Raw genomic sequence first — 85,667 nt, forward strand, 5'->3', positions numbered from 1 at the left:
CTTTTAGGGGAGGTTTGGTGGGGTATAATGAAAGTAAAGTTACAATTTGAAAGATTCCTTATTTGCAGAATCACTTTTTGGACACCCTCTTTTAATATAATGATCAAAGTGCCTTAATACTAATATTCCTGTAGTCGAGATGATGCATTATTTCACGAAGTAAAAGGATGACAGCAACATCCTTTGGGGTTATTTCAATACCTGAAATAACAGGAGAAGCTCCCATTACAATGTAGGCATATTGATTAAATAACTCTTCAACTCTTTGGCGCGAATAAATACTTTCCGTTAACCCATTTTTTAAAAATAAGTCTTTGATTCCCTTGTCTTCAGTAATTAAATTCTCATTAAAGCTTATTAATTCTTTCTTACTCATCAACTCATCTTCAATATAATTGATGGCATATTCTATATCTGATTCAGAAGGAATTTCATGCTTAAAGAATGTCTTTACAATATAATCAAATCCAATAGGTAAAGATATTTCATACGTTTCAGAATCTGATTTATAGAACTGAAATCGAACCTGATCATTATCTATCGTTATTCTCCGGGTATTATTTAATTTCTTCATAACATAAGTATAAAAAAGATTCTGCCGGAAAACCTGGCAGAATCTCTTCATTTTATCTAATTCTTAATAGATTACAACACTTGCTTTACCGATTGACTCAATGGTGTAGTTGGCCTTCCAATTAATTTGGACAACTGATGCCCATCATCAAATAAATCACCTTTTGATGCTCCAACATCCCAACTGGCAATAGCATCTGCAAAACCTTCCGGAAGACCGATACTCTTTAATATTTTTGCATATTCTGTTTCGGGCATATCACTGTATGGAATATCTTTTCCGGTTTGTTTTGAAATTTCAGCGGCTAATTCACTTAGCGTATAAGCTTCATCTCCTGCCAGTTCATAAACATTACCCTTGTGACTATCATCACTAATAACTACCGCAGCTGCCTCAGCAAAATCAATACGTGCCGCAGACGAAATCTTACCCTCACCAGCGCTACCTACGAATGCTCCAGCTCCAACTGCTCCAGGAATCGAACCAGTATAATTCTCACTATACCAGCCATTACGTAGAATAGTATATTCAATACCTGATTCCTTTAAAGCTTTTTCAGTTGCCAAATGTTCTCCAGCCAGATTTAAAGAAGACTGATCAGCATGTAATAAACTTGTGTATACAATCCACTTAATACCAGCCTTTTTAGATGCATTGATAACATTTTGATGCTGAACAGCTCGTTGACCAATTTCATTTCCTGAAATCAATAGCAAATAATCGATCCCCTCTAACTGCGATGCTAAACCTTCTGGTTTTGTGTAATCAAACGCCTTAGCAACCACACCCAAATCTTTTGCTTTTTCTGTATTACGCACCAAAGTAATAACATCTTCGCTTGCCACTCTTTTCTTCAATTGCTCAACAACCAATTGTCCTAACTGCCCAGTTGCACCTGTAACTCCTATTTTCATATTCTTATTTTTTAATTGTTTTATTATTGATTTTTATTTGATACAAATGTACAGCTTATGCATACCTGTTACAATTGACCTATGTTAAGAAATAAAACTGATGTTAGTACACTGATACTTTAAAGAAGAACATGAAAAGGGTTGATTGGTTTAAGAAATATCCTATCTGAAAAAGCACAAAAAAAATAGGGCATCCATTTTTTTGGACACCCTATTTTCTGTAATTATCTAATTTCTGAATATTTATTTCTTACGATTACGCCCAGCTAATTGTTGTTGCTTTTGCATATCCTCTAATCGTTGCTGAAATTTCGATTTTTTTGCAGGTTTCTTTTGATTGGCTTTTAATTTTGCCAATAAAGCCTCTTCATCAACAAAACGACGAATCAATAATGTTTGACCAATGGTTATTAAAGTTGAAATGAAATAATAATAGCTCAATCCTGCTGCATAATTATTAAAGAATACCAGGAACATTACCGGCATTAAGTACATCATACCTTTCATACCTGGCATTTGCTGTGTACTTTGAGTCATTTCCTGATTAATGTAGGTATACACAATATTTGTGATTGCCATTAATAAGGTGAACAGACTGACATGATTTCCATAATATTGAGTAATCAATGGAATATCTCCTGTCCAGGTAATGATTGCGTCGTAAGAAGATAAATCGGTTGCCCACAAGAAACTTTCGCCACGTAATTCAATTGATGCTGGGAAAAACTGGAACATAGCAAACAAAATCGGCATTTGGAATAACATAGGCAAACAACCTCCCATAGGATTCACCCCTGCTTTTCGGTATAACGCCATGGTTGCCTGTTGACGCTCCATTGCTTTTTCTTTCGGTATCTTATTATTTATCTCCTCTATCTGAGGCTTTAACACCTTCATTTTAGCTGTAGATACATACGATTTGTATGTGAATGGGAAGATAATCAGCTTAATAAGTATGGTTAATATTAAAATGATCAAACCATAATTACTAAAATATCTCTCAAGAAAATGGAATACCTCAATTACACCAAGGTTAATATATCGAAGGAAACTCCATCCTAAATAAACCAATTGACGTAGACCTAAATCGGCATATGGCTTTAAGGCTTTAAAATCATTCGGTCCGAAATAGAAATTAAAACTGTGCTGATCATTACCTGTAAAAGGAACGGCCACCATTGCGCTGGCATCCATTATTACAGGATGATTATCATCTTCAGGAGTAACCGCTTTTACATCACCACTTAAGAAATAATCACCAGAAATAAATACAGATGAAAAGAACTGGTCTTTAAATGCTACCCATTTCAGCTTGGTTCTTAATTCTTCCGATTTGGAACCACTGGCAGTAATATGATCTACATCATTCTCTGCAAAACGATAGTAAACACCAGAGTAACGACGCTCGAAACTAACGCCTTTTTCCTGAGCAGGAACTTCCATCTCCCAGTTAATATCCATCGATCCGTTAGGAGTCGCAATTACATTACCTAAGTTTTGTGTTGTTATATTAAAATCAACCATATAACCATCTTCAGGCAATACATAGGTGAAGATTAATTTACCTTCAGCAGCATTCACAACAAAATCTACCTTATTAGGAGATGTTTGAGGCAGTTCTGTAAAGTATAAATCATTTGTATGAAAGAATCTACTGTTGTGGGTAAAATTAAATCCAAACTTATTTTGATCACCGTCCATTAATATTACAGGACTCTCATCGTAGTTATGGTATTTTTTTAGTTCTACAGAATAAACACGAGCTCCCTTCGAACTCAGAACCATTTTAACTAAATCGTTCTCTAAGGTTACAAAAGTTTGCTCCCCTTGAGCTGCATCGGCCAATAAGCCAAACTTATTAGTCAACTCTTCAGCTATTGTAGCAGAATCTTTCTCAACAACAGCTTTAGTTTCAACCTCTACTTTTGCAGCATTGGCAATACGATCAGCCTCAGCCTTTTGTTCTACCAGATCAATAGAGTCTCGAACCCTTTTTTGTTCGGCAAGCTGTTCCTCCGATGGCTGATTCCACCACGTAAAGAACCCAAAGATGAGTACAATCAGTATTATTCCAGTTATCGAATTTCTATCCATTTTATGCTTGTTATAATTTTTATTGAGAAATGGCGGCTTTTATAAACGCCATAAAGATAGGATGTGGTTTTACCACCGTACTACTATATTCAGGATGGAACTGAACACCAACAAACCATTTGTGAGTAGGAATCTCCATAATCTCAACCAGTCCTGTATCAGGATTACATCCGGCAGCTTTCATTCCTGCTTTCTCATATGTTTCAAGGTATTCACTATTGAATTCATAACGATGACGGTGACGCTCATGTACCAGTTCTTTGCCATAAGCGGCAGCCGAATTGGTTCCGGGTGTTAACGCACATTCATAGGCTCCCAGACGCATGGTTCCACCCATCTCACTAACATTCTTCTGATCTTCCATCAGGTCAATCACAGGATTAGCAGTTGTGTGATTCATCTCTCGTGAATTAGCATCAGGTAAATTTAGCACGTTTCGCGCGTACTCAATAACAGCACATTGCATCCCTAAACAAATACCCAGGAATGGAATATTGTTTTCACGTACATATTTAACTGCATCCAGTTTACCTTCAATTCCTCTGTGACCAAATCCCGGTGCTACCAATACTCCATCCAATCCGCCTAATTTTTCGGCTACGTTTTCGGATGTTAAGGTTTCAGAATGTATCAGTTCAATTTTCACCTTACGATCGTTGTAGGTAGCTGCATGGATCAAAGCCTCAATTATTGACTTATATGCATCTGCCAACTCAACATATTTACCCACCAAACCGATTTTTACTTCTTTGGTGGCTTTACTCATTTTCTTTAAGAAACCTCTCCACTCTTTCAAAGCGGGTTTCTCATCGATAGGTAATTGCAATTTTTCCAAAACAATCTCATCCAAACCTTCTTCCTGCATCTTAACAGGCACTTCATAAATGGTTTTAACATCGATGGATTGAACAACCGCTTTTGGATTAACATTACAGAAAAGTGCTACTTTTTTACGGATATCAGCTGCTAAATCGTGTTCGGTACGTAATACCAAAACATCCGGTTGAACTCCTGTTTCCAATAATGCTTTTACGGAGTGTTGGGTTGGTTTTGTTTTCAACTCACCCGAAGAATTCAAATAAGGAACCAGAGTAAGGTGAATAACAGCCACACGGTTACCCAGCTCCCACTTTAACTGACGAACAGATTCAACATATGGTAATGATTCAATATCACCAACTGTTCCTCCGATCTCAGTAATTACAACATCGTATTTATGCTTGGTACCAAGTAATTTGATGTTTCTTTTAATCTCATCAGTGATATGAGGAATAATCTGTACTGTTTTACCAAGGTAATCACCTTTACGCTCTTTGTTAATCACATTTTGGTATATGCGACCAGTAGTAACATTGTTAGCTTGCGAAGTAGGCACATTCAAAAAACGTTCGTAATGACCTAAGTCAAGGTCTGTTTCGGCACCATCCTCTGTTACATAACATTCTCCGTGCTCATATGGATTCAATGTTCCGGGATCTACATTTAAGTATGGATCCAGTTTTTGAATGGTTACACTATAACCCCTTGCTTGCAACAATTTAGCCAATGAGGCTGATATAATTCCTTTTCCCAAAGAGGAGGCTACACCCCCAGTGACAAATACATATCTTGTTTCTGACACAACAGTATTTTTAAATTATTAATCCATCAACTCTCACGAGTCAAAATTAAAAACCACAAAGGTAGAAAAATACCATCAAAAATTATGGATCATTATTGCTTTCAACAAAAAAAAGGTCGACTTTTTGCCGACCTTGTTATTTTATCACTAATCCATGTCTTCCAACATGTCCAACTTCTTATTGAGTAGTTTGATATTGCGGCGTCCCGTTTCAATTTTATGTTTGAAATCTCGAACCAGTGCTTCCGATTTCTTCGATTTGGCAAAAAAACCGATGTTATTTTCCCAAACAGTAATATCATTCTCAAGTTGCTTCAACTTATTGATAATCTTATTACGTTCCTGTGTGAGCTTATCACCCGCATAATCATTGGTTTTATAGTTCTCAATCTTATTACGGAACTTCTCTACATTTTTATGATACTCATCCAGATTCAGATTATCGAAATACTGATTGATCAAACCACGGAACTCTTGGTTTACACGATCTTTATCTTTAATTGGCACATGACCAATTTCGTTCCAACGATGTTGAAAATCCTGCAACTTTTCAAAGTTTTCTTCCGAATTTTCACTTGCTTCAAATGCAGCCACCTCTTTTATCAAGGCTTCTTTTAATTCCAGATTCTTCTCTTGTTCCTCATCTTTGTGATTGAAGAAATTGGATTTATGATCGAAGAATGCATCACACGCAGTACGGAAACGCTTCCAGATAATATCACTTTGTTTACGAGGTACAGGACCTATTTCCTTCCAGCGTTTCTGGATCTTAATAAATTCATCAGTTGTACGTTTCCAGTCGGTGCTGTTTTTCATAGCCTCAGCCTGCAAACATAATTCAGTCTTCAATTGCAGGTTAGTAGATTGCTCTGATTTATATGATTTAAAGAAATCACGCTTAGCATTAAAAAATGAGTCACATGCTGTGCGGAAACGATCGTATATCTTATTATTGTCTTTTTTAGGAGCAAAACCAATTGTCTTCCAAATATTTTGTAATTCAATTAATTCTTTACTCTTGGCCTCCCACTCTTTTGGAGTATGCAAATCAACAGTAATCAATGCTTCCGCCTTTTCACACAATTCCGTCTTTGCTTCGAGGTTCTTTTGCAACTGATCCTTCAATCCTTCAAAATATTCCTGGTGACGTTTGTTGATTAATGAAGTAGCTTCTTTAAAACGAGCCCATAACTCTTCTTTTTTATCATGAGGTACCGGACCAATTTCGCGCCATTGCTCATGATATTTCTGAAGTGTCTTAAAAGCTTTTACAATTGTTGGTTCCAACAATAATTTTTCTGCTTTTTCGCACAATTCAGTTTTAGCTTCCATGTTTTTCTTTAAGTCAAGATCACGAAGCTCTTTGTTTATTTTTATATAATTGTAAAAATTCTCAATATTATAGTTGTACGTTTCCCACATATCATGAACCTTATCTTGCGGAATAGGTCCGATATTGCGCCAACGTTGTTGCAACTCACGAAAAGCCTGGAATGTTTCATTTAATGACTCCTGACCATTGATAAGCTCTTTAATGGCCTCAATTACATCAAGCTTTGCATGGTAGTTACTTTGTCTTTCTTCCTCAATGCGTCGATTAAATTCAGCCTTACGGGCTTTGAAATCCTGAAGCATATCCTTCAGTTCAATCTCAAGATTATCAACCGGAGCGGCAAAATTCTCTTCCAACTCACCAGACTCAACAAACTTACGCTTAAGATCTTCCAGTTCAGCTTTATGTTTTTTATAAAAGGCAGATTTAATCTCTTCAACTTCCTCCTTAATTTTTTCAACAGGATAGTGTTTCAGAACATCCCTAAGCCTTTTAACCAATTGCTCTTTACTGAGCATAATATGATCAACCGACTCTAATTCAATCTCCTGTCCACCTTCTTCAGAAACTTGATCTGCAACCTCATCTGTTACAGCCTTTTCTTCTGTTGTTTCTTTAGTCTCAGCAACTTCTTCTTTTTCGGATGCTGTGTTTTCTGCCTGCATATTTTCAGATTCATTTTCTGAATTCAAACCATTCTCATTCTCAAGAGGTTTGTTTAGGTCATTTGCTTCCATAAGCTTTACGTTCTAATTCGCAGAATCCACTGATTCTGTCTCAATTCATTTATCTTACGAATATATTGTAATTCGCTTAAGTGACAAACTTTTTAGCTAAAAATAAGATATTACAGCCAAATACAAAGAAATGTAATTAGCAAATAGCTGAAATCAACATTTTGTTTGAACATTCTGAAAAAATACTCATTCTTTACAAAACTAAAACTTGGTGCAATATTATTATCTTTGCGCAAAATTTCAGATTGTCATGCGAATCGATATTCTTACTCTTTTTCCAGAAATGTTTCAGGGTCCATTAACTGAATCGATTATTAAACGAGCGGTTGAAAAAGGACTGGTAGAAATGCATTTTCATAATATCAGGGATTATTCGCTTGACAAACACAAAAAGGTTGATGATTATTCATTTGGAGGGGGTGCCGGCATGGTTATGACCATTCAACCCATTGCTGATTTAATTGATAAACTTAAGGCTGAAAGAGATTATGACCACATCATTTATGTAACTCCTGATGGTGAACGTTTTAATCAGAAAATTGCCAATACGTTGTCCTTATCCGGTAATATCATGATTCTTTGTGGCCATTACAAAGGAGTAGATCAACGCATACGTGATCATTATATCACACTGGAACTAACCATTGGCGATTATGTGCTGACAGGTGGCGAACTGGCGGCAGCAGTCATCAGCGATGCAGTTATCCGATTGATTCCCGGTGTAATGTCTGATGAAACTTCAGCCTTAACCGATAGTTTTCAGGATGGTTTGCTATCACACCCTGTATACACTCGACCTTCTGATTACAATGGATGGAAAGTACCAGATGTACTATTGAGCGGTAACGATGCTAAAATTGATGAGTGGCGCGAACAAAAAGCTTATGAACGAACTAAAAAAATCAGACCGGACCTACTTAATGATTAATGGTTAGTTATTTATTACAGACGGCCCTCTGGGCCTGATTCTTATGTCGCTATCTCATAGCACTTACGTACTATTCTTTTACATTCGTCCCTGACGGGCCTCAATCTTTCAAAAGCTAAAACACTATCCTTCTGTTAAATAACTAAACAATTTAACTTAATTTACCATTCACAATTTATCATTAACCATTAAAGTCATCGATTACACAAAACCTTATAGGTACAATAAGTGCACTTATCGGTGTCTTCGGCTCCATTAAACGGAATAGTGTCGTCGTAAATTTCTTCCAGTAAATGCTCAAGATTGGCTTTAAATTCTTCTTTTACAGATTGCAGCAGTATTGGATTCTTAGTGCTTCTGCCCTCTTTCAAATACAGTTTGGTATCGTAGTTGGCTTTAAAAACATCGCGTACCCAGATAACGGATGGCTGTTTGGGGACCATTGCATTCTCTGTTTCATCCAGAATTAAGGAGTATAATAAAGTCTGGAAAATGGCTTTATTTTTTTTATGCTTATCTGTATCAAAAAGCTCTTCTATCGAATTAACTTCAGCTACTCCCGAGCCGGTTTTATAATCCATAACATTCCAGATACCATCCTTCTCCTCAAGACGGTCAATGATACCACCCAATTTAAGATGTAAACCATTAGTGGTAGTATAGTTCCATTCAACATGTTTTTCAAGATCAATAATTGTAAACGGAGTCTTTTTCTTCTCCAGTTTAAGAAATTGTAACAGATAACGCTTAATCACTTCAAATACCATTACATTTCGTCCCTGTATCTCTGCAAACGACTGTCGTCCCTGGTCGTAATCCATCAAATATTTGCGAAAACCATCTTTTATAAGCTGGTCGATCAAAACTGTATTTTTTAGCCAGTAATCAATGTCATCAGATTGTATTTCCTTTCCGGCTTTCCCTTTGTAAAGATTTTCAACTGCATCATGAAAAATCAAACCAAAAATACGGGCATCTGCCTCCTCCGTTATCTCGTCAGGCTCTTTTATACCAACAATCTTCTGATAAAAGAATCGCATGGGACATTCAATATAAACCGAAAGAGCACTGGGTGAAAGAAGCTTTTTACCATTCGTTGTAAATAAAGACAATCGTTCCTTCACTTCTTCTTTCTTACTGGCTGCCACAACAGGAGGATTGAGAAGTGAAACCTGCCCGGAGAGGGTTCGCATATTTATCTTGGCATTAAACTCATACTTAAGCTGATACAAATAACGACTCATCTCATTGGATTTCATTCCCTGCGCTCCGGTTGAATACAGTACTTCAACCTTTTTAGCCCTGTGAATCAGACGAAAGAAATAATAAGAAAAGATGGTATCCTGAAACTCAATGGTTGGTAAATCAAATCCCGATCGTAAAGTTGCAGGAATAAAAGTATTTGGAGCCGATGTTCGTGGAAATACACCTTCATTCAAATCCAGAATAATCAACTTATCGAAATCCAGGGCACGTGTTTCCAGAATTCCCATCACCTGAAGACCAGCCAATGGTTCACCCCTGAATGGTACTGTTTGAAACTCTGCCAGCTTTTTAAACAGGCGAACCCATGTTTTGGTATCAATATCAGCCTGAGCATTCTGCTCCAGTAAATCCTGTAGTCGTATTATACATTTCTGAAGAGCAAAAATAAACTCCTTCTCCAGCACCTTATTTTCGTCGGGTTGTAAGAGTTCGTAAACTTTCCCCAAAATATCAATCAGATAGGCCGACAATTCAGAACCCGTGCTCACCTTAACAAAAATGCTTTTAAAAAGTTCGTTAATATGCAAACTATCAGCCTTTACAAAGATGGCATTGTTTTTCACCAATTGTTTGTGTAATCGACGCGTATCGGCTTCGGCCAACATTGAAATATATTGCTGTTGCAACAATGGTAAAACATGACGATGATACATCCATACATCACTACCACTTCCTTTTCTGATCTGTTGTTGCAGATTCAATAATAACTCAATCAAACCATAAGCCGGAGTATGATTCAGTGGGTAACCCATGGTCACATTCACCTTGTCAACTTTAGGAGGAATACCATGTAAAACAGGCATCAGTAATGTTTCATCAGCCAACACTACCGCCGATTTCATTTCACTCACATATTCTTCATCCAAAAACTGATGAACCGATTTTAACTGCTCGGTAGGATTTGCAACTGCTGTTATAGTAATCTCAGGCCCTTCGGAATTCAATGGCATACTAAAATCCTTGGGTGATGGAAACTGAAGGAGATTTTCTTCAATAAAGAATCCAGGCCCCCGACGTTTGATCTTAACTTCTTCGTCCTTCTCCATCATCCATGGTGAATAATCCCAGAAGAAATCAGCTTTTTGCTTTTTTTGCAATTGTTTCATCAAACGATGCTCAGAAGGTGTTAGGGCATTAAGTCCAACGAAGATTACTCTATCCCATTTAATATCGACATCTACGCCAATTATTAGCTTTTCTGCAATTAAGCGATACACCATTCCTTCGTAGGCCAGGTTATCCTTTTGTAATTCTTCGCGATAAGCTTTATAAACCTTTGGAATTTGTTTCCATGCTTCTAAAAAATAATCCTGATGTTCTGATCTTTTCTTCTGCTCAAATGCTCCCCAAAAGGATTGAATTGCTTCCAGCTGTCTTTCGCTCAAATGCGAAAAGTCGTCATCCAGTTCCTTTAATGATATAAGGTTAGAAAAAAGTTGTTCGACTGAAACAAGGTATTTATCTATATCATCAAAATCGTTCAGTAACATTTCGCCCCAGGGTAAGAACTCTTCAAAACTGACTTCTTTACCGGTTACTTTCACATAAACCTTGTGCAGTGTGAACAATAATGTAATATTATCGGCAACAATTGATGACGACAAAGAAGCGAATAAATCGTTAACAGTAATGATCTTTGGCGACCACATAGGATCTTTAACTAACTGCCTCAGGTAGTTTGTAAAAAAAATACCTGCCCTTTGACTGGGAAACACGAAACAATATTTCGACAAGTCTGTTTTTTGATAATAATAAGAGGCAATGGAGTTAAGGAATCCTGATGTCATAAGTTTATTTGATTTTGTCGGATGAAATTAAACATTTGTATCTTAAAATAAACATAACTGACGGATATTAGAGTGCATTTTAATTAACTTTGATGCCCCATAAGCAGAACCTACTGTTCTGAATAATTAATTATAATCAATAGGAAACTAAATTCTTATGGATAAATTCTCTTTCGTTGGCAACAGTAATATAGAAGCCATCGATCAATTATACCAACAGTATAAAAACGATCCTGAATCGGTAGATGAAAGCTATCAACGTTTTTTTCAGGGATTTGACTTTGCTCTCAAAAACTATCAGCAACCCAATGGATCAGGCCTTGTAGATAAAGAGTTTCTTGTAATTGAATTGATACATGCCTATCGACAACGAGGTCATCTTTTTACCAAAACCAATCCCGTCCGCTCACGTCGTAAGTACTATCCAACTCTTGACATTGAAAATTTCAAGTTATCTGAGAAGGATCTCGACACAGAGTTCCTGGCCGGTAATGAAATAGGAATTGGTAAGGCTCCACTTCGAAAAATCATCGAGCACTTACAACAAACTTATTGTCAGTCGGTAGCGGTGGAATATCTATACATTCGACATCCCGAAGTAGTAAGCTGGTTAAAAGGTAAAATGGAAATGGTGCGTAATACTCCACAGTTTAGTGCTGAAAAGAAAAGAAAGATCTTCCACCAACTAAATATGGCTGCAGGTTTCGAGAATTTTATTCATAGAAAATTTGTGGGGCAAAAGCGATTTTCGCTGGAAGGATCAGAGGTTCTCATACCAGGTTTAAGTGCCATCATAAATAAAGGTGCCGAACTGGGTGTGGAAGAAGTGATGATTGGAATGGCTCACCGTGGTCGATTAAACGTGTTGACCAATATATTGCAAAAGCCCTATAAAAATGTATTCAAAGAATTTAATGGGGATGAATACGAAGAAGGTATTTCTCTGGGTGATGTTAAGTATCATTTGGGATACAATAATGAAATAGAAACCGAAACAGGTAAAAAAGTCAAAGTTAACCTGGCTCCCAACCCTTCGCATCTCGAAACAGTTGCTCCAATTATTGAAGGAATTTCACGATCAAAAATCGATCATCAATACAATCAAAACTACGATAAGGTAATACCGGTAGTTATCCATGGAGATGCAGCAATTGCTGCTCAGGGTGTTGCCTACGAGGTGGTACAAATGGCCCAGTTACCTGGATATAAAACAGGAGGAACCATTCATCTTGTTATTAACAACCAGGTTGGTTTTACTACTAATTATCTCGATGCCCGCTCATCAACCTATTGTACAGATGTTGGTAAAGTAACCCGATCACCGGTTTTTCATGTGAATGGCGACGATGTTGAAGCTTTAGTATATGCTGTTGAACTGGCTATTGAATTTCGTCAGAGTTTTAATTCTGATGTATTTATCGATATACTCTCGTATCGTAAATATGGACATAACGAAGGTGATGAGCCACGTTTTACACAGCCAACTCTCTACAAAGCCATTGCCAAGCATCCTAATCCAAGGGATATTTACAATTTGAAACTTCAACAGGAAAAAGTAGTTTCGAAGGAAGATGCTCTTAAAGAAGCCGATTTATTTAATCAAAAACTGGAAGATGCATTAGCTGAATCTAAAGAGATAGATAAGGTTATTATTCAACGCTTCTTACATGATGATTGGAAAGAATACGATTATTCTACCGACGAAGATTTTGTTGCATCACCTGAAACAGGTATCGATAAAGATAAGGCTTTATACTTATTGGAGCGCATCAATCATCTTCCTGAGAACAAGAAGTTCTTCAAAAAGCTTGAAAAAATTGTTCAGGACCGAAAATCAATGGTTGAGAATGATAAACTTGACTGGGCTTTGGGTGAACAACTTGCCTATGCTTCATTGCTGACTGAAGGTCATCCTGTACGGATAAGTGGTCAGGATGCAGAACGAGGCACTTTTGCTCACCGCCATGCTGTTATGACTGTGGAAGACAGTGAAGAGCGTTATCGTCCATTGCAATTTATTTCTGAAGATCAGGCACCATTTGAAATTTACAATTCGCTCCTTTCTGAGTATGGTGTGATGGGCTTTGAATATGGATATGCTTTGGCTAAGCCAGGCGGCTTAACTGTTTGGGAAGCTCAGTTCGGCGATTTTTATAATGTTGCTCAGGTTATCATCGACCAATACATATCTTCAGCCGAAGAGAAATGGGGTTTGATGAATGGGTTGGTACTATATCTTCCTCATGGTTTTGAAGGTCAGGGACCGGAGCATTCAAGTGCCCGTATAGAAAGATTCTTATCGTTGGCAGCCCGTAACAATATGCAAATTGTTAACTGTACTTCTCCAGCCAACTTTTTCCATGTTTTACGTCGTCAAATCAAACGTAACTTCAGGGTTCCTTTGATAATATTTACTCCTAAAAGTCTGTTGCGACATCCGAAATGTATTTCTTCTGTTGAGGATTTCACAAAAGAAGGTTTCAAAGAAGTAATTGATGACAACAATGTTGAAGTTGAACAAGTAAAAAGAGTTGTTTATTGCTCTGGTAAGATTTATTACGATTTACTTGCTCGCAAAGAAGAACTGGACGCTACAGACATTGCATTAATCAGAATAGAACAGCTTCATCCTTATCCAAAAAAGCAGGTTGAGGCAATCAACAAAAAATACAGTAATGCATTATTGCATTTGTGGGTTCAGGAAGAGCCTGAGAATATGGGAGCCTGGTATTACATCCAGAATAAAATGAAAGATATAGAACTGGTACCTGTTGCACGTTTATCAAGTGGTAGCCCTGCTACCGGATTAAATGGCCTGCATGTTATTGGTCAGAATGAAATTATCAATAAAGTTTTCAAAAACTGTCATTGTGCCCGTAAACAGAAATACTGCGGATTGCAATGTGTTGAAGGATTATCAAGAAAAGAAATTCTGAAACAGCATAAATATTTTGAAGAACCACCAAGGTTCTCTATCTAAATTATCTGAATAACCGTTTCAGACTAAGGTCTGTAATGATACAAACTTTGAAATATGATAGTTGAAATAAAAGTCCCTACACCAGGAGAATCCATCTCGGAAGTTGAGCTTGCCAGCTGGCTGGTTTCTGATGGTGATATTGTTGCAAAAGATCAGGAATTAGCCGAGATTGAATCGGATAAAGCAACACTTGCTTTAATAGCTTCTGAAGCTGGTAAGATTAAAATTTTGGTAGAAAGTGGTGAAACAGTAGCTGTTGATTCAGTTGCCTGTTCTATTGACACTGATTTTGCTGGCGAGGCTCCTTCAACTTCTCAGGCCGAAACTTCAAAAGATGATTCCCCCGAAGTGGAAGTTAAGAAAGAGGAAATTAATAAAGAATCAGCAAAACCTGTTCAGGAAAAAACATCACAATATGAAAAGGCCAAAGTATCTCCATTGGCTAAAAAGATGATGGAAGAAGCTGATTTATCTGTTGATGATGTAATTAACGGATTAAAGAGAATCTCTTCTAAAGAGGTGGAATTGGCTAAAAATGCGCCTACCACTTCAGATTCAGGTAACAGCAAATCAGCCTTTATTTCATCTGATGCCAGCAGGGAAGCACACCGTCAAAAAATGACGAACTTAAGAAAGAAATTAAGTCAGCGTTTAGTTTCTGTAAAAAATGAAACGGCTATGCTTACTACCTTCAATGAGGTTGATATGTCGGCTGTAATGGCACTTAGAAAAAAATATCAAAACAAATTTATCGATGCTCATGGTGTAAAACTGGGCTTTATGTCCTTCTTCATTAAAGCGGCTTCACTGGCACTTAAACATCATCCAATGGTGAATGCAATGATTGATGGTGAAGAAATTGTAATGCCCGAATATCATGATGTTTCAGTAGCTGTGCAGACTCCAAAAGGCTTGATGGTTCCGGTTATCAGAAATATTGAAACATTACAGTTACACGATATTGAATTATCCTTAAAGAATCTGGCTGAAAAAGCGCGAACCGGAAAGATCAGTATTGAAGAGATGAGTGGTGGTACATTTACGGTGACCAATGGCGGTGTTTTTGGATCGATGCTAAGCACTCCAATTATTAACCCTCCACAGTCGGCTATTATGGGTATGCATAATATTGTTGAACGCCCCGTTGCGGTCAATGGCAGAGTTGAGATTCGTCCTATTATGTATCTGGCCCTCTCCTACGATCACAGAATTATAGACGGTAAAGATTCTGTTGGATTTTTAGTTAAGGTGAAAGAAATGATTGAAGATCCGGCCAAACTGCTGCAGGGTGGTTATAATCCTGAAGAGCTGGTATTAGGACTTTAGAATATTGACAGAAAATAAAAACGGGATCTCAAAAATTGAAATCCCGTTTTTTTATGTCATAATTCTTAATTATCTGATTCGATCCATCGACTTAATCAATGCTTCATCTTTTCCAATTGATCTGATGGCTAAAAAGGTTAATATTAAAGCCACAATTGGGAAAACCATCGGTAACTTATAGGATATCTCTGCGGATAGATTCTTTGCTACCTGTGAACCAAGGAAATAAATCATTCCTGTAGTACCCAACAACAATCCCATATTTAAACCACCTAACCTAATTTGAATTAATCTTTTCTTATAAAGAAAAATGTTTACAAATGAAATTAATGTAGTAATGGTAACCAATATAGCTAAAGCCAGTGTTGGTGTTGTCAACTGCTCGCTATCAGCCAATCCCCTGTATAAAAGAGTATATGAACCCTCGTTATTAGCCAGCTCAGCCAATGGTACAAAAAACATGCTTCCTGTTAACAAACCACTGATAAGCAAATAAATTGATTGAATACGTTGTATCATTTTCTAATCTTTTCTTTTAAGAATGCGAATTTACTATTTAGCTCTTAATACCACAACAAATATAATGAATGCATTACCCATAGAGAAGATTAAGCATTGATTAAAACCAAACTGTGTTAATTGAAATTACAGTCCTAATTTGATTATGAATAAATATGCAGATTGATATTTTAAAATTGTAATATACAGTTTACAATTTACTACTTTATTCGTAACCTGATCATTTGATGCAAATCTTATATATTCTATTTATTTGAATAATAATTCAATTTTACCATCTATCTCAATTGTACTAACAGACTGCTATTCGATCCTTTTTAATTCCATATTTAGATATGTAAAATAGCTTGTAGTCAGCATATTCATGTTAATTTAATTTTAATTTCTCGATTAATTTTCTATATTTATTACTCAGTATTGTGTCACTTAAAACTTTTCATTATGAGTACAGCGACAATAACATTTAATCAGCTCAGGAGAATCAAAGACAGTCTGCCTGACGGAAGTATCAAGACTATTGCAGAAGAACTGCACCTCGACGTAGAGACTGTAAGAAATTACTTTGGCGGTGCCAACTACGATCGAGGGAGAAGCGTAGGAATTCATATCGAGCAAGGACCGGATGGTGGAATTGTGGAACTGGATGATACTACAATATTAGAAATGGCCCGCGACATTATTAGTCATCAAGGTAAAATGGCTGAAAGTTAGATGTAATATTCAACTATATATTAAAAAAGCGCCTTACCGGCGCTTTTTTACTTTCTGCTATTTTATAAATTTCTCCCGGTTCTGAAGATTTAACAACCCCCATAATCCTGCTATTACTGAAATAATAGACCAGGTTCGGATATGCTTGATAACAATATTCGCCCAAACAGCCTCACTCATATCATTGGGCAGTTCAAACGGATTTAAAAACAGATTCCAGGCATTATTTCCTAAAAAAGCCATAGTAAACCAGGCTATCAATCCAATAATTACCACAACTACTGCCGTACCATTCCCATTCTTTACAATTGTACTAAAAAAGAAACCCATCATTCCAATAAATAGAACCGGTATCATTAATCGTAAGGTCATCTCCCACTTAGGCACATTGATTAACAAAACGCTACTCAACGATGCCATAAGAAATACAAACCAGAAAACGATAAAAAATGAAATAGCCAGACGAAACAGCCAGATCTTATACCGGTAATTCGGAATTCCAAACAAAATTTCAAGAATGCGGGCATCTTCATCATTCTGAATACCGTATGATGTTGGAAAGAAAATAAGTAAGAAAGCAGGAAACATCAGCTGATAATATACACCCTGAACACTGATACTATCAGATGCAAACAAGTTAATGGAAGTAACCAGTAAATAGAATATCAATGAAGCTCCCAGAAAATAAACGAACTTATTACCAAAAACCACTTTTAAATTGTATTTCACAAAAGTGACAAAGGTGCCGCTTATTCTCTTACTTATATTTTGTTTTAAGTTATTCATTCGCTCTAAGTTTAAAAAGTTTGAAATTCATGCAGGTTACGTTAAACAGCCTGCTGACTCAATTCCTCATTTTTTAATAACCAGATATAAGCATCTTCAAGCACAGCCTGAACAGGAATAGCATCTTCCGTAGGCTTTTCTTGAGCCAGACACCGAACCCGTATCTTATCACCGTCGCGCATATGATGAACGATGGCAAACTTCTTATTTACTTCTTCAAATTGCGAAGCATCTACATCAAAGTGCCATACTTTTCCTTTTGCAATATTTACCATCTCACTTGGAACACCCCAGTATTTGAGATCACCTTTCTTCATAACCGCCACCTGGTTACACGAGCTTGAAATATCCTCTATAATATGCGTTGAAAACAATACCACACGATCGCGACTCAACTCCACCAACAAGTTACGGAAACGAATTCTTTCGCGGGGATCCAGACCAGCTGTTGGTTCATCAACCACAAGAATTTTAGGCAAATGAAGCAGAATCATTGCAATACCTATACGTTGTTTCATACCGCCGGAAAACGATCCAATTTTATCATCTTTTCGCTCCCACATATGAACTGATTTCAATACATATTTCAATCGCTCTTTACGTAAGGAATCTTGTTTAATACCACGTAACATGGCCTGATAATCCAGAAATTCAAATGCAGACATATTCTCATACGTACCAAATTCCTGAGGTAAATAACCTATCAAACCTTGCAATTCCTCTCTTTTTTCAGAAGTATCAAACCCATTGATATAAACCTTTCCGTAACTCTGATCAAGAATACCGCAGATGATTCGCATCAGAGTTGTTTTACCGGCTCCATTAGGGCCCAACAGACCAATCATACCTGTTTTGATATCCAGTGAAACACCTTTTAATGCTTTAAATGGCGTTTTCTCTTTGCCAATCAAAGGTATCACTCTTAACAAGCGATAATAGCTTCTGCGAATTCCGGCAAAACGACCGGTTACCCTTTCAATATTTGTTTTTTCTCTTTTTAGTTTCCTTCCTGAACCTATCAATGCCAATAATCCATACCAGATTAATGTGATACTAATAGCTGTTGCCAACGAATCCCAATGGATGTAATAAGCAACTGCACTTATAAGAGGATAGATCCATTTGATGATAAATACAAATCTCTTGTCCCACTTTTGCTTAGTTTCTGTCTGTCTGCTATACCTCCAGTGAATAGCTATTGAATGATAGATAGACTGCAAAATAAAATAATCAAGAATGAGAAAGACCAGTCCCACAAATTTGGAATCGAGATACCACCATGTGAAATAGATCATAAATCCCATTAATGGTAATTGCCAAACCAGTTTTTTCAGGCTGTCTTTTAAATTTACATCTTTCTCTGCCAGTAATTCTTTTTGTTTTGCTTCTCGCGACTTCCATTCTCGGGTAAATCTACCATCCCTATCGTAAACCTTAACCAGGTTACGCACCGTAATGGTCACATCCTCATCCTGAGCTATCAATTCACTATTAGCCATACGTAATGAAGAACGCACAAAATAAACGACAGCCGGCACCCCTGTTAATATCAGAACATAGTAAAGTAACTGCCAGGCAAACGAAACATCCGACCAATAATAAACCGCTCCTAAACCAAAAATCCAACTTAGGAATATAACAAGCTTTAGTTTCAATGGTAATGATCTGATCCAATCCAGTGAATGTTCAAATCCAAAGGCGAATGTTGGCATAAATACCAACGTAAGTAAGGTACTAAAGCTTAACCCTCCAACCACTGTGATTGCAAATGGAGCACCTAAAATACTCACATACTCTGATTTACCCATTGCTAACGGCATCATGGCAATAATGGTGGTAATGGCCGTAATAGTAATCGGGCGTATACGAGATATGCCGGCCTGAATCAGAGCACGGGCATGTCCATAACCCTCTTTACGTAATTGTCTTGAATAGTCAATCAATAAAATACCATTATTAACGACGACTCCCAACAATATTAAAAAGCCAATAAAGCTGTTATAATTCAAGAGTGAATTACCCGTTAATACCAAAGCAAGCAATGATCCAATTGCTGCCAATGGAACTGAAAACAGCATAACAACAGGTGCTGTAAATGATTCAAATACAGAAGCCAATATCATAAAAATGAGAATCAGTCCCACCAATGCCAGAAATTTATAGTCGGCAAACATATCTTCTTCGTGTATCACATCCACTGAAACAGATGTTGGTAAAGGAACAGTGGCAACCAAATCATCCACCTGCTGACGGGCATCTTCCAGCAAAACTTTTGATTCATTTACCTCATCGGAAAAGCGATATCTGACCTCTATTTGTTTTTCCTGATTTACCCTTAATATTTCAGAGCGACCGGAAGCATAATTGATCTCAGCAAAATCGCGCAAAGGAATAATGGTATTGCTTGATGTGGTGATATTCAACTTCTGCAACTCTTCCATAGTTTTAGCAGGAATCTCTGTCTGCTCAGGATTATCAAGCGTTTTCATGATGATGTCATAGGTTTCGTTATTCACCTTTAACTGACCACCCGAAGTCACTTCACCCCTGAAGGTAGATAATTCCGACATCACATTCTGAGGAGCCACATTATATAATCCCATCAGATAAGAATCCATGTTCAGATGAACCTCCGGACGATTATTGGAAGTGGAAATATTGACACGTTGCATGTTATCAATATTATTTTCCAGATAATATTTTACATCATTTGCCACCATCAGCATCTGATCATAATCCTCACCTTTAATTACCACTTTCTCTTCCTGCTCTCCCAAACCCAGCATCGTCAGCATACCTGCACCGGGGTTCGTTCCAAAGCCGCCCCCTCCGCCACCAATAGCACTGGTAGATGTTTGAGTAAGACTTATCTCCCCTCCTTCAACATTACTGATACGTTGTTGAATATCCTGTTTGATTTCAGGAATAGTTCTTTTGGCAACACTTTTATAATCTTCCTGAAGCTTAACCGTCAAAGTAGCTTCTTCATCCTGTACACGACTGATCACATCCTGCTTCTCACCCAATCCCTCCAATCGTTTTTCAACCTCACGCACCACTAAATCCGTGTTGTCAAGAGTTGATCCTGAAGACATATCCACACTGATATTAAATTCCGGAGTTTCAGCCTCACGGGCTGTTGTCATACTTACTCCCACAGAAATTAGTAACACAGCAAAAAAGATAATAACAACGGTTAGAATAGTAACAGCTGGTTTACGCAAGGTTGCCTTCAGAAGCAATATATAATATTGAACGATTCGGTTATGCAATGAAAGCTTTTCCAGTGCTTCTATCTTATGCTTCATAATACCTGAAAGGAATAAGTGACTGAGCATAGGAATAAGGAGCAGTGCTACCAGCAGCGAAACCATAAGTGTTGACACAATAGAGACACTTATGTGTCGGGCTACATCACGAAACATTACATCCTGTGAAAAAACGAATGGCAGAAAAACCGAAATAGTAGTTAATGTAGCCGCTGCTACTGATCGCCACACCTCTTTGGTTCCCTTTATTACACTTTCGTCGTTGGAGTATTTCCCCTGTGAAGCAATGCGATAGATATTTTCCATGACCACCACACTGTTGTCGAGCAACATACCTATTGCTAAAGCCAATCCAACCAGTGTTAAAACATTGATGGATATATCAGCGGCAAAGAAAAAGTTGAAGGCTCCATACACTGATAAGGGAATAGACAGCATAACCATGCCCACCAGAGGAATGTTATTCAAGAATATCCAAAGGATAAATAAGGCCAGAATACCACCCAGGATAGCCAGTTCAATAATGCTATCCAGGTTTTCTTCCATGGTTTCAGCCGAATTGGTTTCAACGACCAGCTCAATACCTTTGCTTTTATATTCCTGATTAATCTTATCAATCAGGTTAAGCGTAGTATGAGATAACTCAATCAAATTGACTTGCGAAGCCTTGGCCATTGTGATTGAAACTGTTTCCAGTCCATTCACACGACTATAAGAATCTTCCTCTTTTACGCCAAAATTAATGGTTGCTATATCCTTTAATAATACGGGCCCATCAGACTTAACAACTATATTTCTGATTTCATCAATCGAATTGTAATCTGCTTCGGCAGTAACATAAAACCTTCTGCCATCTTTGATAACCTCACCTGCAAAAATCTTTTCATTCTGCCCCTGGGTTATCATTTGTTGTATCTGACCCGAAGTAATATTATAACTATCCAGTACATTCTGATTAAAAATAATTTCAACTGACTTTTGCCGGCCTCCATTAACCTGAACGCTGGATATACCATCAATACTCTCAAGCTGTTCCAGTAAATCCTGCTCAATAATGTTACGGATTCGGTCAACTCCACCTTCTCCACGCACCTGAATGGTCATAAACTGGTTGTTCACCTGTTCCAGATCTGCTTTGATAACCGTTGCCATCATATTCTCAGGCAAGACGGATGATGAACCTTCAATTTTTTCAACCAGTTTCAAGTAGGCATATTTAGTATTGGTCTCTTTGGTGAGATAAGCAAAAATAGTTGCACTACCCGGACTAATGCGGGTTTCAATCTTTTCAATTCCTTCCAGAGTACTGATCAATCCTTCAATAGGCACCACTCCCTCCTGCTCCATATGCTTTGGATCAAGCTGGGTTGTTGCCCTCACGTTGACAAAAAGCATAGGAAACTCTGTATTAGGTATCAATTCGAACGAAAGTTGCTTGTACGAAATGACGCCTAGCATGGTAAGTGCTACAAAGAACATGCTGATCAGTACCTTCCTGTTTATTATTATTCTCATTTACAATTTCTTTGGATGATATTGATCAGACATTTTGTTTTCGAACAAATAATCCTTCAAATACATAATACACACATGGAATAACTACCAGTGTCAGTAAAGTAGAAGTAATCAATCCTCCGATTACTGCAATGGCCATTGGAGCACGTAATGATGCACTATCACCAAATCCGATTGTTAATGGTACCAATGCCAATATGGTAGTTAAACTCGTCATAAGAATAGGACGTACCCTTTGCTGACCAGCAGCCACAATAGCTTGTTTCAATTCCATCCCTGACCGTTTAAACTGATTGATTGCATCCACCAGAATAATGGAATCATTTACAGCAATACCTCCCAGCATCACAATACCAATGTAGGCCATAATGTTGAATGTTTGTCCCAATAAGAAAAACGCCCATACAGCTCCAACACCTGCCAGAGGAATGGTTAACAGAATGGTAAATGGGTGAATCAGCGATTCAAACTGTGATGCCATCACCATATAAACCAATATAATGGATAATATCAAAGCAAACTGAAGACTTCCAAAAGCTTCCTTCCTCTTTTGTTCCTGACCTAACACACTGATAGAAGAAGTACTTGGCGTATCCAACTCTTTTATATTGGTTTCTATCTCTTTCACTAAATGGTCAAAAGGCTTCTCATCGGTTACCATGGCTGTAATTTTTGCCACTCTCTTCTGATTATTTCTGATCAACTCACGAGGAGCCTGTCCTATTGAAATAGTTGCTACCTCAGAAAGTAATACTTCCAGATCACCTGTTGAAACTTTTAAATCTTTTAGCTGTTCCAGCCTGACTTTTGGCGTTTCGAGAATAATACCTGTCAATTCACCTTTCAGCTCCATGGTTCCTCCATCACGAGCCGATAGATAATTAGAAACACTTGACATGATACTGCTTACATCCAGCCCAAAAATTCCTGCCCTCACACGATCGATAATCACATTCACTTCAGGAGCTCCGTCTTCAAATGAACTTTTAACATTATAAACATCCTCATCATCACGTATCAGTTCAGTTACCTTCTGAGCTGTTTCTTCGAGATTATCAGAATTTTCATCAGCCACCTGTATCAACAAAGGTGCTTCATCTGTACCCAACATGGTTTGCAGAGCCGATTGATCCTGAACATATCTTAATTCAACTCCTTGTATACCATCAAATAGTGTATTGAGATGCGTCACCAAATCATTAAAAGCAATATGAACATCCTCGTGCAGTATGAGTTTAAGATATCCGGTATTTTCACCTTGCTCGGTAGAAGATGTTGTTTCACTTGATTCCGGCCCCGCATGTGAATAAATACTTTCCAGCTTGTCGCTAAACGAAGCTTTCACCATCTCTTCCATTCGAAGTAAAGTAGCATCTGTTCTTTCCAGCGCTGTTCCTGCAGGCAAAACCGTCTCGATAGTTACTTCACTCGATTGTGTCTCAGGCATAAATTCGCTTCCAACCATTGGAATAAGAAGAACTGTTAATGCCACCAGTACAACAGCCCCAACAATTACAATAATTCTGCGTTCAAGAACACCCTGTAAAAACCGACCATACACCTTAAATCCAGCATCTTGTTGTACTATTTTAATCTTTTTATTCTTTTTTGGTCTTAAGAATACATTACTCATCACCGGAATAACCAGCAAAGCCACCACCAGCGACGATAAAAGTGAAAAAGCCACCGTCCATGCCTGATCTTTGAATAATTCACCTGATGCACCATGTATATACACAATTGGTAAAAACACAACAATTGTTGTGAGTGTTGATGCAATTAAGGCACCTGACACTTCACTTGTTCCTTCAATTGCCGCTTCTTTTAACGGTATACCTTGCTCAAGTTTTCTGAAGATATTTTCTACTACAACAATGGCATTATCTACCAACATACCTGCACCTAAAGCCAATCCTCCAAGGGTCATAATATTTAAGGTAAGACCATTAAAATACATCAGATTGAAGGTGGCAATAATCGAAATCGGAATGGCCAGACTTACAATTAATGTGACACCAAATCGTCTTAAAAAAACAAAGAGTATAAAAACTGCGAACACAATACCTATTAATGCACTTTCTTGCACTTCGCCAATTGCACTCTGTATGAATTTACCCTGATTATTAATAACAACCAGCTCATATGATGGCAAACGTTTCTGGATTGAAGCAAAAGCTTCTTCAAGCTTCTCAACAGCCTCAACAGTATTGAATCTGGTCTCTTTATAAACAGAAATACCCAGGCATCTTTCACCATTCAAACGAACAATTGTTTCCGGTTCCTGATTCTGAAATCTAACCGAAGCTACATCTTTCAATAGTATAGCTGCAGTTGATGATGATGTTGTTGTAGCAGTATTGGTGCTTGCTGTACTTGTTGATGATTCGGTTGTTTTTACAACCAAATTCTGAACATCTTCCAAATCGGTTAAGGCACTTAAACCTTTTATAATATAGTTTTGGCCCATTTCTTCGATAGAACCACCTGATACATTCTGATTGAAACTGGTAATGGTACTTAATACCGAAGACATGGTTAAACCATTAATTTCAAGCAAACCTGGATCAACCACAACCAGTACCTGGGCTTCTTCATCGCCTGATATACGCACATCGGCAATACCTTCAACACGAATTAACTCATTACGGATATAATTCTCAGTCACTTTTCGCAGCTCATTCATATCAGTAATTTCTTCGTTTTTGAAAGCAGCTTTTATTACTGGAGAAGCATTTGGATCAAAACGCGTGATATTTAATTCATCAATATCGTCGTTCTGGCTAACTGTTGTTAATGCTTTCTGAAGGTCGATAAATGCTTCATCGATATCCTTACTCCAATCATATTCAACTGTAATAACAGCAGAACCAACTCTGCTGACTGATGATACATTTATTACACCACTCTGACGAACAGACAATGCTTCGATCTGCTCTACAAAGCGTTTTTCAATCTCTTCCGGCGATCGTTCTCCAGCATCCAATTCAACATAGATACGGGGATTTTGCATCTCCGGAAACAAATCCGTGCCCAATCGCGACAATGAAATAACTCCCAGCAAAATGGTGGCGAGTACAATCATGGCAACAGTGACCGGATAATTAACTGAGAATCGTGAAATGGCTCTCATAGATAAATTTTAGCAGGTTACTTTTTAACGATGTTAATCTTAGAACGATTTCTCAAGGTCTCAAAGCCTTTCACAATCAGTCGGTCATTCTCTTTTAATTCTTTTCCGATAACTTCCACCTCAGTTAAAGTTTCAATTCCAGTTCGGATATATATTTTTTCGGCAACCTCTTTTTTAGCCACATAAACCAGCTTTCGATTACCTTCGGTCAGAATCACATCTTTAGGAATTACAAGGGCACTATCGCGATGATCAACAACAATCTCAGCTTTAACAAACATACCCGGCTTCAATAAACCTTGCTCGTTGCTAACGTTAATACGCCCTTTAAAAGTTCGTGCATCTACATCAATTGCCGGCGAAAGCTCAGAAATCTGACCTTTTAATGTATCGTTGGGCAAAGCATAATTCATAATGTTCACCGGCTGTCCCATTTGAACATTACCCATCAGATTTTCAGGCATACTCAAATCCATTACCATAGTGGTGTATTCCATCATTCCTAATATCTCAGTACCACTTTCAATTCTAACACCTGGCGAGAAATAAGGCATATTGGTAATGGTTCCGGTAAAAGGCGCCCTAATTTCCATTTTAGCCAATGATATTTCAGCGTTCTCAAAGGTTTGTTTTGAAGTCAGTAATGTTTGCTCAGAACTTACCAGCTCACGAAGGGTAACTCCACCTTTCTCATATAAGGCTTTTTGTTTTGTATATTCCATTTCTGAAATTTCCATTTCGAGCTTTGCCCCCTCTACATTGGCATTATTCTCATATTCCTTATCTTCGAGCTTGATGATAAGATCACCTTTTTTAACCTTATCGCCCATTTTATATTTTTTACCCGTTGCAGGATTTATCTGCAATAAGTAATTTCCAGCCATTTCGGAACTAATTGCAATTTGCATAGCTGGAGTAATGGAACCTGTTGTTACCAATGTTTGCTCAATGGGTTTGAATTTTACTTCTTCCACTGATACATTAACAGCCACATCAGTATCAAAACTGGAGGCTTGATTTCCGCATGATGACAGAACTGCCAGAACTGCCATGCTTACTATTGTATATTGTAATATTTTCATCGATTTTGTTTTAGGCTTATTGTAGGGTTTCGTATTTGATAACATCCGGCATTATATTTCTTTGATTTTCAAAATCAAATAGTGTTTGAAGTTTCATATTTAATAACTCCAGCTTATAATTGATAAGCGCATCAATCTTATCGTTTTTAGCTTGTGTCAGCTGATTTTGCACCAGATTTAAATCCATACTGGTTAAATCGCCATTCTGGTATTTCTCCAGGTTGATTTCATAAGTTAATTGAGCATTCTCCTCATTTTTCCTGGCGATATCTATCTGTTTCAGATAGTTTTTTAAATTTCTTTCAATCTGACGAACCGTTAGAACAATATTCTTTTTTTGGTCTGTAAGATTATATTCGTTGGTTTCCTGTGCCAGTTGAGCAGCCTTCATTCTTGCTTTCTTTTCTCCCCAATCCCAAAGTGGTACTTCTAAACTAAACTGAACATCCTGATTATCATTTCTATTGGTTTTGTCATATATATTTGGCAACTTTTCTGCATTACCAAACAGTCCCACCTGAACAGCTAAATTTCCTTTGAATTCGTTGGTGGCGTTAGTAGTTATGATATCAAACAATCCCATTTCAATATCAATCTGACGTTGGCGAATCTCCATCCTGTTCTCCAAAGCAAAATCAACCGCTTTTTGTAATTCAATATCGATGGGTAAAACAGAAACTTCAGCAATCACCATTATCTCTTCCGAAAAATCCATACCCAGCATTTGCTTAAAGTTGTCTTTTATGTTTTCAAGATTCACTTCGTTATTCTGAACGGTAGATTCACTTGATAACATATCCAACTCAGCCTGTAACTCTTCTTCCTTTGCAGTTAAACCAGCTTCAACTTTGTTTTTTATAATTTCAAAACTTTTTCGTCTGTTGGCCAGTTCCTCTCGTGAAGTAATCAACTCCATCTGAGCCTGGTAGATCTGGTAGAAATACTGTGTAATTTGCTTTTCTACATTTAAGGCCTGCAATGCATAATCTAATTGAGAATTTTCGTAGTTAAACTCAATTTTCTTATACTCCATTTTACGTGTATTATAAGTAAATAGAGGCTGCTCTAAACGTAGATTTAAACTATTGGTAAAACCGGTAAAAGGATCGTAATTAGGATCATCACGTTTATTGGTTTGCCAGCCAAAATCGTTACTCAGCGAAACGACACCATCAGTTAATAAAATAGGTTGGCTCACACTAAATGTACCGGAAGATGTAAAATTTTCATCATGATACCAGCTCTGAGTGGCCTGGTAATAATTCCGGCTATTGCTATATTGAAATGGAGAAAGATCTAGTCTGAAATTAGATTTCAATGATGCCTTCTGCGCATTCAACAATTCCCTGTAACGTTCCAGATTATAGCGGGCCCTCACTATATCCGGACTTTGTTTTAATGCTTCTTCCACCGATTGCTGGAGTGTAATCAGACGCTGAGCCTGAATCTGTTGCACAGCTAACAAAACGAAAAGCACTATTAATCCAAGTAACCTTTTATTCATTAGTTTATGATTAAGTTTAATTTATTTCTTTACCCATTTAACTGCATCAGCTATTACATAATCACTGTTTGTCTGATCCGAGAGTTTGATAGTAGTTGGTCCTTCTGAGAAATAATAATCGCCGAGCGATAGCCACCCATTATTATCCTGAGTAACATTCAATTCCACTTCTTCTTCTCCATCATCATGCTCAACGGTATAATGAAAATCTCTTTCATACCCTCGCTGACCGCCACCCGGACCGCCTCTGAATCGATCTCTGATGTTTGGAACATAGACATATACTTCATAATTGCCCGGAGCTTTAATTTGCCCTATCCAGCTAACATATCCTTCACCAGAACCTTTACGTTTGTAATATCCTGATTTCAGATACTCACCGAAAAACTCCTGACCGGCAACAGGTTGCCATTTGATAGGTGTATTCCAGAATCTGATTCTACCATATGTTTCACTGTTATCATCTTCTTCATTCTGACGACTCAGCCACCAATCCTTTATGGTTCTGCTTTCACCTGTATTTACAAACTGACAACCTTCATCTTCATTGTCAACAATTACCTCGAAATCCTCAGCATATTTCAGTTTTTTGGTCGATGGCCTTTTACCTTCGAAGAAATCAACCACTCGCTGATCTTTAATAACATCGTTAATATCCAGTCTCTGTTCAGATGGAATATTTTTAGCTAAATATGTATTAACAGTAACATCCCGGGGTACTTCATCCAAAACAAAACCAATATCAACCGTTTCATCCTTTTGAATTAAAAAGCTTTTCGCATTCGATGTCTGATCCATTGAAAATTCAGACCTGAATCGGCCACGCCCACCTCGTCTTTCGCCTTCACGAATAGTAAAACCGACAATACCATCAATATCACCTTTATTGGCAACTGCAACTTTAACGAAATACCTGATTCTGTTTCCTTCTTTTATTTCCCAAACATCAACATTACTAAACATAAATGCAGGAGAATCTTCATCTTTAAGCCAATTAGAATACAACTCACTAAAATCATTTTGAGCCAATTGATTCATATAAGGTGTAAATTCTTCAATATTCATATTCTGGAACTGACTTTCTTCAATGATCTTATTTAATTGTCTGTCAAAGGAGACGGCATCAGAATTTACCTTAAAGCTGGAAAGTAACTGATTTCCTTTCGAAGCGAATATATTACCCAATACATTAACTTCTTCTTCTTCGATCAATTTTGTCAGACTTCGATCTTTAAGTTTCAGAATTACTTCATCATTAGTTGATAATCCACCAAATCCTCCGGGAGGTCCACTTGTACTTAAACGTTCGTGCAAATAATTCTCTAAAGCAATGGTTAACAAAGGATAACCTTCCTCCTCAACAGAGTTGGTATATGTATAATAAAGTGGAAATATCTGATACCTCCCCCAGTTTTCTACACTTCGTTCACCGGTTTGCTGCCTTCCAAAAAAGAATCGACGAGGCCTAATAAAATTATCACCCAGATAATTCTTAAACATCTCAATCTGAATGTCTCTTTCCGACATTTCTTCATTTCGTTCTTTGGCTCTTTGATCAATTCTTCTTTTTTGATTGGATAAATCATTTTGCCAGTTACCTCCACCACTTTCAGGAAAGAAAACCATTTCAGGCATCACTTCTTCGGTAGATAAAGACCAGTTTCGTAAATAACTATAAAAGTTAATAGGTGATTCAACGATAGATAATTTTTTAAATGGATAACTAATGGCCAATTGTCGTTCGAAATCATCTTTCATACTCTTAATCAGAACGGATGCGGTATCTCCCAATTCCGTAAAATAAGGCTTGAAAAAAGTATGTTTTGGGTGATAATAGAGACTGAACTCAATACTATCAACCATTGTACTCACCTTCTCAAAATTACCTATAACCACACTATGGGCATTTAAAGCCTGCTGTGGGCTAAACTGCCATGCGCCATCATTCAATTGATTTGATTCACCTTGTGAAATAACTTTTAAATCTGGTTCTGACTCAACTTTTAAGTCCATTTTTACAAATGGATATCGAGTCCAATATAACTTAGAGGCAACAACCGGATACCAATTTGCTTCACGGGTTAATAACACATAATCCTTTTCTATAAAACTGAATTGTTTATTGGCAACAATCGGATCAAGACGATTCAACGATAATAATGTTTCGTCACTTACTTCCGGAAACATAACCATATCATTGATAACACCCATATATTTCAGTCCTAAAGCAAAACTCTCTTTAACAATTGTATTTTTATCGATAGTAATTAAATGGGCCTTTCTTTCAAAATCAATATTTTTTCCGTCAATAGAAACTTCTAAAACCTTCAGACCAGGGTTAAGAGCTAATACCAGATCCCCAGAATTATCCTCTTGCTTACTAACATCAATCTTGGTTTCCACATTAATTTTTTCGCCTTCATGTTTCAAATCAACATTATAAGCCTTAATCTGGTATGGAGTAGATTTTAATTTTTGGTTAAGTTGACTTACCTCTGCTCTTAAATTTTGGTTTGCATTATCGCCGTATGCTTTATATGACATCATGGCCAAAGCTCCGACTCCTGTTATTAATAATCCGGCTATTAATATTGATTTGGAAAATTTTTGTTGTTCCAGTCGAGGTAGTCTCCATACAGTTGCCAGAATAAAAAAGATACCCAACAACAAAAAGGCTGATCGAACAAGAATAAGATCTGTTTCATTTCCAAATCCGGTAAAATCGGAGCGCATAAATGGCATGAAAAATCCTAAGAAATCAATCAATCCATAGAATTTATTTTGCAGATAGAACAATGACAAAGCTACCAGACCTAACAAAACAACAAAAGTAATCGCCTGATTACGTATTAATGTCATTGCAAAAAATGACAAACCCAGAATGAATAGTAACGTTGGTAAAGAAATCAGCAATGGATAAATAAGATAGGAAGTCCAATTTACAGTTGTTTCACTTCCGATTATTGAGAAAAGAATTCCGATTGCCAGAACAATCACGTTTAAAACAAAAAACACTTTCAGAATCCCTAATGTCTTTCCGATTACGTAATCGATATTTGACATATTTCTTACATAAAAGGCTTCGGTAGTGTCTAGTTTTTTATCTCTGCCAAGAAAATCGGCTGATAGAAATATGGCTATTATCGATTGAGCAATATTTAAGATCCATATATTGAAATAAGGAACCGCTGAAGGCAATACACGTCCCGGCCAGGAACCATCTCCGAGGCCTGCAACAGCAAACATATTAAACATCAATAGAAAAACGATGGCAATGGCTGAGAATATTCTGAAAAACCAACTTCTTAATAAGGTTTTTGACTCAAAACGAGCTATAGTTCTGACATTAAATAAAGAAATCATGTTTAATCTTTTTGGGTTTTGGCAAGGTATTCCATAAAATAAACATAGGCATGCTCAAGGTTTGGCTGCACCTCTGTTGCCTTCCATCCATTCAGTTTATCGGCTACAAACTCTACTTCATAACCAGCGGGATCTGGAATAGATGTTATTACCGGATAAGCTTCACTGATATGCTTCATTTCATCAAAGGTGACCGAAGTTTTAAAGACATGACCTTCACTCTTTTTCACAAAATCTTCAGGAGAACCCGTAAAATGCACTTCACCTGCATTTAACAAGGCCATCTGACTACAGGTTGAAGAAATATCACCCACGATATGGGTGGACAGTATAATGATAACTTCTTTTTGACTTAGGTTTGAGAGAATATTACGAAACCGGATTCTTTCTTCCGGATCAAGCCCTGTGGTCGGCTCATCAACAATGATAATTTTCGGATCACCAATTAATGCCTGAGCAATACCCAATCTTCGTTTCATACCACCTGATAATTTATTGGCAAAACGATTTCTTACATCAAACAAACCTACCTGTTCCAATAAATCATCTACAGCAGACAATCGTTGCTTTTTATTCTTAATACCAGCAAGTGATGCTGCATAGTCAAGAAATTCCCATGTTCTTAATTTTGCAAAAAAACGAAAATCCTGTGGTAAGTAACCAAGGTATGAACGAACTTCCTGTCGGTTCTTCGACAATGGTTTACCATTTACAAACACCTCACCATGCGTAGGCTTTTGCAAGGTCACCAGAATTCTCATTAATGTTGATTTTCCGGCTCCGTTGGGTCCCAACAATCCAAACATACCGGAATTAATTTCTAGGTCAACTCGGTTAAGGGCTCTGAAGTCATTTTTATAAACCTGACTCAGATCTTTGATTTCTATCTTCAAGGCTTTTTGATTTAGGTATCCTTTTTAATAACAAAAAACGTACTATACATTATAGCACATTAATATACTGTAATTTAATTATATTTTTTAGTTAAAAAGGTGTACGATTTTGATACAGTATGTTCGTAAACGAACATTCAGAACAATCGCTTTCATTATGACGTCATTATTAATTTAAATCCTTCGCTTAAAATGTTTATTTTTTATTTTTTTTTTAATGCATGCTTAATTAATAAAAAAAGCTGCCTGTTACATTTACAGACAGCTCTTTAACCAATTTATTAAACAAATCTAGTATCTTCCATCTCTTCCTCTTCCACCTATAGGTCGGCTATCAAATGCAATTTTTTGTTCATCGGTAAGTTGGCTTCTCACTTCCATTCTATGATCAGCCTTAAGTTGTGCCATTTGCAATCGTATTTCAGATTGTTCATTAATCAACTTATCAACTTGTTTAAGGTCAATATTTTTACCTGTTGTTTTAGTTTTCAACTGAGCATCCAATTCGTTAAGTTTGTTTTTAAGACCTTGCTCTTTCTCTAACATTTGCAGCCGTGACTTATCCATAAATTCCTTTTGTGCATCAGTTAAATCTAATGAGTACAGTCCTATGCCATTTCCTTGTCCTTTACCTTGCCCCTGACCATCTCCATATCCTCTTCCTCTCTGACCCTTACCCTGGCCTTGTCCTCTTCCTAATCTCTGTCCATCACCACGTTTACCCTGACCTTGGCCAAATCCCTGGCCAGTTTGTGCACAGTCAAAACCTTGTCCTTTACCAGGTCCTTGTCCATTTCCATAACCTTTACCATTACGTCCCTGTCCTTGTAAGCCCTGATGCATGCGTCCTTTATTACGGGAATCAAATACAATAATTTGCTCGTCTGTCATATTTGCTTTAACATCCTGAAAATGTCTCACTCTTTCTTTTTGCAGCTTTGTTTGAACTGAATTTATTGAAGCCAGACAATCATACAACGCTTTTTTATCAACCGGGTTTGTTGTTTCTAAAGTATGTTTTCTGGCCATTAATTCATTCAATTGATTATGGTCAGCCTGAGTTTGCTTGTAAAAATCAACTCTTAATTCATCAAGCTTATCTTTTTGTTCTTGTGTTAAATCGTCTTGTAAAATGCAATCCTGTCTATTATTACCTTGTCTTCTTTGTGCCTGGGTTGTTGTCGATACGGCAACTATAGCTAATGCTACAAATCCCACAATTAATTTAGTTTTCATCGTATTAAAATCTTTAGTTAATTGATATAGTTATCCTATTAAGCTAAATCACTCACCTAGCTCTTACATGTAATTCAATAAGTTATATGATTTTTGGGCTTATTTAACGAGGCCCCATACCTCGTCTGCCTCTTCTGCCTTTTGGCTGATCCATCCAATGACGGAATGTATCATCCAACTTTAGCCTTTGTTCTTCATTTCGGCAAACAGCTCTTACCTTTTTGTAATGGTTAAAATTCAGAAATTCAATTCTTTTCTGTAATTCTGCAATATCATTAATACTCTTCTTCACAATTACAGAATCACTGGTTCCGGAAAAAGTCTGATTCATTAATTGTTCTTTGAGACTATCTATTTGATGTTGATAGCTAATAACCTGTTGTATATGTTCATTTCTTAATCGCTCAAACTCTGCAAATTGAACAGTATCCAAATCCAGCTTCCTAATAAACTGTTGTTTCCACTGCTCTTTTACCCTTGCTCTGTCACTATTTTTTACAATACCTGAATCATTATTATTGCCAGAGTTGGTTAACCACAATGATAGTACAACTATGTTACCTATAAAAAACACCGCCAGAATTATCCAACATATTTTACAACTCCTGCTCATAATTAATTAGTTTTATCGGCAGATGCCAAAAGTTCAATATCATAATAAACTGACCAATGACTATTTTCATCGGATTCGAATGTACTTGCCCACTCTTCAATAACTTGACTTTCTGCAGAACTATTTATTTTATTAAGAACTAACGTTAAATTTCCAATTAACATTATAAAAGCAAGTGATGCTGCAATGTTCACCATATATTTAAGATAGGGCTTTGAAGGCGAAACTTTTTCAACTTTATTCATCACCTTATCCACAAAGTCAACACTTATATTCATTTTATCATCGAATAAAGGTGTTTCGATAATGGAATCAATTTGCTTACTATATTTATTAAAATCTTTCATGTTCGTCCTTTCATTTTATTTGACGTCGTCATGTAAAACTTCCTGCGTTTTTTAAAAAATTTCTTCTTTTTGAAACAGTAGTATTTCTTTTAATTTCTTTTTCGCTCTAACTAAAAGCGACTCTACAGAACCTTCAGAAACACCCATTATATCAGCTACTTCTTTTTGCGGCAGCTCATCCAACTTTGATAAGGTTAAAGCCACCCGCTGTCTTTCGGGCAATTTATCCATTGCTTTAAGCAGTACCTTTCTTCTCTCCTCTTCTTCCATTTCCTCTGAGGCATCTCCTGCATCAACAACCGATAAATTAGCCATCTCATCATTATCTATCGATGTTAGCAGACCGTACCCTCGTTTTTTACGTTTCTTCTGTCGTAAGTAATCCAATGATTTATTAACCGACAAACGATACAACCATGTCGACAGACTCGATTCTTCGCGATAATTTGAGATAGATTTAAAAACTTCAATAAAAACTTCCTGAGCAACATCTTCTGCATCTTCCAGCTGATTGACAAAGGACATACAGATATGTATCACCCGTCGGTGATGGACAGTTACCAACTGCCTAAAGGCATCTTTATTGCCCTCTTTTACCTGTTTTACTAAAAGTCTATCTTCAATCATTATTTAAACTCTACTACTTTGACGATCTTATTAAATCTATCCTTCGTTTAAACCTATAAATTTACAACTTTTATAATGTTTACACATCAATTGGCCAAAAGCACTATGCTATAATGATAATTATATAGTAAATAATTTAGTATATTTATAAAAATTCGAAGCATTAATCAATTCACCCTAAATGATGTGCAGAAAAAAAGTTTTATACTTTTATTTATTACTATCTACACTACTTTCTCACTCTTTTTCAAGTTATGCAGAAGAGCTCAATGAAATAGTAGTATTAAGTTCATATCATATAGGTTTTAAATGGACATCTGATATTGACAATGCTATCATCAAATCTTTTGAAAAAGATGAGTCAACCAGACTCTATCATGAGTTCATGGATAGTAAACGCTTCCAGAATTCTGAATATTTCAATCTATTAAAGCAAACCTATCAACAAAAGTTTAAGAATCACAAAATCAATGGTGTAATTTGCTCTGACAACAAAGCTTTTGAGTTTTTTATCGAAAACGGATCTTCTATCTGGGGCGATGTTCCAGCTGTGTTTTGCGGAGTAAATAATATTGAAGATTATACCCATTTAATTGATTCAACCAAACATGCTGTTGTACTCGAGAAATTAGATATTTTCGGAACAATTGATTTAATCACACAACTTCAACCTGATCTTCAAGAAATTATTGCCATTTCTGATCAAACTTTATCAGGAAAAATATTTACCCAACAATTTATTGATGGGATAACACCCTTTTCCAAAAACATCGCATACAAAACATTAGACGCCTCCAATCCAAAACTCTTAAAAGAACAATTGGAAAAGACTGATCCTAGAGGTAAGGCAATTTATTTATTAAGTCTGTATACCAATAGAAATGGTATTGCTAATGAAATGATGAAAGAAAGTCAGTATTTTTTTAGCAATGTTAATATACCTGTTTATAGTAACTGGGATTTCTTAATGCCTAACTGCATAGTTGGAGGTAAAATTCTAAAAGGTTCCGATCAAGGGACACTTGCCGCCGATTTGATTATGAAATTAATAAAGGGACAAAAGGCCCCACTTTATACGACACCTAAGCAAAAGTTTATATTTGATCAGGCCAAGCTTGACTATTACAACCTGCATGTACCTGAAACCATTGCTAACTATCAAATCATTAATCAACCCCATAACTTTATCTCTGAATTTAAGCAAGAGCTCTTATTTCTGCTAATCATACTTTTAACACTCCTTTTGGTCATAACAATTTTGATTTCCGATATGATTAAGCGTAAGAAAATTGAGCTTGACCTTATTAAAAGTGAGAAACGATTGGAATTAGCTGTTGATGGAGCCAACGAGGGACTTTGGGATATCGATTACAACTCAAAAGAGGCTTATTTTAATGAGCGTTTTGCAATCTTACTTGGATATAATTCAACAGAGGAATTAAATCTGACTTTTGATAACTGGATTAAAAATATTCATCCCGAAGACATCAACAACCTGCAACAATCATATGATAAGCATAAAAAAGGTTTAGATGATGCTTTTAGATGTGAAGTCAGAATAAAAAATAAAAAAGATGAATATAATTGGTTTTCAATTCTGGGTAGAATAACTGAGCAGTTCAACAATGAACCACACAGAATAACCGGTATTATTCAAAACATTAACCAACAAAAGATATTCGAACAGGAATTAAGACAGGCAAAAGAGAAAGCGGAAGAAAGTGATCGGCTAAAATCATCATTTTTAGCCAATATGTCGCACGAAATCCGTACTCCAATGAATGCAATACTGGGTTTTACCGACTTAATTCTTGAGAATAATCTTAATGAAGACGAGAGAAACGAATACCTGACTCTTGTTAAGAAAAGTGGAGAAAATTTACTTACCCTTATTAATGATATAATAGACATTAGTAAAATTGAATCAGGTCAAATGAAAATCAATTTTCAAATGACTGATGTGCATCAAATGTTTAAAGAGCTTCAATCCTTAGCAAATTCATTAATCATTTCGCTAAATAAACCAATTGATTTTAAAATATCTGTTGAAGATATTGATCAACCTTATTACATAAAAACTGACCAGTTGCGTTTGTACCAAATCTTATTAAATCTGGTATCCAATGCCATTAAATTTACTGAGAATGGTTTTATAGAAATATCATACTCTAATAGTAAATCGGATAACATTGAAATATCTGTTAGAGATACAGGGCCTGGCATTTCAGATCATGATAAAAAAATTATATTCGACAGATTCCGGCAAATAGATGAATCAACTATCAAAAAACATGGTGGTACTGGCTTAGGATTATCCATAACAAAAAGTCTTACTGAATTAATGAATGGAACCATCAGCGTAAAAACTCCAACAGGCGGAGGTGCTGAATTCATAGTAGCTTTACCTTGTTAAGTTTCGGAAACGGCTAGTTTAACCAACAATTAAATCCAGACTCAAAATCCATGTAAGAATTTCAACTTATTATTAAATTTGCACAAAGATTAATGATATGGAACTTTTTTACGATCCCAGTTTCAAGGGAGACGGTATTCTTTGTGAGTCTGAGAGTAAACACTGTATTAATGTTTTACGACACAAAGCAGGTGATATTATTACGATAGCAAATGGTAAAGGCCAGTATTTCGAAGGTACCATCATTAATGCCCACCCTAAAAAATGTAAGATTGGATCAGTAAAAACAATCAATCATACAGAGCCTGAATTTAAGGTTCATTTAGCTGTAGCTCCTACCAAAAGCATGGATCGTTTTGAATGGTTAATCGAAAAAGCGGTTGAACTAGGAGTTGATGAAATCACACCATTGCTTTGTTCTCATTCTGAAAGAAAGAAATTAAGAATCGATAGAATAGAACGAATTGCCATATCTGCAATGAAACAATCATTGAAAGCTTATATGCCAAAAGTAAATGAGCTTACAACTTTCACAAAATTTATTGAATCAACACCTGCCCCTCAAACTTACCTTGCTCATTGTTATGATGATGAAAAACAACTTCTTAAAGATGCTTATCAATTAAATTCGGATGCTGTACTTTGTATTGGTCCTGAAGGTGATTTCTCTCCGGAAGAAGTTAAAATGGCAAAGAATAGAGGATGTCATATGGTATCACTAGGAACAAGCCGTCTTCGCACTGAAACAGCCGGATTAGCAGCCTGCCACACTATACATCTCTTAAATGAATAAACCATCTTAGTTAATGTATTCACTAAGAAAATGACTCTCCATATAGTTTTTAAATTCCCTGGTCATCGTTTTGGCAAGATCACCTAACATACATGATCCGATCACACAGGTTCGCTTATCTCCGGGACAACTATGTATTGCTATTTTACCTTCAATGGCCTCATAAATTTGAAGCAACGATAATTTTTCGGGATCACATTTTAAAACAAAACCACCACTTGGTCCACGATTCGAGCTCACAAAATCCTCTTTTGCCAAACGCTGCATAACCTTGGCCACATGATGTTTTGAACTTTCAATAGCTTCTGAAATCTGATTTACATTTAACTTCACTTCACTCCTGGCTATTAATACCATTGAATGCAATGCAATTGAGGCGGCTTCTGATAATGTTACAATTTTTGACATGATTTATTTAAACAGCTATTGAATACTTAAATAACTTTATTGTCGCTAAAATATAAAAAAACCCGTAACATGTTGTTACGGGTTTAATTTTATTGTTGAACTATGCTTGTTCGTATTGTAATGTTTTGGTTGTAATATCACAAACTTCAGATGGTCCAAAGTATTGAATTGGACCCGGGTAAACATATTTAGTGTTGATAGCCCAGTCTTCTCTTTGCTCAACAAATTTCTTATAAGGAGCTCCGTCAAGGCGAACCAAAGCTTTTTGAATTACAGGTTTCATTTCACCATGACGTTTTTCCATATTCATCATCATGGTTACAGGTACACCACCAGCAATCCACTCATCAGAAGAAGCAGTAAGGTTACGTACAGAAGCCATATAACCAGTTTTACCTTCTGCGATTAAAACGGAAGCTGTTGTTCCTAAAGAATAACAATAATCAGCATCGAAATTTGAAGGAGCAGCACAACGACCTTCGTATCCGAAGAAGTGAGCCTGACCACTAAATTTACCAACAAATTTGCCTTCTTTCTTCCAACCTTTCAATTTAGCTTTAACCATATCGATCAACATTTTTTCTGTTTCGATCAACGATACCTGAACGTTTCCGTGTGGATCACGATCAGCCATCAACTGGTTGGCAATTGAGTTAGGAAGCGATACAAATACTTCGCGAGAATCAGCTGAAAGTAACTCTGCTACAAATTCACGTTTTTCTTTGTTACCTTCTAAAGCATTAACTTTTTCTTCGTTGTGAGCCAATAAATCATTCAACTCTGCAATCAATGCTTTCATAGCAGGAATAAACTCTACTAAACCTTCAGGAATCAAGACTGTACCGAAGTTACTTCCGTTTGCAGCACGTTTTGCAACTGCCTCTGCAATATAAGTAACTACATCATCCAAAGTTTGTTGTTTTGCTTCAACTTCCTCTGAGATAATACAAATATTTGGTTGAGTTTGTAAAGCACACTCTAAACCGATATGAGAAGCAGAACGACCCATTAGTTTAATAAAGTGCCAGTATTTTTTAGCTGAGTTAGCATCACGTTGGATGTTACCAATTAACTCGCTGTAAACTTTACAAGCAGTATCAAAACCGAATGAAGTTTCAATCATTTCGTTTTTAAGGTCACCATCAATTGTTTTTGGTACACCAATAACCTGAACACCTGCAGCTTTATTTTTGTAATATTCAGCTAATACACAAGCATTTGTATTTGAATCATCACCACCTATAATAACCAAAGCAGTAATATCCAAAGCTTTACAATTTACTAAAGCTTTTTCGAACTGCTCTTCTTCTTCCAGTTTGGTACGACCAGAACCAATGATATCAAAACCACCGGTATTACGGTAGTGATCTACGATTTCAGCAGTTAATTCTACATATTCATTGTCAACCAAACCACCTGGTCCACCAAGGAAACCATAAAGTTTATTGTCTGGATTCAACTTTTTTAATCCGTCGTAAATACCCGAAATCACATTGTGACCTCCAGGAGCCTGACCTCCAGATAAAATAACACCAACGTTACGAGCTGCTGTTGGAGCAGCTTCACCTGGTTCGAAGGTCAATAAAGGCATTCCATATGTATTTGGGAACATTGCCTTAATATCAGCCTGATCAGCAACTGATTCAGTTTCTTTTCCTTCAACAATTTTCACGCTTCCTTTTAATGCTTTTGGCAATTTTGGAGCGTAACTTTCTCTTGCAATTTGAAGTGGACTCTTAATCATTTTTTATCCGTATATTATGATAACACTAAGGTGAAATTCTAATTTACTAATGTCATTTTGTAATAATCCTGCAAATTTGCTTATATTTTTTCAGAATAGAAATATTAAGGACCTATAATTTACAATCATTAACTTATTTATATCAATTATCTATTAGATAGATACTAAAGCAATTTTTTAATACAGCACCAACATCCTTCTTTGTTCCAAATAATGAGCTATGTATACAATACTTATTCAATTTATTTCTTAAATTTAAATAGATGATAAATAATTGATTCCTGATTGTTTTTCATTGTATTAACAGTCTAACTTAAAGTCAATGTTATGATACTTCAAAAACGTACCCCAAAAACAATTGGCATCTTAACAGGAGGTGGAGACGTTCCTGGATTAAACCCAGCAATTCGGGCTGTTACTATCAGGGCGATTCATGAAGGTTACAAAGTTATAGGTATCCGTAATGGTTGGAAAGGAGTTATCTCAATCAATCCTTCTCTTCCAATTGAAGATCAGGATTATTGTGTTGAATTAACTGAGAATATGGTTAATCGTCTTGGCCGGACCGGCGGAACATTTCTTCATTCAAGCCGAACCAAAGCAAACAATGTTCACATATCAGATATACCAGATCATTTAAAACCAAATTACAAGGATGAGTTTAATGACCTCACCGATGCAGCTGTTACAAATCTCAAATATTTAGGCATAGATTACCTGATACCTATAGGTGGTGACGATACCTTAAGTTATGGTGTAAGACTTCATCACGAAGGCATCAAACTGGTTGCAATACCCAAAACCATGGATGGTGACGTACCCGGCACAGAATATTGCATTGGATTCAGTACTTGTGTTACACGAACCATTGAGTTAACACATGCTTTGCGTACATGCGCCGGCTCTCATGAACGATTCCTTGTATTAGAGGTTTTTGGTCGTAATGCAGGTTTTTCTGCGCTATTACCAACTGTTGGTGGAGCTGCAGACAGATGCGTTATTCCCGAACATCAGTTCAACATTGAACAATTGACTGCCTTAATGGTAGAAGACAGAAATAATAATCCAAGTAAGTATTCGGTTGTATTAGTATCAGAAGGAGCCAGCTTTGAAGGTGGTCAGATCATTTATACCAGCCATGAAACAGATGCTTTCGGTCATAAAAAACTGGGAGGCATTGGTGAAACCATCGGACAGCAACTCAAAAAGCTAAGTCCTAAGTTTAACCAGGGAAAAGAGATTAACGTAATTAATCAGAAACTGGGATATCTTGTTCGTTCAGGCGAACCCGATGCTCTCGATTCTATAGTACCTACAGCATATGCTAATTTAGCAATGGATTTAATTATTAAAGATCATAGTGGGCAGATGGTATGCATCAATGATGGTAAATACAATCATATCAGTATAGAAGCTGTTAAAAAAGATGCTAAGGGTGAGAGTACTAAAAGAGTAAACGTTGCCAAATTTTATGATACCAACCGATATCGTCCGATTTATTCAAACATCATTGGTGATCCAATGATGATTTTAACAAAAGAATAGAATTTTAACCTAAATTTTAAGTTTTATTAAATCATCTAAACATTCCATTAACTATAATAAGTAACAAGATTTATTATCTTTGAGTCCAAACATAGGACCAAATGCAATTTTCAGTTATCATTCCAGTTTACAATCGTCCAGAAGAAATTGTTGAATTATTAGAGTCACTAACACTACAATCAGCAAAATCGGAATTCGAAGTTATCATTGTCGAAGATGGATCAACCGTAAGCTCGAAAGACGTAATTGATCCTTATTTCCATCAATTGGATTTGCATTATTATTATCAGGAAAATCAAGGTCCTGGTCTTGCCCGAAACTTTGGTGCATCCAAGGCTAAAAACGATTTTCTGGTCTTCTTTGATAGCGATTGTATTATCCCATCCAACTATTTTAATGTTATAATAGATGAATTTGAAAAATCTGACATTGAATGTTATGGTGGACCGGATAGTTCACATCCTTTCTTCACCCCTATCCAAAAAGCAATCAGCTATTCAATGACATCTCCACTCACAACAGGAGGTATCAGAGGTGGCAAAAAGAATCTGGATAAATTTTATCCTCGAAGCTTTAATCTGGGTGTAAGTAAAAAGGTATTTACAGAACTGGGAGGCTTTGGCGAGATGCGTTTCGGTGAAGACTTAGATTTCAGTATGCGTATTGCAGAAGCCGGATACGACATTAAATTAATACGAGATGCATACGTTTATCACAAACGCAGAACCAAATTTAAAGCTTTTTACAAGCAGGTATTCAACTCTGGTATTGCCCGAATTGATTTATCATTAATGCATCCCGGAACACTTAAAATAGTGCATCTTCTTCCTTCAATGTTCGCCATTGGTTATCCCATATTAATTTTAGGAGCTTTATTTTTAAATCCGCTCATTTTTATTCTGGTTTTGATATTTCCTCTCAGCGTTATTACTGACGCATGGATAAGAACCAAAAAATTCAATGTGGCTATACTCTGTTCAATGGCTTCGCTAGTGCAGTTATTTGGATACGGCTACGGATTTATCAATGCCTTTTGGGTTAGAATAATAAGGGGCAAAGGTAGTTTTCACAGCTTTGCCCAATCATTCTACGATTAACATTGATCTAATTAATTATTATTTCAGAATCAGCACCATTCAGACTAATGTTCTGATAAACTCTTGCAAAACCTTTCAGTTTTCGCACAATTAACTCAATAGAACTTTTTTGATGCACAAAAAAATCGTCTGGTATGCGATCATAAATATCCAACAGGCGCCCGGCCTCTCTTTCTTGTTGTAAGTATTCGTGAGTAAACAATTCTTTCATAGGCTATTTGTTTAATACTATTTACCAACAAAACGTAGCCTATTAAAAAATATTGCTTTGATATTAAGATAATGTAAATGAAAGATTACGCTCTTCCATCATTCGACGCAGATTCATTAATGCATATCTCATTCTACCCAGTGCAGTATTGATACTTACATTCGTTTCTTCTGCAATCTCTTTAAAGCTTAACCCTTTATAATGACGCATTTCAACCACTTCCCTTTGATTATCAGGAAGTAATTTCACCAATGAATTCAGTTCGCTTAATATCTGCTCAAAAACCATTTTATCCTCAATCGATTTATCAGAAAAACGAGTTGAGTTAAAAAGATCGAATTCATAATTATCATTCGAAATCATCACCTGATTCTTTTGTTTTCGATAGTGATCAATGATCAGGTTATGAGCAATACGCATTACCCATGAAGAAAATTTACCGGTATCAGAATAGTTACCTTTCTTCAATGTTTTAATTACTCTTATAAAAGCTTCCTGAAAAATGTCTTCAGCCAATTCCTGTTGCTTGACGCACATCATTATATATGAGAAAACTTTGGCTTTATGTCTATCGATAAGAATATCGATACATGTAACATTGCCTGCAATAAAGTTCTTTACAAGTTCTTCATCAGAAAGCATAATTTGCTTTTCCATACCACTATTTATTTAATAATCTTGTAAAGGTCTTCTATAGGCAAAGCATTTATGTTAGTTATAATTTGAGTTTAAAAAAAGTAAAAAAACATTTCAAAAGCAAATTTTTGACTTTTATATATTAGTTAGCTAATTGAAAAATAAGTTTTACTTAGTGTCTGACGATAGCTATATTTGTGCTTGATTTTTAGAAAAGAATGATCAGGATGCAGGAGAAAACAATAGTTATAAAAGGTGCCAGAGTTCATAATTTAAAAAATATAGACCTGGAAATTCCGCGAAATGAATTTATTGTAATTACCGGAGTATCGGGTAGCGGAAAATCATCTCTTGCTTTCGATACTTTATATGCAGAAGGTCAAAGACGTTACGTAGAAAGCCTAAGTAGTTATGCCCGACAATTCCTTGGTCGACTGGATAAACCCGAGGTTGATTTTATCAAAGGGATTCCTCCGGCTATTGCCATTGAGCAAAAAGTAAATACCCGAAATCCTCGTTCTACAGTTGGTACCAGTACCGAAATATATGATTATCTCAAACTCTTGTATGCACGAATTGGAAAAACCATTTCTCCAATTAGTGGACAGGAAGTTAAAAGACAATATGTTGGTGACGTGGTTGACTACGTAAATTCACTTCCCGAAGGAACGAAACTTGCAGTTTTGGCGCCAGTCCATCATTCTGAAGACAGAACATGCAAAGAACATCTTGATATTTTGCTAAAACAGGGATTCAGCCGTGTTGAAGCAAATGATACATTCATCAGAATAGAGGATATACTTAACAGTGAAGAAGATGATACAAAAAATTGTGAAACCATCAATCTGGTTATCGATCGTCTTTCCGCTGCCTCTGATGAAGAAACATTAAGTCGATTGGCTGATTCGGTACAAACTGCCTTTTATGAAGGAAAAGGGGAATGTACCATCAAACTATTTCTAAAAGACGAAACAAAAACTGTTGTCTTTTCCAACAAATTTGAATTGGATGGCATCACATTTGAAGAGCCAACAGAACATCTCTTCACCTTCAACAATCCGGTTGGAGCCTGCCCCAGATGTGAAGGATTTGGAAACGTTATTGGCATTGATGAAGATTTGGTAATACCCAATAAAAGTTTATCGGTTTACGATGGCGCAATAGCTTGTTGGAAAGGAGAAAAAATGGGTGAATGGAGAGATGTTCTCGTCAATAATGCCCATTACTTCAATTTCCCAATACATAAACCATTCTTTGAATTAAGTAAGGAAGAAAAAAAGCTTTTGTGGACCGGAAATGAACATTTCTACGGCCTTGATCAGTTTTTTAAACATGTAGAAGAACAGCAATACAAAATTCAATATCGTGTAATGTTATCGCGTTACCGCGGTAAAACTATTTGCCCTGAATGTAGTGGAGCCAGATTAAAAAAAGAAGCCAGCTGGGTAAAAGTAAACGACCGTAATATTCACGATCTGGTAAACCTGCCGGTCTCGGAATTAAATACTTTTTTCGCCCAGCTAACACTCAACAAACACGATCAGAAAGTTGCAGGTCGCTTGTTAACAGAGATACAGACTCGTCTTCAATTTCTGAATGATGTTGGTTTGGGATATTTAACTCTTAACCGACTATCCTCTACCCTTTCAGGAGGTGAAAGTCAACGAATAAATTTAGCAACCAGTCTTGGAAGTAGTTTAATAGGATCGCTTTATATTTTAGATGAACCCAGCATTGGATTACATTCAAGAGATACTCATTTACTGATTAAAGTTCTGAGAAATCTTCAAAAAGTTGGCAATACAGTTATTGTGGTTGAACATGATGAAGATATTATAAGATCATCTGATAAAATTATTGACATTGGGCCTCTAGCGGGTCGACTTGGTGGTGAATTGGTATTTCAGGGTGATTTCAATGAATTACAGGCATCAGAAAAAAGCCTCACAACAAAGTATCTGAAAGGTATTGAACAAATACCCATACCTTCCGGAAGAAGGAAATTCAATCATGCCATTCATATAAAAGGGGCATGCGAAAACAACCTTAAAAATATCAATATTTCTTTTCCTTTGAATGTTATATGCTCTGTTACAGGCGTTTCAGGAAGCGGAAAGTCTTCGTTGGTTAGAAAAATATTGTATCCGGCTCTAAAAAAACAGATGGGTGGCTATGCTGACAAAACCGGATCGTTTGACATGATAGAGGGAGCTGTAAAGCATATAAAAGATGTGGAATTTGTAGATCAAAATCCAATTGGTAAAAGTTCCAGATCCAACCCTGCTACCTACCTCAAAGCCTGGGATGAAATTCGTAAATTAATGGCTGATCAACAGGCTTCGAAACTGAACGGATTTAAACCATCACACTTCTCATTTAATATTGATGGTGGGCGATGTGATGAATGCCAGGGAGAAGGTACCATCAAGGTGGAAATGCAATTTATGGCCGATATCATTTTGAAATGCGAAAGTTGCCACGGCAAACGATTCAAAGATGAAGTTCTGGAAGTATCATTTCATGATAAAAATGTTTATGATATTTTAGAACTGACAGTTGATGAAGCCATCGATTTTTTTGGACAATCTAAACTAACAACAGCCAAGCGAATTGTATCCCGATTGAAACCATTATCTGACGTTGGGTTGGGTTATATTAAACTTGGTCAATCATCAAGTACATTAAGTGGAGGAGAAAGTCAACGGGTTAAACTGGCATTCTACCTAGCTAATGAAAAGAGCGAACCTACGTTATTCATTTTCGATGAACCAACTACCGGATTGCATTTTCACGACATTAGAAAGCTATTAGATGCCTTTAATGCTCTGGTAAAAAATGGACATTCATTAATAATTGTTGAGCACAATATGGATATCATCAAATCGGCCGATTGGATTATTGATCTTGGACCTGAAGGAGGTAATGAGGGAGGAAACCTGGTATTTGCAGGAACTCCGGAAGACTTGATAAAAGTGAAAGAATCTTATACCGGAAAATACTTAGAACCTTATTTAAATAAAAAAGGCTGATGATAGTCATCAGCCTTTAAATATAAAATGATTGATTTAATTACATTCTTTTCTTCTTATCCTTTTCCATTTCAACCCCAAACAATACCGCAACACACCCCGAAACAATATCTTCAGCTTCTCGCTCCAGCACCTGCATTTCAACAATTAACATTTGTGTTGATTTAACTTCAAAATCCCAAGACAAACTGTAATCGTGGTCCTTATTGTCGAATAAAACAGATCCATCACTATTGATTAATTTAAAATGTATAGGAGGAAGTTGCTCAATTTTACTTATACTGATTCGGTATTTTTGTCCTTCGAAGAATGTTTTAAAGAGCTCAGCTTTTTCACCTTCAGATAAAATAGTTGCATTATAGTTACCATCATGCACAAATGCACCTAATTTTGCTTTCCCAACATTTTTCGCAAAAGAAAAACATTGTGCACTCAAAGCACTTGTCATCAAAACAAGGCTTAAAAGAAGAACAATTCGTTTAAGAGCCAACATAAAACAGGATATTATGAAATAAACTCTGTTCTGATCTCTTCAACTTTCTCAAGAAGCTTTTCAAATACATCTTTTGAGATGTAGGTTTCTGATTCAGCTTTAATGGTGGTTACCTTATTGGCTTCATCGGTATCTGCTTCTACTTTGGAGGTGTTTACAATCTTAACCTGATCAAAAATTACCTTTAATTCATTCACTTTATCCAGAAGATAAGCAATGTCTTCATTCGACTTGTATTCTTCCATCAGATTAATAACAGTATACAAACTCAATTTTTGATAGATAATTCTTTCAATCAGTCTTTTGTTATTTTCTAAGGAGCCATTGGTTAAACGCGTTGCCAGGTATAAACCTTCAACCCATCCACCAACTAAAACCATCACTGCAATTGCAGGGCGATCGTTATCAGTTAAATATGCATTCGAAGTCATAAAAGTCTCAGAGATAATATCCATCATAACATCGCGGTTATTCATATTATTCTCCAACTTTTTCATTGTCTCTTCATCAATGGCATCCATAATACCCAATCCTTCAGCAAGTTTTTTGGTATTTGCCATATACTTTATAGAACTTTGAGTTTGATCAAACAAACTGGTATAACTTAAATCAGCTGAATATACACCCAGGTTTAATGCCATTTGTCTGTTTGTAGCATATTTTCCAACGTTATCCAGAGGATTCAATAATTCTTCATTATAAGTTGCACCAGCTCGTTTAATAAGCATAGCCGTTTCCAAAGGTGAAGGCAAGGAATAAAAAATCAATTTTGATTTTTTGAAATCATCTACAACCTTTCCGTCTGTACTAACCGATTCTACGATTTTATTCTCTTCAGAAGTTTGATTCTTTTGAGAACCCAAACCGCAAGAGCTAAAAATAGAAACGGACACTAATAATGAAAAGAAATAAAGTAATGGTCTGGTCAACATACTTCTCATGATGAAATATTTATATTTTATCTTATACAAATTTTACTAAAAAACTCAATTTTGGAAAATTACTATAAAAATTCCAAATAATACACAATAACAAAGGATTTGAAGATATTTTTTTCAACCAAAATCCCTTAAGTTATCAACATTACAATCAAATATATTGCTTAATAAGCAATTAGCTTAACAAAAAAAACCATAGCTAAAATAACTATGGTTTTCTATTAATTAACAATTATATCTTATTCGTGTTTCGAGAAATACTTCATAAACTGTGCTCTTTCGTACAATTGAGGATCAACAATTTTACTATAATTCATTTTACCTCTAAAATCATCAATGGTAGCAAAGCCTTTTTCATCCATCCAACTTTCGAGTTTTGATCTCATATCAGCAATAACAGATGACCCATTTTTATACACAGCAGAACAAACCTGCACTGTTTTAGCACCAGCCAGAATTTGTTTAATCACTCCTTCCCCATCATGAATTCCGGTTGAAGCGGAAATATCGATGTTTTCAATCTTTCCTGACACGATTGCCACCCATCGTAGCGTACGTCTTATATCAGCTGATGTACTAAAAACATCTGAAGAAGTAATAGTCATCTTATCAATGTCAATATCAGGTTCATAGAAACGATTAAACATAACCACTCCTTTTGCTCCTGAAACAGATATTTTATTAACAACACTAACCAAATTTGAGAAATACGACCCAAGTTTTATCGAAACCGGAATTTTTACAACCTGACTCACATTATTAATCACTTCATAATATAGATTTTCATACTCTGAAGGATCACTGTTTTTGTCGGTATTAACCATAAAAACATTCAATTCCAGAGCATCAGCTCCTGCTGCTTCAATCTGCTGGGCAAAGTCAACCCATTCATCAGCCGAAAAACAATTAATGCTCGCAATAACAGGAACATCAAATTTTGCCTTGGCATCTTTAATCAACTTTATATATTCACCAACTGCATTATCGTGTGTATAGCCTTTAATGTAGTCTACAGCCTCAGGATAATCAAATCCTTCACCTTTATAAATAGCATTATTAATTTCGTAGTTGATTTGCTCTTCGAAAAGTGATTTTAAAACAACTGCACCAGCACCTGCTTCTACTACTCTAGCAATTTTTTCAACACTATTAGTTAAACCTGAGCTGCTTACTATAATTGGATTTTTCAGCGTCAATCCAAGGTATTTAGTTTCTAAATTTGCCATTAGGAAAATGTTATTAGCTGTTTTTAACGGAAACAAATATAAAGAAATCTGTCACAGTCGAAAATTGAATTCCTTTTTTTTGTACTAACAAAACCTTTATAAAGAATATTTCCAGATTAATTATTTCTGATAGTTACGGACTCCAAATATTGAACTTCCAACCCGAACCATTGTGCTACCTTCTTCAATAGCAAGAAGAAAATCACCCGACATTCCCATACTGATTTCAGTAAAATCATCATTCTTTGCGAAAACTCCATTTTTTAATTGCTGGAAAAGATCTGATAAGGAAGCAAATTCTTTTCTTATCTGAGCCTCGTCATCTGTATAAGTAGCCATTCCCATCAAACCTTTAATAACTACATTGGATAAATTATCCAACACTCCTTCATTCACCATTTCCAACAACTCTTCTTTTGAAAAACCAAACTTTGATTCTTCCTCTGCAATATGAACCTGAAGCAAACAAGGTATCTTTCGATTATTTTTACTCCCTTCCTTGTCAATAGTTTTAAGTAATTTCTCTGAATCAACACCATGTATCAAAGCAACAAAAGGAGCAATGTACTTAACCTTATTGGTTTGCAGGTGACCAATCATATGCCATTCAATATCTTTGGGTAGACTTTCATATTTAGAAGTCAGCTCCTGAACCTTGTTTTCACCAAAAATACGCTGGCCAACTTCATAAGCTTCTAAGATATCTTCATTAGGTTTTGTCTTCGACACTGCAACCAGACAAGCCCTGTCTCCGATCTGCTGCTTTATATGCTTAAGATTTTCTTTGATTGACATACTCTTAATTTTATTACAAATTTACACCATGTGTCCTGAAAACAAAAAGCCTCCTGCAAAAACAGAAGGCTTTCTACTTGTATTTTTTTAATTACTTCGACTCGAGCTTATGAATTACTAATCCTGAACGCAACTTTGGTTCGAACCATGTTGTTTTAGGAGGCATTATATTACCCGTATCAGCAATATCAATCAATTGTTGCATCGACACCGGATATAAGGCGAACGCAACAGCCATTTCACCAGAATCAACCCTCCTTTGTAACTCACCTAAACCTCTGATTCCTCCAACAAAGTCAATTCTCTTCGAACGGCGTAAATCTTCTATGCCCAGCATCTTATCAAGTACATGCTCCGACAGGATTGTTACGTCCAATACTCCAATTGGATCATTATCATTATATGTACCAGTCTTAGCATTTAATTTATACCAATTTCCATCTAAATACATACTGAATTCATGCAACTTCGATGGCTGATAGATTTCAGTACCAACACATTCAACCTCAAAGACTTCTTGTAATCTGGTTAACAACTCTTCAGGCGAAAGACCATTCAAGTCCTTCACCAATCGATTGTAATCAATAATTTTCAGTTGATCATCAGGAAAGTGAACCGCCATAAAATAATTATACGCTTCCTCACCTGTGTGTTTAGAATTTTGATTTTTCTTTTCTTCACCAATGCGCGCTGCTGCAGCTGTTCTGTGATGACCATCAGCCACATAAGTTGCCGGCACTTTGGTGCTAAACAATTCTTCTAATTGAGCATTAATTGATGAATCATTAATTGCCCAAAGATGATGACCAAAACCATCTTCTGCAATAAAATCGTAATCTGCAGCCTCATTCTTAACTATACTTTCAACAATTGCATCGATTTCAGGAACTGCCTTATATGAGAAGAATACCGGCTCTATATTAGCATCCAGATAACGGGTTAAGATCATACGATCTTCTTCTTTATCCGGACGAGTTAATTCATGTTTTTTAATGATTCCGTTTGCATAATCCTCACAGGCAGCAGCTCCAACAATACCATATTGAGTGCGTCCATCCATTGTTTGAGCATAAATATAATATTTAGCTTCATCGTCCTGAACCAACCATCCTTTTTCCTGGAATACTTTAAAGTTGGCAACTGATTTTTCATACACTTCTTCCGAGTGAATATCAGTACCTGAAGGACAATCAATTTCAGCACGCGTAATATGCAATAAAGAACAATCTTTACCTTCCGCCATTCGAGCAGCTTCTTCACTGTTCATAACATCGTAAGGCAAACAAGCTAAGTCCTGAGCGATATTTTGGGGAGGTCTCAGTCCTTTAAAAGGTTTAACAATAGCCATTTTGTAGATTTAATTTTGTTAAATATTGATTGGGTAAGCAGACAAAAGGCCTGCTGATTAACACAACAGGCCTTTTCTGGTAAAATTATTTATTAACCTTGAAGGTTTCGTCACCGTTTTCGAAAAAGCCAATAATTTGTTTAGCAGCTGCAACACCTGCATTAACATTAGCTTCAGCAGTTTGAGCACCCATCTTCTTAGGGGTAAAGAAGAAACGACTTTCAAACTTGGCTTCAATATCAGCTTTACAATCAGGAGCAATATCAGAGATATATGTAAAATCCGGACGATCAGCCATTAATTTAACTAATTCTTCCTCATGAATCACTTCTTTACGAGCTGTATTTACTAGTGTACCACCTTTAGGCATTTTATTTAATAAGTCGTAATTAATTGATTTCTTGGTTTGCTCAGTAGCAGGTATATGTAATGATACATAATCACAAGTTGAATACAGCTCTTCAACTGAATCAACAGCCTTAAGACCTGCAGCTTCGATCTTTTCTTTTGCAACAAATGGGTCAAAAGCATACAGCTCCATTCCAAAACCTTTTGCAATCTCAGCTACATAATGGCCAACATTACCATAAGCATGAATACCCAGTTTTTTACCTCTTAACTCAGTACCTGCAGTTCCATTATATCCGTTACGGGCCATAAATACCATCATACCCAAAACCAATTCACCTACAGCGTTTGCATTTTGACCAGGTGTGTTCATGGCAACAACACCTTTTTCAGTGCAAGCTGCGAGGTCTAGATTATCGTATCCGGCACCGGCACGAACAACAATTTTCAATTCAGGTGCAGCTTCTAGAACTTCACGGGTAACTAAATCGGAACGTACAATTAGAGCATTTGCATCTTTAACAGCATCTAATAATTGAGCTGTTTCGGTATATTTTTCAAGAAGAGCAAATTCATAACCTGCAGCTTCCACAATTGGTCTGATTTGATCAATGGCAGCCTTTGCAAAAGGCTTTTCTGTCGCCACCAAAATTTTTTTCATGATTATTGATATTTATTTGAGGTGATAAAATGCTAAGCCCCAGATTAAAGGGGCTCAGACTTTATTTTTCAATTCAATTCTTAGTGTTTTGCTTCAAATTCTTTCATTGCATCGATTAATGCCTGAATACTTGATTTTGGCATTGCATTGTAGATTGAAGCACGGAAACCACCAACTGAACGGTGACCTTTGATTCCACTCATTCCTTTTGAAGTAGCATAATCAAAGAAATCTTTTTCCAATTCCTTGTATTCATCATTCATAATGAAACAAACATTCATAATTGAACGATCTTCAACGGCTTCAACAGTACACTTAAATAATTTGTTACGATCAATTTCATCATATAACAAACCAGCCTTTTCAATATTGATTTTTTCCATTGCAGCTACACCACCCAATTCTTTTAACCATTTTAAAGTTTGAAGAGCTGAGTATACAGGTAATACAGGAGGAGTATTAAACATAGATCCACTCTGAATATGAGTACGATAATCCAACATTGTTGGAATATAACGATCCACTTTACCTAAAGCCTCTTCTTTAACGATGGCAATAGTTACTCCTGATGGAGCAAGATTCTTTTGTGCACCTGCATAAATAATATTATACTTCGAAACATCTACTGGTCGTGAAAAAATGTCAGAAGACATATCAGCAACCAAAGGAACACTAACATCAAGATCCTTACGAATCTCAGTTCCATAAATAGTGTTGTTCGATGTGATATGGAAATAATCAGCATCTGAAGGCACTTCATAACCTTTTGGAATATAGTTATAAACAGCCTCTTTTGATGAAGCTACTTCAACAACCTCACCGAATCCTTTAGCTTCTTTAATTGCTTTAGCAGCCCAGGCTCCAGTATTTAAATAAGCAGCCTTTTTAGCTAACAGGTTAAACGGAACCATACAGAATTGAGTACTAGCTCCACCTCCAACAAATACTACTTCGTAGCCTGCAGGAACATCCAATAATTCTTTAACCAATGCAATAGCATCGTCCATTACAGCAACAAACTCTTTGCTACGGTGCGATACCTCAAGAATAGATAAACCGGTTCCGGCAAAGTTAAGAACGGCTTCAGCCGAATTTTTAATAGTTGAATCAGGCAAAATAGATGGCCCTGCTGAAAAGTTGTGAATCTTCATCTTATGAGTTATTTTACGTAAACTTGATTTTTTAATTTGGATAATGTTTTGAGACGATAAAATTATGAAATATCTCTTGTATCGACTACTATTTTTTACAGATATTGACTTACAATTCAAAAGCAAAAATCACCTGATTATCAATATAAGATGATTTCTTGCTTGTAAATAATACATCTAGATATAACACTATCAACCTTTTAAATTTAATATCACTCCACTTTCAAATGCTGACAAATATCAGTATTTTTTTTAGAAAAAATTCAAATAATTTATCAATGAATTACACAAATGGAATTTTAACCACTTTTGCTTTCAACTTCCGATTTCTAACTTTAATAAATATTTCTGTTTCGAACTTCGTATATGCTTTATCCAAATATCCCATTCCTATTCCTTTCTGAAGAACAGGTGACATGGTTCCTGATGTTACCCTACCAATTACTTCTTCTTGATTATTAACAATTTCGTAGTCTTTACGAGGAATACCTCTGTCTTCCAGAATAAATCCACGAAGACGTTTTGATACACCTTCCTCTTTTTGTTTTAGTAAATAATCTCGGTCGATGAAATTATTTTTTTCATTGAATTTAGTTATCCATCCTAAACCAGCTTCAATTGGAGAAGTTGTATCATCTATATCATTTCCATATAAACAAAAACCTTTCTCTAAACGTAAAGTATCACGTGCTGCCAAACCAATTGGTAGGATTCCTTCTTCTGCCCCAGCCTCAAAGATTGCATTCCACACTTTCTCTGCTTCCTTATTGTAAAAATAAAGCTCAAAACCTCCCGATCCGGTATAACCTGTATTGGAGATAATTACCTCATCAACTCCTGCTATTTCACCAGTGGTAAAAGTGTAATATTCAATTTCTGAAAGATTAACATCAGTAAGTTTTTGTAATACTTCAGTTGCTTTGGGTCCTTGTATTGCCAGCTGTGAAATATCGTCTGATGCATTTTCAAGTTCAGCTCCCATGGTATTTTGCTCATTAACCCAATCCCAATCTTTTTCTATATTAGAAGCATTTACAACTAACATATACTTTTCGTCATCGTAACGATACACCAATAAATCATCAACAATACCACCTTTACCATTTGGGAAGCATGAATACTGTGCCTGTCCGATTCTCAAAACAGAAACATCATTTGATGTAACCTTTTGCACTAATTCAAATGCATTTGGACCCTTCACCCAAAATTCTCCCATATGTGAAACATCAAAAACTCCTACTCCATTGCGAACAGTCATATGTTCATTATTAATTCCGGAATATTCTATTGGCATTTCATAACCTGCAAATGAAACCAGTTTAGCTCCCAGTTTCTTATGAATTTCGTTAAAGGCAGTTTTTTTCATCCTTATAATATTTTATACAATTCTTGATAGTTAAATTTCTAAATCAGATATCGAGGACTTCGCTTTTCCTTTGCCTAATATCTCAATTTGAACAAATGTAGAAAATTAATTAGCGGAGAAAAATGACAAATATTGCTTATTAATAATAACAAATATCATTTATGGACATAAAACCCTAAGAATGCAGAAATTCTTTATTGAAAAATGGTATAGACTGCTTAAGTTTTGCAACTATTTAATACAAAAACATCTAAGATTTAAATTCATCACAAAAGTGTTCCATAAGTTATATCAGCAGATAATAAGAACATGTGTTTTTAAATTACAAGGAATAATTAATACCAATTGAGGTCTATTCAAATAGAAACAGTAAATATGAAACCTTAACAATATCAAATTCATTAGAATATAGATTATGGTAGTTTACCACTAATAATTTGGTAAAAAAAGTTAGTTTTGCTGAAAATTTTGTATTTTCAGCGTCAAAATATTAATATCCAAAAATGCCCGAAAACTATAAGCATATTGATTTAGCATACCTGGAGAGTATTACTGATGGTAGCAAAGAAATAATTGCAGAACTGATTACTATTTTCATAGAACAGATTCCTGAATTTACTCAGGATTTTGAGGACGGACTTTCACAAAAGGATTGGAAAAAAGTCGCATCAGCTGCACACAAGGCAAAATCATCAGTTTTATCAATGGGTATTAATGAACTTGGTAATGTTGATTTGAAAAATCTTGAGCTTGTTGCCAAACAAATGCTATTAGATCGGATACTGGAAGAAGGAGAAACGTCTTCTGAAGCTGATCAACTTCGAAAAACATTGGAAAGTTATCCTGAAGATAAAAGAGAATGGATTGCCGCCAATAAAAATGAAGAAGTTTTAAAACAGCTGATTGATAAATTCAACTATATTGTTGAAGAAGCTGTAAAAGAATTAAATCAAGTGCTAGAAAATTGAAAACACTATAATATGTTGGAAGTTAAAGAACTAAACGGATATCAAATTGCATCATTGGCTGATACAGACAGACTAACAGCCACCATTGCTACAGAGATTAAAAGTGAGTTGACTAACCAGTTGGATGGGAATACAAATCTTGTTATAAACCTTTCGAACATTAAATTTATTGACAGTACTGGCATTGGTGTTTTGATTAGTGCTTTAAAAACAGCTCGTCAAAACAATGGCTCTTTTAAACTTTGTGAAATTCAGAAAGATGTAATGAGTCTTTTAACACTAATGAAACTTGATAAGGTTTTTGACATTATTGAAAGTGAAGCCGATATAAAATAAACCGCTATCAGGCGGTTTTTTTATTAATGCCGACACCGATTAACTTCAAGTCGATGCCTTATTTTTTCCACCAACCCTTCATTCAAATACCTGATAGTTGTTGAAGGTAGAAACAACTTCATTCGATCATATTCACCTTTAACAATAGCGTCTCTTACCTTTGACGCACTTATCCATTCTTTACCACCTTCACCTAAAATCTCCTTTCTTTTAATCTCACAAAAATCAATACCATATTTGGGTAGTAAGTTCTGCATTACGGTATTATACAACTCAGTTGTAGAACAATAACACTCAGTACCTACATATCTGGCTGTAATGTTTAAGGTTGGAGCTATGTATTGACAAAAAATTGTTATATCCAGTTCTGCTTGTTTTTGAGTAATCAAATTAGTTGATTCGTTTTTTAAGAAGTAGCTTGGAAATGTAGCTTCCGATACAACATACTCACCTCCTTTTACCATTATTACATTTGAGAGATGCCTTGTCCCTGCCTTTATCATATTCCATCGATCAGTAAATTTAAATGTAGACCGATCTTCCTCCACCACAAACAAATAAACAATCTCGTTTTCTTCAGAGGCTTTTTCAACCAAATACTGATGGCCTAAAGTAAATGGATTACAATTCATAACAATTGCTGCTGCACTGCCAATAGCATTGTCCAATTTTATACTTTTCAGATATTCGCAATAACGGCTAATATCTGCATATCCGAATTCCAGAACAGCAATCAAAGGTTCTGCTGTAGCAATAAGATTATATCCTAAACCTGTGAAGTAATTTATATTTTCGGGTCGTGTAAATACAAATGCCTGCTGATGCTCTGAAATTACTTTTTCGGTAAGAAAAGTAACAATATGCGCAAAAGCTCCTGATTCTCTAAATTCTGGTGCTACAACCAGATATTTCAGTATTTTTCCCTGATAGGAACCCACCCCTACTATATCATCATTTAAATTGTAAAGTATGATTGAATAATCAACAGCACCTGCATCAAAATAGAATCCTAACGGAGATAAAAACCTCCTGATCAATTCAACATCATACTTGCTACTTAAATCCGGCTCCTCAATTCTAAAATCTGAATTCTCAATCATAATATTTTACAATCCCTTATCGGTTTGACAAAACTGTACAAACATTGTTACAGACAGTAAATCAGCTGAACCACCAGGTGATATCTTTTTTGTATTGCACCAATCAACCAATTTATAATACTCATCTCTGTCACCATTAGTAACTTGATTAAGCACTTTTATTGATTTTCTTTTTAATTCTTCCAACACCTCTTCTCCATGTCGAAATAAAACATTGGTATCGTTATTTACAGACATTATTTTCAACAAAACAGGAGCTAAAATGGAAAACATGTTTTTATCATTCATATCCTCCATTGATAAATCCATCTCTTTTATAAATGGCAGTGCATGATGCATAACCGTTGGAAGTCCTTGTTCAGCTTCACCCCTTGCTCCGGAACCTTTCAAACCAAAATGTAAAAAACAAGATTCTCCATGTGTTATTCTGCTACTTTCTTCAACACTGCATAATTCACGCTGAATAATACCCCTGGTAATTTGCTGAACTGTTCCGGCAAAGATACCCGGTTTGAATTTCTTTTTTTTATGTACTACATGAACAGCAGAGAACATGCTTAGAGCCATTAAAAAAACAGCACCTTTATGAGTATTAATCTTACCTGTTGATTCATACATGGCCTCCTCCATTCTCAATCCAACCTCACGAATCTTTGGGAGACAATCAGCCATTTCCAAATTAAAATTATTAGCAGCCAACCACCCCAGTTCAATAAAGAATGGTGACAAGGCTGCTGTTGAATTGATGAAATTGATGAAATCCATATCGGTATGAGCACCTGCTGAAACCCTACAAACTAATCCAGGTTTTGGAGATAAACTCACTTCGTAGAGCAAAGCTTTCACTGCCCAAGTAGAGAATCGTTCGATGCAATTTTTCATTCTTTCTTTTTCAAGAAATAGAATTATGGCATCCAACATTTCTTTTCTCAACTGATCAATTGAATGAGTTTGTTCTTTACGACAAACATGGGCCGGTTTATCGCATATAAAACACTTTTTTTCCTTACCCGAACTGATCTGTTTCCCTTTTGTATCCAGTACATCCAGGTCAATAATACGTCCCAGAGAATGACTTTCTTCGAAAAGCTCCGTAATATTCTTTAATTCAAGAGAAGTAATTCCCTTTGCGGGTATCAGATAGTAGATACAATCACCCGCCTTATCAATAAAACATTTCTTTTCTTCTCTGTACTTTCCTGGTGCATGAGCCTTTAAAAAGCGAACAAATTGTTTATCAATCAGCTTTATAAACTGCTCTGTATTATCATCGTTTTTGGGATAACCCGGTAAGTTCAATTGCAGACTGACCACATGCCATCCATGTTTGGCCAGAGAAAGTTTGCTATTCCAGCGCTCCTCTCTGGCTTCCAACAATGCCTTAATAATTGAATTTGGTTGAATGCTGTTTTGCATGGGTTATTTTACCTGACGTATAACATCAATTATTGTTCCATCCCGATATTCAACAATCCCCACTATCCTTTCTCCGTTTTCGATTGGCTTAGCTTTACCAGTTATTTGTTCTACTTCAGCTGCCAGATCTTTGATTTCTTTAATCGCAATTCCACCCTTAATAAGGTTTTCTTTTAATTCCGGACGGTTAGGATTGACACAGATACCTCTTTCTGTCACCAGCACATCAATACTTTCACCGGGCGTTACAATGGTATGTACCTTTTCTTTTACAATAGGTATCCTACCTCTGAATGAAGGACATACTACAACTGTAAGATTCGCTCCCGAAGCAGTATCACTATGCCCGCCTGAAGCGCCTCTTACATATCCTTCAGAGCCTGTGATTACATTTACATTAAAATCTGTATCTATCTCCAAGGCTCCTAAAACAACAATATCCAGTTTATTAGTCATGCAACCGCAGTTAAACGGATTGGCATAAAGACCGGCTGTTATTTCAATGTGATAAGGATTTGTTAGTAATGATGAGCTTACTGCTGCATCAAATGATTGCACATCGAAGATGGATTTGAACAGGCCTTCATTTAGCATATCAACACCGTATGATGTAACACCACCCAATAAGAAGCTGCCTTTTATATCCTTATTCTTCATTATTTTACGGATATATTTAGCAACAGCTAAAGAAGCTCCTCCTGCTCCAACCTGAAAGCTAAATCCTTCTTTTAATAAACCCGAATGCTCAATAACCTGGGCAGCCAAACGAGCAATCTGAAGATCCATCGGTGCCTTGGTAATACGCGTTGTACCTCCTGCAATTTTTGAAGGATCACCTATTGAATCAACTTTTACCACATAATCCACAAAGTTTTGCGTTACTGCCTGTGGAACACATGGGTAATCAACAATATTATCTGTAACCACAACCACCTGACGCGCATAACGGGCATCAATCACCGCATAACCCATCGAACCAAACGCAGAAGGACCATGAGCTCCGGTTGAGTTACCTTCAACATCAGCAGCCGAAGCTGCAATAACAGTCAGGTCAATCTTTATATTTCCGGTATGAACACTTCGTACCCTGCCCCCATGCGAATGAATCACAAATGGTTTTGGCATCACACCCTGTGCTACGGCTTTACCAATCTCACCACGAATACCACTGGAGTATATCTGAGTAATAGTTCCATTTTTTATATAAGGTAATATTGGTTCGTGTGCTGATGTCAAACTACTTGAAGCCAATGTTATATCTTTTATACCCAGTTCAGCCAGAATGCGAATGGATTCTACCAAAATATTGTCACCTCCACGAAGATGGTGGTGAAACGAAACTGTCATTCCATTGCGAGGCTTGGTTCTTATGATAGCTTCTTTCAGGTTGCTGCACATCTTACTTGAATGGGGCATGGTTGCCTTGTTTGGCGGCGGTACTTTCTTTTCTTCCATCCAGCCTTTACGCAGCTTTGTAAACGCCCCTTGAAAAGGTTCTAACTCTCCAATTCCTTCTAATGTTTCAGGGATCTCTCTTTGCAATATATTTTTCACAATGATTTTTTTAAAGTTAGATTTCAGCTACATCAATATCAGCCATTTCCAAAACACGCAAAGCTCGTTGAACTACAGGAGCATCCACCATCTTGCCGTCTACAGCAAATACACCGATACCTTCTTTTTTATTACGTTCAAACGCCTTTACAATCTTAGCAGCCTTTCTGATTTCCTGTTCAGTTGGTGTAAATACTTCGTTTACAATCTCAATCTGACGCGGATTTATAATAGCCTTGCCGGTAAAACCTAACTTCTTAATGTATTCGGCCTCTTCTCGCAATCCTTCTTCATTTTCAACATCCACATAAACTGTATCAAATACATCAATTTTACATGCTTTTGCTGCCATCACAATTTGCTTACGGGCATAATCAATTCCAATACCATCGTTGGCTTTTACCAGCTGCATATCGGCTGCCAGATCCTGTCCTCCAATTGAAATCGCATCGATTCGCGCAGAAAAACTGGCAATATCATATACATTCTGTACACCCAAAGCTGTTTCGATCATTACATGAATTTTCATCTTATCGTGAGGTAATTCATGTTCATCTTCAATTTCTTCAACCATTTGAATAATGCGACGAATCTCATCAACTGTTTCAACCTTTGGCAGACGGATGGCATCGGGTTGTAAGGGAACAATCGCTTTCAGATCATCCATTCCAAATGGGGTGTCAATATGATTAACACGAACCGTAACTTCACATCCTTCATACGAGATGTACCTCAACATATGTGAAACAAGAATTCTTGCTGCATCTTTCTGATTCAAGGCAACTGCATCTTCAAGATCAAGCAAAACTCCATCTGCTCCGTAAACACTCCCCTGTTGAAGCATGGCCGGGTTATTTCCCGGTATATATAGCATTGTACGACGTTTAAACGTCTTTTTATTCGTATCCATTTGTTGTTAGATTAAGGTTCCGGTTTGCAGACCTGCAGATCGTTTTAATGCAGTTTCTAATCGTGCAGATAGTGTCGGAGGTAATGCACCCTTATCGTTTATTATCACTCTGATATCCTTTATACCATAGGCATCAAGGTCGCGATGTATCTGAAGCAATAAATCATCCCCAAACTGCTGCATAACAATAGATTCTAATTCAATTTTTCGTCCCACTCCTTGTGGTTGTGGCTCTACCATTATCAGAACATCACTCGACTCAAAGCTACCAGCCTGAGCCTTTAATTTCAATTCCATATTTTTATATTAAAGAAAAATTTCTTCAAATATAAATTTTCTCCAATTATTCAAACCTTTTGGCCATATATTATACAACATGTTTTGGTTAAGAAACCTTGAGTAATAATGTTTTCTATTGATTAATTGCACTTTACAGTAAATATGATTTTTCTCATAAAATGATTCTACCTTGCCTATTAACTCTTTTTAATTCAACAAAAAAAGGAAGGTTAATTAGCAAAACGCCAATCTACCTTCCTTTTCTTATAAAACTAATATACATCAAACCATGCCAGTGGCAATTAATTTATGCATTTCGAAAAACCAAATGATCTTGTTCAACATCTACAACAATCTCAGCATCTTTAGTTATTTCATCTGCCAACAGGCTTTTTGATAAATCATTTACCAGATAACGTTGCAAAGCCCGTTTAATTGGACGTGCACCAAAGAGTGGATCAAATCCGGCTGCTGCAATCCACTGAGTAGCTGCATCAGTAATACTGATGGATACATCCATGGCTGACAAACGCTTTTTCAATGATCTGAACTGTAATTCAACTATTAGAGTAATTTCTTCTTTTGACAAAGGAGTAAACATGATAACCTCATCAATACGATTTAAAAACTCAGGACGTATTGTTTGTTTCAACAATTCGAAAACCTCATTTTTTGTACTTTCAATTTTATCGACTGACAAATCAGTGTTATCACTCAACCGTTGCTGAATCAGGTGCGAACCTGCATTGGATGTCATCACAACAATGGTATTCTTAAAATCTACCACACGACCTTTATTATCCGTTAAACGGCCATCATCAAGTACCTGCAGTAAAATGTTAAATACATCCGGATGTGCTTTTTCTATTTCATCCAACAACACAACAGAATAAGGTTTTCTTCGTACCGCCTCAGTTAACTGACCGCCCTCATCATAACCTACATATCCCGGAGGTGCTCCAATCAATCGGGATACCGAATGACGTTCCTGATACTCCGACATATCGATACGTGTCATTTGATTCTCATCATCAAATAAGAACTCCGCCAAAGCCTTAGCTAATTCGGTTTTACCCACACCAGTTGAACCCAGAAAAATAAAAGATCCGATGGGGCGGTTAGCATCCTGCAATCCGGCACGACTACGTCGAACAGCATTTGCTACCGCATCAATTGCTTCATTTTGTCCAATAACCCGTTTATGCAGTTCATCTTCCAGGCTTAACAATTTCATCTTTTCAGACTTGACCATTTTTGAAACCGGTATACCTGTCCAACGACTTACAATGTGAGCCACATCTTCAGCATCCACCTCTTCTTTGATCATTACATTATCCTTTTGAAGGTCGGCAAGTTCACCTTTAAGTCTTTCTATATTTTCTTCTGCCTCTTTTATTCTACCATAGCGTAACTCGGCCACTTTATCATATAAACCTTCACGCTCTGCTCTATCGGCTTCAAAACGGTAATGCTCTATATCACTTTTATTCTGCTGAATCTTGTCAATTATAGCTTTTTCGGCTTCCCAAGCGGCACGCAAAGTAGTTCGCTCTTCCTTCAAATCGGAGATCTCCCGATTTAAATCGTCAAGCTTCACAATATCATTCTCACGCTTGATAGCCTCACGTTCTATCTCCAGTTGCTTGATTCTACGTTCTACTTCATCCACCTCTTCCGGAACTGAATTCATCTCCAACCGCAATCGACTGGCTGCCTCGTCCATCAAATCGATAGCTTTATCGGGCAGAAACCGATCAGAAATATAACGATCGGATAATTCTACAGCAGATATAATCGCTTCATCTTTGATCCGCACCTTATGGTGTGTTTCATATCTTTCTTTCAAACCCCGCAGGATAGAAATAGAACTCAACACATCAGGTTCATTAACCATCACCATTTGAAAACGTCGTTCAAGGGCCTTGTCCTTTTCAAAAAATTTCTGAAACTCACCCAGTGTAGTTGCACCAACAGCCCTTAATTCACCCCTAGCCAAAGCAGGCTTCAGTATATTGGCTGCATCCATAGCTCCTTCTCCCTTTCCGGCTCCCACTAAAGTATGTATCTCATCAATAAAAAGAATGATTTCTCCATCAGCATTCTCTACCTCTTTCACCACTCCTTTCAATCTTTCCTCAAACTCTCCTTTATACTTGGCACCGGCAACCAAAGCACCCATATCCAGCGAATAAATCTCCTTACTTTTCAGATTCTCGGGCACGTCTCCATTGATAATACGCTGTGCCAAACCTTCGGCAATTGCTGTTTTACCAACACCCGGCTCACCTACCAGAATAGGATTATTCTTAGTACGACGGGACAAAATCTGCAACACCCGACGAATTTCTTCATCACGACCAATTACCGGATCTAATTTTCCATTACGTGCACGTTCATTTAGATTGATGGCGAATCGATTCAATGTCTGATAAGTATCTTCAGCCGTTGAACTATTAACCTTTGCACCCTGACGCAACTCTTCAATAGCAGCGAGTAATCCTTTTTCGGTTAGTCCTGCATCTTTCAGCATGGATGAGACATCACTTTTAACCTGCAACAATCCAAATAACAAAAATTCCAAACTAACAAACTGATCGCCATGCTTTTTCGAAGCATCAGTAGCTTTTTGTAAGACATCTGAAGCAGGTCGGGATAAGTATGGCTCGCCACCTGCCACTTTAGGATATGAATCAACAACCGAATTTAAGACCTGAGTGTAATCATTCAATCCATTTTTCTTAACCAAAAAATCAATGATGGATTGATCAACCTGATGAACAGCCATAAGCAAATGCCCTGGCTCAATGGCCTGATGTTGTTTACCAACAGCAATTTGAGCAGCCTGCTGAATAACTTCCTGTGCCTTTATTGTGAAATTTTTCAAGTTCATAATTAATATCTTTTCTGGACACGCATCAAAAGATCTACCAAACTATATTTCAAGTCATTATGTCATTCAAAAAGCATTTGAACAGGTCATTTTTTCAGTAATAAAAGATCAATTCCGACGAATTGTCATTTATTGCTACATCATTTCAAAGGGAACTCTTATTTTTACATAGTATTTCTAACCAATGAAGAAACTTATTGCATATATTTTGAGCTATCTGTATATGGCACAGGCCATGGCTGTTGATATTGCTCATCCTCCAATTTATATTAATGACACCATTAAAAGAGATACTATTATTACAATAATACCACTAACTTTTACGAAACAGTCAGACTCTCTCAATAATACAGATCCCATCCTGGAATACATCAATCAGCGAAGATCGAAAAATAAATTCAACCAATGGGTTGGAGATTTATTAATAAGAGACAATGATACTGCCATAAAAGAAAGATCTATTGATTATTTAAAAGAATATAATCGTGTAAGTGAGAAAGAAATAGCGGTTATCCATATTATAAGGCTCGACCCTTTTGGCACATCTATTGACGACACTACTAAACAAGCGAATACCTGGATTGAACGAACTGGTAACAATCTTCGATTTACCACATCAAAGCGTATCATTAGAAAAAACATGTCCATTACTGAAGGAATGAAACTTGATCCTCAAAGTGTTTTTGAAAGCGAGCGCTTATTACGCCAATTGAATTTTATTGCTGATGCTAAAATAATGGTTGACATTAATAGCAGTGACTCTACAAAGGTGGATCTATTTGTTATCACACGAGATCGATTCCCTCATGCTTTTTCTGCCGGAGGTAATATTTCATCACCAGAAGTAACTCTTTACTCACGAAATCTGACAGGTAATGGCGTAGGTTTTTCGCATACAACAGCCTATGATTTTGGATCGAGGATTGGTAACAGTGAACAGGTTTCCATAAATAATTTTAACCGGACAAGAATTAACCTGGAGGCCAAATACTCGGATATGATTAATGATCATTCTATTTCTATTAGAGCTGATCGAAGCTTTTACATATCCGATTTAAAATATGCAGGAGGTGCACTTTTCAACAGATCTTACAGAAACATAACTCTTCCTGTCCTTTCTGCTGCACAATGGGATCATTACCTAAATTATAAATATACACGCATCTGGATGGGGCGCTCATTTGAGCTAAAGACTCAAAATTACTTCGACCAATCACACATTTATCTTATAGGACAGTATGCACATTCAAATATTTTTAATATTAATGATTCTGTTTACAATAGTGATGCAATAGGCAACAATTACTATTACTTTGGTTCTGTTACTTTTTCAAAACGCAATTATTATCAGAATAATAGGATATACAATTACGATCGAATTGAGGATGTACCACATGGCTTTATGGCAACAATTACGTATGGTGTCAACCACGCTCCCTCGATTAACAGACCCTATTTAAGGGGTCATTTTTCATTTGGTAAAGCCATCATTCCCAATAAAGGATATATCTATGGAAGTATCGAAGCCGGTTCATTTTTCAAAGCAGGTCAAAGTGAACAAGGCGAACTTATTGTAAGAGGTAAATATATCAGTCGTTTGTTTAATGTTGGAAACAATCAATTTCGAAATTTCATGGAAATTAAATACATTAAAGGTTTTAATCGATACGAAAATGAGTTTCTATTCCTAACTGAAAAAGCCGGTGGTGTAACAAGTTTCAACGATAAAAACTTAACAGGTAAGGAAAGACTGGTAATAAAAACCGAAAACGTGTTGTTTACAAAACATCGTCTGGCAGGATTTAACCTGATGTTATTAAGCTTTGCTGATTTGGGAATAATTGGTAATGGTAAAAACAACCTACTTAAACAAAACTACCAGACCAGTTTAGGTGCGGCTGTTCGTCTTATCAACAATAAACTTGTATTCAGAACCATTGAAATCCGCTTAGCCTGGCTACCTCTACTTCCTGGTAGTTCAATTCCTTTTGATTTGAGAATCAGTGGTGAATCAACTCCTCGCTTTGATGATTTTGTACCAGGAGCACCAAAAGAGGATACCTTTAAATAGTTTTTCTTTATTGTTCTTATTATTATGAATTTGAAAATAATAACAAAAAAAAACGACCGAACAACTTGCACGGCCGAATCTTGAAAATTTCAGAAGTTATTACATGATATTCTTTCTTCTAATTTGATTTTTTCAGTTCACTTCTGTCCTCTATAAAAAGTCGTCAAAATAACGACTCACTTTTTCCATAAGATGAATACGATCATGACCACGAACATTATGCTCATGGCGTGGATAAACAAAATAATCTAACTGAACTCCATTCTTTACACATTCACGAACGAATGAAAGGCTATGTTGCCAAACAACCGTTGGATCAATTGCCCCATGAATAACCATTAAACGACCTTCAAGCTGATTGACTTTATTGTTAAGATTAGACTTTTCGTATCCATCCGGATTTTCCTGTGGTGTATCCATATAACGCTCGCCATACATAATTTCATAGTATTTCCAGTCAATAACCGGTCCACCGGCAACTCCCACTTTAAATACTTCAGGATGTTCTGTCATAAGTGAAATGGTCATAAATCCACCATAACTCCATCCATGAACTCCAATTCTTTCTGCATCAACATATGGCAATGATTTAAGGTATTCGATGCCCTGCATCTGATCCTCTACTTCCAAAGTACCAAGCTGACGGTGAATAGCCTGCTCAAAATCTTTACCTCTCGAAGGTGTACCTCTATTATCCATAGTAAATGCAATGTAGCCTTTTTGAGCCATGTACAATTGCCAGCCACGCACACCACCTTGCCATCTATTTTGAATCTGCTGAACATGAGGACCTCCATAAACATAAACGATAACCGGATATTTTTTTGCAGGATCGAAATTAGTTGGTAACACTAAACGTCCGTATAATGGAGTTTCACCGTCTTTTGTGGTAAGTTCCACCATCTTAATCTCACCAATTTCCATATTCTCATACGGATTCTTTGCCTGTTTTAGTTCTTTTATTTCTTTCCCAAGGGTTGAGTAAACAACAGTCCTAACAGGTTGATCCAAGGAGCTGTAATTCGAAACAGCATATTTCCCATCCTTACTAATTATAACCCGATGAACACCGTTAGCTGCTGTAATTCTGTTCATCTTACCGGATGCCAAATTCACACGGTATGCATGACTTTCCAAAGGGGTTTCTTTTGTGGCACTGATAAAAACGTTCTTAGCTTTATCATCAAAACCAATAATATCAGTTACTTCCCAATTACCTTTGGTTAGCTGTTTAATTAGTTTACCGTCGGTATTATAGACATACAAATGATTAAAACCATCTTTAACACTTTGCCAGATAAACTGATTGTTTTTTCCAGGAATAAAAAGTGCCGGATGTTGCGGTTCTACCCATTTATCATCTTTTTCTTCAAATAGTGTAGCCACTAAATCACCACTTACCACATCATATTTATTAAGATACATATGATTTTGCTCCCGGTTTAATTCTGCAATTAGAATGTATTTTCCATCTGGAGTCCAGCAAACATTTGTAAAAAATCGATCTTTAGGTTCACCTGTTTTTAAATAAAGAGTCGTTTTGGATTTAAGATCATAAACACCAACAGTTACTTCATGACTTGTCATGCCAGCCATTGGATACTTAATATTCTCCAGTTCGGCCACACGAGGTTCAATATTAACCAATGGATAATCTGTCACCATGGTTTCATCCTTTCGGTAAAAAGCCAGTTTTGATCCGTCAGGCGACCAGTAGGTTCCCTTGGTTATGCCAAATTCGTTACGATGCACCGAGGTTCCATATACAATTCCCTTCTGTTCAGAAATTCCTACTTCCTGCTCTTCCCCATCACTAAAGAGGTAAAGACTGTTTCCTTTTGTATAAGCCAATTTATGTTGTAAACTAAGCCAATCGTTATTTTCAGCTCCTTCAGGCTTCGTAATAAAATCAGCCTTCTTACTATTCAAATCAACTAAGTAATAGCTAACTCTGTCAGAAAAGCTTATTAGCGATGAATTTTCCCATGTCAAACGTGGCAGGTATTTCATCTCTTTAATGCCATTATCCTTTAGGATAATATTTAATGACTCCTTATTAAAAGCATATTTAAGTTCGTTATCATTAATTGACTGAAAAAAAACGCTGTCATTACGCTGAATAACCAGATCATTACTTTCACCTTTAAATTTTACATCATAGTTAAACATGTAATATTTATAGAAATTTTTCCCGCCGGAAATAACATCTTCAAGACTAAGCTGAGCAAAGGCTCCAATGGCTACGATGCCAAGCATTAATGATAAACATATCCGTTTCATATTCAAAATGAGATTTATGTATTGATTGATTTCTTTCAAAATGCATAAATGCCTAAAAAAAGCGAATTATACAATGAGAAGTGTTAGAGTTTGGATGCATTTAATTATGAAAAAGCCTAAAAATAAGCATGGTGCTTAATAATAATTGATCTGAATACCGTAAATTATTACTCCAGCACAGATGTTTTTTGATTTAACGCTGGGGTTTTTACAAACTTTTAGATATATTTCGGAAAAATTCGTCTAATCGAAAAGTTAAATAATAACGAACGACCTCATTAAAGAACACAAAAAATGAAAAGAAGCCTAACTACTCTCTTCCTGATTGCAACGATGGTGTTGTTGCCGTTCAAATTAAATTCTCAGGAAGATGTTTTATTCACTAATTGCCTAAACCAGCTTAAATCGCCATTTATAGCTAGTGGACAACCCTTTAAAGCATTTCTAACAGGTGATGAAGTAGCCGAGTTTCATACAACATTTTTTGCTGGCAGTTTGTATAGAGTAGTGACAAGCAGCCATCAGGAAGGAACTATATTATTCTCGATATACGATAAGGACCGCAATCTTTTATTCAGTAATGAAAACCATGAAGCTTCCAGTTATTGGGATTTCAAAATTGAAGGTTCTGTTGAGTGCATCGTTGAGGCTCGTTTAGATACTGAAAAAACTACATCAGGTATTGCACTTTTAATGGTTGGCTTCAAAAGTCTGGAATAGTCAATTCAAGGGCTTCAAGGTAAGTAGCAATAATTAATAAGATTGTTAGGGTGATTGTATGAGCGAAGAGATATTAAAGGCACTAATTCAATTATTTGCACTTGTAGCATATCCTCGTACCGAAACCCAATCCAGACGCTTCATTGTCAAGTCTTTTCTTAATCAGCAACTAAACAAACAACTTATTGAGGAATACCTCGAATTATACGATAAGTTATACGAGGAACACGAACAACGTTTAAGCGATAAAGAAAAATTCAGAAAGAGGCACTCGGCCAGCTCCGTTAAAGTTCTAAAGATTGCCACTGAAATAAACGAAGCACTTACTTATTACCAGAAAATAATTGTACTCATCCAGCTAATCGAGTTTTTAAATATCGATTCAGGAATGAGTGATTATGAGAAAGAATTCATCGAAACAGTTTCTCAAACGTTTAATCTGCCAGAAGATGAATACCAGTCAATTATTGGCTTTATTATCAGTCAGTTTGAAGAAACACCTGATTCTCACGACGTTCTTATAGTCAACAATATTGTACGATATTCCGATAAGCATCACCGTCATCTCTTCTGGGAGAATTTGCATGGCGAGTTACGTATTTTATATGTAAAATCGGTCAGTCTTTTTGTTTTTAAATTTAAAGGCAGTCACGATTTATATATGAATGGTCAGTTGGTAAATGAACAAAGAGTTCAGATACTTAGACCAGGCAGTTCATTGCGCAATAAAAGAATTGAGCCAATTTTTTATAGTGATGTTATTGGGCAGTTTGTTGATGACAGCATTACTGCTCCGATTGATTTTACCTGCTCAAATGTTGAATATCATTTTAACAAGAAAAGTATTGGTCTGCGAAAAACCAATTTCTCATCGCGATCCGGCAAGTTGGTTGGTATTATGGGAGCCAGTGGAGCAGGCAAAAGCACCTTAGTTAATGTTCTTAGTGGTATCAATGCACCAACTAAAGGCAAGGTACTGATCAATGATATTGATATACATAAAGAAAAATCAAAAGTTGAAGGACTAATTGGCTATGTAGCTCAGGATGATTTACTGATAGAAGATCTGACTGTTTATCAAAACCTATACTACAACGCCAAACTTTGTTTTGATGATCTACCTGAATTTCAGATACAACGAAAGGTTTTAAAACTTTTGCGAGCATTAGGTCTATATGATATCAGGCTAATGAAAGTAGGCAGTCCACTTAATAAAAAGATTAGTGGCGGTCAACGTAAAAGACTAAATATCGCACTGGAATTAATTCGTGAACCGGCGATTTTATTCCTGGATGAACCCACATCAGGTTTATCTTCAAGAGATTCGGATAACATTATGGATCTCTTGAAAGAACTATCGATCAAAGGAAAACTGGTATTTGTAGTCATTCACCAGCCTTCTTCAGATATTTTCAAGATGTTTAACCAGCTGTTGGTTTTGGACACAGGTGGTTATTTAATTTACGATGGCGACCCGGTTGAAAGTGTTAATTACTTTAAGGCCTGCATCAATCATGTTAACCGTGATGAAAGTGAATGCCCTACCTGTGGTAATGTAAACTCTGAGCAGATCCTTAATATAGTTAATTCACGCATTCTGGATGAATACGGTAATTTTACATCAACACGAAAGATAGAACCAACAGAGTGGTACAACCTGTTTCACGAAGGAAGTGAATTAAATCACAAAGATCATCAGGAAAAGTCTCATGCTCTTCCTACAATATCATTCCGCATTCCGGGAAAAATCAAACAGCTGTTAATCTTTTTAAAAAGAGATTTGCTGGCAAAATTTGCCAATCGTCAGTATCTGATTATCAACCTGCTTGAAACACCTGTACTAGCACTAATTTTGGCTAGCATTATAAAATATCACAATGTAGACAGCAGTAATACAAGTGGATACACATTTGCCAACAATCCCAACATTACTGTTTACATTATTATTTCTATCATCATTGCCATTTTTGTAGGATTGACGGTAAGTGCTGAAGAAATTATAAATGACCGTAAAATACTGAAAAGGGAATCATTTTTAAACCTAAGCCGTTTAAGTTATTTACTTTCAAAATTCATAATTCTTAGCGGATTATCAGCAATACAAGCATTACTGTTTGTTTTGGTAGGAAACAGCATCATCGAACTGAATGGAATGTTTTGGCACTATTGGCTAATTCTTTTTAGTTGCTCAACATTTGCCAACATATTAGGACTGAATATATCTGATTCGTTTAAAAAGACTGTAAATGTATATATAACCATTCCTTTTCTAATAATTCCTCAATTGATTTTAAGCGGGGTATTTATCAGCTTCGACCGATTAAACCCTGGATTGAGTACTCCGGAAAAGATTCCTTTTTACGGCGAAATAATTACTGCAAGATGGGGATTTGAAGCATTGGCCGTTTCTCAGTTTAAGGATAACAAATACGAAACAATCTTTTACACAACTGACAAGTTGAAAAGTCAGGCCAATTACAGAAAAGAATATTGGTTACCAGCTTTGTATAACCATTTATCAAGCATAGAACGCTCCTATAAAGACGAAGAACAAAAAGATAAAGCATCATATTCTTTACAACTTATCAATAAAGAATTAACGAAACATAACCAACTCTATCCCAATAGAAATCAATCTTTATTGATTCCTGATCTTATTAACCTAAATGATTCAATATTATATCAGGCAAAAAGACAGTTGGACGAATTAAAAACATTCTACAAGAATTTATATAATTCAGCGGATAAAAACCAGGATTTAAAGAAGCACCAATTAAATTCAGATCCTGAAAAAAGAGCTGCTTTTATTGCATTGAAGAACGAGAATCACAACGAAGATCTGGAACGTTTGGTAAAGAATTCCAATCAGTTCTTTGCCAATAAAATAATAGAATATAAAGGTGAGTTATGGCAGAAAGTTGATCCTATCTTTCAGGATCCAGAAGAACCATTTTTAAAAGCTCACTTTCTGGCTCCATCAAAAAATATTGGATCCTACAATATTGATACATTCCTTGCCAACTTAATCATCATATGGATGATCAATGTATTTCTTTTTGTAACTCTTTATTTCAGGGGAGTTCCTAAGCTTTTACAAATTGGTACAACAATTCGTTCCAATATGGTTCGTTACATCGACAGGCATAAAAAAACTGATGAATAAGAATTATTCACCAGTTCTTTATATTTTGTTAGAAGACTAATTTACTCTTCCATTTCGATCATCTTAAACGGCACGTTAATGATAGACTGATAGTCTTCACCGGCTTCAAACATATCCTCATCATCTTCTTCATAATACCAGTTAATCTCAACTTTATTTCCTTTTTTATGAATCAATTCCAATCGTTTAAAGATATCCAGAATACATTTCGAAGAACTGGTATTAAAATACTCTAATTGAATATTTACGCCAGTTTCCGCAGCAGGCTCTTCTCCAAACTTCTCCAACCAATCAATAATAGGCTTATAAAACTCAACTGAGTTTTCAGGAATAGAACGGCCTTTAATCTCTACTAACCCATTCTCTCCATCCAGTCTTACATAAGGTGTTTTCGGTGTTCCCTCACGAATAATTGTTTCCATATTGGCAATTAAACGGTTAACTAATGTATACATCTAATGAAAAAAAGATGTATTCATCATCAAATTCATAAAAATAATACTCTAACTTATTTCCTGTCTTTCTGACAATATCCAACATTCCTAATCCTCCTCCTCCTTTGTCAGAAAATTCTTCATTACTAAGGATGTCACGGTACAACATTCGTACTTCTTCATCAGAAAGCGAATTGACCTGATCAATTCGATCTTTAATATAACTTAACTTTTCCTTTTTTACAAAATTACCCGTTGATATTCTGTAAAAGGTACCATCCTTACTTAAAATGATAATTCCAAAGTTGCTTTCTTGTTCTACGGGGGCTGTTACTGGTGGCAGATCAACATGGTGATAAAGATTTTGAAGACATTCAACAAATACATTGTATACCTTCTTCCTAACCCTGTTTTTCTCGTTCTTCAAATTGAGGCTTTTCTCTATTGAATCCAAGGCTTCAGAAATTAAATCAGAGGTAATACTGCCGTTGTACTCGAGCACTACCTCACCTTGCTTTTTTTCTGTATACCAGTTTTTTAATTCGAACCCCATTCTTCTTTGGTCTATTACCAATTACAAATATAAAAAAATAACCCAAAGGCTAAACCTTTGATATTTTAATAAACTTACACAATTTGTCAGTTGATCAAAATATTTTGTGACTAAGTTAACAATAATACTGACTAATCCAGTGATCATTTACATTTCTTATATTCCACCACCTTCAGAATATAGTAAATCCCGGGGTTTAAATTGAACCAGTTTGGAACTAGGTGCAACCGGATTAGTAACCCAAACGTTACCGCCTATAACAGAATTGGCCCCAACGGTGATTCTACCCAGTATAGTTGCCTGAGCATAAATAACCACATTATCTTCAATGATCGGATGCCTTGGCACACCTTTAATAGGATTTCCATCATCATCCAGTGGAAAGCTTTTTGCACCCAAAGTAACACCCTGATAAAGCTTAACATTCTTACCAATTATTGAAGTGGCACCAATAACAACACCCGTTCCATGATCGATAGAGAAATATTCGCCTATAGATGCTTTAGGGTGTATATCAATGCCCGTCTCGGAATGTGCCATTTCAGATATAATTCTTGGAATTAAAGGCACACCAATATTTACTAATGCATTTGCAATACGATAATTTGAAATGGCTCTGATCGCAGGATAACAAAAAATTACTTCTCCCCTACTTTTAGCTGCAGGATCGCCCAGAAACGCGGCTTCAACATCGGTTGATAAAACCCTTCGAATTTCAGGTAATTGAGAAACAAACTCAGCAGCCAATTGATGCGCTATTGCTTGTACTTCCCTATCATCCATAACCTGTGTATCTGAACATTCAAAACACAAGCCTGCCATTATCTGGTCAGCCAATAAAGCATATAACTTTTCTGTATTAACTCCAATATAATATCCGATACTATCCGATCGCATAGCCGTATCATCAAAATATCCGGGAAATATAATTTCACGTGCAAGATTTACAATCTCTGCCAAAGAATTGATAGATGGCATTCTGTGTTCCTGCACCTTTTGATGGCAAACAGACTTATATGATTGCTCTTTAGAGAGCTCCTCTATAGCTCTTTTGACTATTGCTGCAGTTTGGTTGTTTGTCATAATGTGGCTTTTCTGCTAAAATACGGTTAATATGCTTTATTGCTAACTTTTTTCTCACTTCACCAGATCCTTCAATAATACAGTAATTAAAACCATAAAAGTCCAGTTCTTGTTTATACAATTGAAATAATTCTTCTCTTATATGTCCGTTTTCTCTAACATTATCCTGAATCCATGGAATATCGGGTTTACACAAAAGAAACAAATCAACTTTTAATTGCTTCAATCCTTGATGGACCCATATAGGACATTGTCCATATACATAGGTAAACCAGATTTTGGTGATAATTAAAAAAGTATCAAAAAAAACAATCTCTTGATCCTTATCGATAGCCTCTTCATATTGCTTAACCTGTTTTTTGGCAATTAATTCAACATCTTCAATGGTATAATCACGTTTAAGGTTTTCAACATATTCACGGGCAAATTCCGGCATCCAACAAGTGTCATAATAATCAGACAAAACCTCACACAGACTTGTTTTACCAGACGATTCCGGCCCTGTCATTACAACAAAAGTTTTATCTTCAGACTTTACTCTCACGAATCATTATTTTTTGCCATTGCTTAAAGCCCCAATAAGCTCCTGCCGTATATATTAAAAATAAGAAACTATAAAAATACAGATCTGCTGAATTATTATAGACCTGTGCCTTATAGAAATACATTACCATTGATACAAAATCAACAACAATCCATATCAACCAATGTTCTATTATTTTTCGAGCCAACATCCAGGTTGCCATAAACGAAGCTGCTGTGGTTGCAGCATCAAGATATGGCATTTCAGAGCCCGCAATATCAAGCATAGCAGGAATTTTCAATAATGCCAGTAAGATAATAAGATAAACTCCAACACCTATGATAGTCAGGTTTACAACCTGACTTTGAGAAACCTTGCTTATGGGAACCTCATCTTTATTTTTGGATGTTGAAGAATATGACCAGAACCACCAGCCATAAAAACTTACTATGAGATAATAAAACTGGAGACTCATATCAGCATATAACCTGGAAGTAAAAAACACCCAGATTGATAAGGCCGATGCCACAATACCCCATGGCCAAAGCCATATTTTTTCACGAATGGAATAATACAAATAAATGAGAGAAGCCACAGTACCGGCCGCTCCCATTCCATACATCTTAATATATTCTAACATTTTATTTTAAAAGCTGAGCGTAGTCTTTTTTGGTTGATACTAACTCTATGGCCTTATTATAATCTTCAGATAAAGTATTGATCGTTTCAAAATATTCTGAAGTTGAAAATAAATCACGGGCAATTAAAGCTTTCAACTGAGTACGCATTAACAAATCAGATACCTTCAATTCATCATCGTTACGTTCAATCCCTTCTTTTTCTCCTGCTGATATTAATTGATTAATCAATTCCTCAGACACCTCAAACTGATCACTAAATTCCTTGTAACTGGTATATGCACCTTTCAGTAATTCACGATTATTATCAACATAGGTTAGAATCATTCTGTTAACAGTTCCCGATGCAACCAAATCACGATAATAATCAGAATACATCGTTGTGTCCATCGGAACAAATACATCCGGCATGATTCCACCACCTCCATAAACGGTACGACCACTAACTTTTGTATGATATTTCAAACTTTCATCAAAATGGATACTATCTACATTCTCCATTTCTCCATGCAAATAACGATTACCAATTTCGTAACGGTAAGCATCTTCACCTTCACTATAATCTTTTTGAATACAACGACCTGAAGGAGTATAATACTTAGCAATGGTTAAACGAATCATTGAACCATCAGGAAAATCAAATGGTCGTTGAACCAATCCTTTTCCAAAGCTACGACGTCCAACAACAATTCCACGATCCCAGTCCTGAACAGCACCAGCAACAATTTCACTGGCTGAAGCCGAACCTTCATCCATTAATAATACCAATTTACCTTTTTCAAAACGACCTTTTTTTCTGGCCGTATGCTCACGACGTTCGCTATTTAAACCCTGCGTATAAACAATAAGATTATCCGATCCTATCAATTCATCTGCAATGTCAATCGCTGCTTTCAGATATCCTCCACCATTACCACGAAGGTCAATAATTAAATTCTCGTATTTGTTTTCTTCGAGCTTATCTAATGCGTCAATAAATTCCTGATGTGTAGTTAAAGCAAAACGTGTTATTTTAACATAGGCTGTTTTAGGATCAGCCATGTAGGATGCCTCAACACTATGAATCGGAATTTTATCGCGCACTACTGTAAATGATAAATCCTGACCTTTTCGATTAATGGCCAGTTTTACCTTGGTTCCTTTTTTACCACGAAGGTATTTATAAACGTCGCTGTTTTTAATTCCAATACCGGCTACATTATCACCATCAATACTTACAATACGATCACCTGCAGCAATTCCAACTTTTTCAGATGGTCCACCTATCAAAGGTGTAACAACCATAAGAGTATCATGTAAAATATTAAATTGAATACCAATGCCATCAAAACTTCCATCCAACGGTTCGTTCATGGCTGCCACCTCATCAGCTGTTATATAAACCGAATGAGGATCAAGACTCTTAAGCATGCCTGCAATTGCCTCCTCTGTCAATCGTGTATCATTCACTGTATCAACATACAATGAATTAATCAACTGATAAGTCAATTGTAATTTCTGAAGGTTTTTATCCACTGACTGAGCCTGTAAATTAACCGCTATGATGGCGATCATCATTCCCAAAATCAGTTTCCTAAATCCATTTCTTACTTTCATAATGTGATGCTTTAAATTTCCGTCTCTCATGCGTACGAAAAATAAATTACAATGTTATAAATAAACAAAAGCCGGAACTAAAAAGTTTGTTCCGGCTTGTAATATCTATCAGAGCCAATGCCTACTCCCATTCAATGGTTGCAGGTGGTTTAGAGCTTATATCGTAAACTACCCGGTTAACTCCTTTAACTTTATTTATAATTTCGTTTGAGATACGTGCCAGAAAATCGTATGGTAAATGAACCCAGTCTGCAGTCATACCATCGGTAGAAGTAACTGCGCGTAATGCAACCACTCTTTCGTAGGTTCGTTCATCACCCATTACTCCAACTGATTGAATAGGTAAAAGCATAGCACCAGCCTGCCATACCTGATCGTACAAACCACTATCTTTTAATCCTTGAATAAAGATGTAATCTACTTCCTGAAGCAAAGCTACTTTTTCGGCAGTGATATCACCTAAAATACGAATAGCCAAGCCTGGTCCCGGAAATGGGTGACGTCCTAATAAAGAATCATCAATACCAAGTGCTTTACCTACACGACGTACCTCATCTTTAAATAATAAATTTAGAGGTTCTACAATTTTAAGGTTCATCTTCTCAGGAAGACCTCCTACGTTGTGATGCGATTTAATGGTAGCAGATGGTCCGTTAACTGAAACAGATTCAATTACATCAGGATAAATCGTACCTTGTGCCAACCATTTTACATCTTGTATTTTGTGTGCTTCCACATCGAAGGTTTCGATGAATACACGACCAATAATTTTACGTTTTGTTTCCGGATCAGAAACCCCGTCTAACTCACCCAGGAATTCTTTTTTGGCATCTACACCAATTACATTCAAACCCATGTGTTTGTATGAATCCAACACTGCTTCGAATTCATTCTTACGAAGTAATCCGTTATCAACGAAAATACATGTAAGGTTTTCGCCAATAGCTTTGTGTAAAAGAACACCTGCAACAGTACTGTCAACACCACCAGATAAACCTAAAACAACTTTATCGTTACCTAACTTCTCTTTTAAGCCAGCAACTGTTGAATCAACAAATGAATCGGGAGTCCAGTCCTGAGCACATCCACAAACACTAACCACAAAGTTTTTCAAAATTTGTGTTCCTTCAGTACTGTGGTATACCTCGGGGTGAAATTGCAAACCAAAGGTTGTTTCGCCTTCAATTTTGTAGGCAGCAACTTTAACGTCCTTGGTACTTGCAATGATTTTATAATTTTCGGGAAGCTTAGCGATAGTATCGCCATGCGACATCCATACTTGAGAATGATGGCTTACTTCCTTCATCATAATATTTTCAGAATCTACAAACTCAAGGTTAGCTCTACCGTACTCGCGTGTTGCAGAAGGTAAAACTTCGCCACCATAGTTGTGTGATAGGAATTGAGCTCCATAACACACTCCCAACAAAGGCATTTTACCTTTTATTTCTGATAAATCAGGTTCCGGAGCATCCTCGTCTCTGACACTATAAGGACTTCCACTTAAAATTACTCCTTTTACGGTATCGTCAAATTCGGTACAGTTATTGAACGGATGAATTTCGCAATACACATTAATTTCTCTAACACGTCTGGCAATCAACTGTGTATACTGAGAACCAAAATCCAGAATGATGATTTTTTCTTGCATCAACCTTAACCTTAAATCGTTTGTATGTAAAAATTTTGCGCAAATATAAGGATTAATTAAGTATAAAGGGGAAAGGATAAAGTAAAAAGAAGAAGTATTAACCCATTCGTTTTCAAATTAACTCTTTTATTGATGATGAAAATAATTTAACAATATTTTTAATAAATTACATTAAAATTCATTTTACATTTATTATTTTTAGAATTCAACCAAACACCCTTAACAATGCTTAAATACTTCCCAACACTTTTAGCATTAAGCTTCATATTTACAATAAACTCTTATGCTCAATATGAACTTAAATTGAAATTAGACTATCCTCCATTAGAATTAAAACTAGATCCTTTTATTGATTTCGAAATCGATCAATTGGAATTAAGCCAGCCCAGCGTTTTAAAATCAATTGCAGACACGATAAGTTTATTACCTAACTTACAACTGGATAGCAAAACATACATTGCGGAATTCAACGTTTATCACCGTCAGAAATTCAATTCCTACTTTGCTTTAGGTGCCTACGACTGGACCAATGCTGAAAAAAAAGCTGACTTATGGGATAATACAACCTTTTGGTATGGATTTGGGCTATTAAAAACTTTTAGTTTAATGAACCCAACTGAAGTTCAATACCAATACACATTAAATTTAGAATTAAATCAACCTATAAACAATTGGCTCAGCCTGCGATCTAATGCACATTATATAAGCAAACCCATTTATAAATTTAACAATGCAAATGGTTCACTTTTTCATATGAATCCATTATTTATGCAAAGTGATGTAGCAGCCAGTTTACAAGCGCAATACAATAATGTTAAAATTGATGTTGGATTCCGATCCATATTTAATACACAATCAAAAAACAGTAGTCCTATCAATATGATAAACACGAAGATGAGTGTAATATTCTAATTTACAAACCTTTTAACGAAACCTTTGTTATTTCAACCTTTTCTTTATTAGTAGTATAGGCAATATACAAACAGTCATTATAAACCATTGACTTAGGATAATGATATCCTTCTCGCTTATACTTTCCATCGTATTTTAACGATGGCAGTTCACTTGATTTTCTGAGGACATATGCTTTATTAAAAATCTTGCCATCATCACTCAATGTCAACACCAAAGGATAACGCATTTTACTATTAACCGGATTACTTACAAAATAAGCTGTTCCATCCGACAAATTACCAGCACTCTGTTTCGATCGCGAATCCGGCATATCGGTAATAACCGGTGTTGACCAACTACGCCCTTCATCCAGACTAACAGAAGCAAGTTTACAAAATGAACTTTTCTGATCGCGAAACACCATTACGAGAGCTCCATCTTTACGAAGATACGAACTCGGTTCCAGCTCGCGGGTCACATCTCCCTTGTACTCCATGTTATTCATCTGCCCCTGCTGCCATCCACTAATTCCAGAAGGATCATCGGTAAAAATCGGACTTAAATGAAGACCTGGTGAAACATGAACAGCATTAATAATTCTGCCTGATGCAATCTGATGTGGATCCTGTTCGAAGGCTCCAATCATCTCTTCTCCATGTAACCACCTTACTGTTTTTTTACCTGACCAATTTATACCATCTGTCGAAAGCATATATTTTACCCTGCAATAACGTGGGGATTCTTCATAAGTCCATTCATTAATATAAGCGACCAATGTATCGCCATATTGCCACCAACCACCCGATGTACAATAACCACTATCAGGACTGGCCGCTAAAATTCCGGGATTAGTCCAAATTTTCCCATCATCACTATATGAATATACTACCCTTGTATCATGTGAATCTTCATCTTGTTCAGAGCTTTGCCACATACAATAAATTCTATCTTTAAATGCGATTGCAACCGCTCCATTACAATATTTATCCGTTGAATCTGAAGCAGAATAAATAGTTGCCGTTTCAAGTCCCAAAGGCATTTCCAACCCAAGATCCTCAGCATTTGACTGATCGAAAAGATTATTCTTCACACTTAAAACAGGTTGTTTCATACAAGAAGTAACAAACAACAACAGAATAAACAAGAAAATATATAAACTTCGAATCATACCCTTCAATTTACTGGAGCAAACGAACAAACTTAGTTCAATTTTAACTGAAAGAGACTAAAATTCAATAAACATTTTTCTAAATCTCATTAATGTATTTGCATCTACAACGAATATTTATACTTTAGATTTCAACCTATCACCATATATTATGCAATTTTTTAGAAATTTTAAAAATATTGGTCCCGGTAGTCTCGTAACTGCAGCATTTATTGGACCGGGAACCATAACCACCTGTTCACTTGCCGGAGCAAATTTTGGTATGGCTTTACTTTGGGGATTACTTTTTTCCATTATTGCCACTCTTATTCTACAGGAGATGACTGCCCGTTTGGGAATTATTACTCAACAAGGCTTAGGTGACGCCATTCGAAATCTGATACAAAATCCAGTCTTAAAAATATTGTCTGTCGTTTTAATTATTTCAGCTATTACCATTGGCAATGCAGCTTATGAAACCGGAAACCTGATTGGTGCAGCCATGGGAATTGACACAGTTCTTCCAGAAGAACATATCAAAGCAATTAGTTTGATTATTGGACTGGCCGCTTTTGTACTACTATGGCTAGGCAGTTACCGTATTCTGGAAAAAGTATTGATTGGATTGGTCATATTAATGAGTCTTGTTTTTCTGACTACAGCCATTGTAATAGCACCTCATTTTCAATCTATTATTAAAGGAATATTTATTCCTTCCTTTCCTGGCGGTTCTGCGTTAATGTTGATTGGGCTGATTGGAACAACCATTGTACCGTATAATCTTTTTTTACACACTTCTGTAGTAAAAGAACGATGGAAGACAAAAGAAGATTTACCAAAAGCCAGATTTGATCTGTTTATTTCAATTATTCTGGGAGGTATTATTTCGATGAGCATTGTAATCACTTCTGCTATGGCATTTTATGCGACCAATCACGAAATAAAGGGAGCAAGTGATATGGCTATTCAACTTGAACCGATATTAGGTAGCTGGGCAAAATATATATTAGCCAGTGGATTATTTGCGGCTGGTATATCATCAAGCATTACAGCCCCATTGGCTGCTGCCTATGCAACCTCTGGCATATTAGGCTGGAAAAGCACCATGAAGGACTGGCGTTTCAAATTGGTATGGATGATTATTCTTGGCATCGGAATTCTTTTTTCATCGCTTGATTACAAACCTATTGAAGCCATATGGTTCGCACAGATCACAAATGGTATACTTCTACCTGTCATCGCAACCTTTCTGGTTTTAGTAATGAATAATAAAAAATTATTGGGCGACAAGATCAACAAACCCCTTGCAAATGTGGCAGGCATATTTGTGATAATTATTACCTTGGCCTTGGGTTTACGAAGCATTTTATCAGTAACAGGAATAATATAAAAGATGCATACAATAGATATCAATTGCGATTTAGGTGAAAGCTACGGTGCTTATAAGATTGGCAATGATCTTGCGATATTAAAATTCATTTCATCTGCCAATATTGCCTGTGGATTCCATGCTGGCGATCCGGGAGTAATCCGAAAAACCATTGAAGCAGCATTAAATCATAATGTCGCTATTGGTGCTCATCCTGGATTTCCGGATATACAAGGCTTTGGAAGAAGAAACATGTATTTGAGTGATGATGAATTATTTGATACCATTCTTTACCAGGTAAGTGCTTTAAAAGGCATAACCGAAGCACTTGGTGGAAAACTCCAGCATGTAAAACCTCATGGTGCAATGTACAATATGGCTGCAAAAGACTATCACATGGCGAAAACTATTGCCAGAGCTGTTAAGAAGATAGATCCTTCATTATTTTTTTATGGGTTGGCAAATTCGCAAATGATTCAGGCAGCAAAAGATGAAGGGTTAACAACTGTTAGTGAAACGTTTGCTGACCGCAGATATACAAAAGAAGGACTGTTAGTTCCCCGATCACAACCCGATGCAGTAATACACGACAGCAATCAATGCATTCAACAGGTATTAACTATGGCTAAAGATCAGAAAGTAATCAGCGCAGATGGACATGAAATCACTCTTAAAGCAGATACCATCTGCTTACATGGAGACAACGTGCAGGCTCTTGAATTAGCCAAGCATATAACTGAAGCCCTCGAAAAATCGGATATTCACATTTCAGCCATTAATAACTGGTCAATTGGAATTTAATTATCATATACTTGGTGACAGTGCTGTATTAATTCGATTAGAGCAGGAAATCAGTCCGCGCATACTGGAGAAGGCAAATGCTTTTACAAACGCCATTCAATCACTTGAAATAAAAGGAATCACCCAGGTACTTCCATCCTACTCTGAAGTTACCATTTTTTACAATCCAACATTGATATCTTTACCCAGACTTCTAAAAACCATTAAAAAAATAAAGATTGAAGATTTCTCATACAACAAGAAAGAGGTCAGACTCATACATATTCCGGTTTGTTATGACATCAGTTTAGGGTTAGATATTGAATCCGTTGCTGAACATCATCAAATTAAAATTGAAACACTTATAGATAAACACTGCTCCAATAAATATTTGGTTTATATGTTAGGATTTACACCCGGATTTGCCTATCTGGGCGGTTTGAATCCGCAACTGGCCACACCGCGTAAACAAACCCCACGAAAACTTATACCCGCCGGATCTGTTGGTATAGCCGGAAATCAAACAGGAATTTATCCCATTAACAGTCCTGGTGGTTGGCAAATTTTAGGACAGACTCCAATTAAGATGTTTGATATCAATCGTAAACCAGAGGTATTTATCCAATCAGGAGATTACATTCAATTCGATCCTATTACAATTGAGGAATTTAATAAGATTAAAGAATCAACGCCTCCTGAATACCAAATCAGGACAGAAAAATATACTCCTGAATATGAATAAGATTAGAGTCATAAAAGCAGGTTTAATCAGCACTATTCAGGATGGAGGAAGATCTGATTTTCAAAAGATTGGAATGCCAGTTGGTGGAGCTATGGACATAGTTGCCTTGAAAATGGCTAATTATCTGGCGGGTAACAACCCTTTGGAAGCAGCAATAGAGATGACCATGACAGGTTGCTGCATTGAATTTTATTCTGACAGTTTTATTGGTATTGTAGGGGCTATGCCAGAACTAACACTAAATAGTATGCCGATCGAACCTTATCGAACCATTCAGATTAAAGCTGGTGATGTTCTGGATATTTTAAAGATTAACCAAGGTGCCAGAACGTATTTATCAATTGCTGGAGGATTTGATTTACCTGACATTATGGGTAGTAAATCAACCTATTTATATGGTAAACTAGGTGGTTTCAATGGAAGAGTTTTAAAGGATGGAGATATTATTCTAATTAATCAAAGCAAACCGAATTTGAAACTGCGGAGAATTAAGGTGAAACATATTCCTCAACTTCCGACAGAACCCGTTCTACGAATTCTGCCAGGACCAGAAAAAGAAAGATTCACATGGAATGGCCTGGCAAATTTCCTGACTAAACCTTACTCTCTTTCACCACATTGCGACAGAATGGGGTTTCGCCTCGACGGACCTGCTATTGAACACCTAAACAATGATGCAGATATTATATCATCTCCCATTGCATTTGGAACCATACAGGTTCCGAGTCATGGTTCACCCATTATCATGATGGCAGATCGACAGACAACTGGTGGATATACCCGGATTGCCAATGTGATAACGGCAGATTATCCGATTCTGGCACAATTAAAACCCGGAGATAAGATACGTTTTAAAGAAGTCAGTTATAAAACAGCAATTAAAGCTTTGAAAGCACAGGAGAAGATTATGAAGAAATATAGCTAAAAATCCATATTGTTCTCTTGTGGTTTCAACACAGACGTCCCTGCCGGGACTATTGCTTAGCATCATCTTTACATAGCACTTACGTACTATGCTATTTACAAACCTTACTTAGTGTATAACTTTTTTTAGTAAAAGTCTTTCACACAAAGATCGCCATGTTACTTACGTACTTTTATTTCTTTTAGCAAAAAACAAGAGGGTGTCCAAAAAGTGATTCTGCAAATAAGGAATCTTTCAAATTGTAACTTTACTTTCATTATACCCCACCAAACCTCCCCTAAAAGGGAG

At 36.3% G+C, this 85,667-nt stretch carries 64 protein-coding genes; 19 read left to right on the plus strand and 45 right to left on the minus strand.

Annotated features, from left to right (window positions below; all coding sequences use genetic code 11):
- Nucleotides 1–103 precede the first annotated feature (103 nt).
- From ACRD62_RS12895 to ACRD62_RS12915, 5 genes are all read right to left on the minus strand, one after another.
- On the minus strand, nt 104–574 hold the full coding sequence (locus ACRD62_RS12895) for a hypothetical protein (RefSeq protein WP_430820524.1): 471 nt from the start codon (nt 572–574) through the stop codon (nt 104–106).
- A 71-nt stretch (nt 575–645) separates the two neighbouring features.
- Nucleotides 646–1,488 carry an SDR family oxidoreductase gene (locus ACRD62_RS12900; protein WP_430820525.1) on the minus strand — a complete coding sequence of 281 codons (843 nt, stop codon included), beginning with the start codon at nt 1,486–1,488 and terminating at the stop codon, nt 646–648.
- A gap of 243 nt (nt 1,489–1,731) precedes the next feature.
- Nucleotides 1,732–3,582: a membrane protein insertase YidC gene (gene yidC / locus ACRD62_RS12905; RefSeq protein ID WP_430820526.1), complete on the minus strand. Its 1,851-nt coding sequence runs from the start codon at nt 3,580–3,582 to the stop codon at nt 1,732–1,734.
- Between the two features lie 19 nt (nt 3,583–3,601).
- Nucleotides 3,602–5,203 (minus strand): CTP synthase, encoded by a 1,602-nt coding sequence (gene pyrG / locus ACRD62_RS12910; RefSeq protein WP_430820527.1) that lies wholly within the window; start codon nt 5,201–5,203, stop codon nt 3,602–3,604.
- Nucleotides 5,204–5,350: 147 nt separating this feature from the next.
- Nucleotides 5,351–7,273 carry a DUF349 domain-containing protein gene (locus ACRD62_RS12915; protein ID WP_430820528.1) on the minus strand — a complete coding sequence of 641 codons (1,923 nt, stop codon included), beginning with the start codon at nt 7,271–7,273 and terminating at the stop codon, nt 5,351–5,353.
- A gap of 250 nt (nt 7,274–7,523) precedes the next feature.
- Between ACRD62_RS12915 and trmD the strand changes: the two genes are divergently transcribed.
- Complete coding sequence (gene trmD, locus ACRD62_RS12920) at nt 7,524–8,201, plus strand: tRNA (guanosine(37)-N1)-methyltransferase TrmD (RefSeq protein WP_430820529.1); 678 nt, start codon at nt 7,524–7,526, stop codon at nt 8,199–8,201.
- A gap of 194 nt (nt 8,202–8,395) precedes the next feature.
- On the opposite strand, the gene ACRD62_RS12925 is transcribed toward trmD, so the two are convergent.
- Nucleotides 8,396–11,254, minus strand: a complete 2,859-nt coding sequence (locus ACRD62_RS12925) for a Fe-S cluster assembly protein IscX (RefSeq protein WP_430820530.1) — start codon at nt 11,252–11,254, stop codon at nt 8,396–8,398.
- Nucleotides 11,255–11,411: 157 nt separating this feature from the next.
- Here ACRD62_RS12925 and ACRD62_RS12930 point away from each other — a divergent pair, with 157 nt between their 5' ends.
- Together ACRD62_RS12930 and odhB are read left to right on the plus strand one after the other, a co-directional pair.
- A complete protein-coding gene (locus tag ACRD62_RS12930) occupies nt 11,412–14,234 on the plus strand; it encodes a 2-oxoglutarate dehydrogenase E1 component (protein ID WP_430820531.1) in 2,823 nt (940 codons plus the stop codon).
- 54 nt (nt 14,235–14,288) lie between these two features.
- Entirely contained in the window at nt 14,289–15,560 is a 1,272-nt protein-coding gene (gene odhB / locus ACRD62_RS12935) for a 2-oxoglutarate dehydrogenase complex dihydrolipoyllysine-residue succinyltransferase (RefSeq protein ID WP_430820532.1), read from the plus strand.
- 69 nt (nt 15,561–15,629) lie between these two features.
- On the opposite strand, the gene ACRD62_RS12940 is transcribed toward odhB, so the two are convergent.
- Complete coding sequence (locus tag ACRD62_RS12940; RefSeq protein WP_430820533.1) at nt 15,630–16,079, minus strand: DUF4293 domain-containing protein; 450 nt, start codon at nt 16,077–16,079, stop codon at nt 15,630–15,632.
- 441 nt (nt 16,080–16,520) lie between these two features.
- Here ACRD62_RS12940 and ACRD62_RS12945 point away from each other — a divergent pair, with 441 nt between their 5' ends.
- Nucleotides 16,521–16,790, plus strand: a complete 270-nt coding sequence (locus ACRD62_RS12945) for a DNA-binding protein (RefSeq protein ID WP_430820534.1) — start codon at nt 16,521–16,523, stop codon at nt 16,788–16,790.
- Nucleotides 16,791–16,847: 57 nt separating this feature from the next.
- Here ACRD62_RS12945 and ACRD62_RS12950 read toward each other — a convergent pair whose 3' ends face one another.
- The 11 genes from ACRD62_RS12950 to ACRD62_RS13000 form a co-directional block, all read right to left on the minus strand.
- Complete coding sequence (locus tag ACRD62_RS12950) at nt 16,848–17,576, minus strand: hypothetical protein (protein WP_430820535.1); 729 nt, start codon at nt 17,574–17,576, stop codon at nt 16,848–16,850.
- Nucleotides 17,577–17,617: 41 nt separating this feature from the next.
- Nucleotides 17,618–22,360, minus strand: a complete 4,743-nt coding sequence (locus ACRD62_RS12955; RefSeq protein ID WP_430820536.1) for an efflux RND transporter permease subunit — start codon at nt 22,358–22,360, stop codon at nt 17,618–17,620.
- Between the two features lie 25 nt (nt 22,361–22,385).
- Nucleotides 22,386–25,490 (minus strand): efflux RND transporter permease subunit, encoded by a 3,105-nt coding sequence (locus ACRD62_RS12960; RefSeq protein WP_430820537.1) that lies wholly within the window; start codon nt 25,488–25,490, stop codon nt 22,386–22,388.
- Nucleotides 25,491–25,507: 17 nt separating this feature from the next.
- Nucleotides 25,508–26,572 carry an efflux RND transporter periplasmic adaptor subunit gene (locus tag ACRD62_RS12965; RefSeq protein ID WP_430820538.1) on the minus strand — a complete coding sequence of 355 codons (1,065 nt, stop codon included), beginning with the start codon at nt 26,570–26,572 and terminating at the stop codon, nt 25,508–25,510.
- A gap of 16 nt (nt 26,573–26,588) precedes the next feature.
- Nucleotides 26,589–28,076 (minus strand): TolC family protein, encoded by a 1,488-nt coding sequence (locus ACRD62_RS12970; RefSeq protein WP_430820539.1) that lies wholly within the window; start codon nt 28,074–28,076, stop codon nt 26,589–26,591.
- A 21-nt stretch (nt 28,077–28,097) separates the two neighbouring features.
- Nucleotides 28,098–31,439: a golvesin C-terminal-like domain-containing protein gene (locus ACRD62_RS12975; protein ID WP_430820540.1), complete on the minus strand. Its 3,342-nt coding sequence runs from the start codon at nt 31,437–31,439 to the stop codon at nt 28,098–28,100.
- A gap of 2 nt (nt 31,440–31,441) precedes the next feature.
- Nucleotides 31,442–32,332, minus strand: a complete 891-nt coding sequence (locus ACRD62_RS12980; protein WP_430820541.1) for an ABC transporter ATP-binding protein — start codon at nt 32,330–32,332, stop codon at nt 31,442–31,444.
- Nucleotides 32,333–32,623: 291 nt separating this feature from the next.
- Nucleotides 32,624–33,568 (minus strand): Spy/CpxP family protein refolding chaperone, encoded by a 945-nt coding sequence (locus ACRD62_RS12985; protein WP_430820542.1) that lies wholly within the window; start codon nt 33,566–33,568, stop codon nt 32,624–32,626.
- 103 nt (nt 33,569–33,671) lie between these two features.
- Nucleotides 33,672–34,181: a Spy/CpxP family protein refolding chaperone gene (locus ACRD62_RS12990; protein WP_430820543.1), complete on the minus strand. Its 510-nt coding sequence runs from the start codon at nt 34,179–34,181 to the stop codon at nt 33,672–33,674.
- Nucleotides 34,182–34,183: 2 nt separating this feature from the next.
- Entirely contained in the window at nt 34,184–34,528 is a 345-nt protein-coding gene (locus ACRD62_RS12995; RefSeq protein WP_430820544.1) for a hypothetical protein, read from the minus strand.
- A gap of 51 nt (nt 34,529–34,579) precedes the next feature.
- Nucleotides 34,580–35,155 (minus strand): RNA polymerase sigma factor, encoded by a 576-nt coding sequence (locus tag ACRD62_RS13000; protein WP_430820545.1) that lies wholly within the window; start codon nt 35,153–35,155, stop codon nt 34,580–34,582.
- A gap of 181 nt (nt 35,156–35,336) precedes the next feature.
- Between ACRD62_RS13000 and ACRD62_RS13005 the strand changes: the two genes are divergently transcribed.
- Nucleotides 35,337–37,568, plus strand: coding sequence for a sensor histidine kinase (locus ACRD62_RS13005; RefSeq protein ID WP_430820546.1), 2,232 nt, complete (start codon nt 35,337–35,339; stop codon nt 37,566–37,568).
- 97 nt (nt 37,569–37,665) lie between these two features.
- Complete coding sequence (locus tag ACRD62_RS13010) at nt 37,666–38,361, plus strand: 16S rRNA (uracil(1498)-N(3))-methyltransferase (protein ID WP_430820547.1); 696 nt, start codon at nt 37,666–37,668, stop codon at nt 38,359–38,361.
- Nucleotides 38,362–38,367: 6 nt separating this feature from the next.
- Here the strand turns inward: ACRD62_RS13010 and ACRD62_RS13015 are convergent, their stop codons facing one another.
- Both ACRD62_RS13015 and ACRD62_RS13020 read right to left on the minus strand, forming a co-directional pair.
- On the minus strand, nt 38,368–38,769 hold the full coding sequence (locus ACRD62_RS13015; RefSeq protein WP_321410074.1) for an RrF2 family transcriptional regulator: 402 nt from the start codon (nt 38,767–38,769) through the stop codon (nt 38,368–38,370).
- A gap of 100 nt (nt 38,770–38,869) precedes the next feature.
- Complete coding sequence (locus ACRD62_RS13020; protein ID WP_430820548.1) at nt 38,870–40,513, minus strand: diphosphate--fructose-6-phosphate 1-phosphotransferase; 1,644 nt, start codon at nt 40,511–40,513, stop codon at nt 38,870–38,872.
- 327 nt (nt 40,514–40,840) lie between these two features.
- Between ACRD62_RS13020 and ACRD62_RS13025 the strand changes: the two genes are divergently transcribed.
- Together ACRD62_RS13025 and ACRD62_RS13030 are read left to right on the plus strand one after the other, a co-directional pair.
- Entirely contained in the window at nt 40,841–42,058 is a 1,218-nt protein-coding gene (locus tag ACRD62_RS13025) for a 6-phosphofructokinase (protein WP_430820549.1), read from the plus strand.
- 101 nt (nt 42,059–42,159) lie between these two features.
- Complete coding sequence (locus ACRD62_RS13030) at nt 42,160–43,155, plus strand: glycosyltransferase family 2 protein (RefSeq protein WP_430820550.1); 996 nt, start codon at nt 42,160–42,162, stop codon at nt 43,153–43,155.
- A gap of 7 nt (nt 43,156–43,162) precedes the next feature.
- On the opposite strand, the gene ACRD62_RS13035 is transcribed toward ACRD62_RS13030, so the two are convergent.
- A complete protein-coding gene (locus ACRD62_RS13035; protein WP_430820551.1) occupies nt 43,163–43,366 on the minus strand; it encodes a hypothetical protein in 204 nt (67 codons plus the stop codon).
- Between the two features lie 63 nt (nt 43,367–43,429).
- On the minus strand, nt 43,430–44,023 hold the full coding sequence (locus ACRD62_RS13040) for an RNA polymerase sigma factor (protein WP_430820552.1): 594 nt from the start codon (nt 44,021–44,023) through the stop codon (nt 43,430–43,432).
- A gap of 206 nt (nt 44,024–44,229) precedes the next feature.
- Here ACRD62_RS13040 and uvrA point away from each other — a divergent pair, with 206 nt between their 5' ends.
- Nucleotides 44,230–47,031: an excinuclease ABC subunit UvrA gene (uvrA, locus tag ACRD62_RS13045; RefSeq protein ID WP_430820553.1), complete on the plus strand. Its 2,802-nt coding sequence runs from the start codon at nt 44,230–44,232 to the stop codon at nt 47,029–47,031.
- Between the two features lie 40 nt (nt 47,032–47,071).
- Here uvrA and ACRD62_RS13050 read toward each other — a convergent pair whose 3' ends face one another.
- The 8 genes from ACRD62_RS13050 to gcvT all read right to left on the minus strand — a co-directional run bounded on the left by ACRD62_RS13050 (nt 47,072) and on the right by gcvT (nt 55,357).
- Nucleotides 47,072–47,524 (minus strand): hypothetical protein, encoded by a 453-nt coding sequence (locus ACRD62_RS13050; protein ID WP_430820554.1) that lies wholly within the window; start codon nt 47,522–47,524, stop codon nt 47,072–47,074.
- Nucleotides 47,525–47,535: 11 nt separating this feature from the next.
- On the minus strand, nt 47,536–48,465 hold the full coding sequence (locus ACRD62_RS13055) for a hypothetical protein (protein ID WP_430820555.1): 930 nt from the start codon (nt 48,463–48,465) through the stop codon (nt 47,536–47,538).
- Between the two features lie 236 nt (nt 48,466–48,701).
- Nucleotides 48,702–49,688 carry a dihydroorotate dehydrogenase-like protein gene (locus tag ACRD62_RS13060; protein ID WP_430820556.1) on the minus strand — a complete coding sequence of 329 codons (987 nt, stop codon included), beginning with the start codon at nt 49,686–49,688 and terminating at the stop codon, nt 48,702–48,704.
- 120 nt (nt 49,689–49,808) lie between these two features.
- Nucleotides 49,809–50,483 (minus strand): YggS family pyridoxal phosphate-dependent enzyme, encoded by a 675-nt coding sequence (locus ACRD62_RS13065; RefSeq protein WP_430820557.1) that lies wholly within the window; start codon nt 50,481–50,483, stop codon nt 49,809–49,811.
- A gap of 91 nt (nt 50,484–50,574) precedes the next feature.
- Nucleotides 50,575–51,831, minus strand: coding sequence for a DUF1015 domain-containing protein (locus tag ACRD62_RS13070; RefSeq protein ID WP_430820558.1), 1,257 nt, complete (start codon nt 51,829–51,831; stop codon nt 50,575–50,577).
- An 85-nt stretch (nt 51,832–51,916) separates the two neighbouring features.
- Entirely contained in the window at nt 51,917–52,840 is a 924-nt protein-coding gene (locus ACRD62_RS13075) for an NAD(P)-dependent oxidoreductase (protein ID WP_430820559.1), read from the minus strand.
- 80 nt (nt 52,841–52,920) lie between these two features.
- Entirely contained in the window at nt 52,921–53,991 is a 1,071-nt protein-coding gene (gene serC, locus ACRD62_RS13080) for a 3-phosphoserine/phosphohydroxythreonine transaminase (RefSeq protein ID WP_430820560.1), read from the minus strand.
- Between the two features lie 283 nt (nt 53,992–54,274).
- Nucleotides 54,275–55,357 carry a glycine cleavage system aminomethyltransferase GcvT gene (gcvT, locus tag ACRD62_RS13085; protein ID WP_430820561.1) on the minus strand — a complete coding sequence of 361 codons (1,083 nt, stop codon included), beginning with the start codon at nt 55,355–55,357 and terminating at the stop codon, nt 54,275–54,277.
- Between the two features lie 503 nt (nt 55,358–55,860).
- Here gcvT and ACRD62_RS13090 point away from each other — a divergent pair.
- Together ACRD62_RS13090 and ACRD62_RS13095 are read left to right on the plus strand one after the other, a co-directional pair.
- On the plus strand, nt 55,861–56,325 hold the full coding sequence (locus ACRD62_RS13090; RefSeq protein WP_321410045.1) for an Hpt domain-containing protein: 465 nt from the start codon (nt 55,861–55,863) through the stop codon (nt 56,323–56,325).
- Nucleotides 56,326–56,337: 12 nt separating this feature from the next.
- A complete protein-coding gene (locus ACRD62_RS13095) occupies nt 56,338–56,661 on the plus strand; it encodes an STAS domain-containing protein (RefSeq protein ID WP_321410043.1) in 324 nt (107 codons plus the stop codon).
- Nucleotides 56,662–56,684: 23 nt separating this feature from the next.
- Here the strand turns inward: ACRD62_RS13095 and citC are convergent, their stop codons facing one another.
- The 6 genes from citC to clpB form a co-directional block, all read right to left on the minus strand.
- Nucleotides 56,685–57,761, minus strand: a complete 1,077-nt coding sequence (gene citC, locus ACRD62_RS13100) for a [citrate (pro-3S)-lyase] ligase (RefSeq protein WP_430820562.1) — start codon at nt 57,759–57,761, stop codon at nt 56,685–56,687.
- A 6-nt stretch (nt 57,762–57,767) separates the two neighbouring features.
- The gene (locus ACRD62_RS13105) at nt 57,768–59,177 is read right to left on the minus strand and encodes a triphosphoribosyl-dephospho-CoA synthase (RefSeq protein WP_430820563.1); all 1,410 of its coding nucleotides are present in this window, start codon (nt 59,175–59,177) and stop codon (nt 57,768–57,770) included.
- Between the two features lie 3 nt (nt 59,178–59,180).
- A complete protein-coding gene (citF, locus tag ACRD62_RS13110) occupies nt 59,181–60,731 on the minus strand; it encodes a citrate lyase subunit alpha (RefSeq protein WP_430820564.1) in 1,551 nt (516 codons plus the stop codon).
- 16 nt (nt 60,732–60,747) lie between these two features.
- On the minus strand, nt 60,748–61,641 hold the full coding sequence (locus ACRD62_RS13115; protein WP_430820565.1) for an HpcH/HpaI aldolase/citrate lyase family protein: 894 nt from the start codon (nt 61,639–61,641) through the stop codon (nt 60,748–60,750).
- A 6-nt stretch (nt 61,642–61,647) separates the two neighbouring features.
- Nucleotides 61,648–61,938: a citrate lyase acyl carrier protein gene (citD, locus tag ACRD62_RS13120; RefSeq protein ID WP_430820566.1), complete on the minus strand. Its 291-nt coding sequence runs from the start codon at nt 61,936–61,938 to the stop codon at nt 61,648–61,650.
- A gap of 289 nt (nt 61,939–62,227) precedes the next feature.
- Nucleotides 62,228–64,810, minus strand: coding sequence for an ATP-dependent chaperone ClpB (gene clpB / locus ACRD62_RS13125; protein WP_430820567.1), 2,583 nt, complete (start codon nt 64,808–64,810; stop codon nt 62,228–62,230).
- A gap of 184 nt (nt 64,811–64,994) precedes the next feature.
- On the opposite strand from clpB, the gene ACRD62_RS13130 reads away from it, so the two are divergent.
- Entirely contained in the window at nt 64,995–66,881 is a 1,887-nt protein-coding gene (locus tag ACRD62_RS13130; protein ID WP_430820568.1) for a BamA/TamA family outer membrane protein, read from the plus strand.
- Between the two features lie 150 nt (nt 66,882–67,031).
- Here ACRD62_RS13130 and ACRD62_RS13135 read toward each other — a convergent pair whose 3' ends face one another.
- Entirely contained in the window at nt 67,032–69,161 is a 2,130-nt protein-coding gene (locus ACRD62_RS13135; RefSeq protein WP_430820569.1) for a S9 family peptidase, read from the minus strand.
- Between the two features lie 294 nt (nt 69,162–69,455).
- Between ACRD62_RS13135 and ACRD62_RS13140 the strand changes: the two genes are divergently transcribed.
- Nucleotides 69,456–69,881, plus strand: coding sequence for a hypothetical protein (locus tag ACRD62_RS13140; RefSeq protein WP_430820570.1), 426 nt, complete (start codon nt 69,456–69,458; stop codon nt 69,879–69,881).
- Nucleotides 69,882–69,939: 58 nt separating this feature from the next.
- Entirely contained in the window at nt 69,940–73,044 is a 3,105-nt protein-coding gene (locus tag ACRD62_RS13145) for an ATP-binding cassette domain-containing protein (protein WP_430820571.1), read from the plus strand.
- Nucleotides 73,045–73,085: 41 nt separating this feature from the next.
- On the opposite strand, the gene ACRD62_RS13150 is transcribed toward ACRD62_RS13145, so the two are convergent.
- The 7 genes from ACRD62_RS13150 to guaA all read right to left on the minus strand — a co-directional run bounded on the left by ACRD62_RS13150 (nt 73,086) and on the right by guaA (nt 79,522).
- On the minus strand, nt 73,086–73,466 hold the full coding sequence (locus tag ACRD62_RS13150; protein ID WP_321410024.1) for a DUF1987 domain-containing protein: 381 nt from the start codon (nt 73,464–73,466) through the stop codon (nt 73,086–73,088).
- 16 nt (nt 73,467–73,482) lie between these two features.
- Nucleotides 73,483–74,031, minus strand: a complete 549-nt coding sequence (locus tag ACRD62_RS13155) for a SiaB family protein kinase (RefSeq protein WP_430820572.1) — start codon at nt 74,029–74,031, stop codon at nt 73,483–73,485.
- A gap of 156 nt (nt 74,032–74,187) precedes the next feature.
- Nucleotides 74,188–75,114 (minus strand): serine O-acetyltransferase, encoded by a 927-nt coding sequence (locus ACRD62_RS13160; RefSeq protein WP_430820573.1) that lies wholly within the window; start codon nt 75,112–75,114, stop codon nt 74,188–74,190.
- Nucleotides 75,059–75,658 carry an AAA family ATPase gene (locus ACRD62_RS13165; RefSeq protein WP_430820574.1) on the minus strand — a complete coding sequence of 200 codons (600 nt, stop codon included), beginning with the start codon at nt 75,656–75,658 and terminating at the stop codon, nt 75,059–75,061. The genes ACRD62_RS13160 and ACRD62_RS13165 overlap by 56 nt, the downstream gene beginning before the upstream one ends.
- On the minus strand, nt 75,642–76,277 hold the full coding sequence (gene pnuC / locus ACRD62_RS13170) for a nicotinamide riboside transporter PnuC (protein ID WP_430820575.1): 636 nt from the start codon (nt 76,275–76,277) through the stop codon (nt 75,642–75,644). The genes ACRD62_RS13165 and pnuC overlap by 17 nt, the downstream gene beginning before the upstream one ends.
- Nucleotide 76,278: 1 nt before the next feature.
- Nucleotides 76,279–77,871 carry a S41 family peptidase gene (locus ACRD62_RS13175; RefSeq protein WP_430820576.1) on the minus strand — a complete coding sequence of 531 codons (1,593 nt, stop codon included), beginning with the start codon at nt 77,869–77,871 and terminating at the stop codon, nt 76,279–76,281.
- 121 nt (nt 77,872–77,992) lie between these two features.
- Complete coding sequence (guaA, locus tag ACRD62_RS13180; RefSeq protein WP_430820577.1) at nt 77,993–79,522, minus strand: glutamine-hydrolyzing GMP synthase; 1,530 nt, start codon at nt 79,520–79,522, stop codon at nt 77,993–77,995.
- 225 nt (nt 79,523–79,747) lie between these two features.
- Here guaA and ACRD62_RS13185 point away from each other — a divergent pair, with 225 nt between their 5' ends.
- Nucleotides 79,748–80,434 (plus strand): hypothetical protein, encoded by a 687-nt coding sequence (locus ACRD62_RS13185; protein WP_430820578.1) that lies wholly within the window; start codon nt 79,748–79,750, stop codon nt 80,432–80,434.
- Nucleotide 80,435: 1 nt separating this feature from the next.
- Here ACRD62_RS13185 and ACRD62_RS13190 read toward each other — a convergent pair whose 3' ends face one another.
- Nucleotides 80,436–81,584: an exo-alpha-sialidase gene (locus tag ACRD62_RS13190; RefSeq protein WP_430820579.1), complete on the minus strand. Its 1,149-nt coding sequence runs from the start codon at nt 81,582–81,584 to the stop codon at nt 80,436–80,438.
- 151 nt (nt 81,585–81,735) lie between these two features.
- Between ACRD62_RS13190 and ACRD62_RS13195 the strand changes: the two genes are divergently transcribed.
- The 4 genes from ACRD62_RS13195 to ACRD62_RS13210 are packed head-to-tail and all read left to right on the plus strand — an operon-like array spanning nt 81,736 to nt 85,379.
- Nucleotides 81,736–82,953, plus strand: a complete 1,218-nt coding sequence (locus ACRD62_RS13195) for an Nramp family divalent metal transporter (protein WP_430820580.1) — start codon at nt 81,736–81,738, stop codon at nt 82,951–82,953.
- A gap of 3 nt (nt 82,954–82,956) precedes the next feature.
- Entirely contained in the window at nt 82,957–83,733 is a 777-nt protein-coding gene (locus ACRD62_RS13200) for a LamB/YcsF family protein (protein ID WP_430820581.1), read from the plus strand.
- A complete protein-coding gene (gene pxpB, locus ACRD62_RS13205) occupies nt 83,723–84,454 on the plus strand; it encodes a 5-oxoprolinase subunit PxpB (RefSeq protein ID WP_430820582.1) in 732 nt (243 codons plus the stop codon). Before ACRD62_RS13200 ends, pxpB begins: the two co-directional genes overlap by 11 nt.
- Complete coding sequence (locus ACRD62_RS13210) at nt 84,447–85,379, plus strand: 5-oxoprolinase subunit C family protein (protein WP_430820583.1); 933 nt, start codon at nt 84,447–84,449, stop codon at nt 85,377–85,379. Before pxpB ends, ACRD62_RS13210 begins: the two co-directional genes overlap by 8 nt.
- Nucleotides 85,380–85,667 lie beyond the last annotated feature (288 nt).

This window comes from Carboxylicivirga caseinilyticus (genome assembly GCF_050589785.1).
GTDB lineage: Bacteria > Bacteroidota > Bacteroidia > Bacteroidales > Marinilabiliaceae > Carboxylicivirga > Carboxylicivirga caseinilyticus.

Excerpts from the sequence above, each read along its gene's own strand:
- ACRD62_RS13025 (WP_430820549.1), top strand. The coding sequence starts at position 40,841 with ATGATACTTCAAAAACGTACCCCAAAAACAATTGGCATCTTAACAGGA.
- ACRD62_RS13055 (WP_430820555.1), bottom strand. The coding sequence starts at position 48,465 with ATGAGAAGTATGTTGACCAGACCATTACTTTATTTCTTTTCATTATTA.
- ACRD62_RS13185 (WP_430820578.1), top strand. The coding sequence starts at position 79,748 with ATGCTTAAATACTTCCCAACACTTTTAGCATTAAGCTTCATATTTACA.
- ACRD62_RS13195 (WP_430820580.1), top strand. The coding sequence starts at position 81,736 with ATGCAATTTTTTAGAAATTTTAAAAATATTGGTCCCGGTAGTCTCGTA.
- gcvT (WP_430820561.1), bottom strand. The coding sequence starts at position 55,357 with ATGAAAAAAACTGCCTTTAACGAAATTCATAAGAAACTGGGAGCTAAA.
- uvrA (WP_430820553.1), top strand. The coding sequence starts at position 44,230 with ATGCAGGAGAAAACAATAGTTATAAAAGGTGCCAGAGTTCATAATTTA.
- ACRD62_RS13070 (WP_430820558.1), bottom strand. The coding sequence starts at position 51,831 with ATGGCTATTGTTAAACCTTTTAAAGGACTGAGACCTCCCCAAAATATC.
- ACRD62_RS12965 (WP_430820538.1), bottom strand. The coding sequence starts at position 26,572 with ATGAAAATATTACAATATACAATAGTAAGCATGGCAGTTCTGGCAGTT.
- clpB (WP_430820567.1), bottom strand. The coding sequence starts at position 64,810 with ATGAACTTGAAAAATTTCACAATAAAGGCACAGGAAGTTATTCAGCAG.
- ACRD62_RS12915 (WP_430820528.1), bottom strand. The coding sequence starts at position 7,273 with ATGGAAGCAAATGACCTAAACAAACCTCTTGAGAATGAGAATGGTTTG.
- ACRD62_RS12990 (WP_430820543.1), bottom strand. The coding sequence starts at position 34,181 with ATGAGCAGGAGTTGTAAAATATGTTGGATAATTCTGGCGGTGTTTTTT.
- ACRD62_RS13075 (WP_430820559.1), bottom strand. The coding sequence starts at position 52,840 with ATGAAAAAAATTTTGGTGGCGACAGAAAAGCCTTTTGCAAAGGCTGCC.
- ACRD62_RS13040 (WP_430820552.1), bottom strand. The coding sequence starts at position 44,023 with ATGGAAAAGCAAATTATGCTTTCTGATGAAGAACTTGTAAAGAACTTT.
- ACRD62_RS13050 (WP_430820554.1), bottom strand. The coding sequence starts at position 47,524 with ATGTTGGCTCTTAAACGAATTGTTCTTCTTTTAAGCCTTGTTTTGATG.
- odhB (WP_430820532.1), top strand. The coding sequence starts at position 14,289 with ATGATAGTTGAAATAAAAGTCCCTACACCAGGAGAATCCATCTCGGAA.
- trmD (WP_430820529.1), top strand. The coding sequence starts at position 7,524 with ATGCGAATCGATATTCTTACTCTTTTTCCAGAAATGTTTCAGGGTCCA.
- ACRD62_RS13135 (WP_430820569.1), bottom strand. The coding sequence starts at position 69,161 with ATGAAACGGATATGTTTATCATTAATGCTTGGCATCGTAGCCATTGGA.
- ACRD62_RS12970 (WP_430820539.1), bottom strand. The coding sequence starts at position 28,076 with ATGAATAAAAGGTTACTTGGATTAATAGTGCTTTTCGTTTTGTTAGCT.
- ACRD62_RS12930 (WP_430820531.1), top strand. The coding sequence starts at position 11,412 with ATGGATAAATTCTCTTTCGTTGGCAACAGTAATATAGAAGCCATCGAT.
- ACRD62_RS13090 (WP_321410045.1), top strand. The coding sequence starts at position 55,861 with ATGCCCGAAAACTATAAGCATATTGATTTAGCATACCTGGAGAGTATT.
- ACRD62_RS13095 (WP_321410043.1), top strand. The coding sequence starts at position 56,338 with ATGTTGGAAGTTAAAGAACTAAACGGATATCAAATTGCATCATTGGCT.
- ACRD62_RS13130 (WP_430820568.1), top strand. The coding sequence starts at position 64,995 with ATGAAGAAACTTATTGCATATATTTTGAGCTATCTGTATATGGCACAG.
- citD (WP_430820566.1), bottom strand. The coding sequence starts at position 61,938 with ATGGAATTGAAATTAAAGGCTCAGGCTGGTAGCTTTGAGTCGAGTGAT.
- serC (WP_430820560.1), bottom strand. The coding sequence starts at position 53,991 with ATGAAGATTCACAACTTTTCAGCAGGGCCATCTATTTTGCCTGATTCA.
- ACRD62_RS12940 (WP_430820533.1), bottom strand. The coding sequence starts at position 16,079 with ATGATACAACGTATTCAATCAATTTATTTGCTTATCAGTGGTTTGTTA.
- ACRD62_RS13015 (WP_321410074.1), bottom strand. The coding sequence starts at position 38,769 with ATGTCAAAAATTGTAACATTATCAGAAGCCGCCTCAATTGCATTGCAT.
- ACRD62_RS13105 (WP_430820563.1), bottom strand. The coding sequence starts at position 59,177 with ATGCAAAACAGCATTCAACCAAATTCAATTATTAAGGCATTGTTGGAA.
- ACRD62_RS12960 (WP_430820537.1), bottom strand. The coding sequence starts at position 25,490 with ATGAGAGCCATTTCACGATTCTCAGTTAATTATCCGGTCACTGTTGCC.
- ACRD62_RS13160 (WP_430820573.1), bottom strand. The coding sequence starts at position 75,114 with ATGACAAACAACCAAACTGCAGCAATAGTCAAAAGAGCTATAGAGGAG.
- ACRD62_RS13060 (WP_430820556.1), bottom strand. The coding sequence starts at position 49,688 with ATGGCAAATTTAGAAACTAAATACCTTGGATTGACGCTGAAAAATCCA.
- ACRD62_RS13030 (WP_430820550.1), top strand. The coding sequence starts at position 42,160 with ATGCAATTTTCAGTTATCATTCCAGTTTACAATCGTCCAGAAGAAATT.
- guaA (WP_430820577.1), bottom strand. The coding sequence starts at position 79,522 with ATGCAAGAAAAAATCATCATTCTGGATTTTGGTTCTCAGTATACACAG.
- ACRD62_RS13065 (WP_430820557.1), bottom strand. The coding sequence starts at position 50,483 with ATGTCAATCAAAGAAAATCTTAAGCATATAAAGCAGCAGATCGGAGAC.
- ACRD62_RS13035 (WP_430820551.1), bottom strand. The coding sequence starts at position 43,366 with ATGAAAGAATTGTTTACTCACGAATACTTACAACAAGAAAGAGAGGCC.
- ACRD62_RS12955 (WP_430820536.1), bottom strand. The coding sequence starts at position 22,360 with ATGAGAATAATAATAAACAGGAAGGTACTGATCAGCATGTTCTTTGTA.
- ACRD62_RS13020 (WP_430820548.1), bottom strand. The coding sequence starts at position 40,513 with ATGATTAAGAGTCCACTTCAAATTGCAAGAGAAAGTTACGCTCCAAAA.
- ACRD62_RS13190 (WP_430820579.1), bottom strand. The coding sequence starts at position 81,584 with ATGATTCGAAGTTTATATATTTTCTTGTTTATTCTGTTGTTGTTTGTT.
- ACRD62_RS13145 (WP_430820571.1), top strand. The coding sequence starts at position 69,940 with ATGAGCGAAGAGATATTAAAGGCACTAATTCAATTATTTGCACTTGTA.
- ACRD62_RS13150 (WP_321410024.1), bottom strand. The coding sequence starts at position 73,466 with ATGGAAACAATTATTCGTGAGGGAACACCGAAAACACCTTATGTAAGA.
- yidC (WP_430820526.1), bottom strand. The coding sequence starts at position 3,582 with ATGGATAGAAATTCGATAACTGGAATAATACTGATTGTACTCATCTTT.
- ACRD62_RS12895 (WP_430820524.1), bottom strand. The coding sequence starts at position 574 with ATGAAGAAATTAAATAATACCCGGAGAATAACGATAGATAATGATCAG.
- ACRD62_RS12995 (WP_430820544.1), bottom strand. The coding sequence starts at position 34,528 with ATGAAAGATTTTAATAAATATAGTAAGCAAATTGATTCCATTATCGAA.
- ACRD62_RS13140 (WP_430820570.1), top strand. The coding sequence starts at position 69,456 with ATGAAAAGAAGCCTAACTACTCTCTTCCTGATTGCAACGATGGTGTTG.
- ACRD62_RS13000 (WP_430820545.1), bottom strand. The coding sequence starts at position 35,155 with ATGATTGAAGATAGACTTTTAGTAAAACAGGTAAAAGAGGGCAATAAA.
- pnuC (WP_430820575.1), bottom strand. The coding sequence starts at position 76,277 with ATGTTAGAATATATTAAGATGTATGGAATGGGAGCGGCCGGTACTGTG.
- ACRD62_RS13210 (WP_430820583.1), top strand. The coding sequence starts at position 84,447 with ATGAATAAGATTAGAGTCATAAAAGCAGGTTTAATCAGCACTATTCAG.
- ACRD62_RS13155 (WP_430820572.1), bottom strand. The coding sequence starts at position 74,031 with ATGGGGTTCGAATTAAAAAACTGGTATACAGAAAAAAAGCAAGGTGAG.
- ACRD62_RS13115 (WP_430820565.1), bottom strand. The coding sequence starts at position 61,641 with ATGGATACGAATAAAAAGACGTTTAAACGTCGTACAATGCTATATATA.
- ACRD62_RS13005 (WP_430820546.1), top strand. The coding sequence starts at position 35,337 with ATGATGTGCAGAAAAAAAGTTTTATACTTTTATTTATTACTATCTACA.
- ACRD62_RS12975 (WP_430820540.1), bottom strand. The coding sequence starts at position 31,439 with ATGATTTCTTTATTTAATGTCAGAACTATAGCTCGTTTTGAGTCAAAA.
- ACRD62_RS13010 (WP_430820547.1), top strand. The coding sequence starts at position 37,666 with ATGGAACTTTTTTACGATCCCAGTTTCAAGGGAGACGGTATTCTTTGT.
- ACRD62_RS12985 (WP_430820542.1), bottom strand. The coding sequence starts at position 33,568 with ATGAAAACTAAATTAATTGTGGGATTTGTAGCATTAGCTATAGTTGCC.
- ACRD62_RS12950 (WP_430820535.1), bottom strand. The coding sequence starts at position 17,576 with ATGAATAACTTAAAACAAAATATAAGTAAGAGAATAAGCGGCACCTTT.
- ACRD62_RS12900 (WP_430820525.1), bottom strand. The coding sequence starts at position 1,488 with ATGAAAATAGGAGTTACAGGTGCAACTGGGCAGTTAGGACAATTGGTT.
- citC (WP_430820562.1), bottom strand. The coding sequence starts at position 57,761 with ATGATTGAGAATTCAGATTTTAGAATTGAGGAGCCGGATTTAAGTAGC.
- ACRD62_RS13200 (WP_430820581.1), top strand. The coding sequence starts at position 82,957 with ATGCATACAATAGATATCAATTGCGATTTAGGTGAAAGCTACGGTGCT.
- ACRD62_RS12925 (WP_430820530.1), bottom strand. The coding sequence starts at position 11,254 with ATGACATCAGGATTCCTTAACTCCATTGCCTCTTATTATTATCAAAAA.
- ACRD62_RS12945 (WP_430820534.1), top strand. The coding sequence starts at position 16,521 with ATGAGTACAGCGACAATAACATTTAATCAGCTCAGGAGAATCAAAGAC.
- ACRD62_RS13175 (WP_430820576.1), bottom strand. The coding sequence starts at position 77,871 with ATGAAAGTAAGAAATGGATTTAGGAAACTGATTTTGGGAATGATGATC.